Source organism: Mesorhizobium sp. M1252, from assembly GCF_040318265.1.
Classification (GTDB): domain Bacteria; phylum Pseudomonadota; class Alphaproteobacteria; order Rhizobiales; family Rhizobiaceae; genus Mesorhizobium.
In genome coordinates, this window is record NZ_JAMYLX010000001.1 from 452,552 (window position 1) to 564,035 (window position 111,484).

117 protein-coding genes, 4 tRNA genes and 2 pseudogenes (2 of these 123 cut by a window edge) are annotated in these 111,484 nt (G+C 62.3%); 96 read left to right on the forward strand and 27 right to left on the reverse strand.

Annotated elements, in window-relative coordinates; genetic code table 11:
- Both NKH22_RS02220 and NKH22_RS02225 read left to right on the forward strand, forming a co-directional pair.
- Positions 1-223, forward strand: partial view of a GFA family protein gene (locus NKH22_RS02220; protein WP_023691227.1) — the 3' portion only. The gene continues 197 nt to the left of window position 1, outside the view; only the last 223 of its 420 coding nucleotides appear in the window; the start codon falls outside the window, past its left edge; it ends in the stop codon at positions 221-223.
- Between the two features lie 287 nt (positions 224-510).
- Complete coding sequence (locus NKH22_RS02225) at positions 511-900, forward strand: hypothetical protein (protein ID WP_023691228.1); 390 nt, start codon at positions 511-513, stop codon at positions 898-900.
- 57 nt (positions 901-957) lie between these two features.
- Here NKH22_RS02225 and NKH22_RS02230 read toward each other — a convergent pair whose 3' ends face one another.
- Entirely contained in the window at positions 958-1,827 is an 870-nt protein-coding gene (locus NKH22_RS02230; RefSeq protein WP_023691229.1) for an NmrA/HSCARG family protein, read from the reverse strand.
- 103 nt (positions 1,828-1,930) lie between these two features.
- Here NKH22_RS02230 and NKH22_RS02235 point away from each other — a divergent pair, with 103 nt between their 5' ends.
- From NKH22_RS02235 to NKH22_RS02250, 4 genes are all read left to right on the forward strand, one after another.
- Positions 1,931-2,821, forward strand: a complete 891-nt coding sequence (locus tag NKH22_RS02235; protein WP_023821369.1) for a LysR family transcriptional regulator — start codon at positions 1,931-1,933, stop codon at positions 2,819-2,821.
- Between the two features lie 147 nt (positions 2,822-2,968).
- Positions 2,969-3,337, forward strand: a complete 369-nt coding sequence (locus NKH22_RS02240; RefSeq protein WP_023729802.1) for a GFA family protein — start codon at positions 2,969-2,971, stop codon at positions 3,335-3,337.
- A gap of 150 nt (positions 3,338-3,487) precedes the next feature.
- Complete coding sequence (locus NKH22_RS02245; RefSeq protein ID WP_023821368.1) at positions 3,488-4,138, forward strand: YiaD family glycine zipper/OmpA-like lipoprotein; 651 nt, start codon at positions 3,488-3,490, stop codon at positions 4,136-4,138.
- A gap of 237 nt (positions 4,139-4,375) precedes the next feature.
- Positions 4,376-4,984, forward strand: a complete 609-nt coding sequence (locus tag NKH22_RS02250) for a hypothetical protein (protein ID WP_023691231.1) — start codon at positions 4,376-4,378, stop codon at positions 4,982-4,984.
- 238 nt (positions 4,985-5,222) lie between these two features.
- Here the strand turns inward: NKH22_RS02250 and NKH22_RS02255 are convergent, their stop codons facing one another.
- Complete coding sequence (locus tag NKH22_RS02255; RefSeq protein ID WP_023667468.1) at positions 5,223-5,492, reverse strand: DUF2798 domain-containing protein; 270 nt, start codon at positions 5,490-5,492, stop codon at positions 5,223-5,225.
- Between the two features lie 47 nt (positions 5,493-5,539).
- Complete coding sequence (locus NKH22_RS02260) at positions 5,540-6,424, reverse strand: NmrA/HSCARG family protein (protein ID WP_023691232.1); 885 nt, start codon at positions 6,422-6,424, stop codon at positions 5,540-5,542.
- Between the two features lie 119 nt (positions 6,425-6,543).
- Between NKH22_RS02260 and NKH22_RS02265 the strand changes: the two genes are divergently transcribed.
- On the forward strand, positions 6,544-7,437 hold the full coding sequence (locus tag NKH22_RS02265) for a LysR family transcriptional regulator (protein ID WP_023691233.1): 894 nt from the start codon (positions 6,544-6,546) through the stop codon (positions 7,435-7,437).
- Between the two features lie 166 nt (positions 7,438-7,603).
- On the opposite strand, the gene NKH22_RS02270 is transcribed toward NKH22_RS02265, so the two are convergent.
- The 3 genes from NKH22_RS02270 to NKH22_RS02280 form a co-directional block, all read right to left on the reverse strand.
- Positions 7,604-9,217, reverse strand: a complete 1,614-nt coding sequence (locus NKH22_RS02270) for a DEAD/DEAH box helicase (protein ID WP_031196539.1) — start codon at positions 9,215-9,217, stop codon at positions 7,604-7,606.
- Positions 9,218-9,409: 192 nt separating this feature from the next.
- Positions 9,410-10,177, reverse strand: a complete 768-nt coding sequence (locus tag NKH22_RS02275; RefSeq protein ID WP_023681482.1) for an NAD kinase — start codon at positions 10,175-10,177, stop codon at positions 9,410-9,412.
- A 444-nt stretch (positions 10,178-10,621) separates the two neighbouring features.
- Positions 10,622-13,597, reverse strand: a complete 2,976-nt coding sequence (locus tag NKH22_RS02280; RefSeq protein ID WP_023807391.1) for a caspase family protein — start codon at positions 13,595-13,597, stop codon at positions 10,622-10,624.
- Between the two features lie 285 nt (positions 13,598-13,882).
- Between NKH22_RS02280 and NKH22_RS02285 the strand changes: the two genes are divergently transcribed.
- The 4 genes from NKH22_RS02285 (at position 13,883) to NKH22_RS02300 (ending at position 17,895) form a co-directional block, all read left to right on the forward strand.
- Complete coding sequence (locus NKH22_RS02285; protein WP_023688398.1) at positions 13,883-14,917, forward strand: extracellular solute-binding protein; 1,035 nt, start codon at positions 13,883-13,885, stop codon at positions 14,915-14,917.
- 97 nt (positions 14,918-15,014) lie between these two features.
- Positions 15,015-16,442 carry an amidase gene (locus NKH22_RS02290; RefSeq protein ID WP_023688399.1) on the forward strand — a complete coding sequence of 476 codons (1,428 nt, stop codon included), beginning with the start codon at positions 15,015-15,017 and terminating at the stop codon, positions 16,440-16,442.
- Between the two features lie 69 nt (positions 16,443-16,511).
- Positions 16,512-17,201, forward strand: a complete 690-nt coding sequence (locus NKH22_RS02295; protein ID WP_023688400.1) for a TetR/AcrR family transcriptional regulator — start codon at positions 16,512-16,514, stop codon at positions 17,199-17,201.
- A gap of 166 nt (positions 17,202-17,367) precedes the next feature.
- Entirely contained in the window at positions 17,368-17,895 is a 528-nt protein-coding gene (locus NKH22_RS02300; protein ID WP_245260196.1) for a DUF2569 family protein, read from the forward strand.
- Between the two features lie 126 nt (positions 17,896-18,021).
- On the opposite strand, the gene NKH22_RS02305 is transcribed toward NKH22_RS02300, so the two are convergent.
- A tRNA-Thr gene (locus NKH22_RS02305) sits at positions 18,022-18,097 on the reverse strand.
- Between the two features lie 158 nt (positions 18,098-18,255).
- Between NKH22_RS02305 and NKH22_RS02310 the strand changes: the two genes are divergently transcribed.
- From NKH22_RS02310 to NKH22_RS02320, 3 genes are all read left to right on the forward strand, one after another.
- The gene (locus tag NKH22_RS02310; RefSeq protein ID WP_352908882.1) at positions 18,256-18,423 is read left to right on the forward strand and encodes a hypothetical protein; all 168 of its coding nucleotides are present in this window, start codon (positions 18,256-18,258) and stop codon (positions 18,421-18,423) included.
- A 170-nt stretch (positions 18,424-18,593) separates the two neighbouring features.
- Positions 18,594-18,842, forward strand: a complete 249-nt coding sequence (locus NKH22_RS02315; protein ID WP_023702462.1) for a hypothetical protein — start codon at positions 18,594-18,596, stop codon at positions 18,840-18,842.
- Positions 18,843-19,042: 200 nt separating this feature from the next.
- Positions 19,043-19,351, forward strand: a complete 309-nt coding sequence (locus NKH22_RS02320; RefSeq protein ID WP_023667455.1) for a BA14K family protein — start codon at positions 19,043-19,045, stop codon at positions 19,349-19,351.
- A gap of 76 nt (positions 19,352-19,427) precedes the next feature.
- Here NKH22_RS02320 and NKH22_RS02325 read toward each other — a convergent pair whose 3' ends face one another.
- Complete coding sequence (locus NKH22_RS02325; RefSeq protein ID WP_245260572.1) at positions 19,428-19,790, reverse strand: hypothetical protein; 363 nt, start codon at positions 19,788-19,790, stop codon at positions 19,428-19,430.
- A gap of 47 nt (positions 19,791-19,837) precedes the next feature.
- The gene (bhcR, locus tag NKH22_RS02330) at positions 19,838-20,656 is read right to left on the reverse strand and encodes an HTH-type transcriptional regulator BhcR (protein ID WP_023681470.1); all 819 of its coding nucleotides are present in this window, start codon (positions 20,654-20,656) and stop codon (positions 19,838-19,840) included.
- Between the two features lie 204 nt (positions 20,657-20,860).
- Here bhcR and gcl point away from each other — a divergent pair, with 204 nt between their 5' ends.
- The 3 genes from gcl (at position 20,861) to NKH22_RS02345 (ending at position 24,714) form a co-directional block, all read left to right on the forward strand.
- The gene (gcl, locus tag NKH22_RS02335; protein WP_352908883.1) at positions 20,861-22,642 is read left to right on the forward strand and encodes a glyoxylate carboligase; all 1,782 of its coding nucleotides are present in this window, start codon (positions 20,861-20,863) and stop codon (positions 22,640-22,642) included.
- A gap of 168 nt (positions 22,643-22,810) precedes the next feature.
- Positions 22,811-23,608, forward strand: a complete 798-nt coding sequence (gene hyi, locus NKH22_RS02340; RefSeq protein WP_352807775.1) for a hydroxypyruvate isomerase — start codon at positions 22,811-22,813, stop codon at positions 23,606-23,608.
- Positions 23,609-23,826: 218 nt separating this feature from the next.
- Positions 23,827-24,714: a 2-hydroxy-3-oxopropionate reductase gene (locus tag NKH22_RS02345; RefSeq protein ID WP_352908885.1), complete on the forward strand. Its 888-nt coding sequence runs from the start codon at positions 23,827-23,829 to the stop codon at positions 24,712-24,714.
- A gap of 43 nt (positions 24,715-24,757) precedes the next feature.
- Here the strand turns inward: NKH22_RS02345 and NKH22_RS02350 are convergent, their stop codons facing one another.
- On the reverse strand, positions 24,758-25,609 hold the full coding sequence (locus NKH22_RS02350; protein WP_352908887.1) for a TrmH family RNA methyltransferase: 852 nt from the start codon (positions 25,607-25,609) through the stop codon (positions 24,758-24,760).
- On the opposite strand from NKH22_RS02350, the gene NKH22_RS02355 reads away from it, so the two are divergent.
- The 3 genes from NKH22_RS02355 (at position 25,602) to NKH22_RS02365 (ending at position 26,006) form a co-directional block, all read left to right on the forward strand.
- Positions 25,602-25,841, forward strand: a complete 240-nt coding sequence (locus NKH22_RS02355; protein WP_155929598.1) for a hypothetical protein — start codon at positions 25,602-25,604, stop codon at positions 25,839-25,841. The genes NKH22_RS02350 and NKH22_RS02355 overlap by 8 nt on opposite strands.
- Positions 25,820-25,904: transfer RNA gene (locus NKH22_RS02360), tRNA-Tyr, on the forward strand. The genes NKH22_RS02355 and NKH22_RS02360 overlap by 22 nt, the downstream gene beginning before the upstream one ends.
- A gap of 28 nt (positions 25,905-25,932) precedes the next feature.
- Positions 25,933-26,006, forward strand: a tRNA-Gly gene (locus tag NKH22_RS02365).
- 82 nt (positions 26,007-26,088) lie between these two features.
- On the opposite strand, the gene NKH22_RS02370 is transcribed toward NKH22_RS02365, so the two are convergent.
- The gene (locus tag NKH22_RS02370) at positions 26,089-26,412 is read right to left on the reverse strand and encodes a VOC family protein (protein ID WP_306413607.1); all 324 of its coding nucleotides are present in this window, start codon (positions 26,410-26,412) and stop codon (positions 26,089-26,091) included.
- 98 nt (positions 26,413-26,510) lie between these two features.
- Between NKH22_RS02370 and NKH22_RS02375 the strand changes: the two genes are divergently transcribed.
- Positions 26,511-27,398, forward strand: a complete 888-nt coding sequence (locus NKH22_RS02375; RefSeq protein WP_023725777.1) for a helix-turn-helix transcriptional regulator — start codon at positions 26,511-26,513, stop codon at positions 27,396-27,398.
- Here NKH22_RS02375 and NKH22_RS02380 read toward each other — a convergent pair.
- The gene (locus NKH22_RS02380; protein WP_023681465.1) at positions 27,395-27,871 is read right to left on the reverse strand and encodes a YidB family protein; all 477 of its coding nucleotides are present in this window, start codon (positions 27,869-27,871) and stop codon (positions 27,395-27,397) included. The genes NKH22_RS02375 and NKH22_RS02380 overlap by 4 nt on opposite strands.
- A 131-nt stretch (positions 27,872-28,002) precedes the next feature.
- On the opposite strand from NKH22_RS02380, the gene NKH22_RS02385 reads away from it, so the two are divergent.
- Positions 28,003-28,260, forward strand: a complete 258-nt coding sequence (locus NKH22_RS02385) for a GlsB/YeaQ/YmgE family stress response membrane protein (protein ID WP_023667446.1) — start codon at positions 28,003-28,005, stop codon at positions 28,258-28,260.
- Between the two features lie 65 nt (positions 28,261-28,325).
- Here NKH22_RS02385 and NKH22_RS02390 read toward each other — a convergent pair whose 3' ends face one another.
- Positions 28,326-29,213, reverse strand: a complete 888-nt coding sequence (locus NKH22_RS02390) for a DMT family transporter (RefSeq protein ID WP_023681464.1) — start codon at positions 29,211-29,213, stop codon at positions 28,326-28,328.
- Positions 29,214-29,525: 312 nt separating this feature from the next.
- On the opposite strand from NKH22_RS02390, the gene tuf (NKH22_RS02395) reads away from it, so the two are divergent.
- The 17 genes from tuf (NKH22_RS02395) (at position 29,526) to NKH22_RS02475 (ending at position 50,107) form a co-directional block, all read left to right on the forward strand.
- Positions 29,526-30,701 carry an elongation factor Tu gene (gene tuf / locus NKH22_RS02395; RefSeq protein WP_023723394.1) on the forward strand — a complete coding sequence of 392 codons (1,176 nt, stop codon included), beginning with the start codon at positions 29,526-29,528 and terminating at the stop codon, positions 30,699-30,701.
- Between the two features lie 147 nt (positions 30,702-30,848).
- Positions 30,849-32,483, forward strand: a complete 1,635-nt coding sequence (locus NKH22_RS02400) for a COG3904 family protein (protein WP_352500703.1) — start codon at positions 30,849-30,851, stop codon at positions 32,481-32,483.
- 327 nt (positions 32,484-32,810) lie between these two features.
- Positions 32,811-34,271 carry a hypothetical protein gene (locus NKH22_RS02405; protein WP_352908890.1) on the forward strand — a complete coding sequence of 487 codons (1,461 nt, stop codon included), beginning with the start codon at positions 32,811-32,813 and terminating at the stop codon, positions 34,269-34,271.
- A gap of 6 nt (positions 34,272-34,277) precedes the next feature.
- The gene (locus tag NKH22_RS02410; protein ID WP_352764492.1) at positions 34,278-34,505 is read left to right on the forward strand and encodes a hypothetical protein; all 228 of its coding nucleotides are present in this window, start codon (positions 34,278-34,280) and stop codon (positions 34,503-34,505) included.
- Positions 34,506-34,596: 91 nt separating this feature from the next.
- Positions 34,597-35,079 (forward strand): group II truncated hemoglobin, encoded by a 483-nt coding sequence (locus NKH22_RS02415; protein WP_023823284.1) that lies wholly within the window; start codon positions 34,597-34,599, stop codon positions 35,077-35,079.
- 160 nt (positions 35,080-35,239) lie between these two features.
- A tRNA-Trp gene (locus NKH22_RS02420) sits at positions 35,240-35,315 on the forward strand.
- A gap of 439 nt (positions 35,316-35,754) precedes the next feature.
- On the forward strand, positions 35,755-36,216 hold the full coding sequence (locus NKH22_RS02425; protein ID WP_023737200.1) for an Hsp20 family protein: 462 nt from the start codon (positions 35,755-35,757) through the stop codon (positions 36,214-36,216).
- A 73-nt stretch (positions 36,217-36,289) separates the two neighbouring features.
- A complete protein-coding gene (locus tag NKH22_RS02430; protein WP_352908892.1) occupies positions 36,290-36,757 on the forward strand; it encodes a hypothetical protein in 468 nt (155 codons plus the stop codon).
- A 489-nt stretch (positions 36,758-37,246) separates the two neighbouring features.
- Entirely contained in the window at positions 37,247-37,450 is a 204-nt protein-coding gene (secE, locus tag NKH22_RS02435; RefSeq protein WP_023667439.1) for a preprotein translocase subunit SecE, read from the forward strand.
- A 27-nt stretch (positions 37,451-37,477) separates the two neighbouring features.
- A complete protein-coding gene (nusG, locus tag NKH22_RS02440; RefSeq protein ID WP_006333333.1) occupies positions 37,478-38,005 on the forward strand; it encodes a transcription termination/antitermination protein NusG in 528 nt (175 codons plus the stop codon).
- A 172-nt stretch (positions 38,006-38,177) separates the two neighbouring features.
- Positions 38,178-38,606, forward strand: a complete 429-nt coding sequence (rplK, locus tag NKH22_RS02445; RefSeq protein WP_006333334.1) for a 50S ribosomal protein L11 — start codon at positions 38,178-38,180, stop codon at positions 38,604-38,606.
- Positions 38,607-38,610: 4 nt separating this feature from the next.
- Positions 38,611-39,309, forward strand: a complete 699-nt coding sequence (gene rplA, locus NKH22_RS02450) for a 50S ribosomal protein L1 (RefSeq protein WP_023667438.1) — start codon at positions 38,611-38,613, stop codon at positions 39,307-39,309.
- A 374-nt stretch (positions 39,310-39,683) separates the two neighbouring features.
- On the forward strand, positions 39,684-40,202 hold the full coding sequence (gene rplJ, locus NKH22_RS02455) for a 50S ribosomal protein L10 (protein ID WP_023667437.1): 519 nt from the start codon (positions 39,684-39,686) through the stop codon (positions 40,200-40,202).
- A 54-nt stretch (positions 40,203-40,256) separates the two neighbouring features.
- Complete coding sequence (gene rplL, locus NKH22_RS02460) at positions 40,257-40,634, forward strand: 50S ribosomal protein L7/L12 (RefSeq protein WP_023667436.1); 378 nt, start codon at positions 40,257-40,259, stop codon at positions 40,632-40,634.
- A gap of 248 nt (positions 40,635-40,882) precedes the next feature.
- Positions 40,883-45,019 (forward strand): DNA-directed RNA polymerase subunit beta, encoded by a 4,137-nt coding sequence (gene rpoB, locus NKH22_RS02465; protein ID WP_023686024.1) that lies wholly within the window; start codon positions 40,883-40,885, stop codon positions 45,017-45,019.
- A 147-nt stretch (positions 45,020-45,166) separates the two neighbouring features.
- Entirely contained in the window at positions 45,167-49,363 is a 4,197-nt protein-coding gene (gene rpoC, locus NKH22_RS02470) for a DNA-directed RNA polymerase subunit beta' (protein ID WP_023667434.1), read from the forward strand.
- A 78-nt stretch (positions 49,364-49,441) separates the two neighbouring features.
- Positions 49,442-50,107 carry an O-methyltransferase gene (locus NKH22_RS02475; RefSeq protein WP_023713031.1) on the forward strand — a complete coding sequence of 222 codons (666 nt, stop codon included), beginning with the start codon at positions 49,442-49,444 and terminating at the stop codon, positions 50,105-50,107.
- Between the two features lie 46 nt (positions 50,108-50,153).
- On the opposite strand, the gene NKH22_RS02480 is transcribed toward NKH22_RS02475, so the two are convergent.
- Both NKH22_RS02480 and NKH22_RS02485 read right to left on the reverse strand, forming a co-directional pair.
- On the reverse strand, positions 50,154-51,089 hold the full coding sequence (locus tag NKH22_RS02480; protein WP_023822851.1) for a Gfo/Idh/MocA family protein: 936 nt from the start codon (positions 51,087-51,089) through the stop codon (positions 50,154-50,156).
- A 105-nt stretch (positions 51,090-51,194) separates the two neighbouring features.
- Positions 51,195-51,476, reverse strand: coding sequence for a hypothetical protein (locus NKH22_RS02485; RefSeq protein ID WP_023694876.1), 282 nt, complete (start codon positions 51,474-51,476; stop codon positions 51,195-51,197).
- Positions 51,477-51,971: 495 nt separating this feature from the next.
- Between NKH22_RS02485 and rpsL the strand changes: the two genes are divergently transcribed.
- From rpsL to NKH22_RS02680, 39 genes are all read left to right on the forward strand, one after another.
- Complete coding sequence (gene rpsL, locus NKH22_RS02490) at positions 51,972-52,343, forward strand: 30S ribosomal protein S12 (RefSeq protein ID WP_006333356.1); 372 nt, start codon at positions 51,972-51,974, stop codon at positions 52,341-52,343.
- 60 nt (positions 52,344-52,403) lie between these two features.
- Positions 52,404-52,874 carry a 30S ribosomal protein S7 gene (rpsG, locus tag NKH22_RS02495; RefSeq protein WP_008875664.1) on the forward strand — a complete coding sequence of 157 codons (471 nt, stop codon included), beginning with the start codon at positions 52,404-52,406 and terminating at the stop codon, positions 52,872-52,874.
- A 30-nt stretch (positions 52,875-52,904) separates the two neighbouring features.
- A complete protein-coding gene (gene fusA / locus NKH22_RS02500) occupies positions 52,905-54,995 on the forward strand; it encodes an elongation factor G (protein WP_023667430.1) in 2,091 nt (696 codons plus the stop codon).
- A 65-nt stretch (positions 54,996-55,060) separates the two neighbouring features.
- Positions 55,061-56,236 carry an elongation factor Tu gene (gene tuf, locus NKH22_RS02505; protein WP_023723394.1) on the forward strand — a complete coding sequence of 392 codons (1,176 nt, stop codon included), beginning with the start codon at positions 55,061-55,063 and terminating at the stop codon, positions 56,234-56,236.
- Between the two features lie 69 nt (positions 56,237-56,305).
- Entirely contained in the window at positions 56,306-56,614 is a 309-nt protein-coding gene (gene rpsJ / locus NKH22_RS02510; RefSeq protein WP_010909272.1) for a 30S ribosomal protein S10, read from the forward strand.
- A gap of 61 nt (positions 56,615-56,675) precedes the next feature.
- The gene (gene rplC / locus NKH22_RS02515) at positions 56,676-57,404 is read left to right on the forward strand and encodes a 50S ribosomal protein L3 (protein ID WP_023691244.1); all 729 of its coding nucleotides are present in this window, start codon (positions 56,676-56,678) and stop codon (positions 57,402-57,404) included.
- Complete coding sequence (gene rplD / locus NKH22_RS02520; RefSeq protein ID WP_023672750.1) at positions 57,404-58,024, forward strand: 50S ribosomal protein L4; 621 nt, start codon at positions 57,404-57,406, stop codon at positions 58,022-58,024. The genes rplC and rplD overlap by 1 nt, the downstream gene beginning before the upstream one ends.
- Positions 58,021-58,314, forward strand: coding sequence for a 50S ribosomal protein L23 (locus NKH22_RS02525; RefSeq protein WP_023672751.1), 294 nt, complete (start codon positions 58,021-58,023; stop codon positions 58,312-58,314). Before rplD ends, NKH22_RS02525 begins: the two co-directional genes overlap by 4 nt.
- A gap of 22 nt (positions 58,315-58,336) precedes the next feature.
- The gene (gene rplB / locus NKH22_RS02530; RefSeq protein ID WP_023706515.1) at positions 58,337-59,170 is read left to right on the forward strand and encodes a 50S ribosomal protein L2; all 834 of its coding nucleotides are present in this window, start codon (positions 58,337-58,339) and stop codon (positions 59,168-59,170) included.
- Between the two features lie 16 nt (positions 59,171-59,186).
- Positions 59,187-59,465 (forward strand): 30S ribosomal protein S19, encoded by a 279-nt coding sequence (rpsS, locus tag NKH22_RS02535; protein WP_006205463.1) that lies wholly within the window; start codon positions 59,187-59,189, stop codon positions 59,463-59,465.
- 2 nt (positions 59,466-59,467) lie between these two features.
- Positions 59,468-59,857, forward strand: a complete 390-nt coding sequence (rplV, locus tag NKH22_RS02540; protein ID WP_006205462.1) for a 50S ribosomal protein L22 — start codon at positions 59,468-59,470, stop codon at positions 59,855-59,857.
- On the forward strand, positions 59,857-60,582 hold the full coding sequence (rpsC, locus tag NKH22_RS02545) for a 30S ribosomal protein S3 (RefSeq protein WP_023672753.1): 726 nt from the start codon (positions 59,857-59,859) through the stop codon (positions 60,580-60,582). The genes rplV and rpsC overlap by 1 nt, the downstream gene beginning before the upstream one ends.
- Before the next feature lie 26 nt (positions 60,583-60,608).
- Positions 60,609-61,022 carry a 50S ribosomal protein L16 gene (rplP, locus tag NKH22_RS02550; RefSeq protein WP_006205460.1) on the forward strand — a complete coding sequence of 138 codons (414 nt, stop codon included), beginning with the start codon at positions 60,609-60,611 and terminating at the stop codon, positions 61,020-61,022.
- Between the two features lie 13 nt (positions 61,023-61,035).
- The gene (gene rpmC, locus NKH22_RS02555; protein ID WP_006205459.1) at positions 61,036-61,236 is read left to right on the forward strand and encodes a 50S ribosomal protein L29; all 201 of its coding nucleotides are present in this window, start codon (positions 61,036-61,038) and stop codon (positions 61,234-61,236) included.
- Positions 61,237-61,247: 11 nt separating this feature from the next.
- On the forward strand, positions 61,248-61,487 hold the full coding sequence (gene rpsQ / locus NKH22_RS02560; protein ID WP_010909280.1) for a 30S ribosomal protein S17: 240 nt from the start codon (positions 61,248-61,250) through the stop codon (positions 61,485-61,487).
- 71 nt (positions 61,488-61,558) lie between these two features.
- Positions 61,559-61,927 (forward strand): 50S ribosomal protein L14, encoded by a 369-nt coding sequence (rplN, locus tag NKH22_RS02565; RefSeq protein WP_006205457.1) that lies wholly within the window; start codon positions 61,559-61,561, stop codon positions 61,925-61,927.
- Positions 61,928-61,939: 12 nt separating this feature from the next.
- Positions 61,940-62,254 carry a 50S ribosomal protein L24 gene (rplX, locus tag NKH22_RS02570; protein ID WP_013531428.1) on the forward strand — a complete coding sequence of 105 codons (315 nt, stop codon included), beginning with the start codon at positions 61,940-61,942 and terminating at the stop codon, positions 62,252-62,254.
- On the forward strand, positions 62,247-62,846 hold the full coding sequence (rplE, locus tag NKH22_RS02575; protein ID WP_023672755.1) for a 50S ribosomal protein L5: 600 nt from the start codon (positions 62,247-62,249) through the stop codon (positions 62,844-62,846). The genes rplX and rplE overlap by 8 nt, the downstream gene beginning before the upstream one ends.
- Before the next feature lie 27 nt (positions 62,847-62,873).
- The gene (gene rpsN / locus NKH22_RS02580; protein WP_010909282.1) at positions 62,874-63,179 is read left to right on the forward strand and encodes a 30S ribosomal protein S14; all 306 of its coding nucleotides are present in this window, start codon (positions 62,874-62,876) and stop codon (positions 63,177-63,179) included.
- 12 nt (positions 63,180-63,191) lie between these two features.
- Complete coding sequence (gene rpsH / locus NKH22_RS02585) at positions 63,192-63,590, forward strand: 30S ribosomal protein S8 (protein ID WP_006205453.1); 399 nt, start codon at positions 63,192-63,194, stop codon at positions 63,588-63,590.
- Positions 63,591-63,631: 41 nt separating this feature from the next.
- Positions 63,632-64,165 (forward strand): 50S ribosomal protein L6, encoded by a 534-nt coding sequence (rplF, locus tag NKH22_RS02590; RefSeq protein WP_023691246.1) that lies wholly within the window; start codon positions 63,632-63,634, stop codon positions 64,163-64,165.
- Positions 64,166-64,306: 141 nt separating this feature from the next.
- Positions 64,307-64,666, forward strand: coding sequence for a 50S ribosomal protein L18 (rplR, locus tag NKH22_RS02595; RefSeq protein ID WP_023682602.1), 360 nt, complete (start codon positions 64,307-64,309; stop codon positions 64,664-64,666).
- Positions 64,667-64,820: 154 nt separating this feature from the next.
- On the forward strand, positions 64,821-65,384 hold the full coding sequence (gene rpsE / locus NKH22_RS02600; protein WP_006333394.1) for a 30S ribosomal protein S5: 564 nt from the start codon (positions 64,821-64,823) through the stop codon (positions 65,382-65,384).
- Between the two features lie 24 nt (positions 65,385-65,408).
- Positions 65,409-65,606 carry a 50S ribosomal protein L30 gene (gene rpmD, locus NKH22_RS02605; protein ID WP_006205449.1) on the forward strand — a complete coding sequence of 66 codons (198 nt, stop codon included), beginning with the start codon at positions 65,409-65,411 and terminating at the stop codon, positions 65,604-65,606.
- A gap of 22 nt (positions 65,607-65,628) precedes the next feature.
- Positions 65,629-66,099 carry a 50S ribosomal protein L15 gene (rplO, locus tag NKH22_RS02610; protein ID WP_023682601.1) on the forward strand — a complete coding sequence of 157 codons (471 nt, stop codon included), beginning with the start codon at positions 65,629-65,631 and terminating at the stop codon, positions 66,097-66,099.
- 257 nt (positions 66,100-66,356) lie between these two features.
- Positions 66,357-67,697, forward strand: coding sequence for a preprotein translocase subunit SecY (gene secY, locus NKH22_RS02615; protein WP_023672761.1), 1,341 nt, complete (start codon positions 66,357-66,359; stop codon positions 67,695-67,697).
- Positions 67,694-68,302 carry an adenylate kinase gene (locus NKH22_RS02620; protein ID WP_023691247.1) on the forward strand — a complete coding sequence of 203 codons (609 nt, stop codon included), beginning with the start codon at positions 67,694-67,696 and terminating at the stop codon, positions 68,300-68,302. Before secY ends, NKH22_RS02620 begins: the two co-directional genes overlap by 4 nt.
- Before the next feature lie 211 nt (positions 68,303-68,513).
- Positions 68,514-68,882 carry a 30S ribosomal protein S13 gene (rpsM, locus tag NKH22_RS02625; protein WP_006205445.1) on the forward strand — a complete coding sequence of 123 codons (369 nt, stop codon included), beginning with the start codon at positions 68,514-68,516 and terminating at the stop codon, positions 68,880-68,882.
- A gap of 125 nt (positions 68,883-69,007) precedes the next feature.
- Entirely contained in the window at positions 69,008-69,397 is a 390-nt protein-coding gene (gene rpsK, locus NKH22_RS02630) for a 30S ribosomal protein S11 (RefSeq protein WP_006205444.1), read from the forward strand.
- 102 nt (positions 69,398-69,499) lie between these two features.
- Entirely contained in the window at positions 69,500-70,510 is a 1,011-nt protein-coding gene (locus NKH22_RS02635) for a DNA-directed RNA polymerase subunit alpha (RefSeq protein WP_023682599.1), read from the forward strand.
- Positions 70,511-70,611: 101 nt separating this feature from the next.
- A complete protein-coding gene (rplQ, locus tag NKH22_RS02640) occupies positions 70,612-71,043 on the forward strand; it encodes a 50S ribosomal protein L17 (protein ID WP_023682598.1) in 432 nt (143 codons plus the stop codon).
- 197 nt (positions 71,044-71,240) lie between these two features.
- On the forward strand, positions 71,241-72,734 hold the full coding sequence (locus tag NKH22_RS02645; RefSeq protein ID WP_023688416.1) for a DegQ family serine endoprotease: 1,494 nt from the start codon (positions 71,241-71,243) through the stop codon (positions 72,732-72,734).
- A 47-nt stretch (positions 72,735-72,781) separates the two neighbouring features.
- The gene (locus NKH22_RS02650) at positions 72,782-74,092 is read left to right on the forward strand and encodes a replication-associated recombination protein A (RefSeq protein ID WP_352805103.1); all 1,311 of its coding nucleotides are present in this window, start codon (positions 72,782-72,784) and stop codon (positions 74,090-74,092) included.
- A gap of 183 nt (positions 74,093-74,275) precedes the next feature.
- Positions 74,276-75,106 carry an aspartyl/asparaginyl beta-hydroxylase domain-containing protein gene (locus NKH22_RS02655; protein WP_023701775.1) on the forward strand — a complete coding sequence of 277 codons (831 nt, stop codon included), beginning with the start codon at positions 74,276-74,278 and terminating at the stop codon, positions 75,104-75,106.
- Between the two features lie 53 nt (positions 75,107-75,159).
- Positions 75,160-75,534, forward strand: coding sequence for a fluoride efflux transporter CrcB (gene crcB, locus NKH22_RS02660; protein WP_352908894.1), 375 nt, complete (start codon positions 75,160-75,162; stop codon positions 75,532-75,534).
- Between the two features lie 133 nt (positions 75,535-75,667).
- A complete protein-coding gene (locus tag NKH22_RS02665; protein WP_352908896.1) occupies positions 75,668-76,642 on the forward strand; it encodes an RluA family pseudouridine synthase in 975 nt (324 codons plus the stop codon).
- 62 nt (positions 76,643-76,704) lie between these two features.
- On the forward strand, positions 76,705-77,562 hold the full coding sequence (locus NKH22_RS02670; protein WP_081727411.1) for a DMT family transporter: 858 nt from the start codon (positions 76,705-76,707) through the stop codon (positions 77,560-77,562).
- A gap of 11 nt (positions 77,563-77,573) precedes the next feature.
- A complete protein-coding gene (locus NKH22_RS02675; RefSeq protein WP_023738898.1) occupies positions 77,574-78,365 on the forward strand; it encodes an ATP12 family chaperone protein in 792 nt (263 codons plus the stop codon).
- A 178-nt stretch (positions 78,366-78,543) separates the two neighbouring features.
- Entirely contained in the window at positions 78,544-80,430 is a 1,887-nt protein-coding gene (locus NKH22_RS02680; protein ID WP_023682590.1) for an MFS transporter, read from the forward strand.
- A gap of 94 nt (positions 80,431-80,524) precedes the next feature.
- Here the strand turns inward: NKH22_RS02680 and NKH22_RS02685 are convergent, their stop codons facing one another.
- On the reverse strand, positions 80,525-80,722 hold the full coding sequence (locus NKH22_RS02685) for a DUF2735 domain-containing protein (RefSeq protein WP_023734053.1): 198 nt from the start codon (positions 80,720-80,722) through the stop codon (positions 80,525-80,527).
- Positions 80,723-81,038: 316 nt separating this feature from the next.
- On the opposite strand from NKH22_RS02685, the gene NKH22_RS02690 reads away from it, so the two are divergent.
- Positions 81,039-82,079 carry a glutamine synthetase beta-grasp domain-containing protein gene (locus tag NKH22_RS02690; RefSeq protein WP_023821359.1) on the forward strand — a complete coding sequence of 347 codons (1,041 nt, stop codon included), beginning with the start codon at positions 81,039-81,041 and terminating at the stop codon, positions 82,077-82,079.
- Between the two features lie 137 nt (positions 82,080-82,216).
- Here the strand turns inward: NKH22_RS02690 and glnA are convergent, their stop codons facing one another.
- Positions 82,217-83,626 (reverse strand): type I glutamate--ammonia ligase, encoded by a 1,410-nt coding sequence (gene glnA, locus NKH22_RS02695; protein ID WP_023672775.1) that lies wholly within the window; start codon positions 83,624-83,626, stop codon positions 82,217-82,219.
- 58 nt (positions 83,627-83,684) lie between these two features.
- Positions 83,685-84,023, reverse strand: coding sequence for a P-II family nitrogen regulator (locus NKH22_RS02700; RefSeq protein WP_023821357.1), 339 nt, complete (start codon positions 84,021-84,023; stop codon positions 83,685-83,687).
- A 484-nt stretch (positions 84,024-84,507) separates the two neighbouring features.
- Here NKH22_RS02700 and NKH22_RS02705 point away from each other — a divergent pair, with 484 nt between their 5' ends.
- Genes NKH22_RS02705 through NKH22_RS02715 form a run of 3 tightly spaced genes read left to right on the forward strand, consistent with a single transcriptional unit; the run spans position 84,508 to position 88,722 of the window.
- Positions 84,508-85,164, forward strand: a complete 657-nt coding sequence (locus NKH22_RS02705; protein WP_155921587.1) for a hypothetical protein — start codon at positions 84,508-84,510, stop codon at positions 85,162-85,164.
- A gap of 19 nt (positions 85,165-85,183) precedes the next feature.
- Positions 85,184-86,725 carry an NAD(P)H-hydrate dehydratase gene (locus NKH22_RS02710; protein WP_352908898.1) on the forward strand — a complete coding sequence of 514 codons (1,542 nt, stop codon included), beginning with the start codon at positions 85,184-85,186 and terminating at the stop codon, positions 86,723-86,725.
- Positions 86,722-88,722, forward strand: a complete 2,001-nt coding sequence (locus NKH22_RS02715; RefSeq protein ID WP_023821355.1) for a hypothetical protein — start codon at positions 86,722-86,724, stop codon at positions 88,720-88,722. Before NKH22_RS02710 ends, NKH22_RS02715 begins: the two co-directional genes overlap by 4 nt.
- Positions 88,723-88,747: 25 nt before the next feature.
- Here NKH22_RS02715 and NKH22_RS02720 read toward each other — a convergent pair whose 3' ends face one another.
- Together NKH22_RS02720 and NKH22_RS02725 are read right to left on the reverse strand one after the other, a co-directional pair.
- Positions 88,748-89,818: a M48 family metallopeptidase gene (locus NKH22_RS02720; RefSeq protein WP_023821354.1), complete on the reverse strand. Its 1,071-nt coding sequence runs from the start codon at positions 89,816-89,818 to the stop codon at positions 88,748-88,750.
- 6 nt (positions 89,819-89,824) lie between these two features.
- Complete coding sequence (locus tag NKH22_RS02725; protein WP_352908899.1) at positions 89,825-91,357, reverse strand: acyl-CoA carboxylase subunit beta; 1,533 nt, start codon at positions 91,355-91,357, stop codon at positions 89,825-89,827.
- 409 nt (positions 91,358-91,766) lie between these two features.
- On the opposite strand from NKH22_RS02725, the gene NKH22_RS02730 reads away from it, so the two are divergent.
- Positions 91,767-93,203 carry a DEAD/DEAH box helicase gene (locus tag NKH22_RS02730; RefSeq protein ID WP_502908560.1) on the forward strand — a complete coding sequence of 479 codons (1,437 nt, stop codon included), beginning with the start codon at positions 91,767-91,769 and terminating at the stop codon, positions 93,201-93,203.
- A 93-nt stretch (positions 93,204-93,296) separates the two neighbouring features.
- Here the strand turns inward: NKH22_RS02730 and NKH22_RS02735 are convergent, their stop codons facing one another.
- Positions 93,297-94,277 (reverse strand): alpha/beta hydrolase, encoded by a 981-nt coding sequence (locus tag NKH22_RS02735; protein ID WP_352908900.1) that lies wholly within the window; start codon positions 94,275-94,277, stop codon positions 93,297-93,299.
- 70 nt (positions 94,278-94,347) lie between these two features.
- Positions 94,348-95,169: an SDR family oxidoreductase gene (locus NKH22_RS02740; protein WP_023736675.1), complete on the reverse strand. Its 822-nt coding sequence runs from the start codon at positions 95,167-95,169 to the stop codon at positions 94,348-94,350.
- Positions 95,170-95,493: 324 nt separating this feature from the next.
- Between NKH22_RS02740 and NKH22_RS02745 the strand changes: the two genes are divergently transcribed.
- From NKH22_RS02745 to NKH22_RS02770, 5 genes are all read left to right on the forward strand, one after another.
- Positions 95,494-96,528, forward strand: coding sequence for a cysteine synthase A (locus tag NKH22_RS02745; RefSeq protein WP_352908902.1), 1,035 nt, complete (start codon positions 95,494-95,496; stop codon positions 96,526-96,528).
- Positions 96,528-97,271, forward strand: a complete 744-nt coding sequence (locus tag NKH22_RS02750) for an alanyl-tRNA editing protein (RefSeq protein WP_023691265.1) — start codon at positions 96,528-96,530, stop codon at positions 97,269-97,271. The genes NKH22_RS02745 and NKH22_RS02750 overlap by 1 nt, the downstream gene beginning before the upstream one ends.
- A gap of 95 nt (positions 97,272-97,366) precedes the next feature.
- Positions 97,367-98,218 (forward strand): 3-mercaptopyruvate sulfurtransferase, encoded by an 852-nt coding sequence (gene sseA / locus NKH22_RS02755; protein ID WP_023691267.1) that lies wholly within the window; start codon positions 97,367-97,369, stop codon positions 98,216-98,218.
- Positions 98,219-98,223: 5 nt separating this feature from the next.
- Positions 98,224-98,787, forward strand: a complete 564-nt coding sequence (locus tag NKH22_RS02760) for a GNAT family N-acetyltransferase (protein ID WP_023682574.1) — start codon at positions 98,224-98,226, stop codon at positions 98,785-98,787.
- Between the two features lie 258 nt (positions 98,788-99,045).
- Positions 99,046-99,513, forward strand: a complete 468-nt coding sequence (locus NKH22_RS02770) for a DUF1203 domain-containing protein (RefSeq protein WP_023736671.1) — start codon at positions 99,046-99,048, stop codon at positions 99,511-99,513.
- A 390-nt stretch (positions 99,514-99,903) separates the two neighbouring features.
- Here NKH22_RS02770 and NKH22_RS02775 read toward each other — a convergent pair whose 3' ends face one another.
- Together NKH22_RS02775 and ald are read right to left on the reverse strand one after the other, a co-directional pair.
- Positions 99,904-101,184: an outer membrane protein gene (locus NKH22_RS02775; protein ID WP_031195686.1), complete on the reverse strand. Its 1,281-nt coding sequence runs from the start codon at positions 101,182-101,184 to the stop codon at positions 99,904-99,906.
- Between the two features lie 205 nt (positions 101,185-101,389).
- Entirely contained in the window at positions 101,390-102,505 is a 1,116-nt protein-coding gene (ald, locus tag NKH22_RS02780; RefSeq protein ID WP_023688436.1) for an alanine dehydrogenase, read from the reverse strand.
- 155 nt (positions 102,506-102,660) lie between these two features.
- Here ald and NKH22_RS02785 point away from each other — a divergent pair, with 155 nt between their 5' ends.
- Positions 102,661-103,134 carry an Lrp/AsnC family transcriptional regulator gene (locus tag NKH22_RS02785; protein WP_023668897.1) on the forward strand — a complete coding sequence of 158 codons (474 nt, stop codon included), beginning with the start codon at positions 102,661-102,663 and terminating at the stop codon, positions 103,132-103,134.
- On the opposite strand, the gene NKH22_RS02790 is transcribed toward NKH22_RS02785, so the two are convergent.
- A complete protein-coding gene (locus NKH22_RS02790; protein WP_155922397.1) occupies positions 103,131-103,544 on the reverse strand; it encodes a hypothetical protein in 414 nt (137 codons plus the stop codon). The two genes, NKH22_RS02785 and NKH22_RS02790, sit on opposite strands and share 4 nt — an antisense overlap.
- A gap of 174 nt (positions 103,545-103,718) precedes the next feature.
- Between NKH22_RS02790 and NKH22_RS02795 the strand changes: the two are divergent.
- Together NKH22_RS02795 and NKH22_RS02800 are read left to right on the forward strand one after the other, a co-directional pair.
- Positions 103,719-103,901: pseudogene (locus NKH22_RS02795) on the forward strand (Lrp/AsnC ligand binding domain-containing protein); the annotation flags it as partial.
- Positions 103,902-103,961: 60 nt separating this feature from the next.
- Positions 103,962-104,225 carry a hypothetical protein gene (locus NKH22_RS02800; protein WP_155923997.1) on the forward strand — a complete coding sequence of 88 codons (264 nt, stop codon included), beginning with the start codon at positions 103,962-103,964 and terminating at the stop codon, positions 104,223-104,225.
- A 55-nt stretch (positions 104,226-104,280) separates the two neighbouring features.
- Here NKH22_RS02800 and NKH22_RS02805 read toward each other — a convergent pair whose 3' ends face one another.
- Entirely contained in the window at positions 104,281-104,946 is a 666-nt protein-coding gene (locus tag NKH22_RS02805) for a 5-formyltetrahydrofolate cyclo-ligase (RefSeq protein WP_023668901.1), read from the reverse strand.
- Positions 104,947-105,127: 181 nt separating this feature from the next.
- Here NKH22_RS02805 and NKH22_RS02810 point away from each other — a divergent pair.
- Together NKH22_RS02810 and NKH22_RS02815 are read left to right on the forward strand one after the other, a co-directional pair.
- Positions 105,128-106,391, forward strand: a pseudogene (locus NKH22_RS02810) (NAD(P)/FAD-dependent oxidoreductase).
- A 141-nt stretch (positions 106,392-106,532) separates the two neighbouring features.
- Complete coding sequence (locus tag NKH22_RS02815; protein WP_352908904.1) at positions 106,533-108,512, forward strand: bifunctional 2',3'-cyclic-nucleotide 2'-phosphodiesterase/3'-nucleotidase; 1,980 nt, start codon at positions 106,533-106,535, stop codon at positions 108,510-108,512.
- Between the two features lie 60 nt (positions 108,513-108,572).
- Here NKH22_RS02815 and NKH22_RS02820 read toward each other — a convergent pair whose 3' ends face one another.
- On the reverse strand, positions 108,573-109,823 hold the full coding sequence (locus NKH22_RS02820; protein WP_023668904.1) for an SAM-dependent methyltransferase: 1,251 nt from the start codon (positions 109,821-109,823) through the stop codon (positions 108,573-108,575).
- Positions 109,824-110,082: 259 nt separating this feature from the next.
- Between NKH22_RS02820 and NKH22_RS02825 the strand changes: the two genes are divergently transcribed.
- The 3 genes from NKH22_RS02825 to NKH22_RS02835 all read left to right on the forward strand — a co-directional run.
- Positions 110,083-110,217: a hypothetical protein gene (locus NKH22_RS02825; RefSeq protein WP_023688440.1), complete on the forward strand. Its 135-nt coding sequence runs from the start codon at positions 110,083-110,085 to the stop codon at positions 110,215-110,217.
- Between the two features lie 114 nt (positions 110,218-110,331).
- Positions 110,332-110,622 (forward strand): Dabb family protein, encoded by a 291-nt coding sequence (locus NKH22_RS02830; RefSeq protein WP_023696086.1) that lies wholly within the window; start codon positions 110,332-110,334, stop codon positions 110,620-110,622.
- A gap of 55 nt (positions 110,623-110,677) precedes the next feature.
- On the forward strand, positions 110,678-111,484 hold the 5' portion of the coding sequence (locus NKH22_RS02835) for a VOC family protein (RefSeq protein ID WP_352908906.1). It continues 66 nt past the right edge of the window; 807 of the gene's 873 nt are visible here — the first part of the coding sequence; it begins with the start codon at positions 110,678-110,680; its stop codon lies beyond the right edge, outside the window.

Below are 111,484 nucleotides of genomic sequence, written 5' to 3' on the forward strand. Positions count from 1 at the left end.
TGACAGCGGCCACGATGCGCATTGCAGCCGCTGCGGCTCGTTGCTGTATTCGCTGGTCCGCGACGGCGCCTATGTCCATGTCGCCATGGGCACGCTGGTCGACGATCCGACGATCCGGCCGACCGCGCACATCTTCGTCGGCTCCAAGGCGCCATGGTTCACCATCGCCGACGACTTGCCGCAATATGAAGGGCATGTGATCGCCGGTCCAGGCGACGTATAGGCTGGAACCACATACGGCCAATCCCGTTGTTTCGTTGCCCGTCTGCCGGGAGTTGAGCCTGGCCTTGGATCTCGTCAGCGGTTGCAGATAGCGGCGTAGATGTGCGGCCTCGCGCAGCAACTTCTTGCGCCGGCCAAGGAATCAGCCCAGCATCCGAGGGCTGGAAGAGAAAAAGCATTTATGGCCGGACGCGGCATATCTGCGACCTGACGATCCGGCCACTGGGAAGACACGTTCCGGGAACGGGCAAGCGAAACGCTTGATGCTCGTGTGAAAGGAACGCTTCCATGTCTGCTGCCACTCTCCGATCGGCTAGAGCCGTTCAACCGGCTGGCCGACTCCTGTTTTCCTTGTTCGTCACCCCGATCGTTGCAATCGCGATGGCGGTGCTGACCGCACCCGCCTTCGCCCATGACGCCAAGCCCACGGCGGCGAAGCCGCAAGGCTGGAGTTATCCCTTCGCCTGCTGTGCAAACTACGACTGCCGCACCACCCATACCGGCGAGGTGCTGGAAAAGCCGGAGGGTTATGTCATCGCCGGAACGGGGGAGGTCGTTCCGATGAGCGACAAGCGGGTCAAGGACTCACCCGACGGCGATTTCCACTGGTGCGCGCATCAGGCCGGCCTCGACGCAGGCAAGACGATCTGCCTGTTCGTGCCACCGCGTTCCTACTGAGTTCTGTTGGCAGTTCTCATCGGAAGGCCGGCCTTGGTGGTGCTGAAGGCGCTTGCGTCAGACGGAAGCAGCGAGTGCCGAGGCGAAGTCGCGATACGGGCGCAGTGGGCGACCCAGAAGTGCCGTCAGGCGCTCGACGTCGCCGGCCTCGGGCAGCATCCCGTCGGTGAAGAAGCGCTCGCCCATCAGGCGCATGTCGTAGGCCATCCAGGCGGGCAGGAACTGCTTGAGATTTTGCTCAAAACCCTCCGTATTGTCGCCGCTGTAGCTGATCGGGCGGGCGAGTACGTCTGACCAGATTGCGGCAATGTCCGTCCCGGTCAGTGTCTGCGGACCGACGAGGTTGATCCGCTCGAACGCAAGCGGCTCCTTCGACAGTTCGCGACGCAGCAGCTCAAGGGCGGCGATCTCGGCGATATCGCGGGCGTCGATCATGGCGAGGCCCTTGGGGCCGATCGGCATTGGGTAGGTGCCGTAGCCGGTGATGACGTCTTCGACCGTCAGATCGTTCTGGATGAAGTAGGCCGGGCGCAAGATCGTAGCTTTGAAGTCCATCTGCTCGATCATTCGCTCGACGCCGAACTTACCCGCGAAATGCGGCACGTTCACATAGACGTCAGCGTGGATCACCGAGAGATAGACGATCCGCTCGATGCCGGCCGATCGGGCGACGTTCAAGGCGATCAAAGCCTGGGTGAATTCGTCCGGCACCACGGCGTTCAAGAGAAACAGCGTGGAAACGCCAGACATGGCTTTGCGCAGCGAATCGACATCGAGAAAGTCGCCTTGCACGACTGATACGCCTGCCGGAAAACTGGCTTTCGACGGATCGCGCACGAGAGCACGCACATCGGCGCCGCGCTTGGCGAGCTGTTCGACGACTTGGCGGCCGATATTGCCGGTGGCGCCGGTAACGAGAATGGTCATGGAATTTCTCCTGTTGGGTTGCTTGACAGCCCCAATATGTGTGGCTCACAAAGAGCCCAGTAGACGGCAATTTTAGACACGTCGTCTCGCTGGTGGGACAGTCATGGATCTTTTAGCCCTTGCCGATTTTAACCTGGTGGCTCGCCATGGCGGCTTCGGCAAAGCGGCAAGGTCCACCGGCCGGCCCAAGGCAACGTTGTCCCGGCGCGTTGGCGAATTGGAAAGCAGTCTCGATCTGCGTCTGTTCGAACGGGGTGCGCGTAACCTGAAGCTGACCGAAGAAGGACGGGCGCTCTTCGAGCGGACGGGGGCGTTGCTTGCCGAGCTGGACGAGACGGCATCGGCGATTGCCTCGGGCGGTCAGAGACCCAAGGGCAGATTGCGGATCAGCGCGCCTTTGCATTTTTCGCAGACTGCAATGGGGAGGATCGCTGCGGGATTTGCCCTGAGGTATCCTGAGGTGAGGCTTGAAGTGACCACCGAAGACCGGCATGTCGACATGATCGAGGAAGGCTACGATCTGGTAATCCGGGTCAATCCGGATCCCGATGAAAGCCTGGTCGGACGGGCGTTTCTCCGCGACCGCCTGGTCGTTGTGGCGAGCCCGGACCTTCCTCGCCCGACCGATGGGCTCGCCGCTCCTGGCGTTGCGCGCGGGACAGGCGAGCGGCAAACATGGCAGGTGAAGACACCAGGTGGCTGGGCAACACTTAGAATCGAGCCGATCCTCGCCTTGTCGACACTCATCATGGTCCGCGATGCGGTGCGAGCCGGCGTAGGCGCAGGACGGCTTCCCATTTCGTTGGTGGCCCACGACCTGGCTGACGGCACACTGGTGAATTGGGGGGATATTGACGGCCCCGAAATTTCTCTATGGACGCTCTACCCGTCGCGGCGGCTGCTCAGCGCGCGCGTGTCGGCGTTCCTGGATTTTCTGAAACAGGGTTTCCCAAACGGGACGCCGGACGAACTGGCCGCCTATATCGGCAGGTGACGACAATTGGGAGGTGACGACGGGCCCGCTTTAGCCAGAGCGCCGGTCGGCTCGGTCGACCGGAGCCTGCTGACAGACAGTTGTCAGGAGCCTTCCTTTATGGTGCCTTGCCGCATGGGTGGCGGGCAACGGAGAGGAAGGCTTTTCATGACCATCAAGGCCAGCTGTCATTGCAAGGCGACTACGTTCGAGGTTTCGGAGGCGCCCGAGACGGTAACACAATGCACCTGCTCGTTCTGCTCCAAGCGCGGTTCGCTGTGGGCTTACTACGTTCCGTCGCAATTCAAGCTCACCAGCTCGCCGGAAAACGTTTCCTTCTATCAATGGGGATCGAAGACCGTCAAACACGGGTTTTGCGCCATTTGCGGCTGCGGCACCTTCACCGAAACGCCGGACTGGTCAACCGGCAAACCGGACTTCGACAATCCCAAGATATCAGTCAATTCGCGGCTGTTCGACGATTTCGACCTCGATAAGGTCGAGGTGGTCGTCATTGACGGCAAGAACCTCTGGTAGGCCAGCACCAGCCACCGAAGCGGAAGAGTGGCGCGAGCGGGGAAAAGCCGCTTTCGCCGCTCGGTTTTTCGCCGCATTTCATGTTACAAGACCGGAGAAGGGCTTATATGCGCGAGCCGCAAAGGCCGCGCTTTGGAGAGGGACGATTCTATGAAAAAGACTGTGCTCGTCGCCGTTGCGACGGCTGTGCTGGTGAGTGCCTGCACCACGACCGATCCGTACACCGGCGAGCAGAAGGTTTCGAACACCGCAGCCGGCGCCGGCCTTGGTGCCCTGGCGGGCGCGGGCCTCGGCCTGCTTGCCGGCGGCAATGACCGCCGCAACGCGCTGATCGGCGCCGGTATCGGCGCGCTGGCCGGCGGCGCCATCGGCGCGACCATGGACCAGAACGAGGCTGAACTGCGCCGCCAGCTCGAAGGCACCGGCGTCAGCGTCACCCGCACCGGCGACCAGATCATCCTCAACATGCCGTCCGACATTACTTTCAACGTCGACCAGGATGCGGTGAAGCCTGGCTTCTACCAGGTGCTGAACTCGGTTGCGCTGGTGCTGAACAAGTTCAAGCAGACCACGGTCGACGTGTTCGGCCACACCGATTCGACCGGCGGCGACGAACACAATTTCGATCTGTCGCAGCGCCGTGCATTGGCGGTCGCCAACTATCTCTCAGGCCAAGGTGTCGATTCGCGCCGCTTCGCCGTCACCGGATTCGGCAAGACCCGTCCGATCGCGTCCAACGGAACGGCGGCCGGCCGTGCGCAGAACCGGCGCGTCGAGATCCAGCTTTCGCCGCTGACCTGAATTGTTCGGCATCGAAATGCGAAGGCGGCCCCCGCAAGGGGCCGCTTTCTTTTTGGGCTCCTGTGGTCCGCCAAAAGGTCTAACGCATTAGAGATTTCTAATAATCCCTTTCCGGAGGCCTTGGAAGGGATTAGCATTGGTGCGGTTCCAGAGGGGATGGGGCGATACAAACGGCCATGCAGTCACTTAGTCGGCCCCGGTCCTGCACGGCCAGATAAGGAAATCTGGGAGGAATGCATGACAAGAACAGCTCGTCTTGGGCGTTGCGGCGTCCTCATTTTGACAGGTCTGGTCTCCGCTTGGTGCGCAGCGGCCACGGCTCGAGCCGAGGACGCCAACAAAGCCGACATCGAAGCGTTGAAGAAATCGCTCGCCAAATATGAAGACTACACGGTCGCCGTCCGCGACCTTTATCTGTCGACTGTCGGGTGCGTCTATTACAGCGGGGACAGGATCGAGGGCGCAATGGACTATCCGAAGGGCGCTATGGGCATCCATTTCGTCAACGTCCCGAGTGTCGGTCAGAAACTCGATCCGATGCGCCCCAATGTGCTGATCTACGAGCCGACCAAGAAAGGCTTGAAATTGGTTGGCGTGGAATGGCTGGTGCCCCTGACGCCAGACACCAAGGAACCTCCAAAACTATTTGGCCAGACCTTCATGGGACCGATGGAAGGGCACTATCCGCTCATTCCGAGGGAGTTCGTCCACTACGACCTTCATGCCTGGCTGTTCAGAGACAATCCGAACGGCATGTTCAGTCCGACCAACCCGAACGTGAAATGCAGCAAGGCAGAGTTTCCGATGCTGGAAAACCCGACCAAGATGATGCCCGGCCCGATGTGACGGACGGGCCAGGATAGGAGCGTGCCAAGAGTGCAAGCTGGCCGGCTGCATTTGAGAGCGCTCGGGAGTCAGGCTCGGACGACGATCGGCATGAGGGCCGGCGCGCATGAAGGCTGCCCGCATGAAGACAGGTATCTGGTCGCGGAAGTCGACAATGGCGCTGCGAGCCGTCAGTCGAAGGTAAAAGCGGCCCGCAAGGGCCGTTCTTGTTTGGCATGTCGGACTCCGTAATCAAGGCCTACGAGGTCGGCTGATCGACAATTGCCGCAACGATACGGCGCACGATCGGCAAGACCAGCAGCAGACTTGGAAAGCCCACTAGCCATGATGCTCCCCATGCATACGGCCAGGTCGCCACGAAACCGGTTGTCCAGCCCGCATTGATCAGCGTCGCTACCGCGGAAACAATGCACGACATCAGGATGGAAAGTACGAATGGCATTACCAGCGCATTGTAGGAGGCCGGTAGCTTCCTCGATTTCAAAACCTTGTGGGATGACGGTCGCATCACCTATCTCCTTCTCGAAAAGTGGAAGTATGCGCGGCTGGGCGCAGTCAGGCGGCCTGCGCCATTTGCTGGGCAAGGTTTCGAATAAAGCCGCGCAACGAACGCGGTTCGCGGCCCAGGGCGGCGCGCAATGTCAGACTGTTTCCGCCAAGGCCATAGTGGGCATAGTGGGCGTATATTTTGGCCAGCACCTGCATTTGGCGGTCATTGTAGGGAAGGCGTGCCTCGGCCGCCCACTCGCCAAATGTCGGCTCACCAGAAGAGATGGGTCTGCCAAGTTCCTCACTCATCATCGCAACGATGTCTTCCCGGCTGTGCATGCCGTCAGCGCACAGATCGAGGGTCGCGTAGGACAATCGCGCTTCGGTTAGGGCGATCGCCGCCACCTCAGCGACATCGCGGTAGTCGACGCGGGCCAGCTTCGCCGTCTTTGGAAACGGTTCCGAGAAAACACCATGTTCAACGACGGACGGCCAGGCCGCTGCGAGGTTCTGCATGAAATTGGCAGGGTGCAGAATCGTATATTCCATCGTCGTCGAGTAGAGAGCAGCCTCGACAGGCACCTTGCTGGCATGGTTCTTCAGTCGCGTATTGGTAGGCTGGATCACCGACGAGAAGACGAACTTTCGAACTCCTGCTCGCGTGGCGGCCTCAACCATGGCAACGCCCATGGCTGCTTCATCGGGAGCAAAAGCCGGCCCAATGTGAAAGACGCCGTCGACGCCCGCGACCGCCCTTTCGAGGCTCTGACGATTTCGCAAATCTCCTGTCGCAACCTCGGATGCCCCCACCTTCCGGGCCTTTTCGGCATTCGCAGGGTCGCGAACGAGCGCTCGAACATTGGCATTGCGGCGGACAAGTTCAGGCACGACAAGTCCCGCAACTCGGCCTGTGGCACCAACAACCAGAACAGTTGGATTGGCTACTTGCATGACGATTTCCTTCCATCAAGCCTGTCCTCGCGGGACAACTTGCAGAGAGGTACGACGTCGCAATTGTCGTTACAATTACCCGTTTTTGCGATATATTATGTCGAATGTCGGGAGAATGCATGAGCCGAATGGACGATTTCGAGGCTTTCATCGCGATCGTCGAGCATGGAAGTCTGACGACTGCCGCACATCGGCTGAACCGCTCGCTGCAGTCGGTCAGCCGGTCCCTGGCGGCACTGGAGCAATCAGTCGGCGTCGAGCTGATCCACAGGACAACGCGTCGCTCGACACCAAGTGAAGTCGGAGCAGCCTTTTTCAACCGGATCAAACCCGCGGTCGACGAAATAAACGACGCAAGACTTCAGGCGATCAATCAACGATCGGAGCCGGCAGGCGTCCTGCGCATCGGGGCGCCGGTTCTGTTTGGCCCGAACGTCCTGATGCCTGTCATCGCGGAATACATGCGGACATTTCCCCGGGTCGAGGTCGATCTTCAACTTTCCGATGGATTTGCCGATCTTGGCGCCGAAGGTCTCGACCTGGCAATACGCATCGGCGATTTGCCGGATTCCAACTTGAAAGCCAAACGCCTGGGAGCGTTGCGGCGCGTTGTGTTCGGCGCGCCTTCCTATTTCGCGCGGTGCGACCGGCCGGCCCATCCCTTCCAGCTGAGTGAGCACAGTTGCATCATCAGAACCGCTAACGAGCGTCCAGGTGAATGGACGTTTCAGATCGACGGGAAACCCCGGACCGTGAAGGTCGCAGGCGCTTTTCGCTCCAATCTGATGACCTCGGTCTATGCCGCCGCAATCCACGGACTGGGTTTGGGCTTCTCGCCTCTGTGGCAGATAAGACATTTGGTCGACGACGGTCTCGTCGAACTGGTTTTGACGGAATTCGAGCCGGCACCGGTGCCGATCCATGCCTTGTGGCAGGAAGGCCGGTCATCTTCGGCCAAGGTTCGGGCATTTCTGGATTTATTGGCATCCCGCCTGGAACTCAAAAGCCTGTAGCATCGACGGGTATTTGAAGCGCTCCAGGCCGGAAGAGATCGGGCAGATCGAGCCTGTCTTGCGATTACCGCGCATGGCGCTGATTGATCCTGAGCGGGCTCCAGATCTCGCATCCCAATCGCGTCCAGGAAAGCCGCGCGTCCTCGGGACGCCGCGGCTCATGGAATCAGACCTTGGCGACGATCTTCATGAAGGCCGGCATGTCGTCGCCGAAGCCGACGGTGCCGTCATTGTCTTCACCGCGGTTGTTGCCGCGGGCAGGGCGGCTGTTGCTGGCGCGCTGCGGCCTTGTGTCGCCGCGTTCCGGGGCGCGGTTCTCGTTGTTGCGATCGGAGACCTTGCGGTCGCTGTTTTCGGAGCGGATCGCTTCCTTGCGCTGATGCCGTTCGCCGATGTCGGCGACCGCGGCCTCGGCTACCACCGGCTGTTCCTCGCGCGCGGCATCTGCCGCTGGCGCGTCGTCGCTGCGCTTGGCATGGCGTTCGCGCGGCTTGCGCTCGCCACCCTCCTTGCGATCATGGGCCTTGCGGTCCTCGTCCTTGCGGCCGGCGCGGCGCGGAGCGCCACGGCCACGGCGGGGCGCTTCGTCCTCGCCGCCTTCGCTGGCGACCACGGTCGACAGGTCGCCGTCATGCCACTCGATCTTGTTGCCGATCAGCCGCTCGATGGCGTCGATGTATTTGGTGTCGGACTTGGTGGCGATGGTGAAGGATTTGCCCGAGCGTCCGGCGCGGCCGGTGCGGCCGATGCGGTGGACATAGTCTTCGGCGTGGATCGGCACGTCGTAGTTGAAGACGTGGCTGACGTCGGGAATGTCGAGGCCGCGCGCGGCGACGTCGGACGCCACGAGATAGCGCAATTTGCCATCGCGGAAATTGGCCAGCATCTGCATGCGGGCGCGCTGGTCCATGTCGCCATGCAGGGCGCCGGCGTCGAAATCATACTTCAGCAGCGAGCGGAACAGCTCCGCGACCTCGACCTTGCGGTTGCAGAAAATGATAGCGTTCTTCAGCTCGGCGTCTTCGGCCTTTATCAGATTGCGAAGCGTCTCGCGCTTGTCCCACGGCTTGGAGCCGGACTTGACCAGGCGCTGGATGATGTTGGTGGCAGCGGATGCCGCCTTGGAAACCTCGACGCGCACCGGCGCATGCAGGAACTTCTCGGTGAGCTTGGTGATCTCCGGCGGCATGGTCGCTGAGAAGAACAGCGTCTGCCTGGTGAACGGGATCATCTCGCAGATGCGCTCGATGTCGGGGATGAAGCCCATGTCCAGCATGCGGTCGGCCTCGTCGATGACGAGGATCTCGACGCCGTTGAGCAACAGCTTGCCGCGCTCGCGGTGATCGAGCAGACGGCCGGGCGTGGCGATCAGCACGTCGGCGCCGCGCTCCAGCTTCTTGTCCTGCTCGTCGAAGGAGACGCCGCCGATCAGCAGCGCGATGTTGAGCTTGTGGTTCTTGCCGTATCTGATGAAATTCTCTTCGACCTGCGCGGCGAGCTCGCGCGTCGGCTCGAGGATCAGCGTGCGCGGCATGCGGGCACGGGCCCTGCCTTTTTCGAGGCGGGTCAGCATCGGCAGCACGAAGGAAGCCGTCTTGCCGGTGCCGGTCTGTGCTATGCCCAGAATATCCTTGCCGAGCAAGGCATGCGGGATGGCGCCAGCCTGGATCGGCGTCGGCACGGTGTAGCCCGCATCGGTGACTGCGGAAAGGACCTTGGGCGACAGGCCGAGGTCTGAAAAGGTCAACGCTTCTAGAGCGGTCGTGGTGTCTGAGGACAAGAGTTGCTGTCTTTGGCTGGTTCGGGGAAGCGCAACGGCATCCGTCGCGGCAAGCACAGCGTGCCTGCAAGATTGGTATTGCGATTAGGCGCAAGCCCGCGATTTGTCAACAGAAACGGGCGGGATTGGCACGATTGTGAAAACGTAAGCTTAATCGCGATGCTTAATTAGGTAGTCACTCTTTGCGCCGGCTCAATAGCGGAACTGCTCGGCGAGAATGCGTTCGTTCCACGAATGGTTGGGATCAAACAGCAGCGTTGCCGTCGCAGTCGGCGATTCGCGGACCGTTACGGAAGCCACCGCCTTGACCTCGGTGTGGTCGGCGGCGGTGTTCACCGGGCGCTTTTCCGACTCCAGAATATCGAAGCGTACGGTCGCCTTGTTTGACAACAAGGCACCCCGCCAACGGCGCGGCCGGAACGGGCTGACCGGGGTCAGCGCGAGCAACGGCGCATCCAGCGGCAGGATCGGCCCGTGCGCCGAAAGATTGTACGCGGTGGAGCCGGCCGGCGTCGCGATCATCACGCCGTCGCAGTTCAGTTCCTCGATGCGGACCTGCTCGTCGACGGTGATGCGGATCTTTGCCGTCTGGTAGGACTGACGCCACAGCGCCACCTCGTTGATGGCGAGTGCCGAAACCGTCTCGCCCTCATGCGTCAACGCCAGCATTTCCAGCGGGCGGATCGTTTCGGCGACGGCGGCCGCGATGCGCTCGGTGAGGCCCCCGACGCGGTACTCGTTCATCAGGAAGCCGATGGTGCCACGGTTCATGCCGTAGACCTTCTTTCCCGTGCTCATCGTGTCGCGCAAGGTCTGCAGCAGGAAGCCGTCGCCACCCAGTGCCACCACCACCTGGGCGTCGTCGAAGGATGCCTGGCCATAGCGGGCCGACAGGCTCTCCATCGCCGCCTTGGCATCGGCAGTGTCGGAGGAGACGAAGGCGAGATTGGCTTTGCTCATGACATTCCGATGGCGGTCGGCCGATGGCGGTCGGCGGCGGTTGCGTGGGGTAGCATGGGCAAGCGCATCTGCAAAGGGAGGCATCGTCCGGGCCAGTTGCGGCCGCGGCGAAACGAAATCGGCGGCTCGCGCTTCATGTCGCCGGAACGGCGAATGTGATGGTTAAGTGCGAGCTTAAGCACTCGTAAAGCCTGATCGATCATGTTAGCCGACAGAGGATGGGTGGCTGGGGGGCTAGCCAGTCGAGACCTGTCTATTGCCGGTGACACGCCTGATTATCGTCTTCCTTGTGATGGGAAGTTTCGCCCTTCTCTTTGCGGAGCTTGTGCGGCAGTCCGAAGACATGAGCTCCAGGCCGATGGCCTCACGCTGCGGCGGCGCCGGCGTGCCATGCCCGCAAAACGCATTGTAGGCGAAGCCAATCCGCCAACGACGATCCGTCGCCTACTGCCCGACAATCCTCAGATTGGCGTTGCCGTAGAATGTGTAGGCGAGATAGGTCGGATCGCCGGTCCGGTAGAATTCTCTGCGGACATCCTGCAGGATCTCGGCCAGATAGACCGGCCCGTCCTTGATCCGCGTGCTGATGCCGCCATAGAAATCGGTCGAGAAGGCCGCTGCCGCGCGGTCGGTCAGTGGCCACATGCCGCCGATGAAGCCGGAAGCGCCGCCCGCCAGCACCGCCGGACCCCAGCCCTGCACGAAACCGCCGAGCATCTGCGAACGGCCGGTGTCGCAGGCGTTGAAAAAGTAGAACGGATTGCCCTTGCCATGCGCGGCCGCGACCAGCGCGGCCCATGTATCGGGGTCGAGCGACTGGTCGACGAGATCGATGGCAAAGACCGGCCGGCCACTGCTCGGCTGGTTGACCTCGCCATGACCGGAGAAATGAATGAAACCGGTCGAGACTTCACCGACCAGTTTCTCGAAAGAGGTGAAATCGCCATCGAAGCGGCGGTAGCCGTAAAGCTTGCTCAGCGCCGCGATCTCGTCCTGCTGAAAGCGCAGCGAGCGCTTGTCGAGATAGGAGGGCGCGACGGCCGCGACGCCGGTGAAGGTCATGCGGTCGAGCGGGTTGTCGACCTGTGAGGCACTGCTGCGCGGAGCCCAGCGCGCCAGCCGGTAGCCCATGCCGAGAAAACCGTCGGCGACGGCGCCGTCGGCGCTGCGCGGGCGGATCAATTCCCAGGGCAGCGTCGGGCTGTTCGAGGTGATCTGGATCGAATGGAGTTCGCCTTTGCCGCGCAGCGACCAGAACACGTCCTTGAACGGTTTCGGCACATAGTCGCGGTAGAGCGCATCGCCAAAACCTTCGGCGGCGAGCGTGACAAAGCGCTTTTGCGCCCCCGTATCGCTGCTTGCGGCAGGCTGCTGCAGCGAAACGGCGCCGCGCAGGCTCAATCCGAGCTGCAGCAGGCGGCGGTATTCGGAGTCCAGCCATGCCGCCATCTCAGGTGGCGTCGAGAACGTATCGGTCACCGGACCGGCCAGATGCGGCGAATGGATGATGATCTGCCCCGAACCCAGCCCGCTCGGATCGTCATAGAGGATGGTCACGTCGAGATCGGGGACGTCATCGCCGGCTGCGCCGCCGAGCGTCACATTGCCAGTTACCGCCGGCTGCGGCGCCGCTGCGGCCAGCATCAGCATGGCAGGTGCTGCGGAGCGTTCGGCTGTGGCGCTCAGAGCGGCTGCCTCGACAGGCGCGGTGCGGCGAATGATAACCGACCGCGATGCCGATCCCAGGAACCTCCCGGCGCTGTAGATGCGCGCGATGAACTGGGCCGGCTTGCTGTCCTTGGCGATCGGCCGCGCCTTGACGTCGAAGCGGACGAAGTCGCTGTCGCCCTGGCGGTAGAGCGTCGTCCGTCGGCTCCATTTGCCGCCGTCAGCGAGATCGAAGCCGGAGGCGAACAGATCGATATCGATCGGCCATTGCTCGGTTCCCGCCGGCATCGCCATGGCCAGGGCGCCATCTTCCGTCACCGACGAGCCCGGCGCTGCCTTCACCTTCACTTCGGGCGTGAATTGCTCTTCGGTAAGGGCGATCGAAACGGTCACCGTCTCGCCGGCGACAATCTCATCCGGCGCATCGATGGTTGGATGGCGCACCACCTCGACAGCGCCCGTCTCGGGTTGTGGAAGGGCGCCGCCGGAAGGAGGGCTTTGCGCCTGGTCGATGGGCGGCGGCGCTGGTTTCGGTGGCGCCTGCGCCTCCGGCGGACTTTCGGCGCCGGTCGCGGGTGGCGGGGCCGATGTCATGCCGTCCTCAGGGGGGATCCCTGCCTTATCGGGGGGCGGTTCGGCGCCGGTGGCTCCGCCATCCTGCGGATAGGTCCCGCCGAGATTGTTCTGGGCAGCGGCCACAGCTGCGTCTTCAAGACGTTGCTTTTCCTCTTCGTATCGTTGCCGAGCCTGCTCTTCCTGCAATTGGCGCTGCTGTTCCTGGCGTTTGTATTCCTCGTAGAGCGCCGCCTCCTTGGCGCTGTCGCCCATCGCGGCATCGGGACTGCCGGAGCCCGGTGCAACGTCCATGGGGTAGGGCTCCTGACCGCTGCCATCGGCGTAGTCGCTGCCATCAGGCTCCCAACCGCCACTCCCGGAGATGTAGCCGCCGCTCGCCATCGCCGGCGGTGCCGGTTCCGGCACAAGCGGCAGCGCCGGTGCCGCGCCGGCCACCTGGTCCGGCGTCAGCACAAAGGCAGCGTCTGCCGAGCGGCCATATGCCATCCATGGCCACTGGGCGCCTGACGTTTTGTCGATAGTGGTTTGCCTGACCGAGGCGAGGATGATGGCTATGTCCGCGCCGCGCTTGACCAGCGCAGCGGTGAGCGCATCGGCAAATACGGTGACGGGGCGGGCTTCGCCCAGTGCAACGGTTCCGGGTTTGGCCGACAGAGCGACGATGGCGTGGGTGAGGGGATCGACCGCCGCCAGACCCTGCATCACGCCGGAAGTAGGGTTGTGGCCATCGCCGGGATTGTCGAGCAGAACCACCTTCAATGTCGGGGTTGCCTCGAGCGCCTGCATGAACAGATCGAGGGGCAATGCCGTCTGGTCGACCGTTTCCTTTGAATCGATCCGGGTGCCGCGCGTCAGTAAATAGTTCCTGCCGTTGGCCTGCGCGGTGTGGCCGACATAGTAGAAGATGCCGACGGAGTCCGGTTTGGCCAGGGATTGGGCGAAATCATGCATGGCGCGCGCGACATCGGCGCGGTCGCCATCCGACACCTGCCGGACGGTGAAGCCAAGCGATCGTAGTGTCGCTGCAACGAGTTCGGCACTGAGGTCGGCGTTGGCGATTGCCGGTGAGCCCTCAGAGGCCGGATTGGCGACAACCAGCGCTATCCGCTCTTCGCCGCGCGCAGCGGAGAAGAGCGCCATGGTCATCAGCAGCACGACCGCCAGAAAAAGGCGCATGACCGTGATCCAAGCCCTGCAGGCTGCGGCGCTCACGCCACGGCTTGCCCCAATTCATCAATGGCCCAACCTTGACCATATCATGTCGGCTTCGCCGGCGCACTGCCGGTGCCGATGATGCAGTTGTGTCGCTAAAAGATATTGACTGTATGTTTAGTAATTAATACCGTTGCCCGAGATACCGAGTTGGTCAGCCGGCATTCGCCGGTGAATGATCACCAGGACGAAGGGAACTTAGGGACTCGAGGCGCAATCCCGCCGGTCCCAACAATGGGAGACACAAGCATGCAGTTGAAATCGACCGCCACGGCGCTCGGCCTGTCGCTGCTGGCGATGACCGGCATTGCCCGCGCCGAGGGCGAACTCCAAATCTACAATTGGGGCAACTACACCAGCCCGGACCTGATCAAGAAGTTCGAGGAAACCTACAAGGTCAAGGTTACCGTCACCGACTACGACTCCAACGATACGGCTCTGGCCAAGGTCCGCCAGGGCGCTTCCGGCTATGACATCGTCGTTCCATCGGCCAGCGTGATGCCGATCTGGATCAGCGAAGGCCTGCTCTTGGAAACCGATCCCAACACGATGGAGAACTTTAGAAACGTCGATCCGAGATGGGTCGACGTGCCGTTCGACCCCGGCCGCAAATATTCGGTGCCGTGGCAATGGGGCACGACCGGCATCTCGGTCAACAAATCGGTCTATGCGGGCGATCCGAACACCTCGGCGATTTTCCTCGATCCGCCGCCGGAACTCGTGGGCAAGATCAATGTCGTGCCCGAAATGGGAGACATCATGTTCCTCGCCATTGCCTATGAGGGCGGTAAGTACTGCACCGACGACAAGGTGCTTTTGAAAAAGGTGCATGACAAGCTCATCGAGGCGAAAGCGAAATGGCTGTCGCTCGACTATGCGGCCGTCGACGGTCTCGGCAGGGGCGACATTGCCGCCGGCGTCAACTGGAACGGCATATCGCTGCGCGAGCGGCTGGAGAACGACAAGATCGTCTACGGCTATCCCAAGGAGGGCTTTCCAATCTGGATGGACAATGTCGCGGTGCTCAAGGATGCCAAGAACGTCGAGAACGCCAAGCTCTTCCAGAATTTCATCATGGACCCCAGGAATGCAGCGATGATCTCGGCCTTCGCGCACTACGCCAATGGCATCAAGGGCTCCGAGCCCTTCCTGCCGGCCGATATGAAGGGCGCGCCCGAAGTGGATGTTCCGGCCGAATTTGCCGACAAGGGCCAATTCATGTCGGCCTGTCCCGCCGACGTCCAGGCGCTCTACACCAGGATCTGGACCGATCTGCAGAAATAGCAGCGCCGCCGGCCGAAGCTGACCAACATCGGGCCGCGCATCGCGGCTCGGCCATCCCCAATGCCAGATGCCGTAAAGCCGCCGCGGGAGATTTTTTATGTCCGATCTCGACCTTTGCTACATGCCGGCCAGCGAGGCGTTGCGGCTGTTCAAGGCGAAGAAACTGTCGCCTCTGGAACTGATGCAGGCCACCATCCGCCGCGCCGAGGCAACCAAGGCGACGATCAACTGCCTCACCTTCACGCATTTCGACGAGGCGATGGATCTCGCCAGAAAAGCCGAGGCGAAATACGCCAGAGGCGCCAGGACCGGCGCGCTCGAGGGCCTGCCGATCGGCATCAAGGATGAGAGCTACATCAAGGGCAAGCCGACCTCGCATGGCTCGCTGCTGTCCGGGGACGCCATTGGCGGCCATACCTCGACCATGAACGAGCGTGTCATGAAGGCCGGCGGCATCGTCCACGCCCGCACCGCGACGCCCGAATTCAGCTGCGCCGGTTATACCTGGTCGAAGCGCTGGGGCGTCACGCGCAACCCCTGGAACCCGGATTTCACGCCGGGCGGTTCGTCGGGCGGTTCGGCGGCAACGTTGGCCTCCGGCACGTCGTCGATCGCAACCGGCTCGGACATAGCGGGCTCAATCCGCATCCCTGCCTCGGCCTGCGGCCTGGTCGGCTTCAAGCCGCCTTACGGCCGCAATCCCGATGAGCCGCCGTTCAATCTCGATTTTTTCTGCCACACCGGGCCCTTGGCCCGAAACGTCGGGGATGCGATCCTGCTGCAGAACGTCATGGCCGGGCCGAGCCCGCTCGACATCGCCACGCTGCGCCCGAAACTGCGCCTGCCGCTCGACTACAAGCCGATCAAGGGTTGGAAGATCGCATTCTCCATGGATCTCGGGTCCTTCGAGGTGGATGCGGACGTGCGCAAGAACACGCTCGCTGCCTGCGATGTGTTCCGCTCGCTCGGCGCCACCGTCGAGGAGGTGGACCTCGGCTGGGGCGACGAGGTGCTCAAGGCCGGCATGGCCTATCTCGAACATCTCTTCGGCGCCTCGCTGTCGCCGCTGCTCGCCAAGAACGGCAAGGACATGACCAGCTATGCCAGGCAGTTCGCGCAGGACGGGCAGAAGTCGAAGGCGACGGATTTTGTCGCGACGCTCGATGTGGCGGCCAGGATGTACCTGACGCTGGGGCCTTTGCTGGAAAAATACGACGTGCTGATCTGCCCGACCAATGCGCTTCCCGCAGTGCCGGCGGAATTCGATCAGACCAAAGGCAAGGTCGAGATCAATGGACGAGAGGTGAACCCGTCGCTGGGCTGGGTGATGACGACGCCGTTCAACATGCTGAGCCGCTGCCCGGTTCTGTCGATCCCGTCGGGCCGCGCCGCCAACGGCGTGCCGACAGGCATCCAGATTGTCGGCCGCACCTATAGCGACGCTGACGTGTTCCGGGCGGGTATGGCCTATGAGACGGCTCGTGGTCAGTGGTACACGAATGCCGGGACACGCCCGGCGCTGTGAGTCCGCAGGGCGCCGGCATGCCAAGGCAGCGGCGGGATGTTTCGGCCGCCGGGGAAAGGCCTGACGACAATGGCGCAACGCATAGCCACTCCGGATGCGGGAAAAAGCAAGGCGGCCAAGGGTGCGGCGAACGACGCCGCGCCCAAGGACCGCCGGCGCGAGCGCGGCGAAGCGAGCGTCCAGCGCATCATCGACGCCACCATCGAGCTCATCGCGGAGGAGGGGCTGGCCAGCGTCACCATGCAGCGCATTGCCGAGCATGTCGGCTCGTCCAACGCACTGGTGGTCTTTCATTTTCGCAGCAAGGAGAACCTGTTCCGGGCCGTCCTGCAATATCTCAGCGACCAATATGACGCGCTGTGGCTGACGCTGGTGCGGGCGCCCGGCCTGTCGCCGGTGGAGCGGGTGTTGGGCGCGGTCGATTGCGCGCAGCGCTTTGCCCGGCAGCATCCGAAATGGGTCTCGGTCTTCGTCGTGTTTTCCAGCGACCGCAAGAGCATGCAGATCTACAATGAAATCGGCCTGCCGAGCGATCTCGCCTACACGGCCGAAGCGCGCGAGCTGCTGATCGAGATTTCACGCAGCGGCGGTTACACCGGCGTCGACATAGACACGCTGTCGGAGAGCCTGAACTATCTGGTGCATGGCGCCTGGTATTGGGACCATCTCAACCCGTCCAGCCGCGACACCGACGTGCTGCGCAAGACCATGCTGCTCCTGCTGCACCAGGCCTTTCCGCGGCATTTTGACTTGGGGTGAGATGCGGCCATTGCGAGCGACGAAAGCGTCCTCTGCAAACCTAAACCCGAAAATCTCTACGATGCCTTGATCTCTGTAAAAACGCTTGCACAATCCAGAGGTGCGAGCTAAACAACCCAGGGATGCATTCGAGGGTGGGTAAATGTGGCATTGGGCGATACTTCTGTTGCTGATTGGCGTGCCGGTTTTCTTCGCCGTCCGGTCGTCGCGCAAATCCTCACAGAGCCCAGATGACCTCGTGGGGTTCGGCGGCTGGCTGATCCTGCTGGCGATCAGCCTGTCCCTTTCGCCGTTGCGCACACTTGTCGATATGGCCAGTCTGGTCAAAACCTACCAACAGCTTGTTACAGTGCCCAACGGGGCCTTGGCCATCTATGGCGAGGCAGCCCTCAATCTGGCATTTCTGGTGCTTCAGCTGGTCGTGCTTGTTTCGATGCTGCGGCGAAGCCACCGCTTTCCGCAGCTGTTCATATGTCTGTGGTTCGCGATCCCTCTCTTGTTCGTACTGGACACAGTTTGGATATCGACTGTGCTTGGTGTCCCGGTAAACCGTTTGCTTGCCGGAGGAGCTCTGGTTACACCTTTGGCATCCTTCATAGTCACAGGGATCTGGGCCGCCTACGTCTACAGGTCGGTTAGGGTGAGGAACACGTTCGGCGATACGGCAGCCATACAGGCTGCCACATTTTCCTAGAAGGTCCGACGGCTGCGAGTTGGCCTGATGTCGTGCTGCCAGCTCCGCAGAATAGAACCGTCGGCAGTCCTCCTTCGTCTAACGAGCTTCGAGTGGCCTGCCACCCGAAGCTCGAAGAGTGAAGGGTGGTGCCCCCGGACGGAATCGAACCGCCGACCTTCGGTTTACAAAACCGCTGCTCTACCAGCTGAGCTACAAGGGCACGGCGCTCCGGTTAGCATATTTCGTGCGCCAGTAAAGACAAAACTCCGTTTTCGATCGCTGATGGACCCCGCCGAGGTGGGCGGGCCGCCATGCTGAAAACCGCCAATGCGATCCCTACATATCTCTCAGGTGCAAACGCATCGAACGGGGTGTCGCATGATCAGACTTGTCATCATCCTGCCGCTTGTCGTCATCGCCTGGTTTCTCGTGGTGAAGCTCATGAAGGATGTGAAGAGCGCCAAGATCGACTGGACCGGCGTCGCCACAATCATCGGCTTCATCGTGCTGGCCTTCTGGCTGCGGCACGTTACGGGCATGGGGTGACGGGAGCGAATAGCGAATAGGGAGTAGCGAATAGGGAAGTCTTAACTCCCGAAAGCCATTTCGCTACTCGCTACTCGCTACTCGCTACTCGCTGAAACCTTCGAACCTTTCGCCGCACCGCGACGACTGATCTCCAGAGGCGAATGGTCGCCTCGACCAGGGAGATCATCATGTTGAAGCGCACTCTTACGTCAGGCCTCGTCGCCATTCTCGTCGCCACCGGCGCGCTCGCCGGCACCGTGCAGTCGTCCTCCGCTCACAGCCACCACCATCATCACAAGCACCACGACAAGCCTTGGTGGTGGTGGAACCACCACCACAAGCACCACCACCACGACAAGCCTTGGTGGTGGTGGAACCACCACCACAAGCACCACCACCACAAGCATCATCATGGCAAGGTGATCATCTTCCTTTGAGCGAGACGACCGCCTCGCGGAAAGGGCGGCTTCGGCCGCCCTTTTTTGCTTGGCCTCGATAGCGATGAAACCGGCACGCAGCAGATTTTTGCCGGACCCGAGAAGAAATCTCAAAAACCTTCGAACCTTTTTTCTCGTCGCGACGACCCATCATCAAGAGGCGGATGGATCGCCTCTCGCAACGAAACAAGGAGATCGTCATGTTCACGCGCAAAATCGCTTCCGCTCTTATCGCCAGCACTGTCGCCGCCACCTCGCTGGTCGGCACCGTCCAGCCGTCGGCCGCCCACAGCCATCACCACAACCGCGAAATCGGCATCGGCATCGCCGCCGGCGTCGGCGGGTTCGTGCTCGGCAGCCTGCTCAACCAGCAGCCCCGCACCGTCTATGTCGACGACGAGGGTGGCTCCTGGCACGTCCGCCGCTGCGCCAACCGCTACGCCAGTTACGATCCGTACTCCGACACCTATGTCGGCTATGACGGCTACCGCCACTATTGCCGCCTTTAGGAGGAGGCACCCCCACACGGAAAGGAGGGGCTGTACGCAGCCCCTCCTTCCTGATTTGAGCGCGCCGCGGTGCGGGCTACGGTTCGGAGATCGGCAATCCCGCTGCACGGCAGATGCGGGCAACACTCGCATTCTGCGATTGATCGCCCATGGCGATGAGTTCGAAGCTGCTTCCTTCATCCGGATAGATCTTGGCGGCGAACGGTTGGCCTGTTGTATGACCACCGGACGACGTCTTTGCAGCGACATGGCCGCAGACCAGGATTTCGCGGCGGCCGTCGAGCGTTCGCTCGCCGGCACGCATCGTCCCGAATTTGGCGGATACAGGATCCTGCAAATGCTGGCGAATGCCGATCGTGATTGTCTCCTCCAAAGCGAGCGAGATCGGAATCTCGCTGACTTGCTGGGAGACAGGGGCGGGCTCGGGCGCCGTCGCCACGCATCCGCACAGTGAAGCGGCGAGCAAAAGCTGAAGCGTTCTCCGCATTATAATCGGAACCCGCCGATCATCCTCGTCACCTCAGCGGCGGCGTCGCGCACCAGCGGCCCGATCTCGTCCAGCCGCTCCATCGTCACCCGCACCGTCGGTCCGGAGACCGAGACACCGCCGATCGGCTCGCCGAACTCGTTGAAAATGGCGGCGGCCACGCAGCGCATGCCGGGATGCCGCTCCTCGTCGTCGACCGACCAGCCGCGGTGCTTGATGACAGCCAGGTCATGGGCCAGCGCCGAAATGTCGGACAGCGTCTTGTCGGTGAAGCGCTGCAGGCCCGACTTGCGCAGGATGGCGGCGACGCGTTCCGGCTCGAGCTGCGCCAGCACCGCCTTGCCGATGCCCGAGGCATGGAAGGAGCTGCGCGTGCCCGGGCGGAAGAAGGCGCGGATCGCCTGATGGGTCTCGACCTGGCTGACGAAAACGACGCAATCGTCCTCGGCGACGCCGAGATTGGCGGTTTCACCGGTCTTCTCCATCAATTCCTGCATGACCACGCGGGCCCTGTCGACAAGCTTGCGGCGGCGCAGGAAGGCGGCACCCATGCGGTAGGTCTCGACGCCGATCGACCACAGCTGGTCCGATGTATCGAACTCGACCATGCCGTGGTTCTGCAGCGTCGTCAGCATGCGGTAGGCGGTGGACGCCGCGAGCTCGCTACGCGCCGAAATCTCGCTCAGCGACAGGCCACTGCCTTCAGCGACGATGGCCAGGATGCGCAAGGCCCGGTCCAGCGACTGTACAGAACCGGCCTCGGACGGACCGTTGAAAGCGCGCGGCCGGCCGCGCTGGCGTTTTTCGCTGGTTTCCATGGCGGCATTGTCGCCGGTTTCGCCGAAATCGCAATGAAAAACTTTTTCATCGATTTTGATGGCCGGATTCATGGAAAACGAAAAAGCCAGTGGAATCAGTGTATAGAAGGGGTTTTCTCGAAATGAAAAATTATTCTGAAAAAATTGAAAAATGAAAACGACACTGGCATTGTCAACCAACCAACAATCTTGAGGAGGCTGGACATGGCCAGGATGCGCGCTGTCGATGCAGCGGTTCTCGTTCTCGAAAAGGAAGGCATTTCCTGCGGCTTCGGCGTGCCGGGCGCGGCGATCAATCCGTTCTATTCGGCGCTGAAGGCGAGGGGCTCGATCCGCCACATCCTGGCGCGGCATGTCGAGGCGGCCTCGCACATGGCCGAAGGTTATACGAGGGCCAAGGCGGGCAATATCGGGCTTTGCATCGGCACATCCGGCCCCGCCGGTACCGACATGATCACCGGGCTTTATTCGGCGGCGGCGGACTCCATCCCGATCCTGTGCATCACCGGTCAGGCGCCGCGGGCACGGCTCAACAAGGAGGATTTCCAGGCGGTCGATATCGCCGCCATAGCCGTACCCGTCGCCAAATGGGCGGTCACGGTCATGGAGCCCTATCTCGTGCCGATGGCGCTGCAGAAGGCGTTTCACCTGATGCGCTCGTCGCGGCCTGGTCCGGTGCTGATCGACCTGCCGGTCGATGTGCAACTGGCCGAGATCGAATTCGATATCGATGCCTACGTGCCGCTTGTCCCGTTCAAGCCGGCAATGTCGCGCGCCCAGGCCGAAAGGGCCTTGGCGATGCTCAATGCCGCGGAAAAGCCGCTGATCGTCGCCGGCGGCGGCATCATCAACGCCGATGTGTCGGATCTGTTGATCGAATTCGCCGAGATAACGGGCGTGCCGGTCATACCGACATTGATGGGCTGGGGCACGATCCCCGACGATCACCGGCTGATGGCCGGCATGTGCGGGCTGCAGACCTCGCACCGCTACGGCAATGCGACCATGCTGGAAGCCGATTTCGTCTTTGGCATCGGCAATCGCTGGGCCAACCGCCACACCGGTTCGGTCGATGTCTACACCAAGGGCAAGAAATTCATCCATGTCGACATCGAACCGACCCAGATCGGCCGGGTGTTCGCGCCGGATCTCGGCGTCGTCTCGGACGCCGGTGCGGCACTGAAGATGCTGCTCGACGTCGCCACCGAATGGAAGACGGCAGGAAAGCTGCGCGACTGGTCGGGCTGGGCGAAGGAATGCCAGACCCGCAAGAAGACGATGAAGCGCAAGACGCATTTCGAGCAGGTGCCGCTGAAGCCGCAGCGCGTCTATGAGGAGATGAACAAGTCGTTCGGCCGTGACACCACCTACGTCACCACGATCGGCCTCTCGCAGATCGCCGGGGCGCAGTTCCTGCATGTCTACAAGCCGCGCAACTGGATCAATTGCGGCCAGGCCGGCCCGCTCGGCTGGACGCTGCCGGCAGCGCTTGGCGTGCGCGCCGCCGATCCGGATCGCACCATCGTGGCGCTGTCGGGCGACTACGACTTCCAGTTCATGATCGAGGAACTGGCGGCCGGCGCACAGCACAAACTGCCGTATATCCATGTCGTCGTGAACAATGCCTATCTCGGCCTGATCCGCCAGGCGCAGCGCGGTTTTGCGATGGATTTCGAGGTGAGCCTGGCCTTCGAGAACGTCAACCGCGCCAACGATCCGGAGGCCGGCTACGGCGTCGATCATGTCGCGGTCGCAGAAGCGATGGGCTGCAAGGCGGTCCGGGTGCGCAAACCGGAAGAGTTCGCCGGCGCGTTCAAGGAAGCGCAGCGGCTGATGAAGGAATACCAGGTGCCGGTGGTGCTCGAATTCATCCTCGAGCGCGTCACCAACATTTCCATGGGCACGGAAATCGACAAGATCACCGAATTCGAGGACCTTGCCGAAAGCCATGAGGATGCGCCAACGGCGATTGTGTTGCTCGATTAGGCGCGCCGATATTCAGGTGAGACAGGCCTGCAAACGGCGCCTTCCTGCGCTTCCGGTGCTCACGTACAGAAAGTACGTTCCGCTCCGGTTTTCGAAAGTCACCGTTTTCGACTCTGCCCGACCTGAATCTCAACACGCCTAGGGCCAAGCAGAAGAAGGAGAAAAAGAATGCCGCGTTTTTCAGCCAATCTGTCGATGCTCTTTGGCGAGCATGAGTTCCTCGATCGCTTCGATGCCGCAGCCCGCGCCGGCTTCAAGGGCGTCGAATATATCGGCCCCTATGATCATGCGCCCGAGATCGTTGCGGCGCGGCTGAAGAAGAACGGCCTGAACCAGGTGCTTTTCAACCTGCCGGCCGGCGACTGGGGCAAGGGCGAGCGCGGCATCGCGGTGCTACCCGACCGCGTGCCGGAATTCCGGCAAGGCATCGCCAAGGCGATCAGCTATGCCCATGCGCTGGGCTGCGAGCAGGTCAATTGCCTCGCCGGCATCGCGCCGCAGGGCGTGGATCGTTCGGTGCTGGAAAATACCTTTGCCGAAAACCTGGCGTTTGCGGCCGAGAAACTGGAGCAGGCCGGCATCCGGCTTTTGATCGAGCCGATCAACACGCGTGACATCCCGGGCTTCTTCCTGAACTATTCGAACCAGGCGCTGGCGCTGATCGACCGCGTCGGCTCGAAGAACCTGTTCCTGCAATACGACATCTATCACATGCAGATCATGGAGGGGGATCTCGCCCGTACCATCAAGGCCAACCTCGGCCGCATCGCGCATATCCAGCTTGCGGACAATCCCGGCCGTCACGAGCCGGGGACGGGCGAGATCAATTATCCCTTCCTCTACGAGCAAATCGACAGGATCGGCTATTCCGGCTGGGTCGGAGCGGAATACAAACCGAAGGCGGGGACGGAGGCTGGGCTGGGGTGGTTTCGGGAGCTTAACGGGCAGGGGAGTGCTGCGGCTTAGCTGTTACGATTGAAGTCGCGTTCCTTCGCGCCCCCCTCTGGCCTGCCGGCCATCTCCCCCACAGGTGGGGAGATCAGACGTCATCCCGGCTTTCGCCAATCCCCAACATTGCAGGGTGAGCGAGGCGCCGAAACTGCCGATCTCCCCACAAGTGGGGGAGATGGCCGGCAGGCCAGAGGGGGGCGCGAAGGAACTCAGCCTCAACAAAGGAGACAACAATGGAAACCATCGGCTTCATCGGCCTCGGCATCATGGGCGCGCCGATGGCGGGGCATTTGCTGGATGCCGGCTACACCGTCATCGCCAGCGACCACCGCTCGAAGCCGCCGGCCGATCTCGTCGCCAAGGGCTTGAGAAGCATCACCGGCCACGCGGCAGTGGCCAAGGCCGCGGATATCGTCATCACAATGGTCCCAGACACGCCGCAGGTAGCCGAGGTGCTGTTCGGCGAGAACGGTGTCGCTTCCGGCCTGAGCAAGGGCAAGCTGGTCATCGACATGAGCTCGATCTCGCCGATCGAGACCAAGGTTTTCGCCAAGAAAATGAACGATCTCGGCTGCGACTATCTTGACGCGCCGGTGTCGGGCGGCGAGGTCGGCGCAAAGGCGGCGTCGCTGACCATCATGGTCGGCGGCGAGGACAAGGCGTTCGAGCGCGCCAAGCCCGTGTTCGAAAAGATGGGCAAGAACGTCACGCTTGTCGGCCCGAACGGCGTCGGCCAGACCACCAAGGTTGCCAACCAGATCGTCGTAGCCCTGACCATCGAGGCGGTCGCCGAGGCGCTGGTCTTTGCCGCAAAAGCCGGCGCCGACCCCGCCAAGGTCCGGCAGGCGCTGATGGGCGGGCTGGCGGCATCGCGCATCCTCGAGGTGCATGGCGAGCGCATGATAAAGCGCACCTTCGCGCCGGGCTTCCGCATCGAACTGCACCAGAAGGATCTCAGCCTGGCGCTGGAAGGCGCCAAGGCGCTCGGCGTCTCATTGCCCAACACCTCGACGACGCAGCAGCTGTTCAACTCGTGCGCGGCGAATGGGGGGGCGAAAGAGGATCATTCGGCGCTGGTGCGGGCGCTGGAGCGGATGGCGGGGCATGAAGTGGGTGAATAGTGAACGGTGACGGTAAGAACGCTTTCCATTCAGCATTCACTATTCACTTTCCAAGGAACTTCCGTGCCGCATAAAGGCTCACCGCCGCGGCGTTCGACACGTTGAGCGAGCGGATGGCGCCGGGCATGTCGAGGCGGGCGAGTGTCGTCACCGTCTCGCGCGTCTTCTGGCGCAGGCCCTTGCCTTCGGCGCCGAGCACCAGGGCTATCTTTTCGCCTGAAAAACTCGTTTCGAGTTCGGCCGGCCCGTCCGAATCGAGGCCGATGGTCTGGAAGCCGGCATCGTGCAGCTGTCCCAGCGCGTCGGCCAGGTTCTTCACCTCGATCTGGTCGATATGCTCCAGTGCGCCGGAGGCGGATTTGGCCAGCACGCCGGATTCCTGCGGGCTGTGGCGGGCCGTGGTGATCAGTGCGCCGGCGCCGAAGGCGACCGCCGAGCGCAATATGGCGCCGACATTGTGCGGGTCGGTGACCTGGTCGAGTACCAGCACCAGTTTCGTGTCGCCGAGCGTGTCGAGGCGTTTCGGCTTCAACGGTTCGGCTTCGATCAGCACGCCCTGATGCACGGCATCCGAACCGGTGATCTTGTCGATCTCCTTGGGCTCGACGAGTTCGGCCTTGAACGGCAAAGCGGCGAGGTCGGCGATCGCCAGCCGCTCGGCGGCATTGCGCGTCACCAGCATTTTACGGATCTTCCGCCGCGGATTGTCGAGCGCCGCGCGCACCGTATGCAGGCCATAGAGCCTGACCAGCCCGTCGGCGGCGTTTTCGCCCGGCGGCACCGGCTGGCGCGGCCGGAAGGCGGGCGCGCCGCCGGCCTTCTCGTCGCGATGGGCGCGGCGCAGCTTGGCGTAATGGGTGTCTTTGGCGGTCTTGGGCGTGTTGTCATTGCTCATGGCCGGCTTCTATAGCCGCGTCGCCGGGCTGTGGATACAGGCAGAAAGCCGGCTTGCCGGGCAGGCTGTCAAATTCAGCGCATTTTGCCTTGCGGTGCGGTTGACACCCACTGGCCTTGCCGCCATAAGGCGCTTCGCTGATTTCGGACAAAACCCTGGTTTCGACCTGATCGGCGAGAATGCCTCGTTGCAAGGCTTCGACGGCAGGCTGGAGAGGTGCCCGAGTGGTTAAAGGGGACGGACTGTAAATCCGTTAGCTTAGCTTACGTTGGTTCGAATCCAACCCTCTCCACCACTGCCAGCCCGCGAACCTTGAGGACGATGCGGGTATAGCTCAGTGGTAGAGCAGCAGCCTTCCAAGCTGAATATGCGGGTTCGATTCCCGCTACCCGCTCCAAACTCCCCACTCCGCATCAGATCTCAGCGAATATCTCCACAACGTTGCCGTCCGGATCGCGGAAGAACACTGTCCTGTGGCCTCATTCCTGGTCGGTGAGCGGCAGGACTGGCTGCACGCCCTTGGCCTGAAGCGCCTCGGCGCAAGCAGCGACCATCTCCGGCGCCACCCGGAATGCCAGCTGAAGCGACAGCGCATCCCGCTGCTGCGGCGTGTCGTTGAACATCATGCCGAGGCTGGTCAAGGCCAGCGTGTTCGGGCCGACCCGATATTCGATCCACCTGTCGCCGAGTTCGCGCTGCAGATCAAATTCCATCACATCCCCGTAGAAGTGCCGCATGGCGGCCATGTCGCGGGCGAAGATGACGGTGTAGTCGATCTGACGGATTTCATTGAGCGCATTCATTGTCGAAGTCCCGTGGGCAGATGTTCGATCGCCCGCAACCTAGCTTTCCTTTAAAGTAGTACAAGACTATAGCTTATACTGGTATTGGAGGTGACTGCATGCCATACGACGGCCCACGGCACGATGAGCTTGCCCGCTTCCTGCGCGAGCGGCGGGACCGCTTGCCGCGGATCGATGGCGCCAATGGCCGCCGCCGGGCGCCGGGCCTCAGGCGCGAAGAGGTCGCCGCCCAGGCGGGGATCAGCACCACCTGGTACACCTGGCTCGAGCAGGGACGGGAGGTGAACGCGTCGCCGCAGGTGCTTCGCTCGCTGGCGCGGGTGCTGAGACTGAGCCGGTCGGAGCAGGCCTATCTCTTCCAATTGGCGCGGCCCGATCTCGATTGGCGAAACCGGCTCGGCGCGCAAGGCCTGCCCAGCGCGCCGTTGCTCAGCCTGCTCGACGGGCTGGCGCCGCACCCGGCATATGTCGTCAATCGCTACTGGCAGGTCGTCGCCTGTAACCATCCGGCGGCGGTGCTGCTTGGGGATTTCGAGACGGATGATGAGTGGTCCGGCAGCCTGCTCGCCCGGCTGTTTCTCGACCTGGAATGGCGGCAGCGCTTTGTCGACTGGCCGGAGGTTTTGCGCTCGGCGGCGGCGCAGTTCCGGCTTGCCACTGTCGCCATGACTCGCGATCCGGTGCTGGCTGCGCTGGTTTCGTCACTGGAAGCGGCAAGCGAAGCGTTCGCCACGTGCTGGAACAGCCGCGACATCGCCGAGCCACCGATCTGGCGGAAATCCATCCGGCACCCTGTCGCCGGCGCGATGTCGTTCGATTTCGCCACGCTGCAGCCGGGCGGCCGCGACAGTGATTTCTCGGTTTCCGTCTACACGCCGGTCGATGCGTCGACTGCCAGGCGGTTCGCGGCGCTGGTCGCAGCAACGCCCGACAGCCGCAAGGCGGTGCCGGGCGTGTTTGCGCGTGATGCAGGCGCAGAAGTCTAGCTGTTGAAGGCGGACGCGACCTGGTGTTGCTGCGGCACCTGTCCGTTCGGCGTCAGTCTGTCGACAATGCCGGGCAGGGCTGTGGACAATTGCTTGAGCAACTCCTGCTCGTCCAGTCCGGTCCTTTGCGCGATCTCTCGAATGACCTGCGGGCCGATCGCCTTGCCGAGATCATTGGCGTTGATCGGCTGGTTCTGTCCGGTGCCGACCCAGGAGTCAGCGACATTGCCTTGGCCGGCAGTCTTGAGCTTGTCGAGCAGTCCGCCCAGTCCGCCAAGCAGGCCGCCATCCCCTGAGGCCGTGGTTCCGGTGGGGGCTGGCGTTTGAGGCTGGGCGGGCTCGCCCGTCTCTTCGGCACTCGTCTGTTCGGCGCTTCTGCCGCTCAGCATCTTTCCCACCAGCAGCGCGCCGAGCGCGATCATCAGCGGTTTGGTGATGTTGCCGCCAGGTACGGCATTGTCAAAAAGTCCCATAGGTCAATCCTCCATAACGACCAAGCCCGTCCCGCCGGCTACAATGGAGCATGCGGGCGGAAATTCAAGTTGGCTTGAGCTTTTGACAATCATGTGACCATGATCGGCCGGCGGGGGAATGGAGAGGAAAAATGGGCATTATCAGTTGGATCATCCTCGGCGTCATCGCCGGCTTTATCGGCAGCAAGATCGTCAACAAGACCGGCCAGGGCCTGATCATGGATATCGTGCTCGGCATTGTCGGCGCCATCGTCGGCGGGCTGATCTTCAGCGCCTTTGGCGCCACGGGCGTGACCGGCCTCAACATCTGGAGCCTGATCGTCGCCGTCATCGGCGCGGTGGTCGTGCTGTGGGCCTATCACCAGTTCTCCGGCAAGCGAACGCTTTAGGCACCAGTCTGCCGACTGGCTGACCGCAGGACGGCCAAACCTGCTTCGACGCGTTGACTTGAAGGTCAGGCGACGACGGTCAGCCTGCGTTTGCGTTCATCAAGCGAGACGATGGTCAGCCCGCTCGCGACCACCAGCAGGATGCCGCAGACCGCCAGGGCATTCGGGAACTGCCCGAATACCAGCACGCCTGAGATGACCGCCCAGACGGTAAAGCAGTAGTAGAACGGCGCCACCACGCCGGTCGGACCGACGCGATAGGCCATGAAGATGAAGAAATGGCCGAAGATCAGGAAGAATCCGGCGCCGGCCATGAGCAGCAGGTGCCGGGCTTCCGGCATCACCCAGCGCTCGGAAACGAGATGCGCGGCGCCCGCGCCGATCAGCACCACCACGACGGCGGAAATGGCGACGATCATGCCCGGCACTTCGGCCGCGACCCGCCTGCCGGCAAGATCGCGCGCCGCCGCCAATGCCGCGTTGCCGAGCGCCAGCAACGCATAGACCGAGATGCCCTGCATGGTCGGCTGGGCCACCATAAGCGCACCGATGAAGCCGAGCCCGATCAGCGCCATGCGCACGCCGCCGATCCGTTCGCCGAACAGGATGGAGGAGCCGACCAGCATCAAAAGCGGGGTGATCTGCCCGAGCGCGGTCGAATCGGCGATCTGCATGTTGGCCAGCGCCACGACGTAGCAAAGGATGGCCGCCAGCTCGAGCAGGTTGCGGCGCAGCACGCGTTTGTCGAAGATCAAAGGGATCTGCCTGCCATAGCCCAGCAGGAACAGCAGCGGCATGCCCCATAGCGTGGCCGCGACCCCGCGCAGGAACAGCACTTCATAGGACGGCAATCCCGCTGTGGCGAGCTTCATCATCGTGTCGTTGACGAGGTACGACCCCGTCGAAACGATCATGAACAGCGGGCCGCGTATGGAGGTCGGTATGAATTGCATGGGGCAACCAAATCAGACCGCCGCCGCAGCGGCAATGGGCCAGGCGCCGGCTGCACATCCGGCAGGCAAAGGCCAGGACATGGGCGGGACAGGACATGGGCGGGAATAGCAAACAGGTGCTGGAGCCCGCAGCCCCCATTTCATTTCCGTTCGCGCGTTCCTATATCAGCGCCACATCCCCGCAATCGGATCATCGGTTCGCACCGAGTGGACAGCGCACCCGGCCACAAGGCACTTGTGTTTTTCGGCCGTAGTCGCTAATCGCCCGCATTCGACTGAACTGAAGGTCAAGGCCGTCCAAGGAAAGAGACTATGGCAAAAGGTAAATTCGAGCGTAACAAGCCTCATGTGAACATTGGCACGATTGGCCACGTCGATCATGGCAAGACGTCGCTGACGGCGGCGATCACGAAGTATTTTGGCGAATACAAGCGCTACGACCAGATCGATGCGGCGCCCGAAGAGAAGGCCCGCGGCATCACGATTTCGACGGCGCACGTCGAATACGAGACGGCTGCGCGCCACTACGCCCATGTCGACTGCCCCGGCCACGCCGACTATGTGAAGAACATGATCACGGGCGCTGCGCAGATGGACGGCGCGATCCTGGTCGTGTCGGCCGCCGACGGCCCGATGCCGCAGACCCGCGAGCACATCCTGCTTGCCCGTCAGGTCGGCGTGCCGTCGATCGTGGTGTTCCTGAACAAGGTCGACCAGGTCGACGATGCCGAGCTGCTCGAACTGGTCGAGCTCGAGGTTCGCGAGCTTCTGTCGAAGAACGAGTTCCCCGGCGACGACATTCCGATCGTCAAGGGTTCGGCGCTGGCTGCTCTGGAAGATTCCAACAAGACCATCGGCGAAGATGCGATCCGCGAGTTGATGGCTGCGGTCGATGCCTATATCCCGACGCCGGTTCGTCCGCTGGACAAGCCGTTCCTGATGCCGATCGAAGACGTGTTCTCGATCTCGGGCCGTGGCACGGTCGTGACCGGCCGCGTCGAGCGCGGCATCGTCAAGGTCGGCGAGGAACTGGAAATCATCGGCATCCGCCCGACGACCAAGACGACCTGCACGGGCGTCGAGATGTTCCGCAAGCTGCTCGATCAGGGCCAGGCCGGCGACAACATCGGCGCGCTGCTGCGCGGCGTTGATCGTGAAGGCGTCGAGCGCGGCCAGGTTCTGGCCAAGCCCGGTACGGTGAAGCCGCACAAGAAGTTCGTGGCCGAAGCCTACATCCTGACCAAGGACGAAGGTGGCCGTCACACGCCGTTCTTCACCAACTACCGTCCGCAGTTCTACTTCCGCACGACCGACGTGACCGGCATCGTGTCGCTGCCGGAAGGCACGGAAATGGTTATGCCCGGCGACAACATCACGGTCGATGTCGAGCTGATCGTGCCGATCGCCATGGAAGAGAAGCTGCGCTTCGCCATCCGTGAAGGCGGCCGCACCGTCGGTGCCGGCATCGTCGTCACCATCAAAGAGTAATCGAGCCCGGCATCGCCGATCGAAACGGATAGGGGCGGCCCTCGGGCCGCCCTTTTTCGTTGGCCAGATGTGCCTGTTTTGGGGTCCCAATCTCTGTTGCAAGTCTGTGAGCCTCTACAGTATAGATTGCATTGAGGGCTTGGTCGGATGGTTCCACAGCACCGTTTGCATAGTCGGTCATGGTGGGCACTGGGGCTGATCTGCCTGGTGTCGATGTTTGCCATGGGCACTGCCGCCTTGGCGGCCGAGACAAAAAATTCAGAGCCGGATCCGGATCCGCCGATGCGGTTCGTCGTCGTGCGCAGCGACGCGGCGGGCTGTGAGCCGAGCTGTCCGGAATGGATATCGGCCGAGGGTGCGATATCGGCCAAGTCGCCGGCGCTGCTCAAGGCTGCCCTGAAAACGCTCGGCGGCCGCAAATTGCCGATCGTCATCAACTCTCCCGGCGGCGATGTCGATGCAGCCATCGCCATGGGCCGGATGATACGCAAGAACAAGCTCGACATCGCGGTCGGCAGGACCTGGTTCGTCGGCTGCGAGCCAGGGGTGAAAAACTGCAAGGAGAACGACGCCAGAGGCGCGCACTATATCGGCAGCCCCTATGTGCTCGGCAGCTATTGCGCATCCGCTTGTCCAATGATGCTGGCCGGCGGCACCAGGCGCCTGGTCGGGCCGCTGGCCTATCTCGGCGTCCACCAGATCACCACCACGATCGTGCAGATGAACGTGCAATATCAGGTCCGCTACCGGATCGTGAAAGGCAAGAAGCGGGTCATCAGCAAGAAGGTCGTCAGCCGCAAGAACACCGGCAGCTACAAGACCTACGAGATGAGCAAGGGGGTGGAGCGCAAGCTGTCCGCCTATTTCAAGGAGATGGGTGTCGACCTCAGCATCATCGAGACGATGAAGAGCACGCCGGCCAGCGACATCCAGCAGATCGACCTCAGCGACATGCTGACAATGAAGCTGGTCACCAGCGAAGACGCTGCAGATCTGCTGACCAGCGCAAGCCTGTGCAGGCTGGACCTTCCGGCTCCGAATTGCCGGGAAATACCGGCGAACAAGCCAGCCGGCGGCCTGCCGGATGTGGCAAAGGCTGCGCCGCTGCCGGTGAAGCCGGAGAGCGCGCCGCACGATGACGGCATGCGCTTTGTCGTGGTTCGCGGCAGCAACCCGCTCTGCAATCCCGACTGCCCGGAATGGATTGCAGCGCAAGGCGCGATTACGCCCCAGACGCCGCAGAAACTCAGCCAATTGCTCGCCACGCTTGGCAACCGGCGGCTGCCGGTGGTGATCAGCTCGCGAGGCGGCGACCTCTCCGGCGCCCTGGCGGCGGGCCGGATCATCCATGAAAAGAAGCTCGACGTTGCCGTTGCCCGCACCGATTTCGTCGGCTGCGACCCGGCAGAGTGGAATTGCCTGGCCAGGGAAGGCGCCTATGCCGGGCTGAGCGTCGATGGCGACGGCGACTGCGATTCGGCCTGCGCGCTCATGCTGGCCGGTGGCGCCAGGCGGCTTGTCGGTACCCAGGCGCGGCTCAGCCTCTATCTGATGGGGCAGAAGCAGGCGGTCAAGTCCTACCTCGACGAGATGGCGATCAGCCCCGCTTTGTTCAGGGCGCTCCAGGGCAGTTCGGTCGAGCGCCAGCTCGAACCCGACATGATGCTGAAGGTTGGCCTGACGACCGGGCGCCAGTCGGTGGATGCGCTGACGGGTTCCAGCATCTGCAAGTCGGCGCCGAAACCTGAGAATTGCCGCGTGGTGCCGTCGTCCAATGGCTGATCGCGCCTATCGTCATGGAAGAGAAGCCTTGCTTCGCCTTCCGTGAAGGCGGCCGCACCGTCGTGCCGGCGTCGTCATCACCATCGAGAAATAGTCGAGCCGGTGTCAGCCGGATCGACCAGGAGAGGGCGGTCTTTTGGGCTGCCTTTTTGTTTCCGGCGTTGCGCGGCACAAGTATTGCACGGTTGGTCAAAGCTATTGCAAGCACCGTCGCCGCAACTATTATGGATTGCATTGAGGGGTTTGCCGGGCGTGGTTTGGGGACACCGTTCAGACAATGCTGCAAGGTGGCGGCGCGGGCTGGTTCGGCTGGCGACGGTGGCCGCGATGGCGATGGCTGCCTTCGCCGCGAAGGCCGAGGATGCCGCCCCCGGGACATGGCAGACATTGCTCCCTCTGCAGGGAGTGCCCTATCCGACGAATGATCCGACGATATGGTCCGAGGATCGCTCGGAGATGAAGTTTGTCGTCGCGCGCAGCAACGCACCGGGCTGCGAGCCCAATTGTCCGGAGTGGATCTCCGCCGAAGGCGACATCGCAGCCGGCACGCCAGCCCTGCTCAAGCGCACCTTGAAGAAGCTAGGCAGTCGCAAACTGCCGATTATCGTCAATTCCTTTGGCGGCAACGTCAATGCAGCGCTCGAACTTGGCCGGATAATCCGCAAGAACAAGCTCGATATCGCCGTAGGCAAGACCGAGTTTTCCGACTGTTGGCCCGGGACGGATGGTTGTGGTTTTAGTTACGGCAAAGGTTCCGCCTATCTCGGCCGGGCGTCTGATGGCGCCAGCTGCAACTCCGCCTGTCCGCTGATGTTTGCCGGTGGCGTCCGCCGCGTGGCCGGCGGCTGGAACTATCTGGGTGTTCACCAGATCACGACCACCTGGTTCCCCTCCACCACGCACTACCGGACCACATATCGCGTCAAACGGGGCAAAAAATATCGGGTCACCACGCAAACGGTCACTCAAGGTGAAAGCTACAAGACCTATGAGATGAGCAAGGGGTACGCGAGAAAGATCTCGGCCTATCTCCGAGAGATGGGTATCGGGCAGGGCGTGCTGGACTTGATGAAGGCGACGCCGGCGAGCGACATCAGGCAGATCGGCCTCCACGATATGCTGACGATGAAACTGGCGACCAGCACGGACACTCTGGACCTGTTTACCAGAGCAAGTTTGTGCATGTTCGACCCGCCGGCTCCGAACTGCCGGGAAATACCGGGAAACAAGCCAGCCGGCGGACAAACGCCCGTGGCCAAGCCGGCCGTGGTGGCTGCGATCAAGGCAAAGACCGGCCCCCCACTTTCTCAGGCGGCCAAGGCTCCAGCTCCCAAGCCGTTGCAGGCAGCGCCAGGGAATTCGACGCCAGATATGCGCTTCGTTGTCGTTCGCGGCAGAGACTCGCTCTGCAATCCCGATTGCCCGGAATGGATCTCGGCGGAAGGCGCGATGACGCCTCAGACCCCGCAAAAGTTGCGCCAGTTGCTCGACACCCTTGGCAACCGGCGGCTGCCGGTGGTGATCAGCTCACAGGGGGGCAGCCTGTTCAGCGCTCTGGCCGCGGGAAGGCTTATCCATGAACGGAAGCTCGACGTCGCCGTCGCTCGCACCACTATCGTCGGCTGCGACCCGCCCGAGGCAGGCTGCTTGGCCGATAACGGTGCCTATGTCGGGCTGATTAGCGATTTTGGAGTGGAGTGCGATTCGGCCTGCGCGCTCATGCTTGCCGCCGGCGCCAAAAGGCTGGTCGATCCCAAGGCGAGGCTCAGCATGTCCTCGAGGGGATAGACGCAGTTGGTTAAAGCCTACCTGGAGGAGATGGAGATGGACCCAGCTCTGTTCGCCGCGATAGGCTCGGTCGAGCGTCAGCTCGAGCCCGACATGATGCTCAAAGTCGGGCTGACAACCGGGCCGGAGTCGGTGGAGGCGCTAACTGGCCCCGCTATTTGCAAAACCTCACCCAAGCCCGACAACTGTTTGCTTCCGCCGACAGCCAAGGCCGAGTCGCCCGCCAAACTGTAGGCATCGCAGAAACTGGCCATCGAGGCAGGTTGAGCCATGCCCGATTTCTCCGCTATCGTCGTGGCAGGCGTCGCCCGGGGGAGGATCGAGAATGAGCCAGGATATCCCGACACTCTACGAATGGGCCGGCGGCATCGAAGCCCTCAATCGGCTGACGGAAACCTTTTACGACAAGGTGTCCCGCGACCCGGTGGTCGGCCCGGTGTTCAAACACATGTCGCCGGATCATCCCGCGCATGTCGCGGCCTTTATCGGCGAGGTTTTTGGCGGGCCGAAGACCTACAGCGAGAAATTTGGCGGTCACCGCGAGATGGTCATGCATCATCTCGGCAAGCATTTGACGGAGGAACAGCGCCGCCGCTGGATCAGCCTGCTTGCCGATGCCGCCGATGCGGTCGGGTTGCCGGACGATCCCGAATTCCGCTCCGCCTTCATCGGCTATGTCGAATGGGGATCGCGGCTGGCCAAGATGAACTCTGCCCTCGGCGAGACTTGCGACCCGCAGACCGAACCGATGCCGGCCTGGGGCTGGGGCGTGCCGGGCGGGCCGTACAAGCCGCCGGCCGGGGGCTGAGCGCCGGCATGCGGCTTCAGGCAGGCGAAAAATCGAGATAGGCAGGGACGGGCTGGTCATCACCTATCCGGATTTCCGGCAAAGGATCTGAAAGCGCGTCAGACAACTCTTTACAGCGCGCCCGGAAGCTTTTAGGAAGCGCCTGCGCTGAAACGCGCGTACGGGCATAGCTCAGTTGGTAGAGCGGCGGTCTCCAAAACCGCAGGTCGTAGGTTCGAGCCCTGCTGCCCGTGCCATTTTCCTTGTTGGAATCCGGCATTTTAGAAACGCCTTGTTTTGGCTCCTCGTTTGGTTGGGCTGAAGCCGCGTACTCACGAGCCCATCCGACGTTCCGAAGGCATGCGCAGAGCGAGAGCGCTGATGCGCAATGCCGAAGTCGGCGTATTTCCACGAACCGATTTCCTTGATCCAACTGCCATTGGCGAGCCAATTGCCGTTTGCGTTCACAATTCAGAATAGGCCTATTTTGCTGCCGCCGGCTGCTTTTCAGCGGCTGCGAATTATTGGAAGCGGGATGCTGGCCTGGCTTCTGGAATTTTTTTGAACAGGGGTCTTGAACCGGTTTTCAGCCCTTCCCAATTCGTTTCCCGCCGAGGCCGATTGGCTTGGCAAAAAATGGCGGCGCCGCACGGGGCGGCGTCCTTGTACCCATGTTGCTTCAAGGAGGATGTGGCTATGAGAACCTTTGATACTCTCTATCGCAGCACCGTCGGTTTCGACCGTCTTTTCGACATGCCCGACAATGGTACGCGGCCCGACTGGCCACCCTATAACATCGAGAAGGTCGACGAGAACGATTACCGTATCTCGATGGCCATCGCGGGCTTCAGCCAGGATGAGGTTGAGCTGACCCAGCATGGACCCGAACTGGTCGTGGCAGGCCAGAAGGCTGATGACCAGAGCGGACGCCAGCTGCTGCACCAGGGCATCGCCTACCGCAGTTTCAGGCAGACGTTCAAGCTTGCCGACCACATGAAGATCAAGGCAGCAAACCTTGAGAACGGTCTCCTGACCATCGACATCGTCCGTGAGATTCCCGAAGAGCTGAAGCCTCGCCGCATTAGCATCGGGGCCGGCGACGCCCAGGTGGGCAAGCAGATCGCCCAGGATACGGAACGCACCCGCAAAGCGGCCTGATCGTATCGATTCAGTTATCCCTGCGGTCCGCCTCCCGGCTTCGGCCGGGAGGCCCAGATTGCGGAGAATGGAGATGGACAACTTCTACGAGACACCGACACTTTCTGCGGCACGCTCGGGCAAAATTGAAACTTCTTTGTGCTTGCTCGACAATCCAGACAACGTCATCAACCATCCACGCCTCAGCAGTGGAGAAAAGCGGGCACTGCTTTCCTCGTGGGCGTCCGATGCCTGCGCGGTGGAAAACCAGCCTGCCTTGCGCCGCCTGGACAACGGCACGGTAATCCCTGTCGACCAGATTCTGAGTGCGTTGAAGGCTCTGGATGAGAAACCCACGCTGGGGAAAGAGACTTCAGGCCGGGTGCTGCCTTGGCGACCCCCCTCGCGCCGCAGCGTTCTCAAGGCTTGGCGGCGTCGGGGCCGTTCTTTCGGCCCCGACGATGACGACGACCCGCCCCCGTGCCCGGCAGTGATCGCGCCGCGCCCACGCCCACCATGCGGAATGGGCGCAGTGGCCGGGGTCGAACTCGCCTGTGCCTAACTAACCCTGGGTTGATCCAGCTGCCTCGGCATGGGCAGCTGGATTCCAATCTTGCGTGCGCTTCATTTGGTTTCCAAAACAGCAGGTCGCAGGTTCGTCCGCAACGCCATTTCCTCGAACTTGTAATCGCGTGCCTGATTTCCGGATCCACCTCCTGGAATTGGGGTCCGGCATTGAAAAAGGGCAGGTGGCTTGCCATATTGGGCGAACTGAGGCATAAGGCCCCGATAGCCGGGACGGGACGACTGGATGGTTCCGAGGCGGCGTTTGGTCATAAAGCGGACACTTGCCACTTGCGTGGATCAAGAATCGGTTTTATGTAGACACAACAGACACGCGACGCGTGGAGCTGGGAAGCCGGCTTTACGCGTCCGATTTGCATGGGCGAAATGGCGCTGATTCGGCGCCGACTTGAACCCAGGCGGCACGTCCCGGCCAGCGGGATCATCCAGGAGACCCGGCCAACGGGTCTTGAAGACAGAGCGGCATATGGCTTCGAAAACCACAAATCCTTTCGTCTTTCTCCAGCAGGTTCGCGCGGAAACCGCCAAGGTGACTTGGCCGTCGCGCCGGGAGACGATGATCTCGACGGTGATGGTGCTCGTATTCGCGGTCATCGCGATGATCTTTTTCTTCACCGCCGACGTGGCCATGGGCTACGCGATCGAGCGGTTACTGAGCCTCGGCCATTAAGTCCGGCGATTACGGAGAAGTCTTGAAATGACCGCGCGCTGGTACATCGTCCACGCCTATTCGAACTTCGAAAAGAAGGTCGCTGAGGACATTGAGAACAAGGCCAAGCAGAAGGGCCTGTCCGCCGATATCGAACAGATCGTGGTGCCGACCGAGAAGGTCGTCGAGATCCGCCGCGGCCGCAAGGTCGATGCCGAGCGCAAGTTCTTTCCGGGCTATGTGTTGCTCAAGGCCAATCTGACCGATGCGGTGTTCTCGCTGGTCAAGAACACGCCGAAGGTCACCGGCTTCCTCGGTGACTCCAAGCCGGTGCCGATCACCGAAGCCGAGGCGCAGCGCATCCTGAACCAGGTTCAGGAAGGCGTCGAGCGGCCGAAGCCCTCGGTCACTTTCGAGATCGGCGAGGCGATCCGCGTTTCGGATGGCCCGTTCGCCTCGTTCAACGGTTTCGTCCAGGAAGTGGACGAGGAGCGGGCGCGGCTCAAGGTGGAAGTATCGATCTTCGGGCGCGCCGTGCCGGTCGATCTGGAATTCGGACAGGTCGAAAAGGGCTGATCCGAAAACCCTGCGCCGGTTCGCCGGCAAGGGGAGGCGGCGCGGAAAGCGCGCGGCCATGAACGGGTGGGAGGCGAATGCGGCTTTAGCCGGCCGCGCGGACCGCACCACCAGACTGCAACCGCCGGTGTTCCCGATACTGGGGCCGGCATGAGATAAAGGCAGGAAAGAGATGGCTAAGAAAATTGCAGGCCAGCTCAAGCTCCAGGTCAAAGCGGGATCGGCTACGCCGTCTCCGCCGATCGGCCCGGCACTTGGCCAGCGCGGCATCAACATCATGGAATTCTGCAAGGCGTTCAACGCGCAGACCCAGGAAATGGAAAAGGGATCGCCGATCCCGGTCGTCATCACCTATTACCAGGACAAGTCCTTCACCTTCGTCATGAAGACGCCGCCGGTGAGCTACTTCCTGAAAAAGGCGGCGAACTTGACGTCAGGTTCGAAAGAGCCGGGCAAGATCAAGGCCGGCACGATCGGCCGCGACAAGGTGCGCGCCATCGCCGAACAGAAGATGAAGGATCTGAACGCAAACGACGTCGAGGCGGCCATGCGCATGGTCGAGGGCTCCGCCCGCTCGATGGGTCTGGAAGTGGTGGGCTGAGATCATGGCAAAGATTGCAAAGCGTGTATCGAAGTCCCGCGACGGCATCGACCCCAACAAGGCCTATGCCCTTGGTGAGGCGCTGAAGCTGCTCAAGGACCGTTCGACGGTGAAGTTCGACGAGACCATCGAAGTGGCGATGAACCTCGGCGTCGACCCGCGCCATGCCGACCAGATGGTCCGCGGCGTGGTCAACCTGCCGAACGGCACGGGCCGCTCGGTCCGCGTCGCCGTGTTCGCACGTGGCGGCAAGGCCGATGAGGCTCGCGCCGCCGGCGCCGACATCGTCGGTGCCGAGGATCTGGTCGACATCGTCCAGAAGGGCACGATCGACTTCGATCGCTGCATCGCCACGCCGGACATGATGCCGCTGGTCGGCCGTCTGGGCAAGGTGCTGGGCCCGCGCGGCATGATGCCGAACCCGAAGGTCGGCACCGTCACCACCGACGTCGCCGCCGCCGTCAAGGCATCGAAGGGCGGCGCTGTCGAGTTCCGCGTCGAGAAGGCCGGCATCGTTCATGCCGGCGTCGGCAAGGTCTCGTTCGACGTCAAGGCGCTGGAAGAAAACGTCCGCGCCTTCGCCGATGCCGTGACCAAGGCAAAGCCGGCTGGCGCCAAGGGCAACTACGTCAAGAAGGTGTCGGTCACCTCGACGATGGGCCCGGGCCTCAAGCTCGACGTCTCGACGCTCGCAGCGTCTTGATACGAACATCTGGATCGGCTGCCAAGGCGCTGATCCGCAAGTGAATTCCGGGCCTCCGACTTGTCGGCGGCCCGGTACCGGAAGTCGAGAGGCTTCCGGACATCCTGTCCGAGATTGCAGGCGGCCCAGAAGCCTTAATTGAATTGGGCCTGCATGAGACGGGTGAAAACCGGACAACGGAGCGACAAGCTCCAATGAAAGGTTCGAACCGTGTTTGCCTTTTGTCTGCGCATCTCCGGCTTGCCGTCGATGTGGCGAAAGGGGGCAGGATCCTCGAGCGTCGTTCGGGAGATCTGTAATGGATGGCCCGGCCGGCAAAAAGGCAACCCGACGCCTGTCCCACTAGCGGGGCAGGGGTCAACTGGAGATAGGCAGTGGACAGAGCGGAAAAACGCGAACTCGTCACGGGCCTGAATGGTGCTTTTGCAGGCGCTGGTTCAGTCGTCGTGGCCCACTACGCCGGTATCACCGTCGCGCAAATGAACGACCTTCGGTCGAAAATGCGCGCTGCCGGTGGCACCGTCAAAGTCGCGAAGAACCGTCTCGCCAAAATCGCTCTTCAGGGCACGGACTCCGCATCGATCATCGACCTGTTCAAGGGACAGACGCTGATCGCTTATTCGGAGGATCCGATTGCGGCGCCGAAGGTCGCGTCCGATTTCGCCAAGGGAAATGACAAGTTGGTCATTCTCGGCGGCGCAATGGGCACCACCTCGCTCAACGCCGACGGTGTGAAGGCACTCGCCACACTTCCGTCGCTCGATGAGCTGCGCGCCAGGCTGGTTGGCATGATCGCCACGCCGGCAACCCGGATCGCCCAGATCGTCAATGCGCCAGCGGCTTCGGTCGCGCGCGTCATCGGCGCTTACGCCCGGAAGGACGAGGCGGCATGAGGCCGTTCCTCGCTATCACAAACACACGTTCGAACCTGATGAAGGAATACAACAATGGCTGATCTGGCAAAGATCGTAGACGACCTTTCGAAGCTGACCGTCCTCGAGGCGGCCGAGCTGTCGAAGCTTCTGGAAGAAAAGTGGGGCGTTTCGGCTGCTGCTCCGGTGGCGGTTGCCGCTGCCGGCGGCGCTGCCGCTGCTGCTGCTCCGGCTGAGGAAAAGACGGAATTCGACGTCGTCCTCACCGAGGCAGGCGCTCAGAAGATCAACGTCATCAAGGAAGTCCGCGCCATCACCGGCCTGGGCCTCAAGGAAGCCAAGGATCTGGTCGAAGCAGCTCCGAAGCCGGTCAAGGAAGCCGTTTCCAAGGCTGACGCTGAGAAGTTCAAGGCCCAGCTGGAAGCAGCCGGCGCCAAGGTCGACCTGAAGTAAGCGTAAAAGCGGCGGGCGGCCTCGCGCCGTCCGCCACTCCCTTCATCAGAGGGGAGGATGCGTAGCGCGAGATGTACGAGAACCTCTTTCCTGAGGGCCGAAACCGGCCTTCAGGAAACGGGTTTTCTCCCGTTTTAGCCGTCGCCGCCAGGCGGCGGGAAACAGATCAGGGGCCGCCGCCGAGGTGGCCGCGCATGCAAGGTGAGCCGCGGCGAGGCTCGCCCCGAGTTTATAGCTAAGGAGCGACGATGGCCCAGACCCAGACTTTCAATGGCCGCAGACGCGTACGCAAGTTCTTCGGAAAGATTCCGGAAGTTGCGGAGATGCCGAACCTGATCGAGGTTCAAAAAGCATCCTATGACCAGTTCCTGATGGTGGCGGAGCCCAAGGGTGGGCGTCCGGACGAGGGACTGCAGGCCGTTTTCAAGTCGGTTTTCCCGATCTCCGATTTCTCCGGCTCCTCGATGCTGGAGTTCGTGAAGTACGAGTTCGAAGGACCGAAATTCGACGTTGACGAATGCCGTCAGCGCGACCTGACCTATGCCGCGCCACTCAAGGTGACGCTGCGCCTCATCGTGTTCGATATCGACGAGGATACCGGCGCAAAGTCGATCAAGGACATCAAGGAGCAGGACGTCTATATGGGCGACATGCCGCTCATGACGCTCAACGGCACCTTCATCGTCAATGGCACGGAGCGCGTCATCGTCTCGCAGATGCACCGTTCGCCGGGCGTCTTCTTCGACCATGACAAGGGCAAGTCGCACTCCTCGGGCAAGCTTTTGTTTGCGGCGCGCGTCATTCCCTATCGCGGTTCGTGGCTCGACATCGAGTTCGATTCCAAGGACGTCGTGCACGCCCGTATCGACCGCCGCCGCAAGATTCCGGTGACGTCGCTCTTGATGGCGCTCGGCATGGACGGCGAAGAAATCCTGTCGACCTTCTACAACAAGATCACCTACAAGCGCGCCGGCGACCACTGGCGCATCCCGTTCAACGTCGAGCGCTTCCGCGGCCTGAAGGCCGTTGGCGACCTCGTCGATGCCGACACCGGCGAAGTTGTCGTCGAGGCCGGCAAGAAGATCACCGCCCGCCAGGCAAGAGCGCTTGGCGAAAAGGGTCTGAAGGCGATCAAGGCGACCGACGAGGATCTGCTCGGCAATTACCTGGCCGAGGACATCGTCAACTACGGCACCGGCGAGATTTTCCTCGAAGCCGGCGACGAGATCGACGAAAAGACGCTGAAGGTGCTGCTCGGCACGGGCGAAAGCGAGATCAAGGTTCTCGACATCGACCACGTCAATGTCGGCGCCTACATCCGCAATACGCTCAACGTCGACAAGAACGAGAGCCGCCAGGACGCACTGTTCGACATCTACCGTGTCATGCGCCCGGGCGAGCCGCCGACGCTTGAAACCGCCGAAGCCATGTTCAACTCGCTGTTCTTCGACTCGGAGCGCTACGACCTGTCGGCCGTCGGCCGCGTCAAGATGAACATGCGCCTCGAGCTCAAGGCCGAGGATACCGTGCGCGTGCTGCGCAAGGACGACATCCTGGCCGTGGTCAAGACGCTGGTCGAGCTGCGCGACGGCAAGGGCGAGATCGACGACATCGACAATCTCGGCAACCGCCGCGTGCGTTCTGTCGGCGAGCTGATGGAGAACCAATACCGCGTTGGCCTGCTGCGCATGGAGCGCGCGATCAAGGAACGTATGTCCTCGATCGAGATCGATACGGTGATGCCGCAGGACCTGATCAACGCCAAGCCGGCGGCTGCCGCCGTGCGCGAGTTCTTCGGTTCCTCGCAGCTGTCGCAGTTCATGGATCAGACCAACCCGCTGTCGGAGATCACCCACAAGCGCCGCCTGTCGGCACTTGGCCCGGGCGGTCTGACCCGCGAGCGCGCCGGCTTCGAAGTGCGCGACGTGCACCCGACGCATTACGGCCGCATCTGCCCGATCGAGACGCCGGAAGGCCCGAACATCGGTCTGATCAACTCGCTGGCGACCTTCGCGCGCGTCAACAAGTACGGCTTCATCGAAAGCCCGTACCGCAAGATCGTCAACGGCAAGCTGACCAATGAGGTCGTCTATCTCTCCGCCATGGAAGAGTCCAAGCACCACGTTGCGCAGGCCAATGCCGAGCTCGACAAGAATGGTGGTTTCGTCGACGAATTCGTCATTTGCCGCAGCGCCGGCGAAGTGATGATGGCGCCGCGCGAAAACGTCGATCTCATGGACGTGTCGCCCAAGCAGATGGTGTCCGTGGCCGCGGCGCTGATCCCGTTCCTCGAGAACGACGACGCCAACCGCGCGCTGATGGGCTCCAACATGCAGCGTCAGGCCGTGCCGCTGGTGCGCGCCGAAGCGCCGTTCGTAGGCACCGGCATGGAGCCGATCGTTGCCCGTGACTCGGGTGCCGCCATCGGCGCCCGCCGCGGCGGCATCGTCGACCAGGTGGACGCGACGCGTATCGTCATCCGCGCCACGGAAGATCTCGATCCCGGCAAGTCGGGCGTCGACATCTACCGGCTGATGAAGTTCCAGCGTTCGAACCAGAACACCTGCATCAACCAGCGTCCGCTGGTGCGCATGGGCGACCGCGTCAACAAAGGCGACATCATCGCCGACGGTCCGTCGACCGAGCTCGGCGATCTGGCGCTCGGCCGCAACGTGCTGGTCGCGTTCATGCCGTGGAACGGCTACAACTACGAGGACTCGATCCTGCTCTCCGAGCGCATCGTGGCCGACGACGTCTTCACCTCGATCCACATCGAGGAGTTCGAGGTCATGGCCCGCGACACCAAGCTTGGACCGGAGGAAATCACGCGCGACATTCCGAACGTTTCGGAAGAAGCGCTGAAGAACCTCGACGAAGCCGGCATCGTCTATATTGGCGCGGAAGTGCAGCCGGGCGACATCCTGGTCGGCAAGATCACGCCGAAGGGCGAAAGCCCGATGACGCCGGAAGAAAAGCTCCTGCGCGCCATCTTCGGCGAAAAGGCGTCCGACGTTCGCGACACCTCGATGCGCATGCCTCCGGGCACCTTCGGCACAGTCGTCGAAGTGCGCGTCTTCAACCGCCACGGCGTCGAGAAGGACGAGCGCGCCATGGCGATCGAACGCGAGGAGATCGAACGCCTCGCCAAGGACCGCGACGACGAGCAGGCGATCCTCGACCGCAACGTCTATTCGCGCCTTTCCGACGTTCTCGTCGGCAAGGAAGCGATTGCCGGGCCGAAGGGCTTCAAGAAGGGCTCGAAGCTGTCGAAGGATACGCTGGACGAGTATCCGCGTTCGCAGTGGTGGCAGTTTGCAGTGGAGAACGAAAAGCTCCAGAGCGAACTGGAAGCCCTGCGTGGCCAGTACGACGATTCCAAGAAGGCGCTCGAGCAGCGCTTCATGGACAAGGTCGAGAAGGTCCAGCGCGGCGACGAAATGCCTCCGGGCGTCATGAAGATGGTCAAGGTCTTCGTGGCCGTGAAGCGCAAGATGCAGCCGGGCGACAAGATGGCGGGACGTCACGGCAACAAGGGTGTCGTCTCGCGGATCGTTCCGGTCGAGGACATGCCTTTCCTCGAGGACGGCACGCATGCCGATATCGTGCTCAACCCGCTGGGTGTGCCGAGCCGCATGAATGTCGGCCAGATCCTGGAAACGCATCTGGGCTGGGCATGCGCGGGCATGGGCAAGAAGATCGGCGAGCTTATCGACGCCTACAAGACGGCTGGAGACATCAAGCCGTTGCGCAAGACGCTCGAGAGCTTCATCCCGGCCAACGACCGCAACGAGCCGGTCCGCGAATATGACGACGAGAGCATCGTTCGCCTCAGCGAGCAGATGCGCCGCGGCGTCTCCATCGCGACACCGGTGTTCGACGGCGCGCATGAAGTCGACATCAACATCATGCTGGAGCAGGCGGGCCTGCACACCAGCGGTCAGTCGCAGCTCTATGACGGACGCACCGGCGAGCCGTTCGATCGCAAGGTGACGATGGGCTATATCTATATGCTCAAGCTTCACCACCTGGTGGACGACAAGATCCACGCGCGTTCGATCGGTCCCTACTCGCTCGTTACCCAGCAGCCGCTGGGCGGCAAGGCGCAGTTCGGTGGCCAGCGCTTCGGCGAAATGGAGGTCTGGGCGCTGGAAGCCTATGGCGCCGCCTACACGCTGCAGGAAATGCTGACGGTGAAGTCGGACGATGTCGCCGGCCGCACCAAGGTCTACGAGGCGATCGTGCGCGGCGACGACACGTTCGAGGCCGGCATTCCCGAGAGCTTCAACGTGCTCGTCAAGGAAATGCGGTCTCTCGGCCTCAATGTCGAGCTGGAGAATACCAAGCTCGACGACAACCCTGTCCGGCTGCCAGATGCTGCCGAATAGGGGCGCGGCCGAGTAAGCAAGACATCCGGTCGCGGAACGCCGCGACCGGATGCAACAAATTCTACGGCCAGTGGGCCGACCACTCAGCGGGCATTTGGCCCGCGTTAGATGCAAGGGGTTTTCGAGGACCCCGAAAAGGAGAACGGCATGAACCAAGAGGTCATGAATCTCTTCAATCCGCAGGCGCCGGCGCAGGTGTTCGATTCCATCCGGATATCGCTCGCCAGCCCTGAGAAGATTCTGTCCTGGTCGTTCGGCGAGATCAAGAAGCCGGAGACCATCAACTACCGCACCTTCAAGCCGGAGCGTGACGGTCTGTTCTGCGCGCGCATTTTTGGCCCGATCAAGGACTATGAATGCCTGTGCGGCAAGTACAAGCGCATGAAGTACAAGGGCGTCATCTGCGAAAAGTGCGGCGTCGAAGTCACGCTGTCGCGCGTTCGCCGCGAGCGCATGGGCCACATCGAGCTGGCGGCACCTGTCGCTCACATCTGGTTCCTGAAGTCGCTGCCGTCGCGCATCGGCACGCTGCTCGACATGACCCTGAAGGACATCGAGCGCGTCCTCTACTTCGAGAACTACATCGTCACCGAGCCTGGCCTCACCGCGCTGAAGGAGCACCAGCTGCTCAGCGAGGAAGAGTACATGATCGCCGTCGACGAGTATGGCGAGGATTCGTTCACCGCCATGATCGGCGCCGAGGCCATTCATGACCTTCTGGCCGGCATGGACCTGGAGAAGATCGCCGGCGACCTGCGTTCGGAACTGGCTTCGACCACGTCCGAGCTGAAGCAGAAGAAGTATCTGAAGCGGCTCAAGGTCGTCGAGAACTTCATGGAGTCCGGCAACCGTCCGGAATGGATGATCATGAAGGTGGTTCCGGTGATCCCGCCGGACCTGCGCCCGCTGGTTCCTCTGGATGGCGGCCGTTTCGCGACGTCCGACCTGAACGATCTCTATCGCCGCGTCATCAACCGCAACAACCGCCTGAAGCGGCTGATCGAGCTGCGCGCGCCCGGCATCATTGTGCGCAATGAAAAGCGCATGCTGCAGGAAGCCGTCGATGCGCTGTTCGACAACGGCCGTCGCGGCCGCGTCATCACCGGCGCCAACAAGCGTCCGCTGAAGTCGCTGTCCGACATGTTGAAGGGCAAGCAGGGCCGGTTCCGCCAGAACCTGCTCGGCAAGCGCGTCGACTATTCGGGCCGTTCGGTCATCGTCACCGGTCCGGAGCTCAAGCTGCACCAATGCGGCCTGCCGAAGAAGATGGCGCTCGAACTGTTCAAGCCGTTCATCTACGCCCGCCTCGACGCCAAGGGGTTCTCCTCGACCGTCAAGCAGGCCAAGAAGCTGGTCGAGAAGGAGCGTCCGGAAGTCTGGGATATCCTCGACGAGGTCATTCGCGAGCATCCGGTGCTGCTGAACCGTGCGCCGACGCTGCACCGCCTCGGCATCCAGGCGTTCGAGCCGATCCTGATCGAAGGCAAGGCGATCCAGCTGCATCCGCTGGTCTGCACGGCCTTCAACGCCGACTTCGACGGCGACCAGATGGCCGTTCACGTGCCGCTGTCGCTGGAAGCGCAGCTTGAAGCCCGCGTGCTGATGATGTCGACCAACAACATCCTGCACCCGGCTTCCGGCGCGCCGATCATCGTGCCGTCGCAGGACATGGTCCTGGGTCTCTACTATCTCTCGATCGTCAATCAGAACGAGCCGGGCGAAGGCATGGTGTTTGCCGACATGGGCGAACTCCAGCATGCGCTCGAGACCAAGGCGGTGACGCTGCACTCCAAGATCAAGGGTCGCTTCCGCACGGTCGACGCCGAAGGCAAGGTCGTGTCGAAAATCTACGACACCACGCCTGGCCGCATGATCATCGGCGAACTGCTGCCGAAGAACGTCAACGTGCCTTACGAGACCGCCAACCAGGAGATGACCAAGAAGAACATCTCCAAGATGATCGACACCGTCTACCGCCACTGCGGTCAGAAGGAGACGGTCATTTTCTGCGACCGCATCATGGCCCTCGGCTTCAGCCACGCCTGCCGCGCCGGCATTTCGTTCGGCAAGGACGACATGCTGATCCCGGACGCCAAGATCAAGCTGGTTTCCGACACCGAAGCTTTGGCCAAGGAATACGAGCAGCAGTACAATGACGGCCTGATCACTCAGGGCGAGAAGTACAACAAGGTCGTCGACGCCTGGGCCAAGTGCTCGGAAAAGGTCGCCGACGAGATGATGGCCCGCATCAAGGCCGTCGAGTTCGAGGACAGTGGCCGTCAAAAGCCGATGAACTCGATCTACATGATGTCGCATTCGGGTGCGCGTGGTTCGCCCACCCAGATGCGTCAGCTCGCCGGCATGCGCGGCCTGATGGCAAAGCCCTCGGGTGAAATCATCGAGACGCCGATCATCTCGAACTTCAAGGAAGGCCTGACCGTGCTCGAGTACTTCAACTCGACCCACGGCGCCCGCAAGGGTCTGGCCGACACCGCCTTGAAGACGGCGAACTCGGGTTACCTCACCCGTCGTCTGGTCGACGTGGCGCAGGACTGCATCGTCAACTCCGTGGATTGCGGCACCGACAAGGGCCTCACCATGCAGCCGATCGTCGATGCCGGTCAGGTCGTCGCTTCGGTCGGCCAGCGCGTGCTGGGCCGCACCTCGCTCGACGACATCACGCATCCGGTTTCGGGTGAGGTTCTGGTCAAGGCCGGAACGCTGATGGACGAACGTGACGTGGAAAAGATCGAAAAGGCCGGCGTGCAGTCGGTCCGCATTCGCTCGGCACTGACCTGCGAGGTCAGGATCGGCGTCTGTGCGGTCTGCTACGGACGCGATCTTGCCCGCGGCACCCCGGTCAACCAGGGCGAAGCCGTCGGCGTCATCGCGGCGCAGTCGATCGGCGAGCCGGGCACCCAGCTCACCATGCGTACCTTCCACATGGGCGGTACGGCGCAGGTGGTGGACAGCTCGTTCCTTGAAGCCTCGTATGAGGGCAAGGTCGAGATCCGCAACCGCAACGTGGTGCGCAACTCGGACGGCCAGCAGATGGTCATGGGCCGCAACATGGCGGTGCTGATCCTCGACGAAGCCGGCAAGGAGCGTGCCTCGCATCGCCTTACCTATGGTTCGCGCATCTTCGTGGACGATGGCGACAAGGTGAAGCGCGGCCAGCGTATCGCCGAATGGGATCCCTATACCCGCCCCGTCCTCACCGAAATCGAGGGCAAGGTGTCGTACGAGGATCTGGTCGACGGCATTTCCGTTCAGGAAACGGCCGACGAATCGACCGGCATCACCAAGCGCGAGGTCATCGACTGGCGCTCGACGCCACGCGGCAACGACCTCAAGCCGGCGATCGCCATCCTTGACCCGAAGGGCAAGGTCGGCAAGCTGTCGAAGGGCGGCGACGCCCGCTTCCTGCTCTCGGTCGAGGCCATTCTTTCGGTCGAGCCGGGTTCGCAGGTTCGTCCCGGCGACGTTTTGGCGCGTATCCCGATGGAAAGCGCCAAGACCAAGGACATCACCGGCGGTCTGCCGCGTGTTGCCGAACTGTTCGAGGCACGTCGTCCGAAGGATCACGCCATCATCGCCGAGATCGATGGCACGATCCGCTTCGGCCGCGACTACAAGAACAAGCGCCGCATCATCATCGAGCCGCATGACTCGACGCTTGAGCCGGTCGAATACCTGATCCCGAAGGGCAAGCCGTTCCATCTCCAGGACGGCGACGTCATCGAGAAGGGCGACTACATCCTCGACGGCAATCCGGCGCCGCACGACATCCTGGCGATCAAGGGCGTGGAAGCACTTGCTTCCTACCTCGTGAACGAAATCCAGGAAGTCTACCGTCTGCAGGGCGTGTCGATCAATGACAAGCACATCGAGGTGATCGTTCGCCAGATGCTGCAGAAGGTCGAGATCACGGTGCAGGGCGACTCGACCTACATTCCGGGCGACCACGTCGACGTGATCGAACTGGAAGAGGTCAACGAGCGCCTGGTCGAGGACGGCAAGAAGCCGGCCGAAGGCCAGCCAGTGCTGCTGGGCATAACCAAGGCCTCGCTGCAGACGCCGTCCTTCATCTCGGCCGCCTCCTTCCAGGAGACGACCAGGGTGCTGACCGAAGCTGCGGTTGCCGGCAAGACCGACATGCTGCAGGGCCTGAAGGAAAACGTCATCGTCGGCCGGCTGATCCCGGCCGGTACCGGCGGCACGATGAGCCAGATCCGGCGCATCGCCACCTCGCGCGACGAACTGATCATCGACGAGCGCCGCAAGGCCTCCGGTGTCGAGGTCGCCGAGCCGATGCTGACCGACATGGTCAACGCCGCGCAGTAAGCGCGGTAGGACGAGAAGAAGGAAAGGGGCCCAAGTGGCCCCTTTCCGCGTTTTGACCCTAATCGGATCGAGGAAAACATGAGCAAGAAGGTATGGACTGACGTCGACGACTACATCGTTTCCTCTCTCTTCGAGGCGGATCCCATCCTCGAAGCGGTGCTTGCGGCCAACCGCGACCAGGGCCTGCCGGCCATCGACGTATCGCCGGCGCAGGGCAAGCTGCTGTCGCTGCTGGTCCGCATCAGCGGCGCCAGGAAGGTGCTGGAGATCGGCACGCTCGGCGGCTACTCGACCATCTGGATGGCAAGGGGATTGCCCGTCGGCGGCAAGATCGTGACGCTCGAACTCGAGCCGCATCATGCAAAAGTCGCGCACTCGAATCTCGAGCGGGCAGGGGTGTCGGACAAGGTCGAGCTCAGGATCGGCCCCGCGCTTCAGTCGCTTGAGACGCTGGCTGCCGAAAATGCCGGTCCGTTCGATCTGATCTTCATCGACGCCGACAAGCCGAACAATCCGAATTATCTGTCATGGGCCATGCGCCTGTCGCGGCCGGGGACGGTCATCATCTGCGACAACGTCATCCGCGACGGCACCGTGCTCAACGACGATGGCCGTGACGCCTATGTCGAAGGCGCACGCGGTGCGTTTTCATTCATCGGCGGCGACAAGCGCCTGGACGGCACCGCCATCCAGACCGTCGGCGCCAAAGGCTATGACGGCTTTGCGATTGCGATCGTCGAGTAAGGCTGCATGGTGAGTGTCCGGACTGCGGTCCGGCAGAACTCATCGTTCAATCGAAGAACGCTCCCACCACATTGCGCTTGCCGACCATGAAGGCGTCGGCCACGTGCTGCAGGGGTGCCAAATCGACATCGGAGATGCCGGCGCGCACGACCTCGGCGAAGCGCCGGTAGAGCTGGGGATATTCGGCCTCCGGCTCGTCGTGAACCACCTTGCCGTCGATGGCGAGCTTGGTGCCGCCGCCGGACAGCACCATCTTGCCGTTGTCGGTGTCGGCCAGGATGTCCCAGCTCTGTGGTCCAGTCTGCAGCCAGTCGAGCTCCATGGTCACCGGCAATCCGTCGGAGGTGCGGAAGGTGACGTGAGCCGCGACCGGCGAGGCGCGGTTCTCCGGAAAGTCGAGGACGGCCGAGGTGATGAACATCGCCGGCAGGATGTGGGTTGCGATCGACAGTGCGTTTATGCCGGGATCGAAGACGCCGAAACCGCCGGGCGCCCAGATCCAGTCCTGGTTTGGGTGCCAGCGGCGGACATCTTCCTTCCAGACGATGGCGGCCGAGTTGACCTTGGCCGACGCTAGGAAGGCGCGCGCGGCCTCCACTGCCGGCGCGTAGCGCGAATGCCAGCTGGCGAACAGTGAAACGCCATTGGCTGCCGCCAGCTGCTTCAGGTCCTCGACCTCACTGACCGTAGCGCCCGGCGGCTTCTCCAGGAAAACATGCTTCTTCGCCATCAGCGCGGTGCGTGCCGCGTCGTAGCGGAACTGCGGCGGCATGCACAGCGAGACGGCCTCGAGGTCGGGCACCGCGTCGAGCATCGCCTCAATGGTCGGAAAATTCGGGATGCCGTCCACCTTGCCGTGCCGGCTGGCAGCGGCGATGAGGCGGTAGTCCGCATCCTTGGCCACTGCCGGCAGATGCTGGTCGCGCACGATCTTGCCGACGCCGACGATGCCGAGCTTGATGGGACCATTGTTCGAGGGCATGGGAACTCCGCGGATTCGAATTTGGCTGGTTAAGTCGCTTGGTTCTTAGCAGAGAACCGGTGCCGGGCAAGCCGGCGCGGTACAGGCGCAAGCAGCCTGTGATGCTCAGAGCGGCACGTCAAACGTGACGATCGACACCTCACCTTCGAGGGCACCCTGAAAGGCTGACAGATGCGGCTCCTCGTCGGGTTCGCCGTCCATATCGCCGATCTGGTCGAGCTCGACTTCGGCATAGCCTTCGGCCGCAAGCGATTCGAGCACCCGGCGCACGGCCGAATCGTCGTCGGGCGCAACCAGCATCACATGGACGCCTTCCGGCTTGCCGCCCTTCTTTTTCCAGACTCGGCCGGTGACGATGGTGACCGGGCGTTCCTCATTGTCGTTCACGGGCTGATTCCTCTTGAGACGGGGGCGGGCGAGGGGTTTTGGGCTGTCCATGGCGCCTTTTGCCATGAAGAACCCGCGCATGACAGCCAAAAGCCGGTCATTTTCTTGTCTGCCCCGGTCACTTTCTTCCTTTGCCGTGCAAAATGAAGAAAGAAAATTACATGCGTTTTTCGCATGGCTGCCAAGCCGTCGTCAGCGCGCAATATTTGGCGTGCCGGGGTTGACGGTTCACGGTCTTGCGAGTAGAAGCCGCCCAGTCAGAACCGATGTGAGGCTCTCCCTTCCGAAGCGACACGCTTTGGAGTTTGCCTCAAACAGGGTTCGTTTTACGAGCGAAAAGACATTTCCGGCGCGCATGAAGCGGTTCCCGCTTCCTCTGCATTTTGTTCGGGCAGGACCGCGAGGCGCGGTTTATGGCCCGAATTTGCGTATGGAATTGGCGCTTTGAGCGGCCCTGACCGGGCGAGACACGGAATTGAGAGACAAGAGGGTTTAATGCCTACCGTCAACCAGCTGATCCGCAAGCCGCGCATTGCGCCGGTGAAGCGCAACAAGGTCCCGGCCATGCAGCAGAACCCGCAGAAGCGGGGCGTCTGCACGCGCGTCTATACAACGACGCCGAAGAAGCCGAACTCGGCACTGCGCAAGGTGGCCAAGATCCGCCTGACCAACGGCTTTGAAGTGATCGGCTACATCCCCGGCGAAGGCCACAACCTTCAGGAACACTCCGTGGTCATGATCCGCGGCGGCCGCGTCAAGGATCTTCCGGGCGTGCGCTACCACATCATCCGCGGCGTGCTCGACACGCAGGGCGTGAAGAACCGCAAGCAGCGCCGTTCGAAGTACGGCGCCAAGCGTCCGAAGTAAGATTTTCCGGCCCTGGCGCTGCTTGAATGCGTCGGGCTACGAGATTGAGAGACAAAAGCCATGTCGCGTCGTCACAGTGCAGAAAAGCGTGAGATCAATCCGGACCCGAAGTTCGGCGATCTGATCGTCACCAAGTTCATGAACGCCGTCATGTATGACGGCAAGAAGTCGGTTGCCGAGACCATCGTCTACGGTGCGCTCGACCAGGTTCAGTCGAAGACCAAGCAGGAGCCGGTCACCGTCTTCCATCAGGCGCTCGACAATGTCGCGCCGCATGTGGAAGTCCGGTCGCGCCGCGTCGGCGGCGCCACCTACCAGGTTCCGGTCGATGTGCGCCCCGAGCGCCGTCAGGCCCTGGCGATCCGCTGGCTGATCGCCGCGGCCCGCAACCGCAACGAGACCACCATGGTCGACCGCCTCTCCGGCGAGCTGATGGACGCGGCTAACAACCGCGGCACCGCCGTGAAGAAGCGTGAAGACACCCACAAGATGGCTGAAGCCAACCGCGCTTTCGCACACTACCGCTGGTAAAGCGCGAACGAGACTGAGAAGGCATCCAAGATGGCCCGCGAATACAAAATCGAAGACTACCGCAATTTCGGTATCATGGCGCATATTGACGCCGGCAAGACGACGACCACCGAGCGCGTCCTCTATTACACGGGCAAGTCGCACAAGATCGGCGAAGTCCACGACGGCGCTGCCACCATGGATTGGATGGAGCAGGAGCAGGAGCGCGGCATCACCATCACGTCCGCCGCCACCACGACCTTCTGGAAGGGTCGCAGCGGCAAGATGTACCGCTTCAACATCATCGACACTCCCGGACACGTCGACTTCACCATCGAAGTCGAGCGTTCGCTGCGCGTGCTCGACGGCGCCATTGCGCTGCTCGATGCCAATGCCGGTGTTGAGCCGCAGACGGAAACCGTCTGGCGCCAGGCCGACAAGTATAAAGTTCCGCGGATGATCTTCTGCAACAAGATGGACAAGATCGGCGCCGACTTCTACCGCTCGGTCGAGATGATCGGCTCGCGTCTTGGTGCGCATGCCGTCGTCATGCAGCTGCCGATCGGCGCTGAGACCGAGTTCAAGGGTGTCGTCGATCTCGTCGAGATGAACGCGCTGGTCTGGCGCGACGAGACGCTGGGCGCTGCCTGGGACGTCGTCGAGATCCCGGCCGACCTGCAGGCTCGCGCCGAAGAATACCGCGAGAAGATGATCGAAGCCGCTGTCGAAATGGACGAGACGGCACTCGAGAATTACCTCGAAGGCAAGATGCCGTCGAATGACGAGATCCGCGCGCTGATCCGCAAGGGCACCATCGCGGTCAAGTTCTACCCGATGTTCTGTGGCTCGGCCTTCAAGAACAAGGGCGTGCAGCCGCTGCTCGACGCCGTCGTCGAATACCTGCCGTCGCCGGCCGATGTTCCCGCCATCAAGGGCGTCGACGCCAAGACCGACGCCGAGATCGAGCGTCATGCCGACGACAACGAGCCGCTGTCGATGCTGGCCTTCAAGATCATGAACGACCCGTTCGTCGGCTCGCTGACCTTTGCCCGCATCTATTCGGGCAAGCTGACCAAGGGCATCTCGGTCGACAACACCGTCAAGGGCAAGAAAGAGCGCATCGGCCGCATGCTGCAGATGCATGCGAATTCGCGCGCCGACGTCGAAGAAGCCTTTGCCGGCGACATCGTCGCTCTGGCTGGCCTCAAGGACACGACCACCGGCGACACGCTCAGCGATCCGCTGCACCCGGTCATCCTCGAGCGCATGGAATTCCCCGATCCGGTCATCCAGATCGCTATCGAGCCGAAGACCAAGAACGACCAGGAAAAGATGGGCCTCGCCCTTCACCGCCTGGCCGCCGAGGATCCGTCCTTCCGCGTCAAGACCGACGAGGAAAGCGGCCAGACCATCATTTCGGGCATGGGCGAGCTTCACCTCGACATCATCGTCGACCGCATGCGCCGCGAGTTCAAGGTCGAGGCCAATGTCGGCGCGCCGCAGGTGGCTTACCGCGAGACGATCACCCGCAGGCACGAGCAGGACTACACCCACAAGAAGCAGACCGGCGGTACCGGTCAGTTCGCCCGCGTCAAGATCGTGTTCGAACCGAACCCGGAAAGCTCGGAGTTCGAGTTCGAGACCAAGATTGTCGGCGGTGCGGTTCCCAAGGAATACATCCCGGGTGTCGAAAAGGGCATCAACAGCGTCATGTCGTCGGGTCCGTTCGCGGGCTTCCCGATGATCGGCGTCAAGGCGACGCTTATCGACGGCGCTTACCACGATGTGGACTCCAGCGTTCTGGCCTTCGAAATCGCCGGCCGCGCCTGCTTCCGTGAAGCCGCACCCAAGCTTGGCGTGCAGCTGCTCGAGCCGATCATGAAGGTCGAAGTCGTGACGCCGGAAGACTATGTCGGCAGCGTCATCGGCGACCTGAACGGCCGTCGCGGCCAGATCCAGGGCCAGGAAGCGCGTGGCGTGGCTGTCGTCATCAACGCGATGGTGCCGCTGGCCAACATGTTCAAGTACGTCGACAACCTGCGCTCGATGAGCCAGGGCCGCGCGGCCTACACGATGCAGTTCGATCACTATGAGCCTGTGCCGACCGCGGTCGCCCAGGAAGTCCAGAAGAAATACGCGTAACCTGAACGGGTTGCATCGGTAACTTAATTCAAGGCCCGTACGGGCGAGCAGATTGGAGACATCACATGGCAAAAGGTAAATTCGAGCGTAACAAGCCTCATGTGAACATTGGCACGATTGGCCACGTCGATCATGGCAAGACGTCGCTGACGGCGGCGATCACGAAGTATTTTGGCGAGTACAAGCGCTACGACCAGATCGATGCGGCGCCCGAAGAGAAGGCCCGCGGCATCACGATTTCGACGGCGCACGTCGAATACGAGACGGCTGCGCGCCACTACGCCCATGTCGACTGCCCCGGCCACGCCGACTATGTGAAGAACATGATCACGGGTGCTGCGCAGATGGACGGCGCGATCCTGGTGGTGTCGGCCGCCGACGGCCCGATGCCGCAGACCCGCGAGCACATCCTGCTTGCCCGTCAGGTCGGCGTGCCGTCGATCGTGGTGTTCCTGAACAAGGTCGACCAGGTCGACGATGCCGAGCTGCTCGAACTGGTCGAGCTCGAGGTTCGCGAGCTTCTGTCGAAGAACGAGTTCCCCGGCGACGACATTCCGATCGTCAAGGGTTCGGCGCTGGCTGCTCTGGAAGATTCCAACAAGACCATCGGCGAAGACGCGATCCGCGAGCTGATGGCTGCGGTCGATGCTTACATCCCGACGCCGGTTCGTCCGCTGGACAAGCCGTTCCTCATGCCGATCGAAGACGTGTTCTCGATCTCGGGCCGTGGCACGGTCGTGACCGGCCGCGTCGAGCGCGGCATCGTCAAGGTCGGCGAGGAACTGGAAATCATCGGCATCCGTCCGACGACCAAGACGACCTGCACGGGCGTCGAGATGTTCCGCAAGCTGCTCGATCAGGGCCAGGCCGGCGACAACATCGGCGCGCTGCTGCGCGGCGTTGATCGTGAAGGTGTCGAGCGCGGCCAGGTTCTGGCCAAGCCCGGTACGGTGAAGCCGCACAAGAAGTTCGTGGCCGAAGCCTACATCCTGACCAAGGACGAAGGTGGCCGTCACACGCCGTTCTTCACCAACTACCGTCCGCAGTTCTACTTCCGCACGACCGACGTGACCGGCATCGTGTCGCTGCCGGAAGGCACGGAAATGGTTATGCCCGGCGACAACATCACGGTCGATGTCGAGCTGATCGTGCCGATCGCCATGGAAGAGAAGCTGCGCTTCGCCATCCGTGAAGGCGGCCGTACCGTCGGTGCCGGCATCGTCGTCACCATCAAAGAGTAATTTGGACTTAAACCGATCTGTCGCGGGCGCAGGATTTGCCCGCGCCGCGCCAGAACAAGGAAGTGACGCATGAACGGACAGAATATCCGCATCCGCCTGAAGGCGTTTGACCACCGCGTGCTCGACGCCTCGACGAAAGAAATCGTGTCGACGGCCAAGCGCACCGGAGCAAACGTCCGCGGCCCCATTCCGCTGCCGACGCGGATCGAAAAGTTCACGGTCAACCGGTCGCCTCACGTCGACAAGAAGAGCCGCGAGCAGTTCGAGATGCGCACGCACAAGCGTCTGCTCGACATCGTCGATCCGACCCCGCAGACGGTCGATGCTTTGATGAAGCTCGATCTGGCCGCCGGTGTCGACGTCGAGATCAAGCTCTAAGGGAATGAGAGCGCGGTAAGGGGCGGTGCCCCTGGCCCGGAACTCTAAAGGAATTGAACCGATGCGTTCAGGTGTGATTGCAAAGAAGGTGGGAATGACCCGCATCTATAATGATGCCGGGGAACATGTTCCCGTCACCGTTCTCCAGATGGAGAACTGCCAGGTCGTGGCTCAGCGCACGCAGGAGAAGAACGGCTATACGGCCGTCCAGCTCGGCGTTGGCCTTGCCAAGGTGAAGAACACGTCGAAGGCGATGCGCGGCCATTTCGCGACCGCTTCCGTCGAGCCGAAGGCGAAGGTCGCCGAGTTCCGCGTCTCCGCCGACAACATGATCGATGTCGGCGCCGAGATCACCGTCGAGCACTTCGTCGCCGGCCAGAAGGTCGATGTGACGGGCACGACGATCGGCAAGGGTTTCCAGGGCGTCATCAAGCGCCACCACATGGGTGGTGGCCGCGCGACGCACGGTAACTCGGTTTCGCACCGTACGCACGGTTCGACCGGCCAGCGTCAGGATCCGGGCAAAGTGTTCAAGGGCAAGCATATGGCTGGCCACATGGGCGACACCCGCGTCACCACACAGAATGTCGAGATCGTTTCGACCGACGCCGATCGCGGCCTGATCCTGATCCGCGGTGCGGTTCCCGGATCGAAGGGCGCCTGGATCCTGGTCCGCGATGCGGCCAAGGTGGCACTGCCGGCCAATGCGCCGAAGCCTGCCGCGATCCGCCCGGTTGCTGCAGCTAGCGCTGCCACGAACGAGGCTCCGGCCGCAGAGGGAGCAGAATAATGGATCTCAAGATCACAACGCTTGGCGGCAAGGACGCCGGCAAGGTGAAACTCTCCGAGGAGATTTTCGGCCTTGATCCGCGCGAGGACATCCTGCAGCGCGTCGTGCGCTGGCAGCTGGCCAAGCGCCAGCAGGGCACGCACAAGGCCAAGGGCCGCGCCGAAATCGCGCGCACCGGCGCCAAGATGTACAAGCAGAAGGGTACGGGCCGCGCCCGTCACCATTCGGCACGCGCTCCGCAGTTCCGCGGCGGCGGCAAGGCCCACGGCCCGGTCGTTCGCAGCCACGAGCACGATCTGCCGAAGAAGGTGCGCGCTCTGGGCTTGCGGCATGCTCTCTCGGCCAAGGCCAAGAGCGCGTCGATCATCATCATCGACGAGCTGAAGCTGACCGAGGCCAAGACGAAGGCGCTGATCGCGAATTTCGCGACGCTGGGCCTGACCAACGCCTTGGTGATCGGCGGTGCCGAGCTTGACCAGAACTTCAAGCTGGCGGCGACCAACATCCCGAACATCGACGTGCTGCCCATCCAGGGCATCAACGTCTACGACATTCTGCGCCGCGGCACGCTGGTCCTTTCGAAGGCCGCCGTCGAGGCTCTCGAGGAGCGCTTTAAATGACCGACCTCCGTCATTACGACGTGATCGTCTCGCCGGCGATCACCGAAAAGTCGACCATGGCTTCCGAGAACAACCAGGTTGTTTTCAACGTCGCCAAGAAGGCGTCGAAGCCGGAAATCAAGGCTGCTGTCGAAGCGCTGTTTGGCGTCAAGGTTACGGCCGTGAACACGCTTGTCCGCAAGGGCAAGATCAAGCGCTTCCGCGGCACGATCGGCCGCCAGAGCGACGTCAAGAAGGCGATCGTGACGCTGGCCGACGGCCAGTCGATCGACGTCGCGACGGGTCTCTGAGCTAGGCCGCGAGGACAGGACAATGGCACTTAAAAAATTCAACCCGGTAACGCCGAGCACCCGCCAGCTGGTCATCGTCGACCGCTCGGGCCTCTACAAGGGCAAGCCCGTCAAGGGCCTGACCGAAGGCCTGACGAAGTCGGGCGGCCGCAACAATCACGGCCGCATCACGGCCCGCTTCATCGGCGGCGGTCACAAGCGTTCGTACCGCATCATCGACTTCAAGCGCCGCAAGTTCGACGTCGTCGGCACGGTCGAGCGCATTGAATACGATCCGAACCGCACCGCCTTCATCGCGCTGATCAAGTATGACGATGGCGAGCTGTCCTACATCATCGCTCCGCAGCGCCTTGCCGCCGGCGACAAGATCGTGGCCGGTGAATCGGTCGACGTGAAGCCGGGCAATGCGATGCCGCTGGCCTCGATGCCGGTCGGCACGATCGTCCATAACATCGAGCTGAAGCCGGGCAAGGGCGCCCAGGTTGCCCGCTCGGCAGGTGGCTACGGCCAGCTGGTCGGTCGCGATCAGGGCATGGCGATCCTGCGCCTCAACTCGGGCGAGCAGCGTGTCGTTCACGGCTCCTGCATGGCCACCGTCGGCGCCGTGTCGAACCCCGACCACGGCAACATCAACGACGGCAAGGCCGGCCGCACGGTCTGGCGCGGCAAGCGTCCGCACAATCGCGGCGTGACCATGAACCCGGTCGACCATCCGCATGGCGGTGGTGAAGGCCGCACCTCCGGTGGCCGTCATCCGGTCAGCCCGTGGGGCAAGCCGACCAAGGGCAAGAAGACGCGGTCCAACAAGGCGACCGACAAGTTCATCCTGCGCTCGCGCCATCAGCGCAAGAGCTAAGAAGAGGTAACGCCAAGTGACTCGTTCTATTTGGAAAGGCCCCTTCATCGACGGCTACCTTCTCAAGAAGGTGGACAAGGTTCGTGAAGGTGGTCGCAATGAGGTGATCAAGATGTGGAGCCGTCGCTCCACCATCCTGCCGCAGTTCGTCGGCTTCACCTTCGGTGTCTACAACGGCCAGAAGCATGTTCCCGTCTCGGTGAACGAGGACATGGTCGGTCACAAGTTCGGTGAATTCGCTCCGACCCGGACCTATTACGGTCACGGCGCGGATAAGAAGGCGAAGAGGAAATAATCATGGGCAAGGCCAAAGCTCCGCGCAGGCTTGCTGACAACGAAGCGCGCGCCGTTCTGCGCACGATCCGTATCAGCCCGCAGAAGCTGAACCTGGTTGCCGCGCTGATCCGCGGCAAGAAGGTCGCGACAGCGCTTTCCGATCTCGAATTCTCGGCCAAGCGGATTTCCGGCACGGTCAAGAAGACGCTGGAATCGGCGATCGCCAACGCGGAAAACAACCACGACCTCGACGTCGATGCACTGATCGTGGCGGAAGCCTATGTCGGCAAGTCGATCGTCATGAAGCGGTTCCATGCTCGTGGCCGCGGTCGCGCCAGCCGTATAGAAAAGCCGTTCTCGCACCTCACGATCGTCGTTCGTGAAGTCGAAGAAAAAGGGGAGGCCGCATAATGGGTCAGAAAGTCAATCCGATCGGTCTGCGCCTCGGCATCAACCGCACCTGGGATTCGCGCTGGTTCGCGAACACCGGCGAGTACGGCAAGCTGCTGCATGAGGACATCAAGATCCGCAAATATCTTGAAAAGGAACTCAAGCAGGCTGCGATTTCCAAGGTCGTGATCGAGCGCCCGCACAAGAAGTGCCGCGTCACCATCCATGCGGCGCGCCCGGGCCTGATCATCGGCAAGAAGGGCGCCGACATCGAAAAGCTTCGCAAGAAGCTGATGGAGATGACGAAGTCCGAGACGCACTTGAACATCGTTGAAGTGCGCAAGCCGGAAATCGACGCAACCCTGGTCGCCCAGTCGATCGCCCAGCAGCTCGAGCGTCGTATCGCGTTCCGCCGCGCCATGAAGCGCGCCGTTCAGTCGGCGATGCGCCTGGGCGCCGAAGGCATCCGCATCAACTGCGCCGGCCGTCTCGGCGGCGCCGAGATTGCACGCATGGAATGGTACCGCGAAGGCCGCGTGCCGCTGCATACGCTGCGCGCCGATGTCGACTATGGCACGGCCGAAGCGCATACGGCTTACGGCATCTGCGGCGTCAAGGTCTGGGTGTTCAAGGGCGAAATCCTCGAGCACGATCCGATGGCTTCGGAGCGTCGCGCGACCGAGGGTGATGCTGCGCATGGCGGTGGTGGTGATCGCGAACGCGGTCGTCGTCGCGAAAACGCCTGATTATTTGGGAATTTGGAGTTAGAACGATGCTGCAGCCAAAGCGCACAAAGTTCCGCAAGCAGTTCAAGGGCCGTATCCATGGTACCGCAAAGGGCGGCACCAACCTGGATTTCGGTGGTTTCGGGCTGAAGGCGCTTGAGCCGAACCGCGTCACCGCGCGTGAGATTGAGGCGGCCCGCCGCGCGATCACTCGTGAGATGAAGCGTGCCGGCCGCGTGTGGATCCGTATTTTCCCTGATGTGCCGGTGACGTCGAAGCCGACCGAAGTGCGCATGGGCAAGGGCAAGGGCGCTGTCGATTACTGGGCGGCGCGCGTCAAGCCGGGCCGCATCATGTTCGAGATCGACGGCGTCAACGAAGAAACCGCCCGTGAGGCGCTGCGTCTCGGCGCGGCCAAGCTCTCGGTCAGGACGCGCTTCGTACAGCGCATCGCAGAATAAGGACGGGCTGATCATGAAAGCCGAAGACATCCGGACGAAGACCCAGGACCAGCTGACCGACGATCTGGCCAGCCTGAAGAAGGAGCAGTTCAACCTGCGCTTCCAGAAGGCCACCGGCCAGCTCGAGAAGACCGCGCGCGTGCGGCAGGTTCGCAAGGACATTGCGCGTATCAAGACCATCGCTGCGGAAAAGTCCGCGGCCAAGAAGGCTTAAGGACGAAAATCATGCCAAAGCGCATTCTGCAGGGCACTGTCGTCAGCGACAAGAACGAGAAGACGGTAGTCGTCAAGGTCGAACGGCGCTTCACGCATCCCGTGATGAAGAAGACCGTGCGCATGACCAAGAAGTACAAGGCGCACGACGAGAACAACGCCCACAAGGTCGGCGATCAGGTGTTCATCCAGGAATCGAAGCCGATTTCCAAGGACAAGCGCTGGATCGTCGTGTCTTCGGACCAGGCGTAACAAACCGAATTTTGGACAGACCGGGAGGGGCTTTGAGCCCGTCCCGTTAGAAGAGAAGAAGGCGGCCAGTCATGATTCAGATGCAAACAAACCTCGACGTCGCGGATAATTCCGGCGCCCGTCGTGTCATGTGCATCAAGGTGCTGGGCGGCTCGAAGCGGAAATACGCTTCCGTAGGCGACATCATCGTGGTGTCGATCAAGGAAGCCATTCCGCGCGGCCGCGTTAAGAAGGGCGATGTGATGAAGGCGGTCGTGGTTCGCACGGCCAAGGACATCCGCCGCCCGGACGGCAGCGTGATCCGTTTCGACAAGAACGCGGCCGTTCTCGTCGACAACAAGAAAGAGCCGATCGGCACGCGTATCTTCGGACCGGTTCCGCGCGAACTCCGCGCCAAGAACCACATGAAGATCATCTCGCTCGCGCCTGAAGTGCTGTAAGGAGCCGGACCAATGCAAAAGATTAGAAAAGGCGACAAGGTCGTCGTGCTGGCCGGCAAGGACAAGGGCCGTTCGGGCGAAGTCCTCTCGGTTCAGCCGAAGGAAGACACCGCGCTGGTGCGCGGCGTCAACATGATCCGTCGTCACCAGAAGCAGTCCCAGTCCCAAGAGGGCGGGATCATCACCAAGGAAGCGCCGATCCAGCTGTCGAACATCGCGCTCGCCGACCCCAAGGATGGCAAGCCGACCCGCGTCGGCTTCATCTTCCAGAAGGACGGCAAGAAGGTGCGCGTCGCCAAGCGCTCGGGAGAAGTCATCAATGGCTAAGGCTCAAACCACGAAGCCCAAGGCTGAAAGCAAACAGTCCAAGGCCCAGAACACGCCGCGCCTCAAGCAGGTCTACAACGAGACCATCCGCAAGGCGCTGCAGGAGCAGTTCGGCTACGAGAACGAGATGCAGGTTCCGCGCATCGACAAGATCGTGCTGAACATGGGCGTCGGCGAAGCGACCGCGGATTCGAAGAAGCCTTCGATCGCGGCCGAAGACCTGGCGATGATCGCCGGCCAGAAGGCCGTCGTCACCCGCGCCCGTAATTCGATCGCCGGCTTCAAGGTCCGCGAGAAGATGCCGATCGGCGCCAAGGTCACGCTGCGCAAGGAACGCATGTACGAGTTCCTCGACCGTCTCGTGAACATCGCACTGCCGCGCGTCCGCGACTTTCGCGGACTGAATCCGAAGAGCTTCGATGGCCGTGGCAACTACGCCATGGGCATCAAGGAACACATCGTGTTCCCGGAGATCAACTACGACAAGGTTGATCAGATCTGGGGCATGGACGTCATCGTTTGTACGACTGCGAAGACGGACGACGAAGCCAGGGCATTGCTCAAGGCCTTCAACTTCCCCTTCCGCCAGTAACGGCAGCGAGAAAAGGAAAAATCTGAAATGGCAAAGACCAGCTCAGTCGAGAAGAACAACAGGCGCCGCAAGCTTGCCGACCAGTACGGTCCCAAGCGCGCAGCGCTCAAGGCGATCATCATGGACCAGTCCAAGCCGATGGAAGAGCGTTTCCGCGCTCAGCTGAAGCTTGCTGCCCTGCCGCGCAACTCGGCCAAGATCCGCATCCGCAACCGCTGCGAAGTTACCGGCCGTCCGCGCGCCTATTATCGCAAGCTCAAAGTATCGCGCATCGCGCTTCGTGATCTCGGCAATAACGGCCAGATCCCGGGCCTGGTCAAGTCGAGCTGGTAAGGAGGACATAACATGTCATTGAGCGATCCTCTCGGCGATATGCTGACCCGCATCCGCAACGCGTATGGCCGTAAGAAGTCGAGCGTTTCGACGCCGGCGTCGCGCCTGCGTACCCGCGTCCTCGACGTGCTGAAGGCTGAAGGCTATATCCGCGACTACAGCCAGACCGACTTCGACAACGGCAAGTCCGAAATCGAAATCGAGCTGAAGTATTTCGACGGTGCTCCGGTCGTGCGCGAAATCGCCCGCGTCTCGAAGCCTGGCCGCCGCGTTTACGTTTCGGCCAAGTCGATCCCGCACGTCGCCAACGGCCTCGGCATCGCCATCCTTTCGACGCCGAAGGGCGTGATGGCCGATCACGAAGCACGCGAACAGAATGTCGGCGGCGAAATCCTCTGCCAGATTTTCTAATTCGGCAGACCTGAAACAAGAGAAGTGACGAGGACAACCAAATGTCTCGTATTGGAAAGAAACCCGTTTCGCTGCCGCAGGGCGTGACCGCGACCGTCAACGGCCAGACCGTGACGGCGAAGGGCCCCAAGGGCGAGCTGAAGTTCGTGGTGAACGACGAAGTGCTGGTCAAGATGGAAGGCAGCGAAATCGCTGTCCAGCCGCGCGACCAGACCAAGACCGCCCGCTCCAAGTGGGGCATGTCGCGCACGCAGATCGTCAACATCCTGCAGGGCGTCAAGGACGGTTTCGAGAAGAAGCTCGAGATCACCGGCGTCGGCTATCGCGCGGCACTCCAGGGCAAGAACCTGCAGCTGGCACTTGGCTTCAGCCATGATGTCGTCTACCAGACGCCGGCCGGCATCACGATCACTGTGCCGAAGCCGACGGAAATCACCGTGACCGGCATCGACAAGCAGCAGGTCGGCCAGGTTGCCGCCGAGATTCGCGAGTATCGCGGTCCCGAGCCCTACAAGGGCAAGGGTGTCCGCTATGCCGGCGAGAAGATCGTCCGCAAGGAAGGCAAGAAGAAGTAGTAGGCCTGGCCCCGAAAAGTTGCAGACTTTTCGGAAAAGGCCAAGCCAAAGAACTGCAACGCCGCGGGGAGCGGTCGCGGGAGGCGCTTTCGCCTACCGCACATGGCGGCCCCCCGTTTTTTGAAGGCAAGGAAGACTATCATGGCTACCAAGGAATCCATCCAGCGCCGCGCGCAGCGCGTTCGCCGTCAGATCAAGAAGGTCGCCGGCGAGCGCCCGCGTCTCTCGGTTCACCGCACGTCGAAGAACATCTACGTGCAGGTCATCGACGACGCCAAGGGCCATACCATCGCGGCTGCATCGACACTCGAGAAGGACCTCAAGGGTTCGCTCAAGACCGGCGCCGACACCGAGGCAGCAGCCGCTGTTGGCAAGCTGATCGCCGAGCGTGCTTCGAAGGCCGGCGTCAAGGAAGTCGTCTTCGACCGCGGCGCCTATATCTATCACGGCCGCGTCAAGGCGCTGGCCGAGGCTGCCCGTGAAGGCGGTCTGAGCTTCTAATTGCCTGATCCCGAACCGAAGGTCAGCGCAGCAAAAAGTTGCAGACTTTTCGGACAAGATCATGCAAGGAAAAATAATTCGCCCCCGGTGACCCAAAGAGGCGCACCGGATCTTATCAGCAACCGTGCTTCCGGAAAAAAACAAGGAACAGGATATGGCACAGGAACGTAGGGATGGCGGCCGCGGCCGCGATCGTGAAGAACGCGATGACGGCATGGTGGACAAGCTCGTCCACATCAACCGTGTCGCCAAGGTCGTCAAGGGCGGCCGTCGCTTCGGTTTTGCAGCACTCGTCGTCGTCGGCGACCAGAAGGGCCGCGTCGGCTTCGGTCACGGCAAGGCGCGCGAAGTGCCGGAAGCGATCCGCAAGGCAACCGAGTCGGCCAAGCGCGACATGATTTTCGTGCCGCTGCGCTCGGGCCGCACGCTGCACCACGACGTCGAAGGACGCTGGGGTGCCGGACGCGTGCTGCTGCGCGCTGCCAAGCAGGGTACCGGCATCATCGCCGGCGGCCCGATGCGCGCTGTCTTCGAGACGCTCGGCATGCATGACGTGGTCGCCAAGTCGATGGGTTCGTCGAACCCCTACAACATGGTTCGCGCCACGTTCGACGCGCTGAAGAGCCAGATGCATCCCAAGGATGTGGCTGCTGCGCGCGGCATCAAATATTCGACCCTTCAGGCCCGCCGCGGCACCGCCGTTGCGGCTGAAGAATAGTCGATCTGACCAGGGATTTTGACCATGGCCAAGAAAGCAACCAAGACCATCACCGTTGAGCAGATCGGTTCGCCGATCCGCCGCCCGAAGGAACAGCGCGCAACGCTGGTCGGCCTCGGCCTCAACAAGATGCACAAGCAGCGCACGCTGGAGGACACTCCCTCGGTGCGCGGCATGATCGCTGCCGTCCAGCATCTCGTCCGCGTCGTGGACGAGGGCTGAGCAAAAGCGCAGGAGAACCCAGATGAAACTCAACGATCTGCGTGACAAGGACGGCGCGACGCACTCCAAGAAGCGTCTCGGCCGTGGCATCGGCTCCGGCTCGGGCAAGACCGGCGGTCGCGGCGTCAAGGGCCAGAAGGCGCGCTCCGGCGTTGCCATCAACGGCTTCGAGGGCGGCCAGATGCCGCTCTATCGGCGCCTGCCGAAGCGTGGCTTCAATAACATCTTCGCCAAGAGCTTTGTCGTCGTTTCGCTGGCTCGTATCCAGACCGCGCTCGATGCCAAGAAGCTTGACGCCAAGGCGACCGTGACGGCCGAGGCACTCGTTGCCGCCGGCGTCATCCGCCGCGTCAAGGACGGCGTGCGCATCCTCTCGGACGGCGAGCTCAAGGCAAAGCTTGTCTTCGACGTCGCCGGCGCCTCCAAGGCCGCGATCGAGAAGATCGAAAAGGCCGGCGGTTCGGTCAAGCTGCCGGAAGCGGCAGCGGAGTAACGGCAATTTGAAGTGCGGCCGGCAGGAACGGTATCCGTTTTTGTTCACGATTGCGCTTTGATCCGATCAATTAGGCGGCCGCGTCAACGCGGCCGCTTGCATGTTTAGAGCCCGGAGCTTATCTCGTGAGCTTCGGTGCCACGCGCCGCCTGAGCTGCGGGCATCGAGCGTGACATACAAATCAAAGAAGTAGCGCATGACGTTGTCCGAAAACCGCTTCACACTTTTCGGCATCATGCTCTAGCGGAGAATCAGGCATGGCTTCGGCTGCTGAACAACTAGCCTCGAATCTGAATTTTGCGGCTTTCGCCAAGGCGGAGGACCTGAAGAAGCGAATCTGGTTCACCGTCGGCGCGCTGCTCGTCTATCGCCTCGGCACCTATATCCCGCTGCCCGGCATCAATCCGGATGCATTCGCGCAGGCCTTCTCTTCGCAGGCCAAGGGCGTGCTCGGCATGTTCAACATGTTCGCCGGCGGCGCCGTGCAGCGCATGGCGATCTTCGCGCTCGGCATCATGCCTTACATCTCAGCCTCCATCATCATGCAGCTGATGACCTCGGTCATTCCGTCGCTGGAGGCGCTGAAAAAGGAAGGCGAGCAGGGCCGCAAGGTCATCAACCAGTACACGCGCTACGGCACGGTACTCCTGGCGCTGGTGCAGGCCTACGGCATTTCGGTGGGCCTGGAAGGCGGCAACGGCATCGTCAACGATCCCGGCATGTTCTTCCGCATCTCGACCGTCGTCACGCTGGTTGGCGGCACCATGTTCCTGATGTGGCTGGGCGAGCAGATCACCGCCCGCGGCATCGGCAACGGCATTTCGCTGATCATCTTCTCCGGCATCGTCGCCGGCCTGCCGCGCGCCATCTCCGGCACGCTGGAGCTCGGCCGCACCGGCGCTCTATCGACCGGGCTGATACTCGCGATCATCGTGCTGGCCATAATCGTCATCGCGCTGATCGTGTTCTTCGAGCGCGCGCAGCGCCGCCTGCTGATCCAGTATCCGAAGCGCCAGGTCGGCAACCGCATGTTCCAGGGCGATACCTCGCATCTGCCGCTGAAGCTCAACACGTCGGGCGTCATTCCGCCGATCTTCGCGTCGTCGCTGCTTTTGCTGCCGGCAACGGTCGCTGGCTTCTCGCAGACGACAAACCTGCCGGCCTGGGCAAGCACCGTGCTCGCTTCGCTCGGCCACGGCCAGCCGCTCTACATGCTGTTCTATGCGGCAATGATCGTGTTCTTCGCCTTCTTCTACACGGCCATCGTGTTCAATCCGAAGGACACCGCCGACCAGCTCAAGAAGCATTCCGGCTTCATTCCGGGCTACCGTCCGGGTGAGCGCACCGCCGATTACATCGACTATGTCCTGACGCGCATCACCGTCGTCGGCGCCATCTATCTGGTGCTGGTGTGCCTGCTGCCCGAGTTCCTGATTTCGGCAACTGGCGTACCATTCTACCTCGGTGGCACATCGCTTCTGATCGTGGTCAGTGTAACCCTCGATACGGTGGCGCAGATCCAGGGTCACCTGATCGCGCACCAGTATGAGGGCCTGATCAAGAAGTCGAAGCTGCGCGGGGGGAAGAAGGCCAGATGAGATTGATATTGCTTGGGCCGCCAGGAGCGGGCAAGGGGACGCAAGCACAAAGACTGGTAGAAAAATACGGCATACCGCAGCTGTCGACGGGCGACATGCTGCGGGCCGCCGTACAGGCCGGCACTGAAGTCGGCAAGCGCGCCAAGGCGGTGATGGATGCCGGCGAGCTGGTTTCCGACGCCATTGTCAACGCGATCGTGGCCGAGCGCATCGACCAACCCGATTGCACCAGCGGTTTCATCCTCGACGGATATCCGCGCACGCTGGTGCAGGCTGATGCGGTTGAATCGATGCTCGCCGAGCGCGGCATTGGCCTCGATGCCGTGATCGAGTTCGTCGTCGACGACAAAGCGTTGGTCGGCCGCATCGTCAAGCGCGCCGACGACGCCAAGGCCGCCGGACAGCCGGTGCGCAAGGACGACAATCCGGTGGTGTTCGAAGAGCGCCTGCGGGAATATTACAAGAAGACGGCGCCGCTGATCGGCTATTATTACGCCAAACGCTCGCTTAGGAGTGTCGACGGCATGGCTCCTGTCGACACCGTGACGGCGGAGATTGAAGCGCTGCTCGCGGCGGTGACGCGGGAGACCGGTACGGTAAAGTAAAGATTGCGCTTGACTGGAACGGTTCGCTGGGTTATGGCGGCCCGTCTTCCTATCAGGCATGAGGCTTGCTTGTCCGCAAGGGCAAGGCAGCCGCATTGAAACTAGGGAACTCCCGCAAGGGCCGGCCTCCACCGGACGCGGGGTAATTTGAACAGCGCCGCGCGTGCCTTATTTTGAAGGCCGGCCGGTCCCACATGGAGAAGAGAAGAATATGGCTCGTATAGCCGGCGTCAACATTCCGACCAACAAGCGCGTCGTCATTGCGCTTCAGTACATTCACGGCATTGGCAAGAAGTTCGCCCAGGAGATCGTCGACAAGGTCGGCATCCCGGCCGAGCGCCGCGTCAACCAACTGACCGACGCGGAAGTGCTGCAGATCCGCGAGACCATCGACCGCGACTACCAGGTCGAAGGCGACCTGCGCCGCGAAGTGTCGATGAACATCAAGCGTCTCATGGACCTCGGCTGCTACCGCGGCCTGCGTCACCGCCGTTCGCTGCCGGTTCGCGGCCAGCGCACGCACACCAATGCACGCACCCGCAAGGGCCCGGCCAAGTCGATCGCCGGCAAGAAGAAGTAAGTGAGCGATAGCGAGTAGCCATTAGCGAGTAGGGGTCCCTATTCGCTAGTCCCTGCTCACTACTCGCTTTCAAAGGTGGAGCCGCTGGCATTACGGCGGTGTAGAGATCAACTGAAAGGACTATCATGGCCAAGGAAGCCGCTCGTGTTCGCCGTCGTGAACGCAAGAACATCTCGTCGGGCGTTGCCCACGTCAATTCGACCTTCAACAACACGATGATCACCATCACCGACGCGCAGGGCAATTCCATTGCCTGGTCGTCGGCCGGTGCCCAGGGCTTCAAGGGTTCGCGCAAGTCGACCCCGTTCGCCGCCCAGATGGCTGCCGAAGACGTCGCCAAGAAGGCCCAGGAACACGGCATGCGCATGCTCGAAGTCGAGGTCTGCGGACCCGGCTCCGGTCGTGAATCGGCGCTTCGCGCCCTGCAGGCGGCCGGCTTCACCATCACTTCGATCCGTGATGTGACGCCGATCCCGCACAATGGCTGCCGCCCGCGCAAGAAGCGCCGCGTCTAAGACATTACCGAACGCCGCGTGAGCGCCTCAAGGCGCTCCTCCACGGCACTCCAGGTCGCCCGCCACGATTGGATGGTGGCGGGTCAACGGAAGGAAAGCATCATGATCCAGAAAAATTGGCAGGAACTGATCAAGCCGAACAAGATCGAGTTCTCGTCGAAGAAGAAGACGCTGACCACGCTGGTCGCCGAGCCGCTCGAGCGTGGCTTCGGCCTGACGCTCGGCAACGCGCTGCGCCGCGTGCTTTTGTCTTCGCTGCGCGGTGCGGCTGTCACCGCCGTGCAGATCGACGGCGTTCTGCATGAATTCTCGTCGATTGCCGGCGTGCGTGAGGACGTGACCGACATCGTCCTCAACATCAAGGAAATCGCCATCCGCATGGAAGGCGATGGTCCCAAGCGCATGGTCGTTCGCAAGCAGGGCCCGGGTGCGGTTCTGGCTGGCGACATCCAGACGGTTGGCGACGTCGAGATCCTCAACCCCGACCACGTCATCTGCACGCTGGACGAGGGCGCTGAAATCCGTATGGAATTCACAGTCGACACCGGCAAGGGTTACGTGCCGGCAGACCGCAACCGCGCCGAAGACGCGCCGATCGGCCTGATCCCGGTCGACAGCCTGTATTCGCCGGTCAAGAAGGTCTCCTACAAGGTCGAGAACACCCGCGAGGGCCAGGTTCTCGACTATGACAAGCTGACCATGACCATCGAGACCGACGGTTCGATCTCGGGCGAGGACGCGGTGGCATTCGCTGCCCGCATCCTGCAGGACCAGCTTGGCCTGTTCGTCAATTTCGACGAGCCGCAGAAGGAAGTCGCCACCGAGGCCGTCACCGAGCTCGCCTTCAACCCGGCGCTGCTCAAGAAGGTGGACGAGCTCGAGCTTTCGGTGCGTTCGGCCAACTGCCTGAAGAACGACAACATCGTCTACATCGGCGATCTCATCCAGAAGACCGAAGCCGAGATGCTGCGCACCCCGAACTTCGGCCGCAAGTCGCTGAACGAGATCAAAGAAGTGCTCGCGGCGATGGGCCTGCACCTCGGCATGGAAGTGCCGGACTGGCCGCCGGAAAACATCGAAGACCTCGCCAAGCGTTACGAAGACCAATATTGAGCATGAAGTCCAAGGATCGGCGGCGTGGGCCGCTCGATCCGACGGTCATGCGGAAAACCATCAGAGGCCGTGGCCTCTTGAGCAACTGAAGGAAAAGAGCCATGCGCCACGGTTTTAAAGGCCGCCGCTTCGCCCGAAGCATTAGCCATCGCAAGTCGATGTTCGCCAACCTCGCCGTGTCGCTGCTCGAGCATGAGCAGATCGTCACCACCCTGCCGAAGGCGAAGGATTTGCGTCCGATCGTCGAGAAGCTGGTGACGCTCGGCAAGCGCGGCGACTTGCATGCGCGCCGCCAGGTCATTGCCCAGATCGGCAATGAAGGCGTCGTCAAGCGTCTGTTCGACACGATCGCGCCGCGCTACGCCACCCGCAATGGCGGCTATCTGCGCATCATGAAGGCGGGCTTCCGCCACGGCGACAATGCCGCCATGGCGGTCATCGAGTTCGTCGACCGTGACACCTCGGCCAAGGGCGCCGGCGACCGCGCCCGCATCGAGGCCGAAGGCACCGACGAGGAAGCCGCTGCCGCATAAGGCTCGGTTTTCGCAAATGACTTTCAAGGGGCCTTCGGGCCCCTTTTTTGCATTGTCGCGAGGGCATGCTTCGCCGGGCTTTTTTGCCTGCCGGCCAAGTGCTTTTGCACGACAATCGCCGCATTTCAGTGCATTAGCCTTTCATTCTGCACAATCGTCGGGACAATGCCCCCGAACTTGCCTTGGAGGATTCGCGAATGCGCGCCAACCGACTGTCTCTTGTTCTGCTCTTCGCCATGATGGCGTTCGCAGCCGCGCCGACAGTCAGGCAGGCTCTGGCCGAGGACGCCGCCAAGCCAGCCGACCCGGGGCTCTCCGATGTGCTGACCGACCTCCTGCATGGCGTCGAAGGCGAGAACGGCACCTCCGGTCCCGACAAGCGCGTGCCGTTCGGCCGCGAAGAGGTGCAGCTGTCGTTTGCCCCCCTGGTCAAGCAGACGGCGCCGGCCGTGGTCAATGTCTATGCTTCGCAGACGGCCAAGGTCACGTCGCCCTTTGACGGCGATCCTTTCTTCGAGGAATTCTTCGGCCGCGCGCAGCCGCGCGCACAATCCTCGCTCGGCTCGGGCGTGCTGGTTGACCCGAGCGGCGTCGTCGTCACCAATTTCCACGTGATCAAGGATGCCGACGAGGTCAAGGTCGCGACCGCCGACGGGCGCGAATTCACCTCGAAGGTCATGCTCAAGGACGAGACGCTTGACCTCGCCGTGCTCAAGATCACCTCCGACAAGCCGTTCCCGGTGATTGCCATCGGCGATTCCGACGCGCTCGAGGTCGGCGACCTGGTGCTGGCCATCGGCAATCCGTTCGGCGTCGGCCAGACCACCACCAGCGGCATCGTGTCGGCGCTTGCCCGCAGCCATATCGGCGTTTCGGATTCGGGCTACTTCATCCAGACCGACGCCGCCATCAATCCCGGCAATTCCGGCGGCGCGCTGATCAACATGGGCGGCCAGCTGGTCGGCATCAACACCGCCATCTACAGCCGCAGCGGCGGCTCGATCGGCATCGGCTTTGCCATCCCCGCCAACATGGTGCGCGCCTTCGCCGACGCGGCCAAGGCCGGGCTCGATTTCTTCGAGCGGCCCTATATAGGCGCCGAATTCGAAGCGGTCACACCGCAGATCGCCGAATCGCTCGGCATGGAGAAGCCGACCGGCGCGCTGGTGTCGTCGGTTGAGGAAGCCGGACCGGCGGCCAAGGCAGGGCTGAAGCCCGGCGATGTCGTGCTGCAGCTCAATGGCACGACGGTCGAAGGCATCGAGGCGCTGGATTACCGCATGGCGACCCTGTCGATCGGCACCAAGGCGACCTTCGCCATCCTGAGCAAGGGCCAGCAGGCGACGATGGAGATTGCACTGGAGCGCGCGCCGGAAGGCGCCAAGGCGTCGGAAGTGACCCTGCATGGCCGCAGCCCGTTCTCCGGCGCCAAGGTCGCGGAACTGTCGCCCAGGCTCGCCCAGCGGCTCGGCCTGCGCACCGACCTCAAGGGGGTCACCGTGGTCGACATCAACCGCGATTCGCCGGCCGCCGATTTCGGCTTCCAGCCGGGCGACATCGTGCGCGAGGTGAACGGCACGACGGTCGATACGGCGGCGACACTGGCGCAGCTTGCCCAGCAGGATACACGCTGGTGGCGCTTTACCGTCGAGCGCGGCGGGCAGATACTGCGCCAGGTGTTGCGTTACTGAGGCGATCTTCCCATTTCTGAGGATCGTGCTCCAACCAGAAGACCTAGATGGCCGATCTGTTCAGCGTCGATGAACCGGAAAGAGCGCCGCCCGGCCGGCCTTTGGCCGATCGGCTGCGCCCGAAAAACCTTGGCGAGGTCGTCGGCCAGGAGCATCTGACCGGCCCCGACGGCGCACTGACGCGGCTCATCAACTCCGGTTCGCTCGGCTCGATGATTTTCTGGGGGCCACCCGGCACCGGCAAGACCACCGTGGCGCGGCTGCTGGCCGGCGAGACCAGCCTTGCCTTCGAGCAGATCTCAGCGGTGTTTTCCGGCGTTGCCGATTTGAAGAAAGTGTTCGAGGCGGCAAAGCTGCGTCGCACCAATGGCCGCCAGACGCTGCTGTTCGTCGACGAGATCCATCGCTTCAACCGCGCCCAGCAGGATTCGTTTCTCCCGGTCATGGAGGACGGCACCGTCGTGCTGGTTGGCGCCACGACCGAAAATCCGTCCTTCGAGCTGAACGCCGCGCTTTTGTCGCGCGCGCGGGTACTGGTGTTTCACCCGCTGGGCGAGGAGAGCATCGCCAAGCTGATGACGCGCGCGGAGGAGACAGAGGGCAGGGCGCTGCCGCTCGACGAAGAGGCGCGGGCGATGCTCATCCGCATGAGCGATGGTGACGGCCGGGCCTCGCTGACGCTGGCCGAGGAAGTCTGGCGCGCCGCCAAACCCGGCGAGGTTTTCGATCCCGAAGGGCTGCAGCGCATCGTCCAGCGCCGCGCGCCGATCTATGACAAGGGCCAGGACGGTCACTACAATCTGATCTCGGCGCTGCACAAATCGGTGCGCGGGTCCGACCCGGACGCGGCGCTTTATTATCTTGCCCGCATGTTCGACGCCGGCGAGGATCCGCTCTATCTCGGCCGCCGGCTGGTGCGCATGGCGATGGAGGATATCGGGCTGGCCGACCCGCAGGCGCTGGTTATCGCCAACGCCGCCAAGGACGCCTACGACTATCTCGGCTCGCCCGAAGGCGAACTGGCCTTCGCCGAGGCCACCGTCTATCTCGCCACCGCGCCCAAATCCAACGCCGTCTATACTGCCTTCAAGGCAGCCACGCGGGCGGCGAAGGAGTTCGGTTCGCTGCTGCCGCCCAAGCACATCCTCAACGCGCCGACCAAGCTGATGAAAGAGGAGGATTACGGCGCCGGCTACCGCTACGATCACGACCAGCCCGATGCCTTTTCCGGCCAGGACTATTTCCCCGAAAAGATGGGCCGGCAGACCTTTTACGATCCGCCCGAACGCGGCTTCGAGCGCGATATCAAGAAACGGCTGGACTATTGGGCAAAGCTGCGCAGCGAGCGGGAAAAATAGGTGCGCGGGACAAACGGGACGAACTCGGCCTGCCCGCGATGAACTGAAATTCTGTCCCCGCCAGTCACAGCAGTGTGATTGTACCGCATGACAAAAAGCCCTATCACGTCGCATGACTCGGCCGGGAGGCTGCCAGGACGGGCGATAATTCGGAACGGGGACAGCGCGCCGCGCGAACAGAAAATGACAAAATCCCTTCGCAAAATGCTTCGCCAGGCTGTGATTGCTGTCCCGCTGCTCGCGCTCGGATTCTATTTCATTCCGATCCTGACCACGATCTGGATCGTCTGCGGCCTGATCGATGTGCTGCGCAACGCCAACAAGGATCTGTCGCTGTTGCGCGGCTATTTCCTCGGCAATGGCATCTTCACCTGGCTGCTGTCGCCCTTCAATCTGCTGGTGGACCTCGTTTGCTACAGGAACCCGGGCGTGTGGAAGCTGGAGCAGTTTCCCGCCGATTATCAGCGCGAGGTCAACGAGGTTCTTGACGTCTTCAAGGCGCGAAAGGACGAGATCATCGCCGATATCGACGCCAATTTCGGCACCGGTCGTCGCGGCATGTATGTCTATCAGTGGTACGGCAAGCACCGGATCGACAATGTCGCGGAATTCAACAAGGATTTCAAATACATCAAGACCATTGCCGTGTCTGTCTTCAGAGGCAAGGAATCGACTTCCTGGCATTTCGGACCGCTGCGGCTCAGCCTGCGCATCCTCTACAATCTCTTGCCGGTGAAGGCAGAGGTTTTCGTCGAGTGCAACGGCGCCAGGAATTACTGGCACGACAACCCGCTCTATATTTTCGACGACACGCTGCTGCACCGCTCGGTCAACGAGTATGACGGACGCCGCTACTGCGTGTTCATGGACATCATCCGGCCGTCGCCGTTCCCCGGCTTCATCGCCGGACTTCTGGCCATCGTTTCGGTCACCGTCGAGCGCATCAATTCCATGTTCTACAAGAACTGGAAGATGATCGGCTCGAGCAAGGCAAAGAAGGTCGAGACGACCTGAGGCGTTGGCCTGAAGGGATTGACCGCACTGCCTTGGCCGGGCAGTAAACGGGCATGTTCAATCTGCTTCTTGTTGTGGTCGGCGGCGGCATCGGCGCCGGCATCCGCCACCTGACCAACATCGGCGCCTTGCGCCTCGTCGGCCCCAACTACCCCTGGGGGACGATGGCGATCAACATCGTCGGCTCCTTTGCCATGGGGCTGTTCGTCGCCGCGCTGATGCGGCGCGGCGGTTCCAATGAGCTCCGGCTGTTCGTCGCCACGGGCATCCTTGGCGGCTTCACCACCTTCTCCGCCTTTTCGCTCGATTTCGCGACCCTGTGGGAGCGCGGAGCGACGCTGACGGCGTTGGGATATGCGCTTGCCAGCGTCGTTGGCGCCATTATCGCCCTGTTTCTGGGACTTTGGCTCGCAAGAACCGTTTCATAGTGTTATTGCCCGGCCTAGAGCACGGCGCATCCTCCTGGACGCGCTGCAGAAACTTTGATCTTGCGCATGATCCTTTCCGAAAGCCGGAGTAGATTTTCGGGGTCACGCGTTAGAAACGGATAAAGCGAAAATCATGGCAGGCGTAGAACAGATCACGGTGGAGGCCGGCGAGGCGGGCATGCGGCTCGATCGCTGGTTCAAGACCCATTTCCCCGGCCTCGGCTTTGGCCATCTGCAGAAGTTGCTGCGCTCGGGCCAGATCCGCGTCGATGGCGGCCGGGTCAAGGCCGACAGCCGTGTCGAGCCCGGCCAGGTGGTGCGTGTGCCGCCGCTCGAGGTCGACAAGAAGGGCGAGAGTGCGCTTACGGGTTACTCGATCCGCAACCAGGGCGACGCCGATGTGCTGGCCAAGATGCTGATCCACGAAGATCCAAAAGTCTTCGTCTTCAACAAGCCGGCGGGCCTGGCGGTGCAAGGCGGCTCGGGCGTCACCCGGAATGTCGACGACATGCTGGAGGCCTGGCGCAGCCAGAAGGGCGAGAAGCCGCGCCTGGTGCACCGGCTCGACCGCGACACGTCGGGCGTGCTGGTGGTTGCCCGCACCAGGCTTGCGGCGATGAAGCTTTCCGAGTCATTCCGGGCGCGCGAGACCAAGAAGACCTATTGGGCGCTGGTCAAGGGCGTCCCGCCCAAGCGTGAGGACAAGATCTCGACCTGGCTGATCAAGGAGCCGACCGAGGACCGCGTGCGCGTGGCAGCCCATGGCGAAAAGGGCGCCGACCACGCCGTGTCCTACTATCGCATCATCGAGCAGGCGGCTCAGACGATGACCTGGCTGGAAATGGAGCCGTACACTGGCCGCACCCACCAGCTGCGCGTTCATGCCGCCTATATCGGCTGCCCGATCCTCGGCGACCCCAAATATTTCGAGGCCGACACCAACTGGGACTTTCCGGGCGGCATTCAGAACCGCCTGCATCTGCATGCGCGCCGCATCGTCATTCCGCACCCGGACAAGGGCGTCATCGACGTCACCGCGCCGATGCCGCCGCATATGCGCCAGAGCTGGAACCTGATCGGCTTCGACGACGCCAGCGCGGAGGACTGACATTGGCCGTTGCCTCGGTATTGGATCGCCGCGATGCGGTCGATCTGGCGGCTGCTTCCATCATGGTCGGGTTGACCTTTTCCTGGGGGCTGAACTACGTCGCCGCCAAGATCTCCTATGCCGGCTTCGATCCGGTTTTCGTCTCGATCGCACGTTCGATCATTGGCGGGCTCTGTGTGCTCGGCTGGTGCTGGCTGCGCGGCATCAGGCTGTTTAAGGCCGACGGGTCGCTTGTCGCCGGCATCATCGTCGGCGTGCTGTTCGGCGTCGAGTTCCTGTGCCTCTATATCGGGCTGGAATACACGACCGTTGCCCGCAACACACTGCTGGTCAACACCATGCCGTTCTGGGTCCTGATCGGCGGCCATTTCCTGCTCGGTGAGCGTATCAACGCGCGCAAGCTTGGCGGGCTCGTTCTCGCCTTCTGCGGCCTGGTGGCGGTGTTTTCAGACGGGATTGCCGGCGGCACCGACGTGACCTTGATGGGCGATCTGCTCAGCCTCGGCTCCGGCATCCTGTGGGCGGCGACCAGTATCGTCATCAAGCGTTCGAAACTGGTCGAGACCAGTGCCGAGAAATTGCTGCTTTATCAGCTGGCCGGTGCGGCCATTGTCGGTGTCCTGGTTCTGCCTTTCGCCGGCCCGCCGATCCGCGCGGTCAGTGCCTTGCCGACATTGGCGCTGCTGTTCCAGTCGCTCTATATAGTTGCCTTCACCTATGTGCTGTGGTTCTGGCTGCTCAGGCGCTATCCGGCATCGGGCCTGTCGAGCTTCGCCTTCCTGTCGCCGGTGTTCGGCGTCCTCTGCGGCGCTATCATTCTTGGCGAGGCGCCAACGACCAGGATCTTTGTGGCGCTTGGGCTGATCGCAGTCGGCCTGATCATCGTCAACCGGCCGGCGCGCAAGCAGGTACCTGGATAGAAAGTTCGACCATGCGTGACATCCTCAACGACCTCGAAGCGGGAAAGCATCTGTCCGATCCGGATCCGGTCCGCCGCGCGCAGATCCAGATGAAGACGCACCTGCCGAAGCGCTTCTACAAGGACGTGTCGGTCGCAGCTGTGGAGGACGGTTTTGCCGTCCATCTCGACGGCAAGCCGGTGCGCACGCCGGGCAAGGCGCTGCTGGCGCTGCCGACCGAAAAGGCCGCCGCCCTGGTCGCCAATGAGTTCGCTGCACAGGGCGAGACCATCGACCCGGTCACGATGCCGGTGCTGCGTCTGGTCAACACCGCCATCGACGGCGTCGCCAGCGACCCGCAGGCGGTGCTGGAGGACGTCTTGCGCTTCGCCTCGTCCGATCTGACCTGCTACCGCGCCGACGCGCCACAGGGGCTGGTCGAGCGGCAGAACCAGCATTGGGATCCGGTGATCGACTGGGCGAGAGCGACATTAGGGGCTCGGTTCAATCTCGCCGAGGGCATCATCCATGTCGAGCAGCCGCGCGAGAGCATCGCAGTGCTCGGCGCTCATCTTGCCCAGCGTGCCGAGCCGCTGCGGCTGGCCGCAATCCATGTCATGACTTCGCTGACCGGGTCGGCGCTGCTGGCGCTGGCGGTCGATTACGGCGCGCTCGATGGCGACGCGGCTTGGGCCGCCGGCCATGTCGACGAGGACTGGCAGATCGAGCATTGGGGCCAGGATGCCGAGGCTGTCGCACGCCGCTCGGCCCGCAAACGCGACATGATGGCGGCCGTCGGCCTGCTCGATGCGCTGAAGACCTGATCCTCGGCCTTTTGCCGCACTGCACCTAATACCAAAGTCATAAACCCAAGGTCTGTCTGCCTCCGGCGGTCGCTTTCTGTCATTTTTTACGCTGATGGCTGGTTTGAGTCGCGTTCAAAGGGAACGCCGACGATGACGCCCAGCGTCGAAGGCAGACGATTCACGGGAGGACAGTTCAATGGCATTGGCATCGACCGCCGGCGGAGCCAGCCGCGGCATGACACGAGAGGAGAAGAAGGTCATCTTCGCCTCCTCGCTGGGCGCGGTTTTCGAATGGTATGATTTCTATCTCTACGGAGCGTTGGCCGGCGCGATCGGCTTGACCTTCTTCAACTCGTTTCCCGAAAGCACCCGCTACATCTTCACGCTGCTGGTCTTCGCTGCCGGCTTCATCGTGCGCCCGTTCGGCGCGCTGGTGTTCGGCCGCATCGGCGATCTCGTCGGCCGCAAATACACATTCCTTGTCACCATCATGATCATGGGTCTGTCGACTTTCCTTGTCGGCCTGCTTCCGGGCTCAGAGACACTGGGCATTCTGGCGCCGATCCTGTTGATCGCGCTTCGCATGCTGCAGGGCTTGGCGCTTGGCGGCGAGTACGGCGGCGCCGCGACCTATGTCGCGGAACATGCGCCGGACGACCGTCGCGGCTTCTACACCTCATGGATCCAGACGACGGCGACGCTCGGCCTTTTCCTGTCGCTGATTGTCATCCTGCTGGTGCAGAATTCCGTAAGCAAGGACGCCTTCAACGCCTGGGGATGGCGCATTCCGTTCCTGGTCTCGGCTATCCTGCTCGGCATTTCGGTCTGGATCCGGCTGTCGCTTTCGGAATCGCCGACCTTCCTGCGCATGAAGGAAGAGGGCAAGAGTTCCAAGGCGCCGCTGTCGGAAGCCTTCGGCCAGTGGAAAAACGCCAAGATCGCCATCCTGGCGCTGTTCGGCCTCACCGCCGGTCAGGCCGTGGTATGGTACAATGGCCAGTTCTATGCACTGTTCTTCCTGGCCAATGTGCTCAAGGTCGACGCGCAGTCGGTCAACATCATGATCGCCATTGCGCTGGCACTCGGCACGGGCTTCTTCGTCTTCTTCGGCTGGCTGTCCGACAAGATCGGCCGCAAGCCGATCATCATGGCCGGCCTTGCGCTGGCGGTCGTCACCACCTTTCCGCTGTTCAAGGCGTTGACCTGGGCCGCCAATCCGGCGCTCGCCACCGCGCAGCAGAACACGCGCGCCACGGTGACGGCGGCGCCGGGAGACTGCAACTTCCAGTTCAACCCGACCGGCACGCGCGTGCCGGTCAGTTCGTGCGATATCGCGACCGACTTCCTTGCCAAGAACTCGGTGCCTTACGACATCGTCTCGACGGCGGCGGCGGGGACCCCGGCGAGTGTCATGATTGGCAGCGAAACCGTGGCGTCTTATGATGCCAAGGCCGCGGGCGACAAGAAGGCTGCCAGCGACGCTGCCTTCAAGAAGGGTATCAACCTCGCGCTTCAGGGTGGCGGCTATCCGCTGAAACGTGCTGCCGCCAAGGTTGCCGACCAGAAGCTCGACGCCTTTGTCGCGGCCAATCCTGAACTGAAGCTCGATGCGGCGGCCATCCGCGCCGGCGAGAAGACCGCAGTCCCGACCGAACAGGCGATCAAGGACAAGGTGCTGACCAAGGATGAGGCCGCGGGCGCCACCGAGGTGACCGTTTACAGCGTTCCGGCAGCGGGCGCGTTCGCGATGTTTGCCGACCCCGCACAGGTCAACTGGGCCAAGGTCATCGGCATCCTGTTCATCCTGGTCCTCTACGTGACCATGGTCTACGGGCCGATCGCGGCGATCCTGGTCGAGATGTTCCCGACACGCATCCGCTACAGCGGCATGTCACTGCCCTATCACATCGGCAATGGTTGGTTCGGCGGCCTGCTGCCCGCGATCGTGTTCGCGTTCAGCGCCTACAAGGGCGATATCTACTATGGCCTTTGGTATCCGGTGGTGATCGCGGCGGTGACGCTGATCATCGGCATGATCTTCGTCAGGGATACGCTCGGCACCGACCTGCATACCAAGCAGTAGCCGACGGCCCTGTATCAAACAAAAAACCCGGCGCGAGCGATCGCGCCGGGTTTTTGATTTGTGGGCCTGTTCGATCTATCAGCGCGGAAGACGCCTAGCTCTTGCGAGGCTGTTCGGCGTCCGCAATGGCGGCCTCATGATACCAGGCCTCGCCATGGGCAAGCGGGTGATCGCGCAGCGAAGCAAGCTCTGCCGCAAACTTGGCCTTTACGCCTAAATTTGAGGCAGATGCACGCGATGCCGCCGGGAACATCAGGATTTTGGCCGACGGACGGGCTGAGGTGATTTCCATGGTCGGTCTCCTTTCTTCTGGAGAGGCTCTTCGATTCATCTTTCCATCAAGGTAGGTCCTGCAATCCTTTTAGGCAAGATGCCTAAAGAAAGATCGGCATTTGCCTGTTATTTAAGCAAATTCTGCCTTTGATTGATCCGGGCGCATTGCTTAGGCGGCTTGCCTTCACCGGCGGGATGAAAGGGCATTTTTGCCGCGCCCTGACCAACTGAAGTGGCACACGATTTGCATTTTATCGACAGGCAGCTGGGCTGCTGGATGGCTCGGCGCGCCGGCGTCATCCAGGTTCGGTGATCAAGCAACGAGAGGCTCTAGAATGACGAAATACAAGCTCGAGTATATCTGGCTCGATGGTTACACCCCGGTCCCCAATCTTCGCGGCAAGACCCAGGTCAAGGAGTTCGCCGAGTTCCCGACGCTCGAGCAGCTGCCGCTGTGGGGCTTCGACGGCTCCTCGACGCAGCAGGCCGAAGGCCACAGCTCCGACTGCGTGCTGAAGCCGGTCGCCGTATTCCCGGACCCGGCCCGCAGCAATGGCGTGCTGGTGATGTGCGAAGTGATGATGCCCGATGGCGTGACGCCGCATGCCTCCAACAAGCGCGCCACCATTCTCGATGACGAGGGCGCCTGGTTCGGCTTCGAGCAGGAGTATTTCTTCTACAAGGACGGCCGTCCGCTCGGCTTCCCCGAGAGCGGCTATCCGGCGCCGCAGGGCCCGTACTACACCGGCGTCGGCTATTCGAATGTCGGCCCGATCGCGCGCCAGATCGTCGAGGAGCATCTCGACCTCTGCCTCGCAGCAGGCATCAACCATGAAGGCATCAACGCCGAAGTGGCGAAGGGCCAGTGGGAATTCCAGATTTTCGGCAAGGGCTCCAAGAAGGCCGCCGACCAGATGTGGATGGCCCGCTATCTCTTGCAGCGCCTGACCGAAAAATACGAGATCGACATCGAGTATCACTGCAAGCCGCTCGGCGACACCGACTGGAACGGCTCGGGCATGCACGCCAACTTCTCGACCGCCTATATGCGCGAAGTCGGCGGCAAGGCCTATTTCGAAGCGCTGATGGCTCAATTCGACAAGAACCTGATGGACCACATCGCCGTCTACGGCCCGGACAACGACAAGCGCCTGACCGGCAAGCATGAGACCGCTCCGTGGAACCGCTTCAGCTACGGCATCGCCGACCGAGGCGCCTCGATCCGCGTGCCGCATTCCTTCGTCAACAATGACTACAAGGGCTACCTGGAAGACCGCCGCCCGAATTCGCAAGGCGACCCCTATCAGATCGCTTCGCAGATCCTGAAGACCATCGCGGAGGTTTCGACCAGCGCGCAGGTTTCGGCGGCCGCCTAAGCATCTATAGCGGCGCAGGCTTCGTAAGCCTGCGCCGTAGCCTGCTGCTACCACGTCTACGGTCTGCTATTGGTCAAACAAAAACCCCGGCGTCTGAACTGACGCCGGGGTTTTTCCTTGGCGCTGAGGCTTATCGCTCAGACCGAATAGTACATGTCGTATTCGACTGGATGCGGGGTCATTTCGAAGCGCATCACTTCGGCCATCTTGAGCTCGATGTAGCTGTCGATCTGGTCGTCGTCGAAGACGCCGCCGGCTTTCAGGAAGCCGCGGTCCTTGTCCAAGCTTTGCAGCGCTTCGCGCAGCGAACCGCAGACGGTCGGAATCTTCTTCAGTTCCTTCGGCGGCAGATCGTAAAGATCCTTGTCCATCGGCTGTCCCGGGTGGATCTTGTTCTTGATGCCGTCGAGGCCGGCCATCAGCATGGCGGCGAAAGCGAGGTAGGGGTTCGCGCCTGGATCGGGGAAGCGGACCTCGACGCGCTTGGCTTTCGGGGACGAGCCGAACGGAATGCGGCAGGAGGCCGAACGGTTGCGCGCGGAGTAGGCGAGCAGCACCGGGGCTTCATAGCCAGGCACAAGGCGCTTGTAGGAGTTGGTCAGCGGGTTGGTGAAGGCGTTGATCGCCTTGGCGTGCTTGATGATGCCGCCGATGTAGAACAGGCACGACTCCGACAGGCCGGCATATTCATTGCCGGCGAAGGTCGGCTTGCCGTTCTTCCAGATCGACTGGTGGACGTGCATGCCCGAGCCGTTGTCGCCGAAAATCGGCTTCGGCATGAAGGTGGCCGTCTTGCCATAGGCGTTGGCGACCTGGTGCACGACATATTTGTAGATCAGCATCTTGTCGGCGTTGCGGACCAGCGTGTCGAACTTGATGCCGAGCTCGTGCTGGGCAGCGGCAACCTCGTGATGGTGCTTTTCGACGCGCACGCCCATTTCGGCGAGCACGGTCAGCATTTCGGAGCGCATGTCCTGCGCGCTGTCGATCGGCGGCACAGGGAAGTAGCCGCCCTTGACGCGCGGGCGGTGGCCGAGATTGCCGGTCTCGTAGTCGGTGTCGTCGTTGGACGGCAGTTCGGTCGAGTCCAGCTTGAACCCGGTGTTGTAGGGATCGGCCTTGTACTTGACGTCGTCGAAGACGAAGAACTCGGCTTCGGGGCCGACATAGATGGTGTCGCCGATGCCTTCGGCCTTCATGTAGGCCTCGGCCTTCTTGGCGGTGCCGCGCGGGTCGCGGTTGTAGGATTCGCCGGATACCGGATCGAGAATGTCGCACAGGATGACCATGGTCGACTGGGCGAAGAACGGATCCATGTGGACGGTGTCCGCATCGGGCATCAGCACCATGTCGGACTCGTTGATCGCCTTCCAGCCGGCGATCGAGGAGCCGTCGAACATGACGCCGTCGGCGAACATGTCTTCCTCGACCTCGATGACATCCATCGTCACGTGCTGCAGCTTGCCCTTCGGATCGGTGAAGCGCAGGTCGACGAATTTCACGTCGTTGTCCTTGATCTGCTTCATGATGTCTTTGGCTGTCGTCATGTCGTTTCTTCCCTGTGTGATGACGTTTCGAGGAGACGTTAATCTGAAATCAGAAAGCTCAGACGGCGTCCATCCCCGTTTCGCCGGTACGGATGCGAACGACCTCCTCGATGTTGGAGACGAAGATCTTGCCGTCGCCGATGCGGCCGGTCTGCGCCGCCTTGCGGATGGCTTCGATGGCGCCTTCGACGGCGTCGTTGCCCAGCACCACTTCGATCTTCACCTTGGGCAGGAAGTCGACGACATATTCGGCGCCGCGATAGAGTTCGGTATGGCCTTTCTGGCGGCCAAAGCCCTTAGCCTCGGTGACGGTAATGCCTTGCAGACCGGCCTCCTGAAGCGCTTCCTTCACTTCGTCTAGCTTGAACGGCTTGATGATCGCTTCGATCTTTTTCATGTAAAAAGTGGCCTCCACTGCCAAAAAAACGGGTTGTGCGCCCCGCTTGCGCCTCCATCAAGCACGAACTGTGCCAATTTCAGCCCACGCGAAGCGGTTTCGCGCAATTCCAATGCCGCGCCGCGCCGGGATGCACATTCGCGTCATCCTCTGCTTCGGCTGCGGCAAAGCTGCCCGAAGCCTACACATTGCCGCTTCGGGCGTCTGCACGATAATTAGGCAGATTGCGCATTTTGCAGGCCCGCGCGGATCCGTGCAGTTGGGCGGCCTGGCAGATTTGACCCATCATTCCCGGTGTGGGCATATCCGCGTCAACGACGCAGTGAAAGGTGGACGAATGAAGGGTGTATTTGGGCGCGGGCAGTCTTCACGTGGCTCTGCCGGCTCCGGTAGCGGTTCGACTGGTGGCGGACCACCGCGGGCCGTGGATTTTCCATGGCGCGACAAACCTGACAGCGCCGCCTGCAACTTTGCATTCGGACATTTGCGCGACAATCTTCCGCAGCTTTTGGCGGTGAATGGACGCATCCATGCCGAGACCATCGTTTCGGCTGCGGGAGCGATTGCCGGCTTTGCCGCGCAGTGCGCTCTGCTCAGCGGCCGCACACCCGAGCTAGACATCGTGACGACCAAGGACGGGTCGCGTTTCCTGTTCGGCGAGCCGCTGAACGAGATGCTCTTTGCCCGCGACGACAAGAAGGCTCCGGAGCGGCTCTGGAACCTCGCTGCCGGAACGGCGATCAACAACGGCCTGCCGCCGAATGGTATGCCTTCGCTGGAGGCCATGTTCGCCCATGTCTCGCAGACGCTGGGCGGCCCACTGGAGGGGCTGCCGTCGGTCGGCAGAAATCATCATCCGCATTTCCCGGTCAGGAAATTGCTTGGATTTGCCTGGCCAATGGCGGTGACGTGTCTGACCGGCCGTCTGCCGAATGCGACAATTGTCTATGGCGAGGCCGATGTGACCAATTGGCCGGCCATCACCGCCAATGTGGCGGCGTTGATTCTCGGTCAGGCCAAGGATTTGCTCGACCCGAAGCTCGGTCTCACCATCGTCATGGAATCGGCGATCTACGCCTCAAAGGTCGATCCGGGCCTCGTGTCCGGCCGAGCTCCCGACGCTGCCACGCAAGGCGGATGAACCGAAGGACGTACCAGCGATGGGTTTGCCAGCCGGCGCCAAATTGGAACTGCTGTCGCCGACCGAGATGGCGGATGCCGACCGGTTGGCAATCGCGGCCGGTCCACTGGACGGCCATGGCCTGATGAAGCGCGCCGGCGAAGCGGTCGCGGCGGTGGTGTTGGCGCGCTATCCTTCAGCCACTAGGGTGCATGTGCTGTGCGGCCCCGGCAATAATGGCGGCGACGGCTTTGTCGTGGCGCGGCTGCTGGCGGAGACGGGTGTCGATGTCGCGCTGTGGGCGTCAGGCGAACCGAGGACAGGCAGCGATGCCGCGATCTCCGCGGCCCAATGCCTGCTGGAGCGCAAGCCGCTAGCGGCTTTTGCCGCCGAGCCAGGCTCGTTGATTGTCGATGCTCTCTATGGCGCGGGATTGTCCAAGGACATTTCGGGAGATGCCGCACGCGCGGTGGACAGTGCCGCCCGCCAGTCTGTTGTTGCCGTCGATTTGCCTTCAGGTGTCTCAGGTGACAGCGGCGACATTCTCGGCACGGCATTTCGTGCCGACATCACCGTCACCTTCGCGCGCAAGAAACCGGGGCATCTGCTGTTGCCCGGCCGGGACCGATGCGGCGAGATCGTCGTCGCCGATATCGGCATTGGCGACGACATCATCGCTCAGGTCGCGCCGCGCGCATTCGAAAACAAGCCGGCGTTCTGGCTCGACGCGTTGCCGGTGCCGGCGGTCGATGCACACAAATACAAACGCGGCCATGTCGGCGTCTTCTCCGGCGGATCGTCGGCGACGGGTGCGGCGCGGTTGGCCGCACTTGCCGCTGCAAGAAGCGGGGCAGGGGCCGTGACCGTGCTGTCTCCCGCCAATGCCATGCAGGTGAACGCCACGCATCTGACCGCGATCATGCTGCGCAAGGCCGGCGCTATCGAGGACGTGCAAGACTTTCTCGGCGATCGCCGGTCGTCGAGCTTTGTCCTCGGCCCGGGCTTTGGTGTTGGTGACAAGGCGCGCGATTTCGCCCTCGCCGTGCTCGGCAGAACACGGCAAGAGGGTGGTGTTGAAGGGTTGGTGCTCGATGCCGACGGCATCACGTCTTTCCGCAACGCGGTCTCAACGCTGTTCGAGGCGGCCGGCAGGCCGGATGCGCCAGCATTGGTCATGACGCCGCATGAGGGCGAGTTCGGCCGACTGTTTCCCGACATCGCCGACGACAAAAGTCTGTCCAAGCTCGCCAAGGCTCGCGCGGCTGCGGCGCGCGCCAACGCCACTGTCATCTACAAGGGCGCCGACACCGTCATCGCGGCTTCCGACGGCCGCGCCGCGATCAACGCCAATGGCGCGCCATGGCTGGCCACCGCCGGGTCAGGGGACGTGCTTGCCGGCATGATTGCCGCGCTGCTGGCGCAAGGCATGTTGCCCTTCGAAGCAGCTTGCGCCGCTGTCTGGATCCATGCCGAGGCCGGCAGCCGCTTCGGTGCTGGATTGATCGCGGAGGATCTGCCGCTGGCCCTGGTGCCGGTGCTGCGTGAACTGGTCGATGCACGGCAGAAGGTGGCGATCAGATGAAGCATTTCGCGTTCGTCATCGCGGCCGTCATCGCACTGTTCGCGTCGCATAGCGTGCGCGCCGAACAGCCCGTGACCATCGTCGACGATCCGGCGGTGCTCGCCGCCCTCGATGCCAAGGGTTTTGGCTTCGCCCGCATTTTCGCCGTCGACGGCCCGGGCGATCTGAAGACGCTCTACAGTGAGGCGCCGGCCTATCGTGCCGTTGTCGACATGGTTGCGGCCGATATTGCCACGCTGCGGGCCGAGATAAAGGCCGGCGGGCGCACGCTCTACGAGGTGACCGACGGCAATGTCGGCCGCATCATGGATATGCGCTGGCTGAAGACCGAGGCCGCGCGCTTCCGCCTGGTCGGCGTCGTCAACCGGCTGGACCGGCGTGACTTCACCGCGCTGCAAGGTGACAAGAGCTGTGGCGAGGTGCGCTTTGTCTATCGCCTGGCCTACAGTTTCCGCAAGAACGGCAAGGTTCTGGCATCGCGGCTGCCATTCAATTTCAACGCCGTCTACAGCGTGGCGCCGGATGCCGATGGCGGCTGCGTCGGCGTTGCCGGGCGCTGGACACCGCAGATCGACGAAAACGTTGATGCCGGCTGGCTGGCCGGCGGGCCGCTGGCACCGGAGGAACTGAACTTCAAACAGCTTGAGCTCAATGCGCAGGTGGTGCGTTTTCCCTCGGGACAGGAGACCGAATTCGGCGGGCAGGCGGCCTATCTGATGCGGATCTTCGGCATCGATGGCGCTGCCATCAGCGAGAAGCCGCTGGAGAATACGCCTGACGTTGCGCGGCTCTCGGACAATGCTGCACTCAAGAAAAGGCTCGCCGACTACGTCATCGCCGATGTCGCGGCGGTCGATCTCGGCGTCTACGAAATCCCCGACGAATTCCTGGCGAAGAAAATCATTTCGTGGTCGACCTTCGGCAGCGCGAGACAGGCCAACCATCCGTTCACGCCGCTGTTCCAGCCAGCGGATTTCGCCGGCCTGGACTATGCGGCGCTGAAACTGGTGCGGACACCGGAGGCGCTGGTCGAGCGGCTGGACAATGGCGCCTGCCAGGGCTGCCACCAGGCAGGCTCGACGGCCGGCTTTCACTTCATCGGCCTCGACGACAAAACGACGTCGCCTCTCAACCGGATCGAGGTCGGCATCTCGCCGCATCTCCATGCCGAGATTCCGCGACGTGAGGCCTGGCTGCGCGCGACGGAAGAAGGCAAGGAGCCGAACCGCTACCGGCCGCTGTCCTTCGCGCCGCCGGCGACATGGACCGATGCCGGCGATGTCGGCTACGCCCCGGCCGAGATCGCGATGCCGTGCCTGATGCCGGATGATGCAAAACGCTTCGGCGCGACTTGGCAATGCGGTGGCGGCACCGTCTGCACGCCGCTGGCGACGGCCTCAGGCGTGCGCACCACGCTGGCGCAATGTCTGTTGCCCAAGGACAGTCCAAAGATGTTTTCGGGCCATCCCTGCCTGACCGGGTCGATCTCCAGCAACCCGTCTCAGCCGTTCAACGACCGCTACAAGATCACCGGCCAGTTCGCCGCTTTTGCGCCGACCTTTTCGCGGACCGCCTACACCTGCCGGCCACCGAAAATCGGCGTACCGGCAGGCATCGCTTATCGCGCCTGCGACGACAAGGACCGCAGCTTCGCCGCCTTCAAGACGGGCAAGCCGATGCCATCGGAAATTTGCGGCATGGTCGGCGGCAAGAAATTCGACACCTGCGTCGCCACCAACAATTTCGACCAGTGCCTCGGCGGCGCGGTCAACCGCGGCAACCGTCCCGCATGTTCGGCCGATCATTTCTGCCGCGAGGATTATATGTGCCAGTCGCTGCCGCCGGACACGCCGGGCGCCGACAAGGTAAAAGGCATCGGCTACTGCTCGCCGACCTATTTCATCTTCCAGATGCGCATCGACAACCACGCAACGCCTTGGGCGACCGCGACCAGCGCCCCCAGGGATGCGGGGTTCGGCGCGGCGGAAGAGGAGTGAGCCTGCGAGTTGGGCGACCACCAGTTCAGCGCTGGAGATAGTCTTCCATCCGCGCAGTCCATTTGGTGTCGAATTCCGCAATATGCCGCTGTGCTACGCTCGAGTTCAGCAGCGTCGAGAGCGCGGTCACGGCGATCGGGTCCAGGTCGGGCGGCTCCGTGTAGCCAAGCGCCGCCAGCCGTTGAGCCCATGATGGATGGGTAGACTTTGCGTCATCCGGGCTTGCCCACGCCTTGCGGGCGCAAACATTGAGGCAAATGGGTTCTCGCAGCTGGCCGGCAGCTTCCAGCACGCGCTCGAGCGGCGCTCGCGGCGGACGCAAAGCACCTCGCAATTCATGCTGCAAAGGGTCATAGACCGTCTCCGTGAAATGCACGTCTGCCGTGGCAAGAAGCAACAGCGCGCGTGCGGCGTGCTCGGCGTCGCCGGAGGATGCCGCGTGTCGATCTGCCTTGATCTCCGCTTCGCGCGAAAGCCGGATTTCTTCCCGCTCGAACGGTTGCGCCACCCAGCCGATAGCGGCGTGGAGCAGGCTGCCTGTGATCGTGGTTCCGGGCGGGGCATACTCGAAGACAAATCCGAAACCGTTTTCGAACTCAGCGAGATTGAGGCTGCCATTGGTATCCTTGTTGCGCACATGCGCGTCCTCATGGGCAAGGATCGCGGCAAGCGCTCTTTCATCGGTCACTGCGAGGAGAGGGATGCCAATGGTTAGAAACAGCCGATTGCCGAGAAGGCCGAGAAGCGTGCGCTCTTCGCGCACGCTGGCGTTCAGGTTGCCCTCTAGTATGACAACCGTGCGCGCAGCACGGCGCGGTCCGGCGACGCTCCGCCACAGCGCCCACAGGTCGGGCGCTTCTGCTTCACTGACGCCTTTGATCTTGCTGCGTCGGAAGCCCGCAAACAATGTGCCGAACAGAAATGCCAAGGCCGTGGTGGCGATCGGCATGACGACAAAGCCGCTGGCCATAAACCAGATCGGATGGTTGTCGAGCAGGGACATCCAGACGCAGAAGACGACGAGGGCGGGAACAACGAAAAACAGGACCGTGAACCTGCCAAACCGCCGACCGGCGCTGATGATCAGTCGCGACATTGGATGTTACAACGGGATGTTGTCGTGCTTCTTCCAAGGGTTCTGCATGTCCTTGTTGCGCAGCATGCGCAGTGCCCGGGCAATGCGGCGGCGGGTCGAATGCGGCATGATCACCTCGTCGACATAGCCGCGTTCGGCGGCGACGAAGGGCGACAGGAAACGGTCCTCGTAAGCCTTTGTGTGAGCTGCGATCTTTTCGGCGTCGCCAATATCCTTGCGGTAGATGATCTCGACCGCGCCTCTCGCCCCCATCACCGCGATCTGCGCCGTCGGCCAGGCATAGTTCATATCGCCGCGCAGGTGCTTTGAGGCCATCACGTCATAGGCGCCGCCATAGGCTTTGCGGGTGATGACCGTGATTTTCGGCACGGTCGCCTCGGCGTAGGCAAACAGGAGTTTCGCGCCATGCTTGATCAGGCCGCCATATTCCTGCGCGGTGCCGGGCAGGAAGCCGGGGACGTCGACGAAGGTGACGATGGGAATGGAAAAACAGTCGCAGAAGCGCACGAAGCGCGCCGCCTTGCGGCTTGCGTCGGAATCGAGCACGCCGGCCAGCACCATCGGCTGGTTGGCGACGAAGCCGACGGTACGGCCTTCGACGCGGCCAAAACCGGTGACGATGTTCTTGGCGAAGTTCTGCTGGATCTCGAAGAAATCGCCTTCATCGGCAACTTTGAGGATCAGCTCCTTGATGTCGTAAGGCTTGTTGGCGTTGTCCGGGATCAGCCGGTCGAGCGACAGATCATGGTCGGTGACCGACTGGTAGCACTCGATCTCACTAAGCTCCGACGTATTTGACGCTGGCAAAAGGTCTACCAGCCGGCGCATCTGCAACAGCGCCTCGACGTCATTGTCGTAGGCGCCGTCGGCGATCGAGGATTTCGTCGTGTGGACGGACGCGCCGCCAAGGCTCTCGGCGGTCACCGTCTCGTTGGTGACCGTCTTCACCACATCCGGCCCGGTGACGAACATGTAAGAGGTGTCGCGCACCATGAAGATGAAGTCGGTCATCGCAGGCGAATAGACGTCGCCGCCGGCGCACGGGCCCATGATCACGGAAATCTGAGGAATGACGCCGGATGCGAGCACGTTGCGCTGAAAGATCTCGGCATAGCCGCCTAGCGCCGCCACGCCTTCCTGGATGCGGGCGCCGCCGGCGTCGTAGATGCCGATGATCGGCGCGCGGTTGCGTAGCGCCATCTCCTGCACCTTGATGACCTTTTCGGCATGAGCCTCCGACAGCGAGCCGCCGAAGACGGTAAAATCCTTGGCGAAGAGATAGACCGGACGGCCATTGACGGTTCCCCAGCCGGTGACGACACCATCGCCGGCGATCTTGGTTTTCTCCATGCCGAAGTCGGTCGAGCGATGCTCGACATACATGTCGAACTCCTCGAACGAGCCTTCGTCGAGAAAGACATCGATGCGCTCGCGCGCGGTGAGCTTGCCCTTCTTGTGCTGGGCGTCGATGCGGGCCTGGCCGCCGCCCATGCGGGCGATCTCGCGGCGGCGCTCAAGTTCCTTCAGCACGTCCTTCATCGCTCGGTCCCCAGAAATGGCAGCTGCCTTTGTGGTAATGATGGCTGCAGGCGTGCGCAAGCGCCGCTTTCGCAGTCGATTTTGCTGCGCTGCAACATGTGGCCCCTTGCATTCCGGAGCGAACTCAGCCATATGCAGCCCATAGGCGCTTGGGCCGGAGATTCCGGCCTTCTCGACAAATGAGACTGGTTGCGTCTGTTTTCCCTCTTTCCGGTATATCGGCCTCTCTTTCCGATACATCACGAAGTGGCGAAAGAGCCCCGTGGCATGACGCCTGCGGGCACGACAGCGCAGCCGAGTGGACGTTACCGTCCGCCCGCCTTGTCGTTTCATATCAAATTTTTCGACGGCAGGTTGCGCCCTGCCGCCATCGATGTTTGCGGCCAAGGCCGCGTGAAAGAAGACTATTTTGACCAACGAAAACACCTCAGCCGGTAACGCAATCTCGACCGGCACCACTGCGGACCTTACCGGTTTCGCAGCTCTTGGGGTCACCGGCGCGCTGCTCAAGGCGACGCATGGCGCCGGCTTCACCGAGCCGAAGCCGATCCAGACGCAGGCGATCCCGCCGCAGATCGAAGGCCGTGATATCTTCGGCATCGCCCAGACCGGCTCCGGCAAGACCGCGGCCTTCGCGCTGCCGATCCTGTCGAAGATCATCGCGCTCGGCACCAAGCGCCGGGCCAAGACCACCCGTGCGCTGATCCTGGCGCCGACGCGCGAACTCGCCGTCCAGATCGAGGACACCATCAAGATCCTCGCCAAGGGCGCGCATGTCTCGACCGCTCTCGTGCTTGGCGGCGTCTCGCGCTTCAGCCAGGTGAAGAAGGTTGCGCCCGGCGTCGACATCCTGATCGCCACGCCCGGCCGCCTGACCGACCTGGTGCGCGAGGGCGACCTCATTCTCTCCGACACCAAATGGCTGGTGCTGGACGAGGGTGACCGCATGCTCGACATGGGCTTCATCAACGACGTCAAGCGGATCGCCAAGGCGACCGCGCCCGACCGTCAGACGGTGCTGTTCTCGGCCACCATGCCCAACGAAATCGCCGAGCTGGCGAAGGGCCTGTTGAAGAACCCGATCCGCGTCGAAGTCGCGCCGCAGAGCACCGCGGCCGCCGAGATCGTGCAGGGCGTCGTCTTTGCCCGCACCAAGCAGAAGCGCCAGGTGCTGTCGACGATGCTCGCCGACGAGGCAATGAAGTCCGTCATCATCTTCTCGCGCACCAAGCATGGCGCCGACCGGGTGACCAAGGACCTCGAGCGCGACGGCTTCAAGGCCGCCGTCATCCACGGCAACAAGTCGCAGAACGCCCGCCAGAAGGCGCTCAACGATTTCCGCGAGGGTTCGGTGCGCATTCTCGTCGCGACCGACATCGCGGCGCGCGGCATCGACGTTCCCGGCATCAGCCATGTGGTGAATTTCGACCTGCCGGATGAGGCCGAAAGCTATGTCCACCGCATCGGACGTACCGGCCGTAACGGCATGGACGGCATCGCCATCACGCTTTGCGATCCTTCCGAAAACAGCAAGCTGCGTCAGGTCGAGCGCATCATCCGCAGCAAGCTGCCGATCGTTGCCGACCATCTCGGCAGCCCGGATCCGGTGCGCAATCCGGCCGAAAAGAACGAGCGCTTCGAGCCCGCCAATGATCGCAACGACCGCAATGGCCGTCGCGACGGCAGGCGGCCCGGTGGCCAGAACAACGGCTTCGCCAAGAAGCGTTTTGGTGACAAGCCGGCCTTTGCGGGTGCAAGCGAGCGCAAGCCGGAAGGCGCCAAGGCCTTCAAGGGCAACAACAAGCGCCGCTTCGGCGGCAAGCGGCCCGCTGCGCGGGCTGCCTGATCAGACGAACCGGTCAGGCTCGTCGAGCCTGGCTTGATTGCTGACGATTGAATATGAGGACGGCCGGGGCAATGCTTCGGCCGTCCTTTTCGTTTAGGGCTGCCCGGTAATTGCCTTCACCCACACGACGATCCGCTGCGCCAGGAAAGCCGTGGTCGGGGGCGACAGCGCGTCGCCGGCAATGACGTGGTCGTCGGGATCGCCATTGTCGTCGACGGGCACCAGTTCATGCGGTGCGCCCCAGCGGCCGGCGATTTCGCGGGTGCGATCCTGGCGCACCACCTTGTCGGAATCCGAGAAGATGAACAGCGCCGGTATGGTTGCCTTCTCCACAGGCGCTGCGTAGGCAAGGTTGGTCAGCGCCGCCATCGGTAGCACGGCTGCCATTGGATATGTGTGCGTCCAGAGTTTCTCGTGCAGCGCATTGCGGGTCGGAAAGCTGCGCTCCTTGCCGCCGACGAACTCGGCGATCTGCCTGCCCCAGGGCATGGTCAGCAGCTCGGCGCCTGCAGCCCTGACGCCGAAATTCGGCGAGATGAATGCGATTGCAGCGACGCCGTCCGATGCGCCAGGCTCAGTCGCCGCCCATGCCGCCAGCGATCCACCGGTCGAGGTGCCGATGACGATCACCTTGTCGCCGATGGCCCGGCCGATGGCGAGCGCCTCCTCATAGTCGTTGATCCAGGCATTGACGCTGCCTTGCGCCATAGCGGCGCCGTCCTGACCATGACCGGTGAGGCGGGTGTAGAAAAGGTTGGCGTCGAGTTGGTCGGCGACCTCGTCGGCCAGCGGGCGAACCTCGCCCTTCGATGCCGAAAAGCCATGGATATAGACGATCGCCAATGGCGTCCTGGCGTGAACCATCGGATCGGCCCAGATGATTTCTTTCTCGAGCGCGTCGCGGACGTTGGGCACGGCAGCCTCTTCGCGCGCGACATACGCTTGCGGATCGTCGCCGATCACCTTGGGGTCGAATCTGATGGTTGTGTCGACGGGAACGCGCGGACCAAGCAGGAAGGCCAGGACAAGGATGATGACGACGCCCAGCACCGCAAGCACGATCCGCCGCCCCATCTCAGACTCCACGACAATTCCAAAGCCTATGGCGGCCGGTGCAGTCAGGCAACAGCCGGGCTGTGGACAGCTATTCGTTCGGCGGCTTGCGGTCGAAATTCAGCGGCCGCCCTGTCCAGCGGGTCGCCGTGCTGATGAACCACCGGCAGACTGGCCTTGGCAGCAGTGCCAGCAGCTTCAGCCCCCAGCTCAGCCGGTGAGGGAAGGTGACCTCGAAGCCGCCATGCTCGATGCCGCGCAGCATGCGGCGCGACGCGCGGTTGACCGGCATCAGTCCCGGCATCGGCAGCATGTTCTTTTCGGTCAGCGGGGTGTCGATGAAGCCCGGATTCATCACCTGGATCCGGACATTCATCTTGTCGAAATCGTATTTCAGCGACTCGGCCAGGATGTTGATCGCCGCCTTCGAGCCGCCATAGGCCGCCGTGGTCGGCCAGCCGAAATAGGCGGTAACCGATCCGACAAGCACGATATGGCCGCGCGCACGGATGCGCATGCGCTCCATCAGCGGGACGAGGCCATTGATGATACCGAAATAGTTGACCTCGAAGGTCTGGCGAAAGTCGCGGACCCTGAGGTCTTCGCCGGGCGTGGCGATGTAGTTGCCGGCGTTGAAGACGGCGAGCACGATCGGCCCGAGCTCCTTTTCAATCGCCGCCACCGTGCTTGCCATGCGCGGCTCATCGATGACGTCGCAAGGGTAGGCCACGACACGTCCCGGCATCTGCGCCGTCTCGACGATGAGCGCGTCGAGTGGGTCGCCGTCGAGTGCGGTGACCGCGACGACAAAGCCCTTTGCCGCGAGGTCCTTGGCCAGCGCACGGCCGATGCCGCTGCTGCCGCCGGTTATCCAGGCGACGCCGTGCTTCGGGTTGGCCCGGTAAAGTGTCATTCTGCGCCCTGCCGATCTGTCATTAGTGCTCTAGCGGTGAAAAAATCGAATGAAAAGAGCGCTTTTCCGTACTGGTTGAAATGATCGTCATCGCGCGATGTCCGGCCGCGGGAGATTGCAGTGCCCGAAATGCGCCCAGAGTCGGATGATGGCAGATCGAACAGACCTGCCATCATCCGACTCTGAATCAAGGGAATAGAGCATGATGTCGGCCGAAAACCGCTCACACTTTTCGGCATCATGCTCTGGACCAGGCGAATTCTTGCCTTGAAACGCAAGCTTCGGGTTTCTAGGGTCTCGCCGCAGCTACATAAGGAATCCCGGATGCCCCGTTCTGTGATCGAAGCGATCGGCAACACGCCCCTGATCCGCCTCAACAAGGCCTCGGAGCAGACCGGCTGCGAGATCCTGGGCAAGGCCGAGTTCATGAACCCCGGCCAGTCGGTCAAGGATCGCGCCGGCCTGTTCATCATCCGCGACGCCGAACAGCGCGGGCTGTTGAAGCCGGGCGGGGTCATCGTCGAAGGCACGGCAGGCAATACCGGCATTGGCCTGACGCTGGTTGCCAAGGCGCTGGGCTATCGCACAGTGATCGTTATTCCCGACACCCAGAGCCAGGAAAAGAAGGACACGATCAAGCTGCTTGGTGCCGAGCTGATCGAAGTGCCGGCGGTGCCTTACAAGAACCCCAACAATTACGTGAAACTGTCGGGGCGGTTGGCCGAGCAGATGGCGAGGTCGGAGCCGAACGGCGCGATCTGGGCCAACCAGTTCGACAACGTTGCCAATCGCGACGGCCATATCCGCACCACGGCGGAAGAAATCTGGATGCAGACCGGCGGCAAGGTCGACGGTTTCGTCTCGGCGGTGGGTTCGGGCGGAACGCTGGCCGGCGTCGCCTTCGGGCTGAAGGCCAAGAGCAGCAACGTCAAGATCGCGCTCGCCGATCCGCTGGGTGCGGCGCTCTATTCCTTCTACACCAGTGGCGAATTGAAGTCCGACGGCAGCTCGATCACCGAAGGGATAGGGCAGGGGCGCATCACGGCAAATCTCGATGGGTTCACGCCGGACTTCTCGTTCCAGGTGCCGGACGAAGAGGCGCTGCCGATCGTCTTCGATATGATCCAGGAAGAAGGCCTGTGCGTCGGCGGTTCGACCGGCATCAACATTGCCGGCGCGATCCGGCTGGCGCGCGAGCTTGGCCCCGGCCACACCATCGTGACCATCCTTGCCGACTATGGCACGCGCTACCAGTCGAAGCTGTTCAACCCGGAATTCCTGCGTGAGAAGAACCTGCCGGTGCCGGGCTGGATGGATGAGCGCAGCACAATTTCGGTGCCGTATGAGAAGGTCGCCTGATGGCGCACAGAACAGAAGCGCTGTTTCGCGACGACGCCTATCTCAGAGAGGCTGACGCCACCGTTGTCGCCATCAACGAGCGCGGCGGCATCATTCTCGACCGGACCATCTTCTATGCCACATCGGGCGGCCAGCCTGGCGATACCGGCACATTAGAGCGCGCGGACGGCAGCCGCATCGCCATTGCCGCCACCATCACCGGCGAGACCAAGGACGAGATCATCCATGTGCCGGCGCCGGAGCAGCCGGCACCCGAGGTGGGCGAGCGGGTGAAACTCGCCATCGACTGGGAGCGGCGGCATCTCCTGATGCGCATGCACGCAGCTTGCCATTTGCTCACCGTCGTCTGTCCGTTTCCGATTACCGGTGCTGCGGTTTCCGAAGATGACAGCCGCGTCGACTTCGACGCTCCCGATGCCGGCTTCACCAGGGAAGACGTCACCGCCGGGCTGATGGAGCTGGTGCGGGCCGATCATCCGATCTTCGTCAGGCTGATCACCGACGAGGAACTGGCAGCCAATCCTGGCCTGGTGAAATCCAAGACTGTCCGGCCGCCCGCCGGCACCGGCAAGATCCGCCTGGTCTGCATCGGCGACAACGCTTCGATCGACAGCCAGCCCTGCGGCGGCACCCATGTCAAAAGCACCGGCGAAGTCGGTGAAATCCATATCGGCAAGATCGAGAAGAAGGGCCGCGAAAACCGGCGTTTTCGCATTCGCTTCGGACCAATGCCGGTAGCTTGAACGAACCATGATCCCGAAAAGTGGAAGCGGGTTTTCGGGGAAGATCATGGTCAACAGGAAGCAATGCTTCGCCAAGGCGGAGCAGGAGAAGAACAATGGCCGATGACAGCCCTTTCACCGTCGATGCGGACTGGTTGCAGAGCCGTCTTGGCGAGCCCGGCCTGACGATCGTCGATGCATCCTGGTATCTGCCGGCGCAGAAGCGCGATGCGCGCGCCGAGTATGAGGCTGCGCATATTCCGGGTGCGCGATTCTTCGATCATGATGCGGCCTCCGATCCTGATGCCAAGCTGCCGCACACGCTGCCCTCGCCACAGCATTTCGCGCAATATGTAGGCGCCATGGGAATTTCGGCCGACGACACCATTGTCGTCTATGACGGTCCGGGTTTCTTCTCGGCGCCGCGCGCCTGGTGGATGTTCCGCGTCATGGGCGTGTTCCAGGTCTATGTGCTCGACGGCGGCTTCGACCGCTGGAAGGCGGCGGGCCGGCCGGTGACGGCGGAGCCGACCAAGATCGCGCCGAATGTGTTTCATGCCGATTTCGATGCCGCTCGCGTCGCCAGCCTTGCCGACATGCGCCGCATCGTCGAGACTGGCGAGAGCCAGATTGCGGACGCCCGAGGCGCGGGCCGCTTCACCGGCGCCGAGCCAGAGCCCCGCGCGGGTGTTCGCTCCGGCCACATGCCCGGCGCGCACAATTTGCCTTATTCGGCGCTGTCACAGGATGGCGCGCTGTTGTCGAAGGACCAGTTGCGCAAGGCCGTTGAGGATGCCGGTATCGATCTGTCGAAACCGGTCGTCACCTCTTGCGGTTCCGGCATCACGGCGGCTGTCGTCACTCTGGCGCTGGAGACGCTCGGCCACACCGACAACCGGCTCTACGACGGCTCATGGACGGAATGGGGCGGGCTGGCAGACACGCCCGTGGTGACGGGCAAGGAATGATGGCGATGGAAAATGGCGCGCTGGACGACATCGAGGTCACGGTCACGTTTCTGGAAATGCATGTGCCGCCGGCCTATTCGCCGCCCTTGCCCTACAACAGGCAGATCGCGCTGCTCAGGACCAAGGACATTCCGCTGCATTTCTATCGCTATCTGATGGATCGGGTCGGGCGCAAATGGCATTGGGTCAATGTGCTGAGGCTGGACGATGACGAGCTTGCCGCCGGGATCCACCGCGAGGACCGCGACATCAGGGTGCTTTATCTCGACGGCGCGCCGGCCGGTTTCTTCGACCTCAAGCCGCATTTGCCAGAGGAAGTCGAGCTCGCCTATTTCGGCATGATGGAACATGCGACCGGGCAAGGCATCGGCCGTTGGTTCCTCGGTGCGGCGATTGCCGCAGCATGGTCGTATGGGCCGAAACGGGTAACGGTGCAGACCTGCACGCTCGACCATCCGGCTGCCTTGCCGCTCTACCAGAAGCTCGGTTTTGCGCCGGTGGCGCAAAAGAAGGAGACCGTGCATCCGCTGTCGTTCGCCGAGCGCTCGGCCAGCGTCATGCGGCCGTGACTTTCTCCGACTGAAGGCCGAACCGACCGTTCATGGCGAGGAATTCCTGCTCGTGCGGACCCAGGACGAGAACTGGCGCAGGCGCCGGGTGATGCTGCGCCGCTTCGACGATTTCATCCGCTGAGCCGGCGCGGGACCTGCCCAATGCCGAAGCAGTCCGGCCTGAGACTGGCCGGGCTGCTGACAGTTGACAGGAATCGGGTGGGAAGCACCTCGGCGGGGGCATAATTTCCGGTCAACCACACCGGAGATTTAGCCATGACCGTCCAGTTCAAAGCCTTGCCGACAGAAGATGTGAGAGCGCTGCAGCGCGGCGGGCCGGACGCCTACGGGCAAACGCCGGAGCGGAAGGTTTCAGATGGCGACGGGGTGCCGTGCCGGCATTGCCTGAGAAACGTCGCCGAAGGCGATGGCTATCTGATCATGGCCTATCGGCCGTTTCCGGCGTTGCAGCCTTACGCCGAGACAGGACCGATCTTCCTGCATGCGCAGGAATGCGAACGCGCAGCCGAGACAGAAGCGCTTCCAGAGATGCTTGAGAGCAGCGACTATATCGTGCGCGGCTATGGTGCGGATGACCGCATCGTCTATGGCAGCGGCGGCGTCATTCCGACTGGCGGCATTGCGGCGCGGGCAGAGACGCTGTTTGAGCGCGCTGACATCGCCTATGTCCACGTCCGCTCGGCGCGCAACAATTGTTATCAGTGCCGCATCGAGCGTTTCTGACAAAAAGATGCCCGCCGGTGGTCTGGCGGGCAGTTGGGAACCGTGTGACGGCTCGATCCGTCAAGTTGGCATCCCTGTCTGCGCATGCTTTTCGAATTGCGGATGTGAAGCACTTCACACAGCATCGCGATCCTCGCCGGCATGGCGACGCACGCCGATGGCGGTTGGGACTTGTCGTACTCCCGTCGCATTCTCTCGGTAAAAGACCAGCGTCGATGGATTGCCGACCGCGGATGAACCGGCGGGGATCTCGATGACCGAGGAAGCGGGGCTTTGGCTCCGCTTTTTTGATGTCCGCCAGCCTGTTCAATTCCGGCGCCAGGAATTTTGCGCAAAGAAAAAGCCCGCCGGAATTGACCGACGGGCCTTCGCCGTGTGTGTGTGCGGCGTTTAGTTGAATTTATACTTCGCGCCGACGCGAACGGTCTGGAAGGAAGGCTCGTCGGTGAGGAAGCCGCCCGAGCCGAAATCTTCTTTCTCATACTGCGAATAGCGGTATTCGAGACCAAGCGTCATGTTGCTGGAAACGGCCGTTTCCAGGCCGCCACCGACCGAGAAGCCGCTCGATCCCCAGTCGACGATGTCGCCAACGGGCGAGGAGGCATGCAGGTCGAAATGCTGCCAGCTGTAACCGCCGAGGACATAGGCCAGCGTCGATTCGTTGACCTTGGCGCCGATGCGGGCCAGGGCATCGAAGCCATAGTCGGCATCGCCCTTGATCGACCCACCCGGAATGTCCAGCTTCGAGCGTATGCCGGAATAGCGGGCGTCGACCAGAACGCCGGCGACCCAGCCGCCGAAATCATGGTCGTAACCGATGCTCGCCTCGCCGAACACGCCTTCGCCGCCGATGCCATCCAATTCGAGGGCGCTGGCGAGCGTCAGGTCATGCACCACGGTGCCGGCGCCAAGCGCGCCGCCGACATAGAAGCCGGTCCAGTTGTAGGTCGGAGCAGCAAACGAGGCACCGCCGCCATTCTGGGCGCCGAAGCGGTAATTGGCCGCGATGTGGAAGGTGTGGCTGGACGGCTCGACATCCAGAGAGGTTCCCGGGCCGCCGATAATGCCGAGGTCAGCCACCGAGTCGTCGCCATAGTTGGCGTAGCGGTACTCGGTCTTGATCGTCCAGTTGCCGCGCAGCACGGTTTCCATACCAACGCCGACGACATAGCCGCCACGGTTCTCCGTGAAATCAAGACCGTCGGCAAAGCCCGAACCCTCGAGCTTGAAATGGTTCCAAGTGTAGCCGCCGAGCACATAGCCGAGCGTACTGGGGTTCAAGAGATAGCCGGCGCGCAAGCCGACGTCGAAGCCATAAGCGTTCGTCAGGTCGATATCAGCGCCCGGAAGGCTGATCGACGGACCGATATTCCCGATGTTGGCGTCGATGAAGCCGCCGAGCAGGAAGCGTTCAGAGACCATGTAGTCGTAGCCGGCGGTCACTTCGCCAAACACGCCGTTGCCGCCGATGCCATTGAAGTCGAGAAACGGGTCGACGCTGATGCGGTGCACGGTGGCGCCGAAGCCGCCGCCGATGCCGACATAGGCGCCGCTCCAGTTGAAACCGGCAGGTTCTTCCACCGGCTGCACAACGTCGGCGGCATGCGCTACCGATATCAAAGCCATTGCCGAAACGGCGCCGAGAAGAACGGATTTAGCAGAAATAAACATTTTAGCCCCTTAGCATAGAACAAACCCGTCCGTGTTCTAACAGGATGCTCGTTAATATTGGAATGACAAAAATGTCACATCGACAGGCAAAAGCGCTGTCGAGAGGGGCTGCACCTTGCCCTGGAGCGGGCGTTTTGCGGTCTTGTAGCCAAGAAAAACCCGCCGGTACAACCGGCGGGTAAGGGAGGCAAAATGCCAGGTCAGGTCAGGCAGCCAGAACCACTTTCGGTTCGACCAGCTCATAGCCGAGTGCTTCGGCCACGGCGCGATTGGTGATCTTGCCCCTGTGGACATTGAGGCCGTTGCGCAAATGGTGGTCGTCGACCAGCGCCTTCAGGCCCTTGTCGGCCAGCTGCAGGCCATAATGCAGCGTCGCGTTGTTGAGCGCGTGCGCCGAGGTCACCGGCACGGCGCCCGGCATGTTGGCGACGCAGTAATGGATCACGCCGTCGACCTCATAGGTCGGCTCGGCATGGGTGGTGGCGTGCGAAGTCTCGAAGCAGCCGCCCTGGTCGATAGCGACGTCCACCAGCACCGAGCCCTTCTTCATGCCCGACAGCATTTCGCGGGTCACCAGCTTGGGTGCAGCAGCACCCGGGATGAGCACGGCGCCGACGACGATGTCGGCCGAGAAGCATTCTTCCTCAAGCGCCTCGACTGTGGAGTAGCGGGTGTGGACGCGGCCGGTAAAGAGGTCGTCCAGCTGGCGCAGGCGCGGGATCGAGCGGTCGATGATGGTGACGTCGGCGCCGAGGCCGACCGCCATGCGGGCGGCATGCAGGCCGACGACGCCGCCGCCGAGCACGGTGACCTTGCCGGGCAGCACGCCGGGCACGCCGCCGAGCAGCACGCCGCGGCCACCATTGGCCTTCTGCAGCGCGGTCGCGCCGGCCTGGATCGACAGGCGGCCGGCAACTTCCGACATCGGCGCCAAGAGCGGCAGGCCGCCGCGGTCGTCGGTTACGGTCTCATAGGCGATTGCGGTGACGCCGGACGCGAGCAGGCCCTTGGTCTGCTCCGGATCCGGGGCCAGGTGCAGATAGGTGTAGAGGATCTGGCCGTCGCGCAGCTGCGCCCATTCGTTGGGCTGCGGCTCCTTGACCTTGACGATCATGTCGGACTTGGCGAACACGTCGGCGGCGGTCCTGGCGATGGTGGCGCCGGCGGCGCGGTAGGCATTGTCATCGGCGCCGATGCCGGCGCCGGCGCCGCTTTCGACCAGCACTTCATGACCATGCGCGACATATTCGCGGACGGAGCCCGGCGTCAGGCCGACGCGGTATTCGTGGTTCTTGATTTCCTTGGGGCAACCGACGCGCATAGTCTTCTCCTGATCCGGCCCTTCGGGCTCGTTCCCTGTATCAACCGAGTGAACCACAAATCGTTGCGCAGGTGTTTGCGAATGCGCTTGCGCGGGGTCACGCGTTTCGATAATCGTTGCGCGAAATCAAGGAAATTTCGCAGGAATCACGAGAAATGCCGCTCGACAGGATCGATATCGCCATTCTCGAGGCACTGCAGAAGGATGGCCGCATACCCAATGCGGCGCTCGCCGAAAGGGTCGGCCTGTCGCAGTCGGCCTGTTCGCGCCGGCTCGACAATCTGGAGAAATCCGGCACCATCCGCGGCTATCACGCCCGGCTTTCGAATGCAGCGCTCGGTCACCAGATGACGGCGATCGTGCACATATCGCTGTCGGGACAGTTCGAAAAGACGCTGTCGGATTTCGAGGCGGCGATCAAGCGCTGCCCGAATGTGCTGTCGTGCCACCTGATGTCGGGCGAATACGACTATATCCTGCGCATCGCCGCCAAGGATCTGGTCGACTATGAGCGCATCCACAAGGAGTGGCTGTCGGCGATGCCGCATGTGACCAAGATCAACTCATCCTTTGCCCTGCGCGAGATCGTCGATCGGACCGCCATGGGAATGAAGCCGGAACTGGCTTAACGCCACAAACATACTCGGACGTCCTTCCCGATATAGCATGCGCCTTCGCGGCGAAGTTCTTCCCAGCGTTCATCACCGTGGGTGGCGCGAATGTCGGAGTTTGCATAGCCCGCCCAGACATCACCGTCCTTGTAGACATCCGCCCAGTAATCTTTAGACATTTCACCAGCGCCACTATGCGGATCAGGATAGTCGATCCCTGCAAAAACTTGCTTCGGTCCCTGGATATTGAAATCGCCGCCCTGCTCGATTTGATAAGAGCACCTTCCGGATATGCGGGTCTGACCGCCAACAACAAGCAGGCAGCGGCCCCATTTGTAGCCGCTCGGCAAACGATGCCGTGGTTGCGCATGCAAAGGCGAAAGGGAAAACGCAATTGCGAGGGTAATTGCTATGGTTCGTCCGATCATCTCGCCACCCGTTGCGAAGCAGCCAATTCAAGAGCGGCTCGACACTGTTGGATCCGCCCGAAGCGCATGTCGAAGCGGTTCGCTGCAGCATGGTTCCCTTAAAGAGTATTTATCGACCACGTCGGATTTTTGTCACGTAACATTTGTGTTGCTACACGGCGGTCAACCGGCCTCGATGCGGCGATAAAGTGCTGCCCAAATGTGCTGTCCTGCCACCTGATGTCGGGTGAATACGACTACGTCCTGCGCATCGCGGCGAAGCACCTCGTGGGCTATCAACGCATCCACAAGAAGTGGCTGTCTGTTATGCCGCACGTGATGAAGATCAGTTCGTCCTTTGCCTTGCGCGATTGTTGATCGCGCGGCGATGGAGAAGAAGCGGAGAGGCTTAGGAACTGAGTAGCGGAGTGCACGGAATTGTGCGTAAAATCAAATAAAGTGGATACTAGAAAAGCCGCTGAAGAGGTGAAGATAATCGCCGACAATGCCAATGACATGGCCCGATTGATTGAGCTTCCGTCTGCAGGTGCGCTACACGCGCGCACCGGAGATCCGCTTGTCTTGCTGAAAATTCTGTTCAGTGTGTATCGCCGCATTCGTTTGTTGGCCGAGTATAAAGATGCCGGTAAGGCGGATATTCCTCAGTTGCCTGGGAATGACACCAACGGCGATCTTTTCTAAGCGTGATATTTATGAATATGTGCGATCACACGGAGGGTCTCTGAATCTCATCACGCTAGGCTTTTAATACCTCGGTCACCAGTTGGTCCATCGGGATGTCGTGCGGCTGCGGGTAGATGGTGGGGATGCGCTGCAGTTCGTAGCCGACGCCGATGACCAATGGCTTGAACGGCATGGCAGCCAGCGTGCGGTCGAAGAAGCCGCCGCCATAGCCCAGGCGGTAGTTTCGCGGGTCGATGCCGACGATCGGCGAGATGACGATGTCGGGCAGCACCGGGTCGCCTTCGGCGGGGATAGGGATGTTCCAGACGCCTTTTTCCAGCCGGTCGCCAGGCACATAAGCGCGGAAGATCAGCGGCTGGCCCTTCTCGATCACGATGGGCAGCGCCGTGCGGCCGCCGCGTTCGTTGATCGACGCCATCCACGGCCGCAGGTCCGGCTCGCCGCGAAACGGCCAATAGAGGCTGACCATGCGGCCGGCAATGTCGCCGATGGTCGCGTCGAGCCCTTCGGCGATAGCCCGCGACATCGCCACCCGCGCATCGGCGGAAACCGCCAACCGTGCCGCGATCAGACGCTCGCGCTCGGCCTTGCGCCAACGGCGCACATCGGTCCAGTCGGTCAATGGCGCGCGAAATTCCGGATCGAGTTCGTGCATGAAGCAAGGCGGCGAAGAATATTGCGCCCGCCCTTTGCGATCTTTGTCATCGTCGTTGGCCATGCTTCACTCCCGTGGTTCCAGCCCCTGCAAGGCTATACCCGTCCAGGCTTGCCGACATAGGCATTCGCGACATCCGGCGACGAGTCCTGGGCAGCCTTACGCGCGGCAGTCTAGCGCGCCGCGACATTGTTGCGGTGCACAAAAATCACTAGATAAAGAGAGACAAACAGGGGTGAATGCGATGAGTGAAACCAGCCATCATGTCGTTGTCGTCGGCGCAGGGTTCGGCGGTCTCGAACTCACCCGGGCGCTGGCCGGCGCACCCGTGCGCATCACCATGATCGACAAGCGCAACCATCACCTTTTCCAGCCGCTGCTTTACCAGGTGGCGACCACCTCGCTGGCGACCTCGGAAGTTGCCTGGCCGATCCGTCATCTGCTGCGCAAGCGCGAGGACGTGACGACCCTGCTCGGCAACGTCACCGGCGTCGACCGTCCAGGCAAACGCGTGCTGCTTGAGGACGGCAGTTCTGTTCCCTACGACACGCTGGTGCTCGCCACCGGCGCGCGTCATGCTTATTTCGGCCACGACGAATGGGAGCCTTTCGCGCCCGGGCTGAAGACGCTTGAAGACGCAACCACCATTCGGCGGCGCATCCTGCTCGCCTTCGAGCAGGCCGAGCGCGACCGATCCGGCCAAGCGCCAGGCACTGCTGACACTGGTCATCGTCGGCGGCGGCCCGACCGGCGTGGAGCTTGCCGGCACCATTGTCGAACTCGCGCATGAAACGCTGCGCGGCGAATTCCGCAACATCGACACGCGTGAGGCGCGTGTGGTGCTGGTCGAGGCCGGAGACAGGATCCTAGCCAATTTCGCGCCAAAGCTGTCCGACTATGCGCGCAAGGCGCTGGAGCGGCGGGGCGTCACGGTCGAGCTTGGCCGCGCCGTCACGCGCCTCGATGCCGAAGGCGTCGTCTTTGGCGATACGCATCTGCCGGCGCGAACCATCCTGTGGGCCGCCGGCGTGGCGGCTTCACCCGCGGGAGAGTGGCTGGGCGCGCCGGTGGACCGGGCGGGCAGGGTAATGGTCGAGCCCGATCTGACCGTGCCGAACAGTCCTGAAATCTTCGTCATCGGCGACACCGCGCATGTCTTGCGGCCGGACGGCAAACCGGTGCCCGGCGTGGCGCCCTCGGCCAAGCAGGAGGGCAAGCATGTCGCCGCGACGATCAGGGCGCGGCTGGCCGGCGATGGCGCGCCGCGGCCTTTCCGCTACAAACATGCCGGCGACCTGGCGACGATCGGCAAGTGGGCAGCCGCGATCGATTTCGGCTCGATCAAGCTCACGGGATGGCTTGCCTGGTGGCTGTGGGGCGTGGCGCATATCTACTTCCTGATCGGTTTCCGCAACCGGCTCTCGGTGTCGCTTAGCTGGCTATGGATCTATTTCACCGGCCAGCGCAGCGCGCGGCTGATCACCCAGGGCGACGATGACAAGGGCTGAGGTTCTCAACCGCGGCCAAGGATATTCATCCAGCCGTCACCTTTTGCTGATCGACTGACTTCCCGATGGACATGGCCGGTTTTCGGCGCGAAGCTTCCGCCCGGGGCTGGGATCTTGTCACGTCGCTGGGAAGGAAAACCAATGCCGCATCTCAATTACCCCGTCTCCCGCCGTAGTTTTCTTGCCGGTACGGCCGCCAGCGGGGCGCTGATCATGCTCCATCCGTTTTCCGCCCGCGCGCAGGCCAATCAGGCGCATCTGAGGATCATGGAGACCACCGACATTCATGTGAATGTGCTGCCTTACGACTACTACGCCGACAAAGCCAACGACACGATGGGCCTGTCACGGACGGCCTCACTGATCGCGGCGGTGCGCAAGGAAGCCACCAATGCGATGCTGATCGACAATGGCGATCTTTTGCAGGGCAATCCGATGGGCGATTACATCGCCTATGAGAAGGGCCTCAAGGAAGGCGATCTGCATCCGATCATGAAGGGCATGAACCTGCTGGGCTATGAATGCTCGACGCTCGGCAATCACGAGTTCAATTACGGCCTGTCGTTCCTCGACAAGGTGCTGGCCGGAGCCAATTTCCCCTTCGTCTGCGCCAATCTGATCCGCGGCACCGAGCTTGCCGCCAAACCGCGCGACGACAAGCTCTACCTCAAGCCCTATGTCATCCTCGACAAGAAGATCAAGGACGGGTCGGGCGCCGAGCAGCCGATCAAGATCGGCATCATCGGCTTTGTGCCGCCGCAGATCATGGTCTGGGACCTGAAGAACCTGGAAGGCAATGTCAGGACGCGCGACATCGTCGAGGCGGCCAGGGCATGGGTGCCGCAGATCAAGGAGGAGGGCGCCGACATCGTCATCGCGCTCTCGCATTCCGGCATCGATATCAAGCAGGGCGACGGCATGGAGAACGCCTCCTTCTTCGTCGCCGGCGTCGAAGGCATCGATGCGGTGTTCACCGGCCATCAGCATCTCGTCTTCCCCGGCAAGAAGGATTTTCGGGCGCTCGAAGGCGTCGACACCGAGAAAGGCACGCTGCAGGGCAAGCCCGCCGTGATGGGCGGTTTCTGGGGCTCGCATATGGGACTGATCGATCTGCTTCTGGAACGGGACGGATCGAAATGGCGCGTAGCCTCGGCCACATCGGAGGCAAGGCCGATCTACCAGCGCGTCGACAAGGCAAACAAGCCGACGGTGGCGGACGACCAGCGCGTCGTCGATGCGCTGAAGGCGGACCATGAGGCGACACTTGCCTATGTCCGCCGACCGGTCGGCAAGACCTCGGCGCCGCTCTATTCCTATTTCGCGCTGGTCGCCGACGATCCGTCGGTGCAGATCGTCAACCAGGCGCAGAGCTGGTACCTCAAGGACATATTGAAGAGCACGCAGTGGAAGGATGTGCCGCTGCTGTCGGCGGCAGCACCCTTCAAGGCCGGCGGGCGCAACGGCGCCGACTACTATACCGACGTGCCGGTGGGCGACATCGCCATCAAGAACGTCGCCGACCTCTATCTCTATCCGAACACGGTGCGCGCCGTCGAAATCACCGGCGCGCAAGTGAAGGAATGGCTGGAAATGTCGGCCGGCATTTTCAGGAAGATCGAGCCGGGCAAGGCCGACCAGGCGCTCATCGACACCGAATTCCCGTCCTACAATTTCGATGTGATCGATGGCGTCAGCTACGGAATAGACCTGTCGCAGCTGCCGAAATACGATGCCAAGGGTGGCGTCGCCAATGCCGGCTCGAACCGCATCGTCGGCCTCAGCTTCGACGGCAAGCCTATTGATCCGGCAGCGAAATTCGTCGTCGCCACCAACAATTACCGCGCCGGCGGTGGCGGCAATTTCCCCGACATCAATGCCTCGAAGATCATCTACGAGGCGCCGGACACCAACCGCGACGTGATCGTGCGCTACGTCGTCAGCGAAGGCACGATCAATCCCTCGGCCGACGACAATTGGTCGTTCACGCCGCTGCCCGGCACCAGCGTCGTGTTCGAGACCGGCCCCAAAGCGAAGGATTTTATATCGGGAGTGAAATCGCTCAAGATCGAGCCGGCCGGCGAGGGCGAATCCGGGTTTGCGAAGTATCGCATCCTGCTTTGAGGCAACGTGCAGCTAACAGGGAAAACGAGCGGGCATACGCCCGCTCAATCACGCTTCGGATCAGGCTTTGTAGACCACTTGGCGCACGTCGATGTAGCTGGCTCTAAAGCCGGCTTCGCAATAGTGGAGATAAAATTCCCAAAGCTTCTTGAAGCGGTCGTCGAAGCCGAGCGGGACGATCTTTTCCCACGACGCCCAGAAGCGGTTGCGCCATTCGGCAAGCGTGCGGGCATAGTCGTCCGGAAAGACGCGCTCGCGCAGATGGGCAAGGCCATGGTCGCTGCCCAGCGTCTTCAGGATCGACGGCGTCGGCAGCATGCCGCCTGGGAAGACATAGCGCTGGATGAAATCCGGCCTCGCCCGATAGGTGTCGTAGGCGGCCTCGTTGATGGTGATGATCTGCAGGCCGGCGGTGCCGCCGGGCCTCAAGCACGCCTTCATCTTGCCGAAAAATACCGGCCAATATTTTTCGCCGACCGCCTCGAACATCTCGATCGAGGCGATGCGGTCGTAAGTGCCCGTTTCGTCTCGGTAATCCTGCAGCTTGATGTCGACCTTGTCAGACAGTCCCGCCTTCTGGATGCGCGCCTTGGCGAAATCGTGCTGTTCGCGGCTGATGGTCAGGCCGGTGACGCGGCAGCCGATCTCGCGCGCGGCAAATTCGGCAAAACCGCCCCAGCCGCAGCCGATCTCGAGCACATGGTCCTTCTTGCCGATGCCGGTATCCTTGGCCAGCGCGCGGTATTTGGCGGCCTGAGCGCTTTCCAGGTCGTTGGCGCCGGTCGCATAGAGCGCCGACGAATAGGTCATGCTGGGATCGAGCCATTGCTTGTAGAAGGCGTTGCCGAGATCGTAATGCGCCGAGATGTTGCGCTTCGAGCCGGTGCGGGTGTTTTCGTTGAACCAGTGGCGGATGCGCTGGACCGTGTTGATGAGCCAGTTGGCGCCGCCGGCAATGCGTTCCCCAACGGCCGAGTTGACGACGAACAGTTCGAGGAAGCTGGTTACATCAGGGCTTTCCCAGTCGCCGTCCATGTAGGATTCGGCAACGCCGATGGTGCCGCCGGAAAAGGCACGGCCGGGCAGGCGCCAGTTCTTCAACACCAGCTCGGCATCCGGCCCGGGTCCGTTGCCGCCGACAAGCACCGCCCGGCCATCCGGCATCCTCACCTTCAGCGAACCGCGCGGCAATTTCATCGCCGCCGACAGCACCATGCGCGCCTTGGCCGGCAGGCCCTTGACGATCTCGGCGAAATTGAGTTCGTCCAGCCTGATGGCGTCGCCGATGCCTTTGTATTCCCTGACAGCCATCTCACACCCCCCTGGACTTCCGCGGGGGCGGCGCAAGATCTGCCGGCCTCCACATCCTCCACTTTCATTCGCCAGGCGCGAACGCCGTAGCCTGCGTGAATTTTCGCCACAATCTTCCATGGCATTGGCCGAAACTTCAAGAGGCAAGCTTCGTGCGGCGCTGGCCCAGCTTGCCGGCCTGAGGCCAGAATCCGTGGGAGAGCGCGGCCCTCGGCGAAATCGCTATGGTTACGAACAGCCACATACGTTAGTTTCAGCCATGCGTTATGTCATCGTCATCGTCGCCATCGCCTTTTTCCTGATCTGGGACGGCCTCTACAATCAGGGCCGCTATCTCGACACGACGGTCAGGGAGATGTCGCGCGTCGTGCGCTACGTCACCGGCAAAGCCTAGCTTTTTGCACCTCTGCAAAGTCGCCTGCCGGCATTGCCGGGCGCGACATCGTGGCGGTTGACGCGACGGTCCCGCTCAAACAAAACTTGCTGCAAATCGAACGTGGAGGCAGGCGTGATCCGGCATATCGTTTTCTTCAGCGCGCGGCGCAAGGACGATGTCGAGGCCGTGCGCACAGGCTTGCTCACACTGGGCAAGATCCCGCATTCAAGCCTCTTCGAGGTGACGCTCAACACCAAGGTCGATCCGCTGTCGGATGCGATCGACGTGGTCGTCTATGCCGAGTTCGAGGATGATGCCGCGCTTGCCGCATACAAGGCGCACCCGCTCTATGCCGAGACGACCAGCCGGGTCAAACCCTTGCGCGAATTGCGCTATTCGGCCGATATCGTGGCGACGGCCTGATCGGGCCGGCAAGAGGCCTTGAACCAATTTCGGGAATGATGCACACCGCGCCGGCATGACCAGCACGACCCATCCGCTTGACCATCTGGTGCTGCCGACGGCGAGCCTCGCCGTGGCGCGGGCGCGGCTGACATCGCTTGGCTTCATCGTCGCGCCAACCGGCATTCATCCCTTCGGCACCGAAAATTGCTGCGTCTTCCTTGCCGACGGCACCTATCTCGAACCGCTGGCGGTTGGGAACGAACAGCTGGCAGCGAGTGCGATCGCCGGCGGCAATGTCTTTGTCGCGCGCGACCGGCTCTATCGCGCCAGGCTGGGCGATGAGGGCTTTTCCGCCGTGGTGCTGGCCACCGACGATGCCGATGCGGATCATGCGCGCTTTGTCTCGGCCGGTCTGTCGGCGGGAGACGTGCTGAGCTTTTCCCGCGCCTTCACCGACACGGCCGGAAAGAGCGACATGGCCTCGTTCAAACTGGCTTTCGCCGCCGGCGCCGAGACGATGGACGCCTTTCTGTTCGCTTGCGAGCGGATCAACGCCCCTCAAATCGACCGTTCGGCGCTGCAGGCTCATGCCAATGGCGTGACCGGCATTGCCGAAGTCGTTGCGGTCAGCGATGTGCCTTCCACACAGATCAGCCTGATCTCGACAGTGGTTGGCTCGGAGCAGCAGAGCAGCGCGGTCTTCGACCTGCCGAATGCGCGTCTGACCGTTCTGGATCCTGCGGCTTTCACCGCGCGCTTCGACATTCTGGCCGGTGCGCCGACAAGAGTTCGCTTCGCTGCGATTGTCTTTTCAGTCCGCAGTGTCGGCGCTGTCGCGAGGCTGCTTGCAGACAACGCCGTCGGGCACGATATAGCGGGC

Coding starts and splice junctions, on each gene's coding strand:
- NKH22_RS02225 (WP_023691228.1), top strand. CDS start 511: ATGTCTGCTGCCACTCTCCGATCGGCTAGAGCCGTTCAACCGGCTGGC.
- NKH22_RS02230 (WP_023691229.1), bottom strand. CDS start 1,827: ATGACCATTCTCGTTACCGGCGCCACCGGCAATATCGGCCGCCAAGTC.
- NKH22_RS02235 (WP_023821369.1), top strand. CDS start 1,931: ATGGATCTTTTAGCCCTTGCCGATTTTAACCTGGTGGCTCGCCATGGC.
- NKH22_RS02240 (WP_023729802.1), top strand. CDS start 2,969: ATGACCATCAAGGCCAGCTGTCATTGCAAGGCGACTACGTTCGAGGTT.
- NKH22_RS02245 (WP_023821368.1), top strand. CDS start 3,488: ATGAAAAAGACTGTGCTCGTCGCCGTTGCGACGGCTGTGCTGGTGAGT.
- NKH22_RS02250 (WP_023691231.1), top strand. CDS start 4,376: ATGACAAGAACAGCTCGTCTTGGGCGTTGCGGCGTCCTCATTTTGACA.
- NKH22_RS02255 (WP_023667468.1), bottom strand. CDS start 5,492: ATGCGACCGTCATCCCACAAGGTTTTGAAATCGAGGAAGCTACCGGCC.
- NKH22_RS02260 (WP_023691232.1), bottom strand. CDS start 6,424: ATGCAAGTAGCCAATCCAACTGTTCTGGTTGTTGGTGCCACAGGCCGA.
- NKH22_RS02265 (WP_023691233.1), top strand. CDS start 6,544: ATGAGCCGAATGGACGATTTCGAGGCTTTCATCGCGATCGTCGAGCAT.
- NKH22_RS02275 (WP_023681482.1), bottom strand. CDS start 10,177: ATGAGCAAAGCCAATCTCGCCTTCGTCTCCTCCGACACTGCCGATGCC.
- NKH22_RS02280 (WP_023807391.1), bottom strand. CDS start 13,597: ATGCGCCTTTTTCTGGCGGTCGTGCTGCTGATGACCATGGCGCTCTTC.
- NKH22_RS02285 (WP_023688398.1), top strand. CDS start 13,883: ATGCAGTTGAAATCGACCGCCACGGCGCTCGGCCTGTCGCTGCTGGCG.
- NKH22_RS02290 (WP_023688399.1), top strand. CDS start 15,015: ATGTCCGATCTCGACCTTTGCTACATGCCGGCCAGCGAGGCGTTGCGG.
- NKH22_RS02295 (WP_023688400.1), top strand. CDS start 16,512: ATGGCGCAACGCATAGCCACTCCGGATGCGGGAAAAAGCAAGGCGGCC.
- NKH22_RS02310 (WP_352908882.1), top strand. CDS start 18,256: ATGATCAGACTTGTCATCATCCTGCCGCTTGTCGTCATCGCCTGGTTT.
- NKH22_RS02315 (WP_023702462.1), top strand. CDS start 18,594: ATGTTGAAGCGCACTCTTACGTCAGGCCTCGTCGCCATTCTCGTCGCC.
- NKH22_RS02320 (WP_023667455.1), top strand. CDS start 19,043: ATGTTCACGCGCAAAATCGCTTCCGCTCTTATCGCCAGCACTGTCGCC.
- bhcR (WP_023681470.1), bottom strand. CDS start 20,656: ATGGAAACCAGCGAAAAACGCCAGCGCGGCCGGCCGCGCGCTTTCAAC.
- gcl (WP_352908883.1), top strand. CDS start 20,861: ATGGCCAGGATGCGCGCTGTCGATGCAGCGGTTCTCGTTCTCGAAAAG.
- hyi (WP_352807775.1), top strand. CDS start 22,811: ATGCCGCGTTTTTCAGCCAATCTGTCGATGCTCTTTGGCGAGCATGAG.
- NKH22_RS02345 (WP_352908885.1), top strand. CDS start 23,827: ATGGAAACCATCGGCTTCATCGGCCTCGGCATCATGGGCGCGCCGATG.
- NKH22_RS02350 (WP_352908887.1), bottom strand. CDS start 25,609: ATGAGCAATGACAACACGCCCAAGACCGCCAAAGACACCCATTACGCC.
- NKH22_RS02370 (WP_306413607.1), bottom strand. CDS start 26,412: ATGAATGCGCTCAATGAAATCCGTCAGATCGACTACACCGTCATCTTC.
- NKH22_RS02375 (WP_023725777.1), top strand. CDS start 26,511: ATGCCATACGACGGCCCACGGCACGATGAGCTTGCCCGCTTCCTGCGC.
- NKH22_RS02380 (WP_023681465.1), bottom strand. CDS start 27,871: ATGGGACTTTTTGACAATGCCGTACCTGGCGGCAACATCACCAAACCG.
- NKH22_RS02385 (WP_023667446.1), top strand. CDS start 28,003: ATGGGCATTATCAGTTGGATCATCCTCGGCGTCATCGCCGGCTTTATC.
- NKH22_RS02390 (WP_023681464.1), bottom strand. CDS start 29,213: ATGCAATTCATACCGACCTCCATACGCGGCCCGCTGTTCATGATCGTT.
- tuf (WP_023723394.1), top strand. CDS start 29,526: ATGGCAAAAGGTAAATTCGAGCGTAACAAGCCTCATGTGAACATTGGC.
- NKH22_RS02400 (WP_352500703.1), top strand. CDS start 30,849: ATGGTTCCACAGCACCGTTTGCATAGTCGGTCATGGTGGGCACTGGGG.
- NKH22_RS02405 (WP_352908890.1), top strand. CDS start 32,811: ATGGCGATGGCTGCCTTCGCCGCGAAGGCCGAGGATGCCGCCCCCGGG.
- NKH22_RS02415 (WP_023823284.1), top strand. CDS start 34,597: ATGAGCCAGGATATCCCGACACTCTACGAATGGGCCGGCGGCATCGAA.
- NKH22_RS02425 (WP_023737200.1), top strand. CDS start 35,755: ATGAGAACCTTTGATACTCTCTATCGCAGCACCGTCGGTTTCGACCGT.
- NKH22_RS02430 (WP_352908892.1), top strand. CDS start 36,290: ATGGACAACTTCTACGAGACACCGACACTTTCTGCGGCACGCTCGGGC.
- secE (WP_023667439.1), top strand. CDS start 37,247: ATGGCTTCGAAAACCACAAATCCTTTCGTCTTTCTCCAGCAGGTTCGC.
- nusG (WP_006333333.1), top strand. CDS start 37,478: ATGACCGCGCGCTGGTACATCGTCCACGCCTATTCGAACTTCGAAAAG.
- rplK (WP_006333334.1), top strand. CDS start 38,178: ATGGCTAAGAAAATTGCAGGCCAGCTCAAGCTCCAGGTCAAAGCGGGA.
- rplA (WP_023667438.1), top strand. CDS start 38,611: ATGGCAAAGATTGCAAAGCGTGTATCGAAGTCCCGCGACGGCATCGAC.
- rplL (WP_023667436.1), top strand. CDS start 40,257: ATGGCTGATCTGGCAAAGATCGTAGACGACCTTTCGAAGCTGACCGTC.
- rpoB (WP_023686024.1), top strand. CDS start 40,883: ATGGCCCAGACCCAGACTTTCAATGGCCGCAGACGCGTACGCAAGTTC.
- rpoC (WP_023667434.1), top strand. CDS start 45,167: ATGAACCAAGAGGTCATGAATCTCTTCAATCCGCAGGCGCCGGCGCAG.
- NKH22_RS02475 (WP_023713031.1), top strand. CDS start 49,442: ATGAGCAAGAAGGTATGGACTGACGTCGACGACTACATCGTTTCCTCT.
- NKH22_RS02480 (WP_023822851.1), bottom strand. CDS start 51,089: ATGCCCTCGAACAATGGTCCCATCAAGCTCGGCATCGTCGGCGTCGGC.
- rpsL (WP_006333356.1), top strand. CDS start 51,972: ATGCCTACCGTCAACCAGCTGATCCGCAAGCCGCGCATTGCGCCGGTG.
- rpsG (WP_008875664.1), top strand. CDS start 52,404: ATGTCGCGTCGTCACAGTGCAGAAAAGCGTGAGATCAATCCGGACCCG.
- fusA (WP_023667430.1), top strand. CDS start 52,905: ATGGCCCGCGAATACAAAATCGAAGACTACCGCAATTTCGGTATCATG.
- tuf (WP_023723394.1), top strand. CDS start 55,061: ATGGCAAAAGGTAAATTCGAGCGTAACAAGCCTCATGTGAACATTGGC.
- rpsJ (WP_010909272.1), top strand. CDS start 56,306: ATGAACGGACAGAATATCCGCATCCGCCTGAAGGCGTTTGACCACCGC.
- rplC (WP_023691244.1), top strand. CDS start 56,676: ATGCGTTCAGGTGTGATTGCAAAGAAGGTGGGAATGACCCGCATCTAT.
- rplD (WP_023672750.1), top strand. CDS start 57,404: ATGGATCTCAAGATCACAACGCTTGGCGGCAAGGACGCCGGCAAGGTG.
- NKH22_RS02525 (WP_023672751.1), top strand. CDS start 58,021: ATGACCGACCTCCGTCATTACGACGTGATCGTCTCGCCGGCGATCACC.
- rplB (WP_023706515.1), top strand. CDS start 58,337: ATGGCACTTAAAAAATTCAACCCGGTAACGCCGAGCACCCGCCAGCTG.
- rplV (WP_006205462.1), top strand. CDS start 59,468: ATGGGCAAGGCCAAAGCTCCGCGCAGGCTTGCTGACAACGAAGCGCGC.
- rpsC (WP_023672753.1), top strand. CDS start 59,857: ATGGGTCAGAAAGTCAATCCGATCGGTCTGCGCCTCGGCATCAACCGC.
- rplP (WP_006205460.1), top strand. CDS start 60,609: ATGCTGCAGCCAAAGCGCACAAAGTTCCGCAAGCAGTTCAAGGGCCGT.
- rpmC (WP_006205459.1), top strand. CDS start 61,036: ATGAAAGCCGAAGACATCCGGACGAAGACCCAGGACCAGCTGACCGAC.
- rpsQ (WP_010909280.1), top strand. CDS start 61,248: ATGCCAAAGCGCATTCTGCAGGGCACTGTCGTCAGCGACAAGAACGAG.
- rplN (WP_006205457.1), top strand. CDS start 61,559: ATGATTCAGATGCAAACAAACCTCGACGTCGCGGATAATTCCGGCGCC.
- rplX (WP_013531428.1), top strand. CDS start 61,940: ATGCAAAAGATTAGAAAAGGCGACAAGGTCGTCGTGCTGGCCGGCAAG.
- rplE (WP_023672755.1), top strand. CDS start 62,247: ATGGCTAAGGCTCAAACCACGAAGCCCAAGGCTGAAAGCAAACAGTCC.
- rpsN (WP_010909282.1), top strand. CDS start 62,874: ATGGCAAAGACCAGCTCAGTCGAGAAGAACAACAGGCGCCGCAAGCTT.
- rpsH (WP_006205453.1), top strand. CDS start 63,192: ATGTCATTGAGCGATCCTCTCGGCGATATGCTGACCCGCATCCGCAAC.
- rplF (WP_023691246.1), top strand. CDS start 63,632: ATGTCTCGTATTGGAAAGAAACCCGTTTCGCTGCCGCAGGGCGTGACC.
- rplR (WP_023682602.1), top strand. CDS start 64,307: ATGGCTACCAAGGAATCCATCCAGCGCCGCGCGCAGCGCGTTCGCCGT.
- rpsE (WP_006333394.1), top strand. CDS start 64,821: ATGGCACAGGAACGTAGGGATGGCGGCCGCGGCCGCGATCGTGAAGAA.
- rpmD (WP_006205449.1), top strand. CDS start 65,409: ATGGCCAAGAAAGCAACCAAGACCATCACCGTTGAGCAGATCGGTTCG.
- rplO (WP_023682601.1), top strand. CDS start 65,629: ATGAAACTCAACGATCTGCGTGACAAGGACGGCGCGACGCACTCCAAG.
- secY (WP_023672761.1), top strand. CDS start 66,357: ATGGCTTCGGCTGCTGAACAACTAGCCTCGAATCTGAATTTTGCGGCT.
- NKH22_RS02620 (WP_023691247.1), top strand. CDS start 67,694: ATGAGATTGATATTGCTTGGGCCGCCAGGAGCGGGCAAGGGGACGCAA.
- rpsM (WP_006205445.1), top strand. CDS start 68,514: ATGGCTCGTATAGCCGGCGTCAACATTCCGACCAACAAGCGCGTCGTC.
- rpsK (WP_006205444.1), top strand. CDS start 69,008: ATGGCCAAGGAAGCCGCTCGTGTTCGCCGTCGTGAACGCAAGAACATC.
- NKH22_RS02635 (WP_023682599.1), top strand. CDS start 69,500: ATGATCCAGAAAAATTGGCAGGAACTGATCAAGCCGAACAAGATCGAG.
- rplQ (WP_023682598.1), top strand. CDS start 70,612: ATGCGCCACGGTTTTAAAGGCCGCCGCTTCGCCCGAAGCATTAGCCAT.
- NKH22_RS02645 (WP_023688416.1), top strand. CDS start 71,241: ATGCGCGCCAACCGACTGTCTCTTGTTCTGCTCTTCGCCATGATGGCG.
- NKH22_RS02650 (WP_352805103.1), top strand. CDS start 72,782: ATGGCCGATCTGTTCAGCGTCGATGAACCGGAAAGAGCGCCGCCCGGC.
- NKH22_RS02655 (WP_023701775.1), top strand. CDS start 74,276: ATGACAAAATCCCTTCGCAAAATGCTTCGCCAGGCTGTGATTGCTGTC.
- crcB (WP_352908894.1), top strand. CDS start 75,160: ATGTTCAATCTGCTTCTTGTTGTGGTCGGCGGCGGCATCGGCGCCGGC.
- NKH22_RS02665 (WP_352908896.1), top strand. CDS start 75,668: ATGGCAGGCGTAGAACAGATCACGGTGGAGGCCGGCGAGGCGGGCATG.
- NKH22_RS02670 (WP_081727411.1), top strand. CDS start 76,705: ATGGTCGGGTTGACCTTTTCCTGGGGGCTGAACTACGTCGCCGCCAAG.
- NKH22_RS02675 (WP_023738898.1), top strand. CDS start 77,574: ATGCGTGACATCCTCAACGACCTCGAAGCGGGAAAGCATCTGTCCGAT.
- NKH22_RS02680 (WP_023682590.1), top strand. CDS start 78,544: ATGGCATTGGCATCGACCGCCGGCGGAGCCAGCCGCGGCATGACACGA.
- NKH22_RS02685 (WP_023734053.1), bottom strand. CDS start 80,722: ATGGAAATCACCTCAGCCCGTCCGTCGGCCAAAATCCTGATGTTCCCG.
- NKH22_RS02690 (WP_023821359.1), top strand. CDS start 81,039: ATGACGAAATACAAGCTCGAGTATATCTGGCTCGATGGTTACACCCCG.
- glnA (WP_023672775.1), bottom strand. CDS start 83,626: ATGACGACAGCCAAAGACATCATGAAGCAGATCAAGGACAACGACGTG.
- NKH22_RS02700 (WP_023821357.1), bottom strand. CDS start 84,023: ATGAAAAAGATCGAAGCGATCATCAAGCCGTTCAAGCTAGACGAAGTG.
- NKH22_RS02710 (WP_352908898.1), top strand. CDS start 85,184: ATGGGTTTGCCAGCCGGCGCCAAATTGGAACTGCTGTCGCCGACCGAG.
- NKH22_RS02715 (WP_023821355.1), top strand. CDS start 86,722: ATGAAGCATTTCGCGTTCGTCATCGCGGCCGTCATCGCACTGTTCGCG.
- NKH22_RS02720 (WP_023821354.1), bottom strand. CDS start 89,818: ATGTCGCGACTGATCATCAGCGCCGGTCGGCGGTTTGGCAGGTTCACG.
- NKH22_RS02725 (WP_352908899.1), bottom strand. CDS start 91,357: ATGAAGGACGTGCTGAAGGAACTTGAGCGCCGCCGCGAGATCGCCCGC.
- NKH22_RS02735 (WP_352908900.1), bottom strand. CDS start 94,277: ATGGGGCGGCGGATCGTGCTTGCGGTGCTGGGCGTCGTCATCATCCTT.
- NKH22_RS02740 (WP_023736675.1), bottom strand. CDS start 95,169: ATGACACTTTACCGGGCCAACCCGAAGCACGGCGTCGCCTGGATAACC.
- NKH22_RS02745 (WP_352908902.1), top strand. CDS start 95,494: ATGCCCCGTTCTGTGATCGAAGCGATCGGCAACACGCCCCTGATCCGC.
- NKH22_RS02750 (WP_023691265.1), top strand. CDS start 96,528: ATGGCGCACAGAACAGAAGCGCTGTTTCGCGACGACGCCTATCTCAGA.
- sseA (WP_023691267.1), top strand. CDS start 97,367: ATGGCCGATGACAGCCCTTTCACCGTCGATGCGGACTGGTTGCAGAGC.
- NKH22_RS02760 (WP_023682574.1), top strand. CDS start 98,224: ATGGAAAATGGCGCGCTGGACGACATCGAGGTCACGGTCACGTTTCTG.
- NKH22_RS02770 (WP_023736671.1), top strand. CDS start 99,046: ATGACCGTCCAGTTCAAAGCCTTGCCGACAGAAGATGTGAGAGCGCTG.
- NKH22_RS02775 (WP_031195686.1), bottom strand. CDS start 101,184: ATGTTTATTTCTGCTAAATCCGTTCTTCTCGGCGCCGTTTCGGCAATG.
- ald (WP_023688436.1), bottom strand. CDS start 102,505: ATGCGCGTCGGTTGCCCCAAGGAAATCAAGAACCACGAATACCGCGTC.
- NKH22_RS02785 (WP_023668897.1), top strand. CDS start 102,661: ATGCCGCTCGACAGGATCGATATCGCCATTCTCGAGGCACTGCAGAAG.
- NKH22_RS02790 (WP_155922397.1), bottom strand. CDS start 103,544: ATGATCGGACGAACCATAGCAATTACCCTCGCAATTGCGTTTTCCCTT.
- NKH22_RS02805 (WP_023668901.1), bottom strand. CDS start 104,946: ATGGCCAACGACGATGACAAAGATCGCAAAGGGCGGGCGCAATATTCT.
- NKH22_RS02815 (WP_352908904.1), top strand. CDS start 106,533: ATGCCGCATCTCAATTACCCCGTCTCCCGCCGTAGTTTTCTTGCCGGT.
- NKH22_RS02820 (WP_023668904.1), bottom strand. CDS start 109,823: ATGGCTGTCAGGGAATACAAAGGCATCGGCGACGCCATCAGGCTGGAC.
- NKH22_RS02825 (WP_023688440.1), top strand. CDS start 110,083: ATGCGTTATGTCATCGTCATCGTCGCCATCGCCTTTTTCCTGATCTGG.